This window comes from Nocardioides sp. YIM B13467 (genome assembly GCF_042788075.1).
Lineage (GTDB): Bacteria > Actinomycetota > Actinomycetes > Propionibacteriales > Nocardioidaceae > Nocardioides.
Map to the genome: position 1 here is coordinate 2,492,581 of NZ_JBHZPJ010000046.1, position 112,139 is coordinate 2,604,719.

The following is a 112,139-nucleotide window of genomic DNA, read 5'->3' on the forward strand; positions in this document are numbered from 1 at the left end:
CGCACGTTCCTGGACTTCCACCGGGCGACCCTGCTCAAGCAGGTCGAGGACCTCGATCACGAGCAGCTCAACCGCCCCTTCCCGCCCAGCACCATGACGCTGGCGGGACTCCTCAAGCACATGGCGTACGTGGAAGACATCTGGTTCGGCGTACGCCTGGCGGGCAACGGCCCGGTCCCGCCGTTCGACACGGCTCCCTGGGACGACGACGAGGACTGGGAGTTCAGCAGCGCCGCCGCGGACGACCCCGAGGCGCTGCGCACGCTGCTCCGCGAGGCGATCGCTCGCTCCAACGAGCTCACCGACGCGGCCGGCTCCCTCGACCAGATCGCGGTCGGCACGACCCGAGACGGCAAGACGATCAGCCTGCGCTGGATCCTGGTCCACATGATCGAGGAGTACGCCCGGCACTGCGGCCACGCCGACCTCATGCGCGAGGCCATCGACGGAAAGGTTGACCTCTGATGCAGATCCGCGAAGCGACGGCCCAGGACTGGCCGCAGATCTACCCGTTCTGGTCCGAGATCGTGGCGGCGGGGGAGACCTACGCCTACCCCGAAGGCCTGTCCTCCGAGGAGGCCAAGGACATGTGGATGTACGACCACGTGGTCGTCGCGGTCGAGGGCGACGCCGAGAACGAGCACATCCTCGGCAGCGCCAAGATGGGCCCCAACCGCCCGGGCCGCGGCAGCCACATCGGCACCGCCTCGTTCATGGTCTCGCCGAACGCCCGCGGCAAGGGCGTCGGCCGCGCCCTCGGCGACTACTGCGTCAGTTGGCACCGTGAGCAGGGCTTCCACGGCATCCAGTTCAACGCGGTCGTGGAGACCAACACCACCGCCGTACGCCTGTGGAAGTCCCTCGGGTTCCAGATCATCGGGACCGTCCCGGACGCGTTCGACTCGACGTCGCACGGCCGGGTCGGCCTCCACGTGATGTATCTGCCCCTGACCTGACCTCAGGCGGTCGCGGGGAAGGCGATGCCCGTGTTCGCGTGGCAGCGGTAGCCGTTGGGCACGCGGTCCAGGTACTGCTGGTGTGCGGGCTCGGCGGCGTAGAAGGTCGGGACCTCGCGGATCTCGGTGGTGATCTCGCCGTAGCCACGCCGGGCGATCTCGTCGCCGTAGACCTTGGTCAGCTCCTCAGCGGTCTCCCGCTGCGCGTCGGAGACGTAGTAGAGCGCCGAGCGGTACTGGGTCCCGACGTCGTTGCCCTGCCGCATCCCCTGCGTCGGGTCGTGCACCTCGAAGAACTTCTTGACGAGGTCCGCGTAGGACACCACGGTGGGGTCGAAGACGACCCGGACCGCCTCGGTGTGGTTGGTCTGACCGCTGCAGACCTCGTCATAGGTCGGGTTGGCCGTGGTGCCCCCCTGATACCCGACGGCGGTCGAGTAGACCCCCGGCGTCTGCCAGAAGATCTCCTCGGCGCCCCAGAAGCAGCCGAGACCGAAGTACGCCACCTCGGCCCCCTCCGGCGCGGTGCCGTCCTCGGGGGAGGCGAGCAGCGGAGTGCCCAGCACGCGGTGCTTGGCGGGCAGGTCGAAGAGGGCCTGGTCGCGCCCGGCGAGGGTGCGGTCCTCGGGGAAGAGTTGAGTTGGCCGACCGAACATGAGTGACCTCCAGAAAGTCAGGGTTGCTATCAGTCTCCAACACAGTTCGACGCGCGAACGTTCCCGGATGGGCGGCGGGACGAGATCGGACGTAGGCTCGGCGTGTGAGCGAGCAGCAGCACCTCGGCAAGGCCGGTTTCGAGACCAAGGCGATCCACGCGGGCTACGAGCCCGACCCGACCACGGGTGCGGTGATCCCGCCGATCTACGCCACCACGACCTACAAGCAGGACGGCGTCGGTGGCCTGCGCAACGGCTATGAGTACAGCCGCTCCGCCAACCCGACCCGCACCGCGCTCGAGGGCGCGCTAGCGGCGGTCGAGGAGGGCGAGAAGGGGTTCGCCTTCGCCTCCGGTCTGGCGGCCGAGGACACCCTGATCCGCAGCCTGATGCGGCCCGGTGACCACATGGTCATCCCCGACGACGCCTACGGCGGCACCCATCGGCTGATCGACAAGGTCGAGAGCCAGTGGGGCATCGCGCACACCCCCGCCCAGGTCGCCGACGTCGACGCGGTCGCGGCCGCGATCCAGCCGGGCAAGACCAAGGTCGTCTGGGTCGAGACGCCGACCAACCCGCTGCTCAACATCGCCGACATCTCGGCCCTGGCCACGGTCGCCCACGAGGCCGGCGCGCGGCTGGTCGTCGACAACACCTTCGCCAGCCCCTACCTGCAGCAGCCACTCACCCTCGGCGCCGACGTCGTGGTGCACTCCACGACGAAGTACGTCGGTGGCCACTCCGACGTCGTCGGCGGCGCCGTGGTCGTCCGCGACCTCGGGATCGCCGAGAAGATCGGCTACCTCCAGAACGCCGCCGGCGCGATCGCCGACCCGTTCGGTGCCTGGCTGACCCTTCGTGGCCTCAAGACCCTGGCCGTACGCATGGACCGCCACTGCGACAACGCCGAGCGCGTCGCCGACTTCCTCACCTCGCACCCGAAGGTCGGCGAGGTCATCTACCCGGGCCTGGAGACGCACCCGGGTCACACGACCGCCCAGAAGCAGATGAAGCGGTTCGGCGGCATGATCTCCTTCCGCGTCGAGGGCGGCGAGGCCGCTGCGCTCGCGGTGTGCGAGCGCACCAAGATCTTCACGCTGGGCGAGTCGCTCGGCGGTGTCGAGAGCCTGATCGAGCACCCCGGACGCATGACCCACGCGAGCGTTGCGGGCACCGACCTCGAGGTGCCGGCCGACCTGGTGCGGCTCTCCGTCGGGATCGAGTACGCCGAGGACCTCGTCGCGGACCTCGAGCAGGCCCTTGACCAGAGCTGACTCGCCACAGACCGCCGTCTGCGTCGACTTCGGCTCCACCTGGACCAAGGCGCTCCATGTAGATCTCGTCTCCGGCGAGATCCTCGGCACCGCGAGTGCACCGACGTCGCTGCACGAGGTGATGGAGGCGTACGACGCCTGTCTGACCGCTCTCACCGAGAAGGACTCCCGGGCGGCCGGCGCCGAGATCCTCGCCTGCTCCTCGGCCGGCGGCGGTCTCCGGATCGCCGTGGTCGGCAACGAGGAGCTGGTGACCGCCGAGGCCGGGCGCCGGGTGGCGCTGTCCAGTGGTGGCAAGGTCGTCGCGGTGATCGCGACCGCAGATCGTGAAGCCGAGGGTGACCTGGGGGCCACTCTCAGCGTCACAACCCCCGACCTGGTGCTGCTGACCGGCGGCACCGACGGAGGCAACCGGGATGCCGTCGTCTCGGCCGCACGCGAGCTGGCCGCGGCCGGCTGGCGTGGACCGGTGGTCGTGGCGGGCAACCGCGAGGCGAACCAGGAGATCGACGAGATCCTGGCCAATGTCCCTCATGTGACCTGCGACAACGTCGTTCCGAAGATCGGCGTGCTGGCGCCCGAGAGCGCCCGCGCGGCGGTCCGGGAGATGTTCCTCGAGCACGTGATCGGCGGCAAGAACCTCAGCAGCCGGACCGACTTCCGGCGGATCGTCCAGGGGGCGACCCCCGATGTCGTGCTCCAGGGAGTCGAGACGCTTGCCGAGGTGCTCGGCGAGGACGTGGTCGTCGTCGACGTCGGTGGCGCCACGACCGACGTGCACAGCGTGGTCCGCCCCGACCCCGAGGCGGAGCACGTACGCGAGGAGGTCGTCGCCGTCACCCCGGTGACCCGGACCGTCGAAGGTGACCTGGGCATGCGCTGGTCGGCGACCACGACCCTCGCGGTGGCCGACCACTCCGACCCGAGCCTCGCCGAGTCGGATCTCTCCGGCGAGGTCGAGCATCGGCGCAACCACCCCGGCTGGCTGCCGCGCACCGAGCAGGACAAGGACATCGACGAGCTCTTGGCGAGGATCGCGATCTCCACGGCCCTGCAGCGGCACGCGGGTCGCTCGCGGGTCGTCCTGTCCCCGAGCGGCAAGGTCATCGAGCGTACCGGCACCGACCTGCGCCGGGTCGGCGTGGTGATCGGCTCCGGCGGCGTGCTCCGGCACGGACGCCACGGCATCGAGGAGCGGGTGATGCGCTGGTCGGCGCGCGGCGGATGGCAGCTCCCGGAGGCGCCGCTGCGGGCGGTCGACAGCGACTACGTGCTCGCCGCGGTAGGGCTCCTCGCGCGGTCGCACCCCACGACTGCGCGGCACCTTGCGACCCACCTCACACCCTCCCGGTAGCCTCTGTCAGGTGACAGATCAGGGGGATGTTCCCGGGGGCGAGAAGCGGAGTGCCAAGGATGGCCTCGAGCGGATGAAGGGCGCGCTCAGACGCAGCCGAGAGACGCGTGAGGCGCATCGCTTCGCCCAGGAGGAGGCCGACGCGCGCGAGTCCGCCGAGGTCGCCAAGGAGGCCGCCGCGGAGGCCCGTGAGTCGGCCGAGAACTTCGCGCTTCGCCTCGTCAACCAGTTCGAGCGCCTGCGCGAGGAGCGCCAGGAGCAGCTGGCCGCGCCGGAGCCGGTGACCGCTCCCAAGGCCGTCAGCCGCACCGACGTCCCCTACGGCGTCGAGCTCTCTGCGCAGTGGGCTTGGCGGTTCCTGGTGATCGTCGCCGCCGGCTACCTCATCGTCCGCGCTCTCGGCTTCCTCAGCATCGTCGTGGTCCCGGTGGTCATCGCGCTGCTGATCGCCGCGCTCGTCTCCCCGGTCGTCAACGGCCTGGCGCGGATAGGCCTGAAGCGGAGCATCTCGGCACTCTTCGTGGTGATCGGCGTGCTCGTGGCGGTCATCGCCATGCTGAGCTTCGCCGGCACCCAGGTCGCCAACGGCTTCAACGACTTGGCCGGGCAGACCGTCAAGGCGCTCGACGAGATCCGCGACTGGCTGATCAACGGCCCGTTCAACGCGAGCGAGACCCAGATCGACACATGGCTCAACACGGTGCAGACCACGCTGGAGGACTGGGCGGCGGCGTACGCCTCCAACCCGTTCTCCCGGGTCAGCGAGGTCGGCGGGGTCGCTCTCGACGTCTTCGCCGGCCTGTTCATCGTGCTCTTCTCCACCTACTTCTTCTGCGCCGAGGGCGAGCGGATCTGGGGCTGGCTGGTCCGGCTCGCGCCGCGGGCCGCGCGCAGCCGGATGGACAGCTCGGGCCGGGTCGCCTGGGTGTCACTGACCCAGTTCACCCGGGCGACGGTCATCGTGGCCGCGGTCGACGCGGTCGGCATCATGATCATCGCCACAGCCCTGCAGGTCCCCTTCGTGGCGGCGATCGGCGTGCTCGTCTTCCTGAGCTCGTTCGTGCCCCTGATCGGTGCCACCGTCGCGGGCGCGGTCGCCGTGCTCGTCGCGCTCGTCTCCCAGGGCCCGGTGACGGCGCTGCTGATGCTCGGTGGCGTGATCCTGGTCCAGCAGCTCGAGGCCCACGGCCTGCAGCCGTTCCTGCTCGGCCGCTGGGTCCGGGTCCACCCGCTCGGCGTCATTCTGGCGGTCGCGACCGGCATCGTGCTCGGTGGCGTGGCCGGTGCGCTCGTCGCCGTGCCGCTGGTGGCCGCCCTCAACGCGGTGGCCAACCACCTGACCGCCACCGCCCCGGCCCAGGCCTTGGCCCAGGCTCAGGCGCCGACGCCCCCGTTGACGGCCAACGGGCCGACCTCCCCACCCCCGCCGAGCCCAGGAGCAGGCAGTGCCTGAGATGCATGGTCAGCCGACGTACGAGGACATCCTCGAGGCCCGCGAGCTGCTGCGCGAGCACATCACCGAGACGCCTGTCCAGGGAGCCCGCTGGCTCACCGACATGATCGGCGACAAGGTCATCCTCAAGTGCGAGAACCTGCAGCGTACGGGCTCCTTCAAGGCCCGCGGGGCCTTCGTACGCATCGCCCGGCTGAGCGAGGAGCAGCGCAAGAACGGGGTGGTGGCCGCGAGCGCGGGCAACCACGCCCAGGGCGTCGCGTTGGCGGCGACGACCCTCGGCATCCCGTCCACCGTCTTCATGCCCGAAGGCGCGCCGATCCCGAAGGAGAAGGCCACCCGCGCCTACGGCGCGGAGGTGATCTTCGAGGGGCAGTACGTCGACCAGTGCCTCGAGGCCGCGATGGCCTTCGCCGAGCGCACCGGTGCCGTGATGATCCACCCCTTCGACCACCCCGACGTCGTCGCAGGCCAGGGCACGATCGGGCTCGAGATCCTCGAGCAGGCGCCGGACGTGAAGACGGTCGTCATCCCGCTCGGCGGTGGTGGCCTGCTCGCCGGTGCGGCGCTCGCGATCAAGGCGAAGCACCCCGATGTGAAGGTGATCGGCGTGCAGGCCGAGACGGCCGCCGCCTACCCGGTCTCGCTGCGCGAGGGCCGGCCGATCCGGCTCGACAAGATGCCGACGATGGCCGACGGCATCGCTGTCGGCCTGCCGGGGGAGACCAACTTCCCGATGATCCAGACCTACGTCGACGAGATCCGTACGGTCTCGGAGGAGGCGATCTCGAGCGCGCTGCTGGCGCTCGTCGAACGGGCCAAGCTGGTCGTCGAGCCCGCCGGCGCGGTCGGCGTGGCCGCTCTGATGGACGCACCCGAGGCCTTCGAGGGACCCGTCGTGGTGGTGCTGTCCGGCGGCAACATCGACCCGCTCCTGCTCGGCAAGGTGATCCAGCACGGCATGACGTTGGCCGGGCGCTACCTGCCGGTCGCGGTGAAGATCCCCGACCAGCCCGGGGCGCTGGCCGCCTTGCTGTCGGTGATCGGCGACACCGGGGCCAACGTCATGGAGGTCGTGCACTCGCGTACGAACCCAGGGCTGCGGCTCGCCGAGGTCGGTGTGCAGCTCCAGCTGGAGACCCGGGGTCAGACCCACGCCGAGCGAGTTCTCGAACAGCTGCGCAGCAAGGGATATCCAGCGACCACGCCCTAAGCGTTCGACCTGACGTTCCGGGGAACGGTCCCGAGGTCAGATTGCGCGACGTTTCGGTCGCGAACTGTCTTCGGGTGTGGTTGCCTTGTTAAACTGAACCTTCTGACGATCTCCCGCGGAACGTTCAGCTGGGTGAAACACGCCCGCTCAGCAGGGAGAAAAGGCGCCGGTTGATGGGGGTTGACCGGCGCCCCTTACCTATTCACTACCCATCAGGAGTAACTCGCTATGACTCAGTCGACCGAGACCACGGCTGCCACTATCTGGCTCAGCAAGGGTGCATTCGACAAGCTCACCGCCGAGTTGGAAGACCTGAAGGGCCCCCGACGCCAGGAGATCCTTGCCGAGATCAGCTCCGCCCGCGACGAAGGTGACCTCAAGGAGAATGGCGGCTACCACGCCGCTCGCGAAGAGCAGGGCAAGCTCGAGGGCCAGATCCAGCAGCTCGAGGCACTGCTGCGCAAGGCCGACACCACCGTCCCCGAGGACGACGGTGTCGTCTCGGTCGGCAAGCTGGTCACGTTCAAGTTCGAGGGCGATGACGACGACGAGGCCGAGACCCGCCTCATCGCCTCGATCGAGATGAAGGACTACGCGGGCGGCGTCGAGATCTCCTCTGCCGCCTCGCCCATCGGCGCTGCCCTCATCGGTGCCAGCGTCGGTGACACCGTGACCTACGAGGGTCCTCGCGGGCCGCTCAAGGTCGAGATCCTGAAGACTGAGGTCTTCACCGGGTGACCGGTGTAGGGATACCCGGTTAACCGGTGATTCCTGCACTTCTCTGGCATTGCATTGCCCGAGAAGTGCAGGAAACACCTGAGAAGTACGGTCACTCGACCGTGCACTCGCCCCATTCGACCCGCAGCGCGCGGCGCTCGGTCGGGATCGTGATCGTCTGGCGCCCCTCGGTGGCGGTGAACTCGAGGTGGCCGACCTTCTCCTCCTGGTCGTCCTCGGCCTCGACGGTGCAGACCGGCTTCGCGTCCTTGTCGTGTAGGCGTACGACGAAGGTCACCTCGACCTCGTTCTCGCTGACGGCCTCCCACTTCTCCAGCCCGGAGGAGACCTCGGGGTGCAGGGCCAGCCACAGCGCCCAGCCGAACCAGCCGATGATCGCCACCAGGGCGAGGATCAGCCCGATCATGAGTACGCCCGGGCGACGGCTCGGGCCGCGGCCGTAGCGGGCCGCGATGCGGGATTCTTCGGAGTTCATGGCTTCGGGCTCCGCTTCAGCAGGCTCACGGCCTCGGGCTCCGCTTCGGCAGATGACGGCGTGCTCACGGGAAACATGGTCCCACCCCGCCGAAGGAGACCGCACATCCGTCCCCGGACACCTACCACCAAAGTTGTCCGCGGAGTGGGAGCGGGTAACCGATTGGTGAGACGGAGCGTGGTTAGGATTGAACTCATGCCAGAGCAGCTCCAGCAGGCGTTCCGCCTGATGCACGTGCACGCGCACCCCGACGACGAGTCGAGCAAGGGCGCCGGGATCACCGCGAAGTACGTCGCCGAAGGGGTCGACGTCCATGTCGCGACGTGTACGGGCGGCGAGCGGGGCGACATCCTCAACCCGAAGATGGAGCGCCCCGGGATCCTGGAGAACATCCACGAGATCCGCCGCGAGGAGATGCATCGCGCCCGCGACATCCTCGGCATCAAGCAGGACTGGCTCGGCTTCGTGGACTCCGGTTGGGTCGAGGAGTTCATGCTGGTCAAGGAGATGGGGGCCAAGGACTGGTCGCTGCTCCCCGACGGCTGCTTCGGCCGGACGCCGCTCGAGGTGAGCACGCGCCGGCTCGTCGAGATCATTCGCTCCTTCCGGCCGCATGTGGTCACGACGTACGACGAGAACGGGGGCTACCCGCACCCGGACCACATCATGTGCCACCGGGTCTCGGTGGAGGCGTTCCGGGCGGCGGGCGACCCTGACCTGTTCCCGGACGCGGGCGAGCCGTGGCAGCCGCTGAAGCTCTACTACAGCCACACCTTCAACTACCCCCGCATGATCGCCCTGCACGAGGCGATCAAGCGTCATGGCCTGGCCTCGCCGTACGAGGAGCGCCTCGAGGAGTGGAAGCCGGACCCGGGCTGGGACGAGCGGGTCACCACGAAGGTCGAGTGCGCCGAGTTCTTCGGCGTACGTGACCAGGCCCTGCTCGCGCACGCCACCCAGATCGACCCCGACGGCCCCTGGTTCGCGGTGCCCCGGGAGATCGAGAAGGAGGCGTGGCCGACCGAGGACTACGAGCTGGTGACCTCCTACGTGCCGGTGCCCGAGGCTACGAGGCGCGAAGAGACCGATCTGTTCGCCGGTCTCGACGTCTCCACCGCCGATGACGAGGGCAAGGCCGCAGTCGGTCGCGAGATCAGCTTCGGCAAGGTCGTCACCGCCTGAAGATCTCTCAGGCAAAGGTGAGACAATGTCGGTATGTCCGGCCTCCCGATGACGACGCAGACTCTGCACACCTCCCAGCCCGCTCCTGAGCCCACCCCGCCGCAGGACGAGGACGTGGTCGCGGGCTGGACCGCCTTCGGCATCTTCATCGCGCTCTGCGTCGCCGTCGCGGTGATCGGGTGGAGCATGCTGCGTCAGTTCAAGAAGGTCGAGAAGGCCAAGGTCGAGGGTGTCTTCGGCGAGGAGGCCCAGGCCGAGGCGATCGCCCAGCAGGCCGCCAAGGACGAGATCAAGAAGCTGAAGCGCTAGCTTCCGCCTGCCGGCGGCGTCGCACGAGCCACCACCCGCCGGCACCGACCAGCGCGATCGTGCCGAGGGTGCCGCCGAGCTGGAGCAGCGCGCTGAGCCCGGTTGCCGCGGCCCGGGACTCGTCGAGGGACCAGCCGTGGGAGCGGGTGGTCCCTGCGTACGCCGCCTTCTGACCGTTCGGCCCCGAGGCGAGGGTCTGGTACGCCGGGTGCAGGTCGGTCATCATGTCGATCTCGATCTTCGTGGCCGAGGCCGGTGACGGGCAGTCGAAGGTGACCGTGGTGCCGTCGGCGATCGGATCCTCGCCCGCCTCGACCGACCCGTCGCAGCCCTCGATCCGGATGTGATCGAGCACGTAGTCGGCGTAGGCCTCCGACCGCGCCAGCGCCTTCTCGTCACCGGGCTCGTAGAGGACGACGCCGTCGAGCGTCATCCGGTCCGGGGGCAGCGCGCCGACCTGCACGGCGAGGTAGGCGATGTCGTCGGTGGCCCCGAACCGCCAGGTCACCTGGGGAGCGCCGGTGGTGCCGGCGATCGTCGCGGTCTGCGGGGCTCCGAACGGATGAGCGGAGGCGGGCCCGGCCGCGGTGGCCGCCAGCAAGATGCCGGCGACCACCGCGAGTGCCCGGAGGAGACGAGCCACTAACGCTGCCTGACCGTCAGCGTGAGGTTCGTCGTGGCCGGTGCGTGCTTGTCGTCACCGGGGTAGATGACCTGCACCTGGTGACGGCCCGGCGGCGGCAGCACGTCGACCTCGCACTCGGCGATGCCGCGACGCACGCGCGCCTCGCACAGGACGTCCTCCCCGATGAGGAACTGCACCGTGCCGGTGGCGCTGCGCGGTGCGATCGACGTACGCAACACCAGGTCCCGTCCGAAGCGGACCGTGACGTCCTTCGCGGTGAGCTTGACCGGGGTCAGCTCGGGGACGTCGACCTCCTCGACGACGACCGCGCGCGAGGCGACGGCCTGGTTGCCGTTGGCGTCGGTGACCGTGTAGGTCAGCGGGTAGGCGCCCGGCGTGTTCACATCGACGCTGCCGGAGACCTGGATGCTGCCGGTGAGGTCACCGTCGGTGTTGTCGGTCGCGCTGACCCCGTCGAGCGGGTCGAACTCCGCGCCCACCTCGATCGTCGTCGAGGCCGGCACCGTCAGCACCGGCGGCGTCGCGTCGGTGCCGGCCGCGGTGGCCAGGAAGACGCCGCCGAACTGGTCGATCGAGCCGAGTGTCTGGGCCTCACCGGTGCGGGAGGTCGAGGTCCAGGCGTACACCTCGCCCTCGGTCAGCCCGGCCCACTCGACCGTCGCCGGCCAGCCCGAACGCGCGGTGTCGGTGCCGATCACGGTGTCGGTCGGGGTGACCACGGTCAGCGCATCGGTCGTGAAGGACGTACGCCTGGTGGAGAGGTCCACAGGGAGCGTGAGGTTGTCCTCGGCGCCGTTGTAGCGGTGTCGGTCGTCGTACTCCGTCGCCCCGAAGTCGTCCAGGTGCGGGGAGTAGGTGTCGATCGACATCTCCGCGCGCTCGGTGTCGAACTGCAGCAGGCGCAGGTAGGAGGCGCCGAACTGCAGCAGGTCGGTCGACTTGTGGTCCACCGTCCCGTCGCCGTTCAGGTCGATGTTGCCGGAGGCGTCGACGGAGTCGGGGAAGAGCTCACCGGCTGTCACCTTGTAGAACTGGTAGTCGGCCAGGAGCTCGACCACGTTGTGCGAGACCGTGGCGCCGATGCCGCGCTTGAGGTTGGTGCCGACACCGTGCTCGTGGCCGGCGAGGACCAGGAACACGTTGGGGTTGGCCTCCACGACCTGGTCGAAGAGCCGGGAGCCGTCGGTGGAGAAGTTGGCCCCACGTCCGTCGGGAGCAGCGGAGGGCGCCAGGTAGGCGTGGGTGCTCAGGATGCCGTTGCGGTCGGGGAAGCGCGCGAAGATCTCGCTGGCCCAGTCCGCCTCCTCCGGAGTGACGCCGTAGGAGAGACCGACGGCGACGAAGTCGAGCCCGCCGGCGGAGAAGAGCACGTAGTTGTTCTGGTTGTCCGTGCCGCGCGTGACCACGTCGCCGGAGGCGTCGGTCTCCTCGTCCCAGGCGTGGTAGGACGCGCCGTCGGGCCACGCCTGCGCCGCGTCGTAGTAGCGCGAAGGGCTGAAGTAGCGGCTGAACCGCGACTGGGCTCCGGTCTCGCGGCCACCCTGGTTGTCGTGGTTGCCCGCGACCACCTGGTTGACCACGCCCGCCTCGTCGAGGATCCCCTGCGCCTCCGAGGTGAACTCGAACTCGCGGGTGACCTGCTCGTCGAGCCCCGGGTAGAGCAGGTTGCCGTTGGCGTCGGTGGCCAGCGGGTCCTTGGTGTCGTTCTCGGTCACGTCACCGGTGTGCGAGGTGAACGCGATCTTGCGCTGGTCGGCGTTGTCGCGGATCCACTCGGTCTCGGCGCGGTAGGCGCGCTGCCACACCGCCTGCTCCTCGACCAGCTGGATGTCCGAGGGCTCCTCGATCCCGTTGAAGTTCTCGTACGTCCCGCCGGCCGCACCCTCGGCGATGTACTGGGTGTCGGTGAAGTGGGCGAAGGAGAAGTCGTAGTCGTCGGGGTTCTCGAAGTGGTCCTTGTCATCGGCGGCCGAGTCGTCGCGCGGCGAGAGGTCGTCGGCGAACGGGTCGATGCCGGTCACCAGGACGTGGACGACGCCGTTGTCGACGTGGGCGGCGAGCGCGCGGCCCTGCAGCGTGGTGTCGCCGTCGGCGATTCCGCGTCCGGCGGCAAGCTCGTCCCAGCGGCTCTCGACGGTGTTCCACACCCGCAGCGAGACCGAGCGGGCCGGGTCGGCCGTGCCGGTCCAGACCACGTGGCGACGCGAGTCGGAGGCCGGGACGGAGACGTCGTAGCGCTGGAACGGGATCAGCTTGCTCGAGGCGCTGTCGGTGGTCTGCCCGTCCGGCTTCTGGCTCCCGGCGATCGTCTCGGAGGAGGAGTAGTCGAACTCGAGCGCGCTCGGGAGCACCGGCACGACCCCCTGGAAGCCGCCGTCGGCGACAGAGGCGGAGGCCGCCTTGAAGGTGGTGGTCACGTCCGAGCCGTCGGGGCTGTTGGCGATCGCGGAGAGCGTCACCTTCCCCTTGCCCTGACCGGTGTCGGTGCCGCCGCCGGTCGGGATGGCGTCGGAGGTGAAGGTCGAGGTGTGCGCGACCGGCCGCCCGAAGACGTCCTTCGCGGCGATCTCGATGGTGTGCTCGCCGCGAGCGAGGCCGGCGCCGATCTCCTGACCGGGCCGGATCGGCTCGCCGTCGAGCGTGTACGTCCATCCGGAGGCGTTGCCCTGGTTGGTGATGTCGACGGCGAACTCGGTCGGCGTGGTGATGTGCGAACCGGCCGCGGGGGTGGTGCCGTTGACGACCACTCCGGCGTCGCGTACGTCACCGAGCGCGGCCACGTTGAGGGCGTTGGCCTGGTCGGCGGTGAGCACGTCGGTGAAGATCCGCGCGTTGCGCACGGTGACCGGCGACCAGAACTGGTTGACCGAGTCGGCCCCGACGTAGAAGGAGTTGAGGGCGTTGCCACCGGGACGGGTCAGCGGGGCGGGAGCAGCGAGTGAGGCCGCCAACGCGCCGTCGACGTACAGCCGGGCGGTCGAGCCGTCCCAGGTGCCGACGGCGTGGTACCAGCGGCCGGTCTCGATCTCGACCTGGGCGTTGCGGTAGGCACCGCCGGCATGGACCGCGAACGTCAGCTTGCCGCTGTAGACGACGATCGAGTAGCCGCCGCCCTCCTTCTCCGAGCAGATCGAGTGCTCGGTCCCGTTGGGGAAGGTGCCGTTGTCCTTGAAGGTGCACTCGATGGAGACCTGCTCGTCGATCTGGTCCCAGGCCGCGGAGCCCATCGCATAGGCGTACGCGTCGTTGGAGCCGTCGAAGGAGGCGACCTTGGCGTCCAGCGCGGTGTCGTCGGAGATCACCGGCTCGCCGACCGTGGTCACGGCGCGGCCGGTGTCGTCGGCCGGGGTGCCGTCATCGAAGTCGACGTCGAGCACGTCCGCGGCCGGTACCGGGGGAGCGGTGTCGTAGGAGCCGGCCAGTGCCGCGGCCTCGGCATCGGTCACCGCCCGGGCGAAGAGGGAGGCAGCCGCGAACGAGGCGGGCGGGGCCGGCTGGCCGATCCCGGTGGGAGCCGAGTCGGCGCCGACCACGAAGCGGCGCGAGGTCGCGGCCGGGGCCTGCAGCGCGCCGGTGGCGGCGGTCGAGCCGGCCTTGGTGCCGTTGACGTACAGGTTCAGCCTCTGGCCGTCCCAGACCGAGAGCACGTGGTACCACCGGTCGGCGGTGATCGGGGTCAGCACCGTCTTGTAGCCGCCGCCGATGTGGGCCATCGTGCCCAGGTTGGAGCCGGTCACGTAGACCGAGTAGCCGCCCGCCTCCTTGTTGGAGCAGAGGTCCTTCTCGTTGGTGGTGGGCAGCGGGGTCTCGACCCGGAAGACGCACTCGATGGTGAAGCCCTGCTGCAGGTCGGCCCACGGGTCGTGCTCGACGGAGACTGCGTCGTCGGTGCCGTCGACGGTCATGACGTCGGTCGGCGTTTCGGCGAGGGTGTCGTCGGTGCCGTACGTCGGCGCACCCCAGGTGCGCGGCTCGAGCGACCGGGCGCGCTCGTGCGGGGCGCCGCCCTCGAAGTCGATGTCGAGTACGTCGGGTGTCGGGGCGTCCACGGTCGCCAGCGCGGCGCGCGGCGGGCCGGTCAGCGGTGAGCCGACGGCGGTGTAGGTCGACGCGCTGGCCGACGTGACGGCGTCACCGGGCAGGGCGGCGATGACACCGCCGGCGAGGGCCAGGCCGGCGGCAACGGCGACCAGTCGCCTACGTCCGGGTCTGGCGAGGCTGGCACTCGTTGGTGCGAACACGATGCTCCTTGGGGTCGTGCGGCATGACGTGCGGCATCGCCCGAGGTGCCGAACGGCCGAGGCACACGCCCGGCCATTGGATGAGGATCCTCAGATCCGGTGAACGTGGCCGAGCGGCGTTGTCGACGCCCGTCTGTCCGGTGGGTAAACGCTTGCCGCAGCCGTATCCGGCGACGAAACTCTGTGCCATCGTTTGCGCCTGACATGGACGATTTCTTGACGGGTGACTGGTTCGGCGCGGCGGCCCTGGTCGAGCGCGTGCAGGGCTATCTGGACGAGCCCGGCATCGCCGCGGCGGCCTTCGTGCTCGCCTTCGCCGCCGGCGCGGCGCACGCGATCGCGCCGGGCCACGGCAAGACCCTGGCGGCGGCGTACCTGATCGGGGCGGAGGGCCGGGTGCGCGACGCGGCCTGGCTGGGTGGTTCGGTGGCGGTGATGCACACCTTCTCGGTGCTGGTCATCGCGGTAGCGTGGGCGTTCTTCTCGCTCTCGGATCTCGTACGCCTGGAGAACCTCACCGCCGGGCTGCAGATCGTCGCCGGGGTGCTGGTCGTCGGCACCGGGCTCTGGCTGCTGCGCCGGCACTGGCGCGCTGCCCGCTCGGGGACCGGACACGGGCACTCCCACGGGCACTCACATGGCCACTCGGGCGGGCACGGTCACGGCCAGTCAGGCGTACGCCGCCCCGGCATCGTGCTGCTCGGTATCTCCGGCGGCCTGACGCCGTCCCCGGGAGCGTTCCTGGTCCTGGTGACCGGCCTGTTCGCCGGCCGCTCGGCGTTCGCGCTGCTGCTGGTGATCACCTTCGGCCTGGGCATGGCGACGATCCTGTTCGGAGTCGGCCTACTGGCGCTGGCCGGGAACAACCTCGTCGTCCGCGTCGCCGAGTCGAAGACCTACCTCCAGGTCGCGGCGAAGGTCACCCCGATCCTGGCCGCGCTCGGCGTCACGGTCCTCGGCGCCGGCCTCACCGTCGTCGGCGTCGGCTCACTCGGCTGACCGCGACCTCACTGCTCAGAGCGTCGGCGCGATCGAGGGCAGCAGGTCCTGGAACGTACGCCCGTTGCCGATCTCGCCGAGCGCGGTCATCGCCCAGCCACCGTCCTGACGGCTGACCTTGGCCATGATCTCCGCGGTGTGCGGGCCGGTCTGGCTCACGTCGAAGCGGGCGATCTCGGTGTGGGTGTTCTCGTCGACGAGACGGCAGAACGCGTTCTGGATCTGGGCGAAGCTCTGTCCGGTGAAGGAGTTGATCGTGAACACGATCTGCGCGACATCGGCGGGCACCCGGTCGAGGTGGACGATGATCGACTCGTCATCGCCCTCGCCGGCGCCGGTGCGGTTGTCGCCGGTGTGGACGACGGCGCCGTCCCTGGACTTCAGCTGCCGGAACCAGGCCTGGTCGACGTGGGCGCCGGCCGCGTCGTAGAGGATCGCGGAGGCGTCCATGTCGACGTCGGCGCCACGGAAGCCGCCGAAGAGGCCCTGTCTGACCGCGTCCCAGCCGAGCGCTATCCGTACGTGCGTCATGCTGCTGCCGTCACCGGTCGTGAGCGAGACCGACTGTCCCTTGGCGAGCGAGACGGACAACTGATCCTCCGATGGCTGGGCCGACGAGCGGGCATGGCCACCTTAGTCAATCGTGACCGTCACCGGTTCCGTTCCGGTCGCCTCGACCAGGATCCGGTTGTGCTCGGCCTCGCCGACGACCCGGCCGCCCTCGACGGCGATGTCCGGCCCGTCGGGGTAGTGGATCGGGCTGACGAAGATCTCGGTCGGCTCGTCGATCTCCGCGGACGGCTCGTAGGTGTAGCTGAACGCGCCGGTGGCGGGGTCGAAGGAGAGGTCGACGGGGGTGCCGGCCGTGGCCTGCGGGTAGGTGCGGACCAGCGTACGCAGCTTCTCGGCCTTCACCGTCGAGAGATCGGCGTCGTCGGTGAACATGCCCTGACGGCCGTCGGCGGTGGTCGGGTCGTCCCAGTGCTTGTAGGCCCAGTGCATCCAGGAGGTGAAGTGGTCGTCGGCCGAGGCGGTGTCGATGGCCAGCAGCTCGGTGTTGTCGGTCGCGCCGAACTCCGACATCAGGTTGGTCGCGCCCATCGTCTCGGCCTGTTCGAGCGCCTTGAGGTTGTGCGTCTCGTCATAGTCCTTGCAGCCGCTGACCCCGATCGGGATGCCCTGGGAGTCGAGGTAGCCGTAGGGGCAGTAGCTGTGCCAGGAGTAGCCGACCTGGTCGTCGTCGGCCGGCCCGAAGCTCGAGTTGGGGACCTGGTTGGCGAGCAGCTGCGACTCGTACCAGACGATGCCGTCGGGGTCGGACCGCCGGATCGCCGCCGTCGCCCTCTCGTACGCCGGCTGGAACTCGTCCCGGTAGGAGCTCGGGCACCCGGTGATCGGGCAGGTCAGCCACTCCCGGCCCGCCCACGGCTCGTTGATGAGGTCGTAGCCCATGGAGTAGGGCTGGTCGCCCCAGCGCTGCGCGACCGCGCCCCAGGCCGCGGCCCAGCCGTCCTGCACACCGTTCTTGTTCGCCCAGAAGTTGTCGTAGACGGTGGCCAGCTCGGGCGTGATGTACGTCGCCGGGAAGGACAGCTTGATCGGCGGGTGGAGGTTGTAGGGCGCCGGCCGTTTCGCTGCCCAGTCGGGTACGCCCTCGCCGCCGTAGGTCTCGTGCCACATGTCCTGGTGGAAGTCGTACTGCATCCAGATGCCCTTGTCGGCGAGCAGGTCGATCACCCGCTGCCAGTCGTCGAGGTAGTCCTCGTCGACCTGCCCGGGGGCGTCCGGGGTCACGCCCGCCCACAGGGTGCCGATCCGGGCGCCGTTGAAGCCGTGCTCCGCCAGCCATTCGGCGTCGGCCGCGGTGAAGCCCTCGGGCGAGTCGGGTGGGACGTACGGATCGTGCTTCCAGACGAGGTTCTGCCCGTGCACGAGCACGATCCGGCCGTGCTGGTCGACCAGCCAGCGCCCCTCGCGGGACAGCCGTGGCGTCTCCTCCGCCGGGTCCGCGCCGGCGGGCCCGACCGGGCTCAGCAGCGAGGTCCCGAAGGCGAGCACGGCCGCCGCGGCGGCCACGATTCCGAAGCTTCCCGAGCGACGAGGCATGTCCGGAACCTATTGGTCCCTGCCACCACCGACAAGAACGTGTTCTCATTCTGGACGTATGGCCCGCCAGGACGGGGCCTGCAGTGGACATGGGTGCCCTACGTGCGGTTGAGTCAGACGAGGAGCATTGGGGGAGAATGTCACCTGTGAGAGACGAAGCGAGCGGCTGGTCAGGCACCTGGGTGGCCGAACGTCTGGGCGTGCGTCTGCGGACGACCGACGCGCCGAGCGGGATGATGCTCACCGATCTGGTCGGTCTGGCGGTGCGGCGCAACCCCCGCCGGGCGCAGCTCCTGGTCTCCTCCGTCCTCGGCAAGCACGTCCCGACCGACCCGCGTCTGGTGACCGACGCCGGGCTGCGCCTGGGGGCCAAGGCGCGCGCCGCGGCCACCGGTGACGCGGTGGTCCTCGGATACGCCGAGACCGCGACCGCGCTCGGCCACCTCGTCGCCGACGCCCTCGGGGCGCCCTACCTGCACTCCACCCGCCGGGTCGTCGACGGTATCGAGTCCGTCGCCGACTTCTTCGAGGAGCACTCGCACGCGACCGCCCACCGGCTGCTCCCCGCCGACCCGGCTTTCCTCGCCCGTGCCGAGACCCTGGTGCTGGTCGACGACGAGGTCATCACCGGCAAGACCGTCGTCAACACCATCCGGGCACTGCACAAGAAGTTCCCGCACAAGCACTACGTCGTGGCCGCGCTCGTCGACCTGCGCTCGGAGGCCGACCGCGGCCGGATGGAACGCTCGATCAAGCGGTTGCGCGCGACCTTGGACGTGGTCTCCCTCGCGAGCGGCGAGATCGAGCTGCCCGAGGACCTCGCCGACAACGGCAACCGGCTCATCGACACCGTCGAGAACCTCCGCCAGCTGGCCGGCGTCGAGCCGAACCGGCGTCCGCGCGGCGAGGTCGTCCAGGTCGTCGCGACCTGGCCGCGCGCCGTCCCGGAGGGTGGCCGCCACGGCTTCACGGCCGGCGCCTCCGGCTCCTACGAGTCGGCCGTCACGGTGACCGCGGCGGCCGTCGCCGCCCGCATCCCCGACGGCCCGGTGCACGTCCTCGGCACCGAGGAGCTGATGTACGCACCGCTGCGGATCGCCTCCGCGCTGGCGGACCGGCGCGCGGCCGAGGGCCGCCGCCACGAGATCACCTACTCGACGACGACGCGGTCGCCGGTGCTCGATGTCGACGACCCGGGCTACGCGATCCGCACCGCGATCACCTTCCCGTCCCACGACGCCCCGGCCGACGGCGACGGGCCACGCTTCGCCTACAACCTGCGTGAGGGTGCCTTCGAGACGATCGTGCTCGTCGTCGACGAGCCGGCCGACACCCCCGCGCTGCACGAGGAGGGCGGCCTGGTCGACCAGCTCGCCCGGCTCGCGCCTCGGGTCGTGGTCGTGACCATCCCGGCGTACGCCCCGGAGCCGCGCCACGACCAGCCGGCCCGGCAGCTGTCTGCTCCGCTCCACGGGCCGGTCTTCGGCTCCTACGACCGCGACGACGTCGCCTGGCTGCTCAAGGACCTGTCCGAGGACACGGCCGAGGCGCCGGCCGAGGAGCACGCGGAGGCTCAGCGGGAGCTCTTCGACGAGGCCCTGACCGCATCGGCCCAGCGGGTCGCGTACGCCATCGGCCTGGTCACCGAGCAGGTGCTGGCCAGGCGCGGGCAGGACGCCGTGCTGGTCTCCCTGGTGCGTGCCGGCGTCCCGATCGGGGTGCTGATGCGGCGCTGGGCGCAGCGCGTGCACGGGCTCGACCTGCCCCACTATGCGATCTCGATGATCCGTGGGCGCGGCATCGACCAGACCGCGCTCGCCTATCTTGCCGCCCACCACGACCCCGCGCAGGTGATGTTCGTGGACGGGTGGACCGGCACGGGCGCGATCGCCCGCGAGCTGGCCGCGTCGGTCGAGAAGGCCAACTCGACGCTCGACGCCCATCTGGCCTCGCCGTTCTCCCCGGAGCTCGCGGTCCTCGCCGACCCGGGCCGGAGCGTGGCGGTCTACGGCACCCGCGAGGACTACCTGATCCCGTCGGCGTCCCTCGGGTCGACCGTCTCCGGTCTCGTCTCGCGTCCCATCATCGACGACGACCGGGTCGGCCCCAACGACTTCCACGGCGCGGTGTTCCACGCCGACCTGGCTCCGGCCGACGTGTCCAAGAAGTTCATCGACACCGTCGCGGCCCGCTTCCCGATCGTGCGCACCAAGGTGATGCTCGACCTCGATGCCCACCTCGGCGGCGACCACACGCCCACCTGGGTGGGCTGGGACGCGGTCGAGGAGGTCGCGGAGAAGTTCGCGGACGGCGACGTCAGCCTCGTCCAGGCCGGCGTCGACGAGACCCTCCGGCTGCTGCTGCACGGTGAGCCGGCCAAGATCCTGGTGGACCCGGCCCACGACACCGACCTGGGCCCCGTCAAGAAGCTCGCCGAGGCGCGCGACGTGCCGGTGGAGCGTATCTCCGGCCTGCCCTACTCCTGCATCGGTCTCGTACGTCCCTGATGCCGGTGCGCCCGCCACAGGACCTGGTCGTCGTCGGGAGCATCAACGTCGACCTGACGGCGCTCGTCGAGAGGTTGCCCAGCGCCGGAGAGACCGTCGGTGGTGGTCGGCTGCGCCGTGACGTCGGCGGGAAGGGTGCCAATCAGGCCGTCGCGGCGAGCCGGCTGGGAGCCCGGGTGCGGATGATCGGCGCGGTCGGCTCCGATGCCGACGGGGCCTGGGCGGTCGAGACGATCCGAGCTGCCGGGGTCGACGTCGCCGGGGTTTGCATCGCCGACTCGCCGACCGGCACGGCGCTGATCGCCGTCGACGCGGCGGGGGAGAACCAGATCGTGGTGTGCGCCGGCGCCAACGCGTCGGTCGGCGCCGACGGGATCTCGGTCGGGGCGGACGAGGCCGTGCTGATGCAGCTCGAGCTGTCCCTGGAGGTGATCCGCGCCGTCGCCGCGCGGGCGCCGGGGTTCGTCGCGCTCAATGCTGCCCCGGCCCAGCACCTCCCGGCCGACCTCGTCGAGCGGGTGGACCTGTTCATCGTCAACGAGACCGAGTACGCCGCCATGCCCGAGCTGCGCGCGGCCCGGCGGGTCGCGGTGACCTACGGCGCCGCGGGTGCGGCCATGATCGCCGAGGGCACCGAGACCGCTCGCGTCCCCGCCGCGCCGGCGCCGGACGTGGTCAACACCGTCGGCGCCGGCGACGCGTTCTCCGCTGCGCTCACCCTCGCGATCCAGGCCGGCACACCGGACGGTCAGGCGCTGCGTATTGCCTGCGCGGTAGGCGCTGCCGCGGTCGCGCACCCCAGCGCCCAGCCGCCGCTGGAGCGTCTGGAGACGTACGCCTAGCCCAGCTCCTTCCGGAAGAAGTGGGTGGCGTGGGGGTTGTCGTTGTAGCGGTCGATGCGCTCGTAGCCGGCCCGCTCGTACATCCCGATCGCCTCGCTGAGGACGTCGCGGGTGTCGAGGCGTACGACCGTGTGGCCCAGCCGCAGCGCCTCGGCTTCCAGGTGGCGAAGCAGGCGTGAGCCGAGGCCCGCGCCGCGCCAGGCGGGATCGACCCACATCCGCTTGATCTCGCCGGTGCCGTCGAACTCGCGGACCGCACCGGAGGCGACCGGGGCGCCGTCGCTGGCAGCCACGAAGAAGGCGCCGTGCGGCGCGCGCAGGGAGGGGTCGTCGCCGAAGCCCTCGTCGCCGACGGTGAACCCGAAGCGGTCGCCGATCTCGGCGAAGTAGTGGCCCATCGCCTCCTGGGCCATCGGGTCGCGCGGGTCGACCTGCTCGATGGTGATCGTGGCGGCGCGCACCAGCAGGTCGGCCGTCGCCAGCGCCTCGTTGAGACGGTCGCGCTGCCGCTGGGTCAGCGGATCGAGCAGCAGGTGGGCGTGCTCCTCGGAGCGGCGCTCGAGGTCGTCCCACTGCTTGAGGCCGTCCTCGGTGAGCGCCACCAGCCGGCGCCGGCCGTCGGAGGGGTCGCGGTCCATCGCGACGTACCCCTTGCTCTCCAGCGTCCGCAGCATCCGGCTGACGTAGCCGGAGTCGAGGCCGCCGAGTCTGGTCCTGAGGTCCTGAACGGTATGAGCGCCGAGCCCGATCTCGTAGAGGATCCGAGCCGTGCCATAGGGGAGGCCACTGCCGAGGAAGGAGTCCTCGAGCGCTCCCACCCGACGGACGTAGCTCATGTTGAACTTGCGCATCACCGAGGTGTCCACTGTCATATACCTGACTTTAGTCAGGTATATGAGTGAACCCAAGGGCGGATTCCCTACAAATGACAAACGGCCCGTCCTCTCGGACGGGCCGTTCTGATGGGGTGAGCGACGGGGCTTGAACCCGCGACCCTCGCGACCACAACGCGATGCTCTACCAGCTGAGCTACGCCCACCATCGGCTCGGACAGCGCATGTCCGAGCCAGCAAGAATCATAGGGGAATCAGACCGGATCTGTGGAATCGGGGGTGGCCATCGGGTCGCCGAGGCCGGTGATCGAGGCTCCGTGCCGGCCGGCGATCTCCTTCGCCGCCTCGGAGTCCGGGCCGGGCATCGGCACGAAGACCGCCTCGCGGTAGTAGCGAAGCTCCTCGATCGACTCCTGGATGTCGGCCAGCGCACGGTGGTTGCCGCGCTTGGGGGGAGCCGAGAAGTAGGCCCGCGGGAACCAGCGACGCGACAGCTCCTTGATCGAGGAGACGTCGACGTTGCGGTAGTGGAGGAAGCCCTCCAGCTCGGGCATGTCGCGGGCGAGGAAGTTGCGGTCGGTGGCCACCGTGTTGCCGCCGAGCGGCGGCCGGGAGTCCTTGCCGCAGTGCTCCCAGACGTACGCCAGGACCTGCTCCTCCGCCTCCCGCATCGGCACACCGTTCTCCAGCTCGACCAGCAGGCCGGACTTGGTGTGCATGTCGCGTACGAAGTCGTCCATCTGCTCCAGCGCCTCGGCCGGGGGTTTGATGATGATGTCGACCCCGTCGCCGAGCACGTTGAGATCGAAGTCGGTGACGAGGGCTGCCACCTCGATGAGCGCATCGTGCTCGAGGGACAGCCCGGTCATCTCGCAGTCGATCCAGACCAGACGTTCGTTCAGTGAAGCCACGCAGAGCACCATAACGCCGCTGGTCAACGGCTTCGCGGAGGGTTAGGAGACGATGTGATAACGGTTCCCATGGCGTGGTTTCAGCCTCCGCTCAGGAGACCGACCTATGTTGGCTCCATGAGCACGGATTCAGCCAGCAGCCACTCGCGCAAGGAGAAGCGTGAGGCACGCGCTGCCAAGGCCGCCGCGGAGCTGGAGGCTCTGCGCAAGAAGCAGGCCCGCAAGTCGATCCTCACCGTCGCGGCGGTCGTCGTCGCCATCGCGGTGATCATCGGTGGCCTCGTCTGGTTCAGCGTGAACCGCTCCGGCGACGACAAGGTCACCGCGGTGGAGGCCGGCAGCAGCGAGCACGGCCTGGTGATCGGACCCGACGACGCGCCTCACAAGGTCGTCATCTACGAGGACTTCCTGTGCCCCTACTGCGCCGAGTTCGAGGCCGCGTCCCGCGACGATCTCGCCGAGCTGGCCGCCGACGGCAAGGTCCAGGTCGACTACCGCCCGTTCGTGCTCCTCGACCAGGTCGGCCCCTACTCCGAGCTCGCCACCTCGGCCTTCGCGGTCGTCCAGGAGGAGGCCGGTGACGAGGTCGCCAAGACGTTCCACGACCTGCTCTTCGAGAACCAGCCCAGCGAGTCCGGCCCGTTCCCGAAGGCCGCTGACCTCGTCGACCTCGCCGTCGAAGCCGGCGCCGACGAGTCCGCCGTCAAGGACCGCATCGAGAGCCTCGACGGCAAGGCCTGGGCCGACGCCGCCACCAAGGCCGCCGCCGACGACGGTGTCCAGGGCACTCCGACCGTCCTGCTCGACGGAGAGCAGTTCCAGGACGGCAACACCGTCCAGGAGTACGCGGACAACCTGGTCGAGCAGATCTCCTGACGCTGGCTCGAGCTGCGCGGCCTGATCCGCGTTGGTCCACGGTTCGACTCGCGTTTCCGTAGGCACTTTAGGGTTCGGCGACAGCCAATGGCGGCTGGGCCGGAAGACCCCTATGCGAAGGTGCTCGAGATGGCGTACGCGACAACCGAAGACGGGCATCGGATCTATGTGAAGCCGACGGACCCGCGGGCTCTGGGCCTGATCGCCAACAAGGGCCGGATCGTCCGTGGCTCGCTCGAGCTGTGGCGGTTGGCGCTCGGGCTGCACGAGTGGCGGACCGTGATCGACATCGGCGTGAACTACGGCGAGATGCTCGTCGGGGTGGACATGCCCGAGGGGGTCGAGCTGATCGGGTTCGAGCCGAACACCTCGCTGCACAAGGTCCTGCGCAAGACCCTCGATACCCGCGGGATCACGATCGACCTGCGCGCGCAGGCCGTCGCCGACAAGCCCGGCGCGGCACGGTTCGCGGTCGACCGGACCTGGTCGGGGACGTCGTCGCTGTACGACGAGCGCCATGACGGCTCGGCCCGCTGGCAGCTCCGTGACGTCGAGGTCACCACGCTCGACGAGGTGCTCGGCGGCTCCGGACGGCCGTTCTGCGTGAAGGTGGATGTCGAGGGCTTCGAGCGCGAGGTCGTCGACGGCGCGGCGCGGTCGCTGGCCGATGTGGCCCACTGGGCACTGATGCTCGAGATCGAGCACATGGACCGTGGCTACCTCGCCGAGCTGGCCAGGACGCGCGACGTGTTCGTGAAGGAGAAGGACTCGACCTCGTTGCGTCGGGTGCCGGGCGGACGGGTCGCCGTCGAGGAGCTTCTCGATGATCCGGCGCTGCATCGGCAGGACTGTCTGGTCCTGAGCCCGGCGCTGGCGGCTGAACAGCGATAACGTGGCGACATGACCGAGATCCAGATCGTCGAGCAGTTCCTGGCCGCGCTCGAGACCGGCGAGGTCGACGCTGCGCTGGCGCTGTGCGCCGACGACGTCACCTACCAGAACGTTCCCCTTCCGCCGGCGCGTGGCCTCTCCGAGGTCGGGCGCCAGCTACGGGTCATGGGGAAGTACACGACCGGCTTCGAGGTCCGGATGATCAACATCGCGGCCAACGGCCCGGTGGTGCTCACCGAGCGCATCGACGTGCTCAGCCGCGGCTCGGTCTCCGCCGAGTTCTGGGTGTGCGGCACCTTCGAGGTGCGCGACGGCAAGATCGTGCTCTGGCGCGACTACTTCGACTGGACGACGTTCATCGCAGCCGGCATCAAGGGCGTCGGCCAGGCGGCGTTCGGCGCGATCCGGAAGGCCGTCGGCCGCTGAGCCCTTGTGCACAATGCACGAGGCAGATCGTGCGCTGTTCTTGTGACGCCAGTCACAACGAGCCCTACTCTCAGGAACATGCCTCGTGCGTCAGCCGCTCTCCTCGCCCTGGTCCTGACCGCTTCCGCTCTGGTCGCCTCGACCGGCACGGCGCTCGCTGACCCCGAACCACCCGGTGACCAGCCGCTGCCCGGCTACACGATCAGCAACCCGCCGGTCGCGCCGATCGTCGTCGGCGGCCAGGAGACGACGGTGCGCCAGGGCGTGCACGAGCACGCCGCGTACGTCCTCGAGGTGCCGGCCGACTGGAACGGCGAGCTGGTGATGTGGGCCCACGGCTACCGCGGGCTCAGCTACACGCTGACGCCCGAGACGCCGGGGTTCGGGTTGCGGCGTACGTTCCTCGAGCAGGGCTACGCCTGGGCGGCGTCGAGCTACTCGACCAACGGCTACGACGTGGGTGCCGGGGTGCGCTCGACACGGGACCTGGCGACGTACGCCTCCGATCTGCTGCCGCGGAAGGCGACCCGCACCTATGTGACCGGGGTGTCGATGGGCGGGCACGTGATCGGGCGCTCGCTGGAGCAGTATCCGGGCTTCTACGACGGCGCGATGCCGATGTGCGGGCAGCTGGGGGACATGGAGCTCTTCGACTTCTTCGTCGACTACAACCTCGGCGCGCAGGCGCTCGCCGGGCACGACGCCTACCCGTACACCAAGGACTACCAGAGCGTCGACGTCCCGGTGATCAAGGAGCGGCTCGGGCTCGGCGGCACGCTGACCCCGGAGGGGGAGCAGTTGCGCGCGATGACCATCGAGCGCACCGGCGGCCCGCGGCCGGGCGCGGTGGCGGCCTTCGGACAGTGGAAGGACTTCCTGTTCACGCTGCCGTCGGTCGACGACGGCGGCACCCTGGGCTTCAACATCGGCCGGGTGGCGACCAACCAGGACACCGTCTACACCCCGAGCTCGCCGGTGGACCTGAACACGGAGGTCGAGCGGATCGACCCCGTCGACCCCGCCGGGCGCTACAGCCACCGGCTCAACGCCCCGTCACGGATCTCCGGTCGGCCGACCGCCCCGGTGGTGAGCCTGCACAACCTCGGCGACATGTTCGTGCCGTTCTCGCTGGAGCAGATCTATCTGCGCGAGGTGAAGCGCCACCACCGCGGCGGTCTGGTCGTGCAGCGGGCGATCCGCTCGGCCGGGCACTGCGAGTTCAGCCCAGCCGAGGCCTCGGCCGCCTGGGGCGACCTCGTCGACTGGGTCGAGCACGGCGACCGTCCGGCGGGCGACGACGTGCTCGACCGAGCAGCCGTCGCCGCGCCCGACTACGGCTGCGCGTTCACCGATCCCACGGCGTACGGGACCGGTTCGCGTCGTCTCTACGCGCGGTGCCCCTGACCGGCCCCTAGCGGACGACGTCGTAGACGAGCTTGACGATGCCGTTGGCGTAGGTCTCCGACTCGACCAGCGCGAGCCGCTGCTTGTCCTTGTCGGTCTCGCTCCACATCGACTTCCCGGCGCCGAGGACGACGGGGAAGACGAGCAGGTGGTAGCGGTCGATCAGGCCGGCGTCGGCGAGGTTGCGGGCGAGCTCGGCGCTGCCGGCGATCAGGATCGGGCCGCCGTCGCCCTGCTTGAGCTCCTCGACCTCGTCCAGCGACCTCAGGATGGTCTGCGGACCCCAGCCCTCGACCAGGGCGTCGTCGCCGAGGGAGGTCGAGACGACGTACTTGGGGATCTCCTTGACCACCGTGAAGTCCTCGATGTCGGGCCAGATCGGCGCGAAGGCCTCATAGCTGCGCCGGCCGAACATCATCGCGCCGGCCTCCTCCATCTCGCTGCCCTTGATCGCGTAGGCCTCCGGCAGGAACTCGATGTCCTTGTAGGTCCAGCCGCCGCTGCGGTGCTGCTCGTATTCGGAGCCGCCGCCGGGGGAGTCGACGACGCCGTCGATGGACACGAACGCGGAGTAGATGAGTGTGCGCATGGACCGATCCTGCCGCGCGGGTCTCCGTACCGCCACAAGTATTTCGTTGCGTATCTCGGTGCCGCACGTGATGGTGAGGCATGACCTTGTACGACGACCTCGGCGGCGAGCCCGCGCTGCGCCGGCTGAGCGACGCGTTCTACGAGAGGGTGCTGGTCGACGAGCTCCTCGCGCCGGTGTTCGCGAACTTCACGCCCACCCATGTCGAGCGGGTCGCGATCTGGCTGGGCGAGATCTTCGGTGGCCCGGCCGACTTCACCGCCAGGCTCGGCGGCCATCAGGCCCTGCTGAAGGTCCACCTCGGCCTCGGGATCCGCGAGGAGCACCGGCAGCGCTGGCTCGAGCTCATGCAGGCCGCGATCGAGGAGGTACTGGCCGACCGGCCAGACCTGCACAAGACGCTGATGGCCTACTTCGACTGGGGCACCGCTATCGCCAAGGATGTCTCCCAGGAACCGCCGGGGACTGACCTCGGCGACCCGGGCCCGACGCCCCGTTGGGGTCGCGACCGGCTGGTGAAGGACTAGCCTGGCCGGGTGACCGCTCGACGACGTGCTCAGGAGTTCTGCGAGGCGTACGGCCTCTCGATGCCGATCCTTCAGGCGCCGATGGCGGGTGCCTGCCCGCCCGCGGCGGCGGCCGCGGTCGCCGACGCCGGAGGGATGGGCGCGGCGGGAGTGGTGCTCGACTCGCCGGAGCGGATCTCGGAGTGGGCCGCCGAGTTCCGGTCGATGTCGACGGGGCCGCTGCAGCTGAACATCTGGATCCCGGACCCTCTCCATGACGACCCGGCCAGGGTCTCGGCCGCGGAGGAGTTCCTGGGAAGGTTCGGTACGCCGGGATCCGAGCAGCCGCCCGCGCCGTCGTTCGAGGAGCAGTGCGAGGCGATGCTCGCCGCCGGGCCGACGGTCGTCTCCTCGATCATGGGTCTCTTCTCGCCCGACTATGTCGACCGTCTGCACGAGGCCGGGATCGCCTGGTTCGCGTGCGCCACGACCCTGGCCGAGGCGCGGGCTGCCCAGGAGGCCGGTGCCGACGCCATCGTCGCCCAGGGACTCGAGGCCGGTGGTCACCGCGGCGTCTTCGAGGCGAAGACGGCGGAGCGTACGGCAGTCGGGCTGTTCGCGCTGCTGCCGCACATCGTCGACGGGGTGGACGTGCCGGTCATCGCCGCCGGCGGGATCGCCGACGGGCGCGGCGTCGCCGCGGCGCTGACCCTCGGGGCGAGCGCCGTGCAGGTCGGCAGTGCACTGCTGCGGTCGCCCGAGACCAGGATCGCCGATGCCTGGGCCGCCTCGCTGGACGGGCTCGAGCCTGAGGACACGGTCGCCACCCGTGCCTACTCCGGTCGCCTCGGTCGCGCGGCGCCGACTCCCTATGTGCGCTCCTGGGAGGCGCCGGGTGCGCCTTCGCCTGCCCCCTACCCGCACCAGCGCCGCCTGGTCGCCAGGTGGCGCAAAGGCACGCCCGACCCGGCCGCCGAGGTGGCCCTGGACTTGGCCAACCACTGGGCCGGCCAGGCCGCCGGGCGCGCCGTCCCCGAGCCTGCGGGCGAGATCGTCACCCGGATGTGGAACGAGGCCCGGGCACAACTGCCGCCGCTGGCCTGATCCGTCGCACGTCCGGCGCGCAGAATCCCGCCATGGCGGGAAAATGCGCCGGGACCGAGGCCCGCGTCGCCGAAGCGGGAGGATGCCGACCTCCCGCGGTGTAGAACGGAAGACATGAGCGAAACCTGGCCCCAGCGACTGCTCGCGGACGGCTTCGGCCGGATCGCGGAGACCCTTCCCGAGATCATCGACGGCCTGTCGGTCGACGACCTGTTGTGGCGTCCCTACGACCGCGCCAACTCGATCGCCTGGATCCTGTGGCACATCGCCCGGATGGAGGACGCCCAGATCGCGCCGCTCGCCGGCGCCGACGAGGTGTGGGCGCGCGAGGGCTGGGTGGAGCGGTTCGGACTGCCGTACCGGCCGCGCGCGATGGGCTACGGGCAGAGCGCCGAGGAGGTCGCGGCCTTCCGGCTCGAGGACCCGAAGCTGCTGACCGGCTACTACCAGGCCGTCCACGAGGCTACGATCGAGCTGGTCGGCTCGTTGAGCGAGGAGGACCTCGCCCGCGTCATCGACGAGCGCTGGGACCCACCCGTCACCCTTGCGGTGAGACTGGTCAGCGTCGTCGACGACGCCGCCCAGCACATCGGCCAGGCGGCGTACGTCAAGGGCTTGCTGGGTCTTCGCTGATTCAGAGGACGGCGGCGATGGCCTCGTCGATCGAGGCGTCGCCGGAGACCAGTTCCCACTGCTTGCCGACGGTGGCGTCGTCGTCGATCACGGCGGCGATGACCGCGGCCACGTCGGCACGCGGGATGGTGTGGCGGTCGAGCTTCTCGGCCAGTTTCACCCGCCCGGTGGCGGGGTCGTCGGTGAGGCCACCGGGACGCAGGATGGTCCAGGCGAGGTCGCTGTCGCGCAGGGCGATGTCGGCGTCGCGCTTGGCTTCGACGTAGGCCTTCCACACCTCGCCCGCATCGGCCGGGACCGGCTCGTCGACGCCGATCGCCGAGACCTGCACGAAGCGCTGGATGCCGGCGGCCTTCGCGCCCTCGATCGACTTGGTCGAGCCCTCCAGGTCGACGGTGCGCTTGCGCTCGATGTTGCCGTCGGGGCCGCCACCGGCGGCGAAGACCACCGCGTCGCAGCCGGCGAAGGCGGCGGTGAACCCGTCGGCGTCCTGGTTCTCGATGTCGAGCAGGCCCACCTCGGCGCCGAGCGCTTCGAGCTCGGCTCGGTAGCTCTCGCTGCGTACGAGCGCGACCGGGGTGTGGCCCGCGGCCGCGAGGATCGGATGGAGATGCAGGGCGACCTTGCCGTGGCCGCCGACGATGGCGATGCGCATGCCTCCACGATAGGCACATCCACCACTGACAATTGTCACCGTCGGGTCCGGACAATCAGATCTGACGTCCGGGTGCCTCAAAGCGCGAGTCTGGGGACACCGCCCACGGTGGGTGGTGGAGACGGAGGACACGCATGACGACCATGACGAACGAGACCTCGCAGCGCACCCGGGTGGGGTGGCCGCGGATCGCGGGGACGGCGGCCATCGCGGCCGTGGCGGCGACCGCCGTGTGGCTGCTGTGGACCGCGGCCGGGGGAGTCGAGCTGGAGGTGAAGTCGGGCGCCGGCAGCCAGCAGATCGGGGTCGGGTCGGTGATCGTCAGCAGCCTGCTGATCGCACTGGCCGGCGGGGCGCTGCTGAGGTGGTGGGAGGGCCGTTCCGAGCGCGGGACGCGGCGATGGACGATGCTCGCCGTCGGGATCGCCGTGCTCTCCCTGATCACCCCGACCAGCGCGCTCACCGTGGCCGCCGGACTGGGGCTCGCGAGCCTGCACGTCGTCGTGGCCGTTGTGGTCATCGTCGGCCTGCGGCGACGGTAAAGTGGCGCGCGTGTCCGGCCTGAGGTGTCACCTCCAGCGCCACGGCGTGGTGCTGGTGTGGCTGCCGGTGCTGCTGCTCTTCCCGCTGCTCAACCTCTCCGGCGACACGTTCGCGGCCGCCGGCCAGGTAGTCCTGGTGCTGGCCCTCGCGGCGACCGCGGTCGCTCTCGTGGTCACCGGCCGGGTCCCCGTCCTGCTGCCCGTCCTCGTCGCCCTGATCGTGCTCGCCGCCATTCAAGGCGAGGGCTGGCAGACGGTCTGGGGAGTGCTGGCCATCGTGTCGCCGGCGGTCCTGCGGGGCTGGCGTCTACTGGTGGCGATCGTCGCGGCCACGGTCGGCGTCGCGGTCTCGATCGCGGTGATCGAGGGCATCGGCGACGCCTACCTGCTCAGCGTCGGAGGCGTCTTCCTCAGCGGCGTGACGACGACTTCGTTCCTCCGCCTCGTCGAAGCGGTCGAGCAGCTCCGCCGCACCCGGGAGGAGCTCGCCCGGGCTGCGGTCGCCGAGGAGCGTGCCCGGATGTCGCGCGATCTCCATGATCTGCTCGGGCACACCTTGAGCGTGATGGTCGTCAAGGCCGAGGCCGTACGCCGCCTGGCGGCTCGTGATCCCGAGGCAGCTGCCGCGCACGCGGCCGACATCGAGGAGGTCGGGCGTGCCGCCCTGGCCGACGTCCGGGTCGCCGTCGACCAGATGAAGACGCTCTCCCTGGCCGACGAGCTCGACGGCGCACGTCGCGCACTCGACGCCGCCGGGATCCGTACGTCGGTGACCGCTGCCCCGGCCGAGGTGCCCGACATCGCCGGCCAAGCGCTCGCCTGGGTCGTGCGCGAGGGTGCCACCAACGTGCTCCGCCACTCCGGGGCGGCCAGCTGCCGCTTCGAGCTCACCGAGGACGGCGGCCAGTTCCGGCTCGCCGTGGTCGACGACGGGGTCGGTGGTCCGGTGGACACGAGCGAGAGGTCGGGCGGACTCGAAGGCCTGCGCCAGCGGTTGCGGGCGGTCGACGGTCGCCTCGACGTACGTCCTGGTGCCGACGGGTTCCGCCTCGAGGCGAGGGTGCCGGCATCGTGATCCGCATCCTGCTCGCCGAGGACCAGGCGATGATGCGCGGCGCGCTCGCCGTGCTGCTCGGGCTCGAGGACGACCTCGAGGTGGTCGCCCAGGTCGGGACCGGCACCGAGATCGTGCCGACGGCGCTCGAGGTGCGCCCCGATGTGGCCCTGCTCGACATCGAGCTGCCCGGGATCAGCGGGCTCGAGGCCGCGCGGGAGCTGCGCGCGTCAATCCCGGAGTGCCGGGTGATGATCCTGACGACGTTCTCCCGGCCCGGCTACGTGCGCCAGGCGATGGCCGCGGGAGCGGTCGGCTTCCTGGTCAAGGACGGGCCGGTCGAGGAGCTGGCCGACGCGATCCGCCGGGTGCTGCGCGGCGAGACGGTCCTCGATCCCGACCTGGCCGCCGCGACGCTCCGCGCCGCCCCGAACCCCCTGACCGCACGCGAGCGGGACGTGCTCGCCGCCTCCGAGGACGGGTCGAGCATCGCCGACATCGCCGGCCGGCTCTACCTCTCGCCGAGCACCGTGCGCAACTATCTCTCCGCGGCCATCGGCAAGACCGGCACCCGCAACAAGACCGAGGCCGCACTCACCGCTCGCCGCAACGGCTGGCTCGCCTGAGCCTGCGCGATCAGGCCGGAGCCGGCGACAACGACCCGAGCGCGTGCACGAGCGGCGCGAGCTCGGGGATCTCGGCGGCCTCGTCCAGTGCCGTACGCAGCACCTCGTCGTGCAGCGGACGAGCCTTCTTCAGCAGGGCGCGTCCGGCGGGCGTGAGCTCGGTGTAGATCCCGCGGCGGTCGTCGGCGCACAGGATCCGGGTGAGGAGATCGCGGTTCTCCAGGCGCGTGACCAGGCGGGTCGTGGCCGAGGAGGAGAGGGCCGCCGCGCGGGCCAGCTGCTGCATGCGCATGTGCCAGCCGTCCTGGCGGCTGAGCGCGTCGAGGACGGTGAACTCGACGACCGACAGCCCGTGCTCGCGCTGCAGCGCCTTCTCGAGCGCGGCCTCGATCAGGCCGTGCACGGCCGCCAGTGTGCGCCAGCCCTGTGCGCGGATCTCGACGGCGTCGTCAGCGATTCCCATGGGTCCTCCTTCGTGGACACCTCAAGCATACCCGAGTTGCGCGGATAGTGCGCGCGTGCAACTATAAATACGAAGCGTGTGCAACTACTGCGCACGCGGACTATCGACAGACGCAACCCGTCCACGTTCAGGAGTCATCCATGCCCGTCGCACTGCTAGCCCTCGCGATCGGAGGGTTCGGCATCGGCCTCACCGAGTTCGTCATCATGGGCCTGCTGCCCGAGGTCTCCACCGACTTCGGGGTCAGCGAGACCACCGCCGGCTACCTCATCTCCGGCTACGCCCTCAGCGTCGCGATCGGCGCCGTCGGCCTGACCCTCCTGCTCACCCGGGTGCCCCGCAAGATCGCCCTGCTCGGCCTGATGGTGCTGTTCATCCTCGGCAACCTGATCTCCGCGCTCTCGCCCGACTACGCCACGATGATGGTCGGCCGGATCGTCGCGGCCCTGTGCCACGGCGCCTTCTTCGGCATCGGCGCCGTCGTCGCCGCCCAGCTGGTCGCTCCGGAGCGCAAGGCCAGCGCGATCGCCTTCATGTTCGGCGGCCTCACCCTGGCCAACGTCCTCGGCGTACCTCTCGGGACGCTGCTCGGCCAGGCCGCCGGCTGGCGCTCGACCTTCTGGGCGATCACCGTCATCGGCGTCATCGCCTTCATCGGCATCGCCCTCCTCGTCCCGGCCCACACCGGTCGCAGCGAGGCGGCCGCCCCGGCCGTACGCACCGAGCTGGCCGCCTTCGCCAGCCCGCAGGTCTGGTTCTCGATCGCCCTCACGGTCCTCGGCTACGGCGGCATGTTCGGCGGGTTCACCTACATCGCCTTCACCCTGACCGAGGTCAGCGGCTTCTCCGCGGGCGCGGTCCCGCTGCTGCTCGTCCTCTTCGGCGTCGGCCTCTTCTTCGGCAACATCGTGGGCGGCCGCGCCGCCGACCGCGACGTGGTGAAGACCCTCGGTGTGCTCCTGACCGCACTGACCCTCGTACTCGCCGCCTTCGCCCTTGTCGCGAGCAGCCAGGTGCTGACCGTCGTCGCATTGGTCCTGATGGGCGCGGTCGGCTTCGGCACGGTGCCGGCCCTGCAGATGCGGGTGATGGCGTACGCCGACAGGGCCCCCACCCTCGCCTCAGGGGCCAACATCGCCGCCTTCAACGTCGGCAACGCGCTCGGCGCCTGGATCGGCGGCCTCACCCTCGCCGCCGGGCTCGGCTACACCTCGCCGCTGTGGGCGGGTGCCGGGGTCACCGCGCTCGGTCTGCTCGTGCTGCTGGTCGCCGTCCGTGCGCCCGGGGGCGAGCGGCGTACGTCCGTTCCTGTTCCCGCCTGAACCTCATCCCGACAACCCAGAGAAGGAAGTCTCATGACCATCCCGAACATCACCCTGAACAACGGCGTCGCGATGCCGCAGCTCGGCTACGGCGTCTTCCAGGTGCCGGACGACGAGACCGAGGCGGCCGTGACCGCGGCACTCGAGGCCGGCTACCGCAGCATCGACACCGCGGCGGTCTACGGCAACGAGGCCGGCGTCGGCCGCGCGCTCGCGAAGTCGGGCATCGCCCGCGAGGAGCTCTTCATCACCACGAAGCTCTGGAACGCCGACCACGAGCGGCCGGTCGAGGCGTACGAGAAGAGCCTCGAGCTCCTCGGTCTCGACCAGGTCGACCTCTACCTGATCCACTGGCCTACTCCCGCCCGCGACCTGTACGTCGGTGCCTGGCAGGGCCTCGAGGAGCTGTACGCCGCGGGGCGGGTCCGCGCGATCGGCGTCTCCAACTTCCTGCCCGAGCACCTGGACCGGATCGTCGGGCTCGGCGGCACGGTGCCGGCCGTCAACCAGATCGAGCTGCACCCGGCGCTGCAGGAGCGCGCCACGGTCGCTGCCGGTGACGGGCTCGGCATCGCGACCGAGGCCTGGAGCCCGCTCGCCCAGGGCGCGATGCTCCAGAACCCGGCGATCACCGCGATCGCCGACCGCCTCGGCCGTACTCCTGCCCAGGTGATCCTGCGCTGGCACCTCCAGCAGGGCCGGATCGTCATCCCCAAGTCGGTGACCCCGTCGCGGATCGCGCAGAACCTCGACGTGTTCGGTTTCGATCTCACCGACGCCGACCTGGCCGCGATCGACGCCCTGGAGAGCGAGGGCCGTACCGGCCCGGACCCGGCGACCTTCAACGCCGCCTGATATCTGCGCCTGATATCTGCGCTTGATACCTGGGGAGCAGGTGTTATCGATCGGTGATCAGCCCGGGGCAGATGTCCGGACCGGTTGAGGGCATGCTTGGCATCATGCGATTGACCGAGCATGAGCTCACCGTGGCCCTGACCGGGACGGCCAAGTCCGTCCTGGCCTCCGGCCGGAGGTTCCGCAAGGGCGGTGCCGACATCGACAAGGTCTGGGACGAGACCGACCGCTTCCAGCGGTTCAAGCTGCTGGACAGCATCGGCACCCAGATCTTCCCGGTGCTCACCGACCTCCCCGACATCGATGTCCCCGTCGGTGGCCGCCCGAGCTTCCCGGAAGAGCAGATCCGTGAGTCCGTCGAGCGCAGCATCGGTGACGACGTCGGCCGGCTCCGCCGCGCGGTCACGGTCAAGGCACGCGTCGCGCTCGTCCAGGCCGCCCTCTCCAACCTGCCGCCCCGGGCCGAGGGCGACCTGCGCCTGGCCGACTGACGACGCGGAGCCTCGCCCGACCGCTCAGGGCAGACGCTTGGCGACGTTGTCGCTGAGGTGCTCCAGCGAGTCCTTGAGGGCGGTGAACTCCTCGGTCTGCAGCGCCATCACCTCGGCGATGGTGTCGGGTACGCCTTCGGCTCGGCTGCGCAGCTCGGTGCCGGCATCGGTCAGGCGCAGCCGGACGCTGCGCTGGTCCTCGGGGCGCTTCTCGCGGGTGATCAGCCCGGCGGCCTCGAGCCGCTTGACGAGCGGCGTCACGGTGCCGTAGTCCAGCCCGAGCTGCTCGCCGAGCTCTCCCATGGTGATGGGGGAGCTCTCCCACAGCACGAGCATGGCGACGTACTGGGAATACGTCAGGCCCAGGGCGTCCAGGATCGGTCGGTATGCCGCGGTCACGAGCCGCTGCGCGGTGTAGAGCGAGAAGCACAGCTGCTCGCTCAGCTCCAGGCTGTGGCGAGTCTCCGTCATGCGACCCACTCTACAACCTTGCGCGCAATCTTTTTCGAGGAAAACCTTGCGCGCAAGGTAAATGCGGCGTAGATTCCTTGTACGCAAGGTAATCCACAGCAAGGAGTGAGACGAGATGTCCAAGCCCGTTCTGGAGCCGGCCGCAGCCGAGTTCGCCGCTGCCACCGCCAACCCGCCCTACCTGTTCGACCTCGGTCCCGCCGCGGGTCGCGAGGCCGTCAACCAGGTCCAGTCCGGCGAGGGTGTCGACAAGCCGGAGGTCGACGAGGAGTGGGTCACCGTCGAGGGTGGTCCGACCGGAGAGGTGAAGGTCCGCATCGTCAGGCCCGCCGGTGTGAGCGGCACGCTTCCCGTCCTCATCTACATCCACGGCGCCGGCTGGGTCTTCGGCAACGCCGGAACGCACGACCGCCTGGTCCGCGAGCTCGCCGTCGGGGCCGGCGTCGCCGTCGTGTTCCCGGAGTACGACCTCTCGCCGGAGGCGAGGTACCCCGTCGCGATCGAGCAGAACTTCGCGGCCGCCCAGTGGGTCGTCGAGCACGGCGCCGAGAAGGGGCTCGACGCCTCCCGTGTCGCGGTCTCCGGCGACTCCGTCGGGGGCAACATGGCCGCGGCGCTGACGCTGATGGCCAAGGAGCGCGGCGGGGTCGAGCTGAAGCAGCAGGTGCTCTTCTACCCGGTCACCGACGCCTCCTTCGAGACCGAGTCCTACCACCAGTTCGCCGAGGGCTACTTCCTGCGCCGCGACGGGATGCAGTGGTTCTGGGACCAGTACACGACCGACGAGGCCGAGCGCGCCCAGATCACCGCCTCACCGCTGCGGGCGACCACCGAGCAGCTCACCGGCCTCCCGCCGGCGCTGGTGATCACCGGGGAGGCCGACGTGCTGCGCGATGAAGGCGAGGCGTACGCCGCCAAGCTCCGGGAGGCCGGCGTGCCGACCGTCCAGGTACGTCTCGGTGGCATCATCCACGACTTCGTGATGCTCGACGCGCTGCGTGACACCTACGCCAAGAAGGCGGCGATGACCCTGGCGATCGACGCGCTGAAGGCCGCCCTCGCCTGAGCTGGTGACCGAGCGGCGTCAGGCGCGAGGTCGTCCCGACGACCGTCGCCCTGAGCCGCTCGGAACTCGGCCCTGCCCGCCGACCGCACGCGGCCCTCGGGTCGGATTGGCGGCGGTCTCGATGGCGCGGACTCCGGGTGTCAGTCGCCGAGCGAGGCCGGTAGCACGTCGTCCACGATCGCCAGCAGGCACACCCTCAGCAGCTGGTGGACCTGCTCGCGGGTGAGTGCCTTCTTCACGAGCCACTCCCGGCCCGCGGCCCGGGCCAGCTGTCCATAAGTGCGGATGAAGGCCCGCAGCTCGTCGCGGCGGCCCTCCGTCTCGGACACCCCGATTGCATCGATCAATCGGTCGACGGAGTCGTTCTCGGCCTGAACCAGGATCTTCTCCAGCTCCGGGTCTCTGCCCATGCCGTGGCTGCCGGTCGCATTGATCCAGCTCGCGCCCTGCTGGTCGAGGGAGTCGAGGAACCAGGTGACCGCGGCGTCGATCCGCTCCTCGAGCGTCCCGTTCGGGAGCTGGGCGACCGCGATCTCGGGGACCGTGGCGGCTTCTCGGACGACCTCGAGATAGAGGTCGCGTTTGGTGCCGAAGTAATGGTTGAGCAGCCCGCGGGCGACACCGGCCTCTCGGGCGATGTCGGTGGTCGACACCTCGGCGTACGGCCGCTGGGTGAAGAGTCGCTGGGCGCAGGCGAAGATCTCCTCGCGGCGCTGGTCGGCGCCGAGGCGTCGCCAGCGGGGTTCAGACATGCTCACCCGGAGCAGTCTGCCCTGCCGCCTTCTCCGTGAGCCAGGGGAGCCAGGCCGGAAGGTCCTTCTCGACCGTGTTGGCGAAGACCGGAGGACGTTTCTCGAGGAACGACATCACGCCCTCGACGGCGTCGGCGTTGGTCGGCAGGCCGGCGATCAAGCGCGAGTCGACGTCGTGTGCGCAGAACGGCGAGAGCTCTCCGCTCAGTCTGTTGAGCATCTGGCGGATGACCGCCACGGAGACCGCTGCGGTGTTGTCACGCAGGTCGCGGGCCAGCTCGTACGCCGCCTCCAGCACCTCGCCCGGAGGGTGGACGGCGGTGAGCAGGCCGGCGGAGAGCGCTTCGTCGGCACCGAACACGCGCCCGGTGATCATCCAGTCCTGGGCCTTGGTCGTGCCGACCAGGCGAGGCAGGTACCAGACCGAACCGCCCTCGGGGAAGATGCCGCGGCGGGCGAAGACGAGACCGAACCTCGAGTCGGTGGAGCCCAGTCGGAAGTCGCAGGCGAGCGTGATGGTCAGGCCGGCGCCGACCGCCGCCCCGCGCATGGCAGCGATGACCGGCTTGTTCATCGTGAAGATGCGCTTCGAGCACCGGCCCGCCGGTTCCTGCCATGTGTCGGCGTCGCTGCCCTCCTCGTTGACGTCAAAACCGCCACCGGAGAGGTCGGCGCCGACGCAGAAGTGGTCTCCGGCCCCGGTGAGTACGACGGCCCGGACGTCCTCGTCGCGGTCCGCACGCTCGAGGGCCAGGTTCAGCTCGTCGGCCATGGTCAGCGTGTAGCCGTTGCGCGACTGCGGGCGGTTGAGCGTGATCGTCGCGATCCGCTCGTCCACGGCGTAGGTGATGGCGGTGTAGGTGTGCTCCGCCGTTGGTGTGCTGGTGTCCACGGTTGGCCTGCTTTCGTGCGGATTTCGATGACCTTGTTGACCGAGTGCCAACAATAGGCCACTATTGGCGCCATGCCAACAACGACGTCCTCCTGGATGACCGCGGACCTCCAGGCCGTCCGCGACCTCGCGGCGACCTACTTCACCAAGGAGGTGCTGACCCGGGCCGACGAGCATGTCGCTCAGGGTCACGCCAGCCGCGGGGCCTACCTCAAGGCCGGCGAGCTCGGCCTGGTCGGCATGTCTCTCGATGAGGCGTACGGCGGGGGAGGCGCGTCCTTCGCGGCCGAGACCGTGCTGCTCGAGGAGCAGGTCCGAGCCGGTGACACCTCCATGGGATTCGCCGTCTCGGTCGGAATCGTGGCCCACTACATCGCGGCGTACGCCACCGAGGAGCAGAAGCGACGCTGGCTGCCCAAGGTGTGCACCGGGGAGTGGGTCCTCTCGATCGCGATGACCGAACCCGGCACCGGCTCGGACCTGCAGGCGATCAAGACCCGCGCGGTCAAGGACGGCGACGACTACGTCCTCAACGGTGCCAAGACCTTCATCTCCAACGGCCACGTGTGCGACCTGATCGTGATCGCCGCCAAGACCGGCGACGACCAGGGTGCTGCCGGCATCTCGCTGATCGTGGCCGAGGTCGACGACGAGACTCCCGGTTTCACCCGCGGCCGGGTGCTCGACAAGATGGGTCAGAAGGACCAGGACACCGCGGAGCTGGCCTTCGAGGACCTACGGGTTCCACGGGCCAACCTGCTCGGCCCCGAAGAGGGGCAGGGCTTCTACCAGATGATGGAGCAGCTCCCGCAGGAACGGCTGATCACCGCGATCCTCGCCCAGGCGCAGATCGAGAGGGCCGTCGCGCTCGCGGTGGCGTACACCAAGGAGCGCCACGCCTTTGGCAAGCCGCTGATGGCGTTGCAGAACACCCGTTTCGAGCTGGCGGAGTGCGAGACCATCTCCCGGCTCAACCGCGCCTTCCTCGACCAGTGCATCGAGAAGCACCTCCGGGGTGAGCTCGACGCCACCGAGGCCTCGATGGCGAAGTACTGGATCTCCGACCGGGCCACCGAGGTCGCTGACCGTTGCCTGCAGCTCTTCGGCGGCTACGGCTACATGAACGAATACCCGATCGCCCACATCTACACCGACGTGCGCGTGCTGCGCATCCTCGCAGGCGCGAACGAAGTGATGAAGGAGCTCATCGCCCGTTCGCTGTGACAGCCGCTCTGATCTCCGACGGAAGGACCGCTCACCATGAGCAACCACGCATTCATCTACGACCACATCCGTACGCCGCGAGGCCGCGGGAAGAACGGCTCGCTGCACAGCGTGAAGCCGGTCAGCCTGCTGGTCGGGCTCATCGACGAGCTGCGCGAGCGCAACCCGGACCTCGACACCAACGCGGTCGACGACTTCATCGCCGGTGTCGTCTCGCCCGTCGGTGACCAGGGATCGGTGATCCCGAAGGCCGCGGCGATGGCCGCCGGCCTGCCCGACACCGTCGGTGGCCTGCAGATCAACCGCTTCTGCGGCTCGGGCCTCGAGGCCTGCAACACCGCCGCCCAGAAGGTTGCCTCTGGGTGGGACAAGCTGCTCCTGGCCGGTGGCGTCGAGTCGATGTCGCGGGTGCCGATCAGCTCCGACGGCGGCGCGTGGGCGATGGACCCGGCCACCAACTACGACTCCTACTTCATCCCCCAGGGTGTGGGTGCCGACCTGATCGCCACGATCGAGGGCTTCAGCCGTGAGGACGTCGATGCCTATGCCGTCCGCTCGCAGCAGCGTGCCGCCACCGCATGGGAGGAGGGCCGGTTCAAGAACTCGGTCATCCCGGTGCTCGACCAGAACGGTCTCGTCATCCTCGACCGTGACGAGCACATGCGTCCCGAGTCGACCGTCGAGTCGCTGGGTGCGCTGAAGCCGTCGTTCGCCGCGATGGGCGAGATGGGCGGCTTCGACGCCGTGGCGCTGCAGAAGTTCCACAGCGTCGAGCGCATCGACCACGTGCACACTCCGGCCAACTCCTCCGGCATCGTCGACGGTGCCTCGCTGGTGCTGATCGGCAGCGAGCAGGTCGGCACGGACTTCGGTCTGACGCCGCGCGCTCGCATCGTCGCCACCGCCACCTCGGGTGCCGACTCGACGATCATGCTCACTGGTCCGACGCCCGCCACTCACAAGGTGCTTGCCGCCGCCGGCCTGGCCCCCGATGACATCGACCTCTGGGAGATCAACGAGGCCTTCGCCGCCGTCGCCCTGAAATGGCAGAAGGACTTCAACGTCCCCGACGAGAAGCTCAACGTCAACGGCGGCGCCATCGCCATGGGCCACCCGCTCGGGGCCACCGGCGCGATGATCCTCGGCACCGTGGTCGACGAGCTGGAGCGGACCGGTGGCCGGCGCGCCGTGCTCACACTCTGCATCGGGGCCGGCATGGGCGTCGCCACCGTCATCGAGCGCATCTGACCTCCCTCCTCGACCCGAAGGGCTTCACCATGACTGAACGAAACACGACCGAGCCGAACACGATCATCTGGGAGCAGGACGCCGACGGCATCGTCACGCTGACGATGGACGACCCGAACCAGTCTGCGAACACCATGAACGCGGCGTACATCGCCTCGATGAACGCCGCGGTCCAGCGCCTGGTCGCCGAGAAGGAGTCGGTGACGGGTGTCGTCCTCACCTCGGCGAAGAAGACCTTCTTCGCCGGTGGCGACCTCAACGACCTGCTGGCCGCCAAGAAGGAGGACGCCCAACGCGTCTTCGACATGATCACCGAGATCAAGGCGGCCCTGCGCACCCTGGAGACCTTCGGTCGCCCGGTCGTCGCGGCGATCAACGGCGCCGCGCTCGGCGGTGGCCTCGAGATCGCACTGAGCGCCCACCACCGCGTCGCGGCTGACGTGAAGGGAAGCCAGATCGGTCTGCCCGAGGTCGGCCTCGGTCTGTTGCCCGGCGGCGGCGGGGTGGTGCGCACCGTCCGCATGCTCGGTGTCGTCGACGCGTTCGTGAAGGTGCTCGGCCAGGGGCAGCGGCACACCCCGGCGAAGGCCCTCGAGATCGGCCTCATCGACGAGATCGTCCCGGTCGACGGGCTGGTCCCCGCCGCGAAGGCATGGATCAAGGCCAATCCCGACGCCGTACAACCGTGGGACGTCAAGGGCTACAAGATTCCAGGCGGAACGCCGGCCAACCCGGCCTTTGCGGCCAACCTGCCGGCTCTTCCCAGCAACCTGCGCAAGCAGCTCAAGGGCGCCAACTACCCGGCTCCGCGCGCCATCCTGGCAGCGGCAGTCGAGGGCACTCAGGTCGACTTCGACAACGCCCTGGTCATCGAGTCGCGCTACCTGGTCGAGCTGGTGACCGGGCAGGTCGCGAAGAACATGATCAAGGCGTTCTTCTTCGACATGCAGCACATCGCAGCCGGCGGCAGCCGCCCCGAGGGCCATGAGAAGTACGTCGCCAAGAAGGTCGGCATCCTCGGCGCCGGGATGATGGGTGCGGCGATCGCGTTCGTGTGCGCCAAGGGCGGGATGGACGTCGTGCTCAAGGACGTGTCGCTCGAGAACGCCGAGCGCGGCAAGGGCTACTCCAAGGACCTGCTCGACAAGGCGGTCTCGCGGGGCAGGATGAGCCAGGGGAAGGCTGACGAGCTGCTCTCCAAGATCCGCCCGGCAGCCGACCCGAGCGACCTCGCCGGCTGCGACCTCGTGATCGAGGCGGTCTTCGAGAGCGTCGAGCTCAAGCACAAGGTGTTCCGGGAGGTCGAGGACATCGTCGCGCCCGGTGCGGTGCTCGGCTCCAACACCTCCTCGCTGCCGATCACGGGACTGGCCGACGGGGTGAAGAGGCCCGAGGACTTCATCGGCCTGCACTTCTTCAGCCCGGTCGACAAGATGCCGTTGCTCGAGATCATCGCGGGTGACAAGACCAGCGACGAGACGCTCGCCAAGGCGTTCGACATCGCCCAGCAGATCAAGAAGACCCCGATCGTCGTCAACGACAGCCGCGGGTTCTTCACCAGCCGGGTGATCGGCACCTTCCTCAACGAGGCCCACGCGATGGTTGCCGAGGGCATCTCGGCCGCCTCGATCGAGCAAGCCGGTCTGCAGGCGGGCTACCCGGCCGCGCCCCTGAAGCTCTCGGACGAGCTGAACTTCTCGACGATGAGCAAGATCCAGAAGGCCACGCAGAGCGGTCTCGAAGCCGACGGCAAGGGTCACCTCTACTACCACCACCCGGCGTACGACGTCATCGACGCGATGATCGAGAAGCACGGTCGCACCGGCCGTGCGCAGGGCGGCGGCTTCTACGACTACGTCGACGGCAAGGCCACCGGCCTGTGGCCGGGCCTGGCCGAGAACTTTGGCGGAGCCGAAAATGGACAGAGCGGCGGAGCCGAAAATGGACAGAGCGGCGGAGCCGAAAATGGACAGAGCGGCGGAGCCGAAAATGGACAGAGCGGCGGAGCCGAAAATGGACAGAGCGGGGGCACCAAGGAGATCCCGTTCGAGGACATGGTCGAGCGGATGCTTTTCGCGGAGTCCATCGAGACCGTCAAGTGCTTCGACGAGGGCGTGCTGCGCTCGGTCGAGGACGCCAACATCGGCTCGATCCTCGGCATCGGCTTCCCGGCCTGGACCGGCGGCGTCGTGCAGTACATGAACGGCTACGCAGGTGGTCTGCCCGGCTTCGTGAACCGCGCCCGCGACCTCGCCGACAAGTACGGCCCCCAGTTCACGCCGCCGGCATCACTGGTCGCCAAGGCCGAGGCCGGCGAGACGTACTGATCACGGAGCTCCGGATCTCGGCCGGGCCGCACCAACTCGAGACCCACCACTTCAGCAGGAGACGACATGTACCTCACCCAGGGACTGCACCGCGCGATCCAGGCCACCCCGAACAAGACGGCGACGATCTACGGCGAGCGCACCCGGACCTTCGCCGAGCACGGCGACCGGATCGCTCGCTTCGCCGCCGGCCTGCACTCGCTCGGTGTGGTCGCCGACGACCGAGTCGCCATGCTGTCGCTCAACAGCGACCGGTACGCCGAGTACCTGCTCGCCGTCCCGTGGGCCGGAGGCGTGGTCAACCCGATCAACATCCGGTGGAGCCCGGCCGAGATCGCCTACTCGCTCAAGGACTCCGGCACCACGGTTCTGCTGATCGATGACGCCTTCGCTCCGATGGCGCCAGTGCTGACCGCCCAGTGCCCCGAGCTCACCACGCTCGTGCACTGCGGCGACGGCCCGCTCCCGGAGGGCATGGTCTCCTACGAGGCCCTGGTGGCCGAGAACGAGCCCGTCGAGGATGCCCGCCGCTCCGGTGAGGACCTGGCCGGAATCTTCTACACCGGTGGCACGACCGGCTTTCCCAAGGGCGTCATGCTCACCCAGGCCAATCTGACCACGTCGGCGTTGGGCACCGTGGCCAGCGGTGAGCTCCTGGGTCGGGGCGCGATCTTCCTGCACGCGGCGCCGATGTTCCACCTCGCCGACCTCGCGGCGTGGGCCGGACAGGTCGCCCTCGGTGGGACCCACGTGATGGTGCCGTTCTTCGAGCCCGCGGCTGTGCTCGGGGCCGTCCAGGCGCACAAGGTGACCGACGTCCTGCTCGTGCCGACGATGATCCAGATGCTGGTCGACCACCCCGGGCTTCCCGACTACGACCTGTCGTCGTTGAACCGCATGCTCTACGGCGGCTCGGTGATCTCCGAAGGTGTCCTCAAGCGCACCATGGACGCATTCCCGGGTATCAGGATGACCCAGGCGTACGGCATGACCGAGGTCGCACCGGTGGCGACGCTGCTGCTGCCGCAGGACCACCACGACCAGTACCTCCGGTCCGGAGGGCGTGCGGCCCCGCACTCCGAGATCAAGGTCGTCGACGCCGACGGCAAGGACCTCGCGACCGGCGAGGTCGGCGAGATCTGCGTACGCGGCGGGCATGTCATGAAGGGCTACTGGAACAAGCCCGAGGAGACCGCCGCCGTGCTGCGCGACGGCTGGTATCGCACCGGTGACGGTGGCTTCATCGACGAGGAGGGCTTCGTCTACGTCGTCGACCGGATCAAGGACATGATCGTGACGGGTGGCGAGAACGTCTACTCCGCCGAGGTCGAGAGCGCCCTGAGCAAGCACCCCGCCGTCGCAGCGGTGGCCGTCATCGGCCTGCCCGACGAGAAGTTCGGCGAGCGCGTGCATGCCTGCATCGTCCTCGCTGCCGACAAGACGGTCACCGCCGAGGAGCTGCAGGCGCACTCCCGCGGCCTCATCGCCGGCTACAAGACGCCGCGCAGCTTCGACTTCGTCGGTGAGCTGCCGATCAGTGGTGCGGGCAAGGTGCTCAAGCGCGAGCTGCGCGACGGCTACGCCCGATCCACCGACCCGGCCGACGACTTGGCCGGCGCGTGAGCCTCGACTCCCTCTCCCCGGAGGACGGTGCGCTGGTCGCCAGCTTCCCGGTGATGGGCGAGGACGAGGTGCGTGCCGTGGTCGCGACGGCTCGCGCCGCCTCGACGTGGTGGCGTGACTTGGGCTTCGACGGTCGTTCCGCGCGCCTGGCCGCATGGCGCAAGTACATGTGGCGCCGCGTCGACGAGATCGCCGACCTGCTCCACCGCGAGAACGGCAAGCCTCTCGACGACGCCGTGCTCGAGGTCGTGCTCACCGTCGAGCACCTGCACTGGGCGGCCCGGAACGCCGGCAGGGTGTTGCGCTCGCGCAAGGTCAGCCCGGGTCCGCTGTTCTCCAACTACGGTGCCCGCGTCGACTATGACCCGCTCGGTGTCGTTGGTGTGATCGGGCCGTGGAACTACCCCCTCTACGCGCCGAACAGTGCTGTGTCGTTCGCCCTCGCGGCCGGCAACACGGTGGTCCTGAAGCCGAGCGAGTTCACGCCCGCCGTGAGCCGGTGGTACGTCGACGTGTTCGCCGCGGCCAACCCGGACGCGCCCGAGGGCGTGCTGTCGCTGGTCACCGGCTTCGGCGCGACCGGCGCCGCCCTGTGCAACGCCGGCGTCGACAAGATCGGCTTCACCGGGTCGACCCGCACCGGCAAGCGGGTGATGGCCCAGTGCGCCGAGACGCTCACCCCGGTCGTCCTCGAGTGTGGCGGCAAGGACCCGGTGATCGTCGTCGCCGACGCCGATGTCGCCGCAGCGGCCCGGGCCGTTGCGTGGGGCGCCTTCACCAACTCGGGGCAGACCTGCGTCGGTGTCGAGCGGGTCTACGTCGTCGAGGAGGTGGCCGAGGAGTTCGAGTCGGCGCTGCTGCGCGAGCTCGACGAGGTCCGTCCTGGGTCGGACGCGGGCGCCACCTACGGTCCGATGACGATGCCGGCTCAGGTCGACGTCGTACGCCGTCATGTCGCCGATGCCGTCGCGCGCGGAGCGACGTTCCTCAGGGGAGGACCCGAGTCGTTCGGTGACCGGCTGATCGAGCCGATCGTGATCACCGACCTCCCGGAGGACGCGGCCGCGGTGCGCGAGGAGACGTTCGGGCCGACCGTCACGTTGCGCCGGTGCGCCGATGTCGCCGAGGCGATCACCTTGGCCAACGACCACGACTACGCGCTGAGCGCCTCGGTGTTCTCCCATGCCCAGGGCGACGAGATCGCCGATAAGCTGCGCGCCGGCCAGGTCACCGTCAACTCCGTGATCGCCTTCGCCGGCATGGGGGCCGTGCCGATGGGCGGGGTGGGCGCCAGCGGCTTCGGGCGGGTGCACGGCGCTGACGGGCTGCGGGAGTTCGCGCGGCCGCGCGCGGTCGTACGCCAGAAGTTCGCGCTGCCGGGGTTCGAGCTGATCACGCTGCGCAGGGCGGGCCACGTCATGCCGGTGATGAGGAAGGTGCTCAGCGTCCGTCACGGGCGCTGACGGCCGGGCCGCTCAGTGTCGGGTCGCGGCGCGCAGGACCATCGGCACGAGATGCGTACGCGCGAAGTCGCGCAGCTTCTGGTGACTGTCGAGGTCGATCAGAGCCCGGGGCGTGAGCATGTAGGAGTGCACGATGCGCACCAGCAGCTCGGCACTGGCGTCCATGCCGTCGGTCGTCTCGAGGAGGCCGTCCTCGACGGCTTCGCCGAAGAAACCCAGCGTGGCCGTCGTCGCGCCCGTGACCAGTGGGCCACCCTCGGTGGTGAGCTGGAGCAGCACCGTCTCGGGCTCGACCTGCAGCATCCGCGCGAGCATGGCGTTGCCGCGTACCTCCTCCATCATCGAGGTGAATCCGAGCTCGACGCGCTCCTCGATGGTGGCGCCGCGGCGGGCCGTGGCGGTGACCAGCTCGAAGAGGCGGATGGCTTCGCGAGTGACCACGGCCCGGATCACGGCGTCCTTGTTGCCGACCCGACGGTAGATGGTGACCCGGTCGATGCCGGCAGTGCGCGCGATGTCGCCGATGGTCGTGCGCTTGATGCCGAACTCCGCGAACTGCTTCAGCGCGGCATCGAGGATGCGCTGGGTCTCCGGTGACCGCCGTGCGGCTTCGTCAGGGCCGGGGGAGTCGACGACCGCGTTCACGGCACGGCTCAGAGCGTCCTTCATGGCGATGAGCATAACGTGACCACGGCTGAATCATTGCAACAATCAATGTTGCTTTGTTACAGTCGGGTGACCCGTTGACCAGGAAGGGAAGACGATGGCAACCACGCAGCACGAGTACTCAGACGAGGCGCTGGCGATCCACGCCCGCGACGTCTCCTTCGACTGGACGGACGTGCCCACCGAGTACATCCCCGGCCGCCCCTACGCCACGCACTTCTGGAACGTCATGCACCTCGTGCTGCCCGAGGGCGAGCGCGCCATGGCCGACGTGCTCGGTCGCGCGCTGCCGCAGATCGAGGACCCACGCCTGGCCGAGGAGCTCGTCGGCTTCATCGGCCAGGAGGAGACCCATGCCAGCTCGCACGAGTCGTTCCGGATCTACCTGGAGGAGAAGGGCTTCGACATCCCCGAGATCATGCGGCTGATGGAGTTCCTGATGGACCAGGTCTTCGGCGACCACGGCCTGAAGGGCCGCGCCGGCGAGGCCTGGTTCCACGAGCGCCTGGGTATCTACGCCGCCGCCGAACACTTCACGGCCACGGTCGGCGAGTGGTTGCTCGACAACGAGCGGTTCGACGAGATCGGCGTGGACCCGACGATGCTCGACCTGCTGCGCTGGCACGGCGCCGAGGAGATGGAGCACCGCAACGTCGCCTTCGACGTGTTCCAGTACGTCGATGGCAGCTACGCGCGCCGCGTTCGCACCGCACTGCTCGCCTCTGCCGGCCTGCTCGTGCTGTGGCTCTACACGTCGTCCTGGATGTACGCCAACGACCCGTCGGTCACCCGCCCCCGCTGGACCTGGCCGATCGAGTTCGTCAAGGACACCCGCAAGGGCCTCATCCCCGGCCTGAAGTTCATCTTCAAGGAGATCCCGCAATACCTCCGCCCGGGCTTCCATCCCTCCCAGATGGGCCCGATCGACAAGGCCGTGCGCTACCTCGCGCAGTCGCCGGCGGCGAGTGGTCTCTGATGGCTGCGACGTTGACGCCGCAGCGATCCGGCGAGCCCTCAACCAGACTCCGGGCCCTGGCCAGAGGGGCTCAGGCCTACTCCGCCCTGTTCGCGGCCAGCCCCGCGGCGCCCTACCTCTCGAGATCGCGGCCCGTGCGCCGCACCGGGTTCGATCTCGACCTCGTTGTCGAGTCGACCGCGCGCGAGGTCGATGACGTGGTCAGCTTCACGTTGCGCCGCCCAGGCGGCGGTCCACTGCCGGCCTGGGTGCCTGGTGCCCATCTCGATGTCTTCCTGCCTTCGGGAACCCAGCGGCAGTACTCCCTCTGCGGCGACCCGTCCGACCTCACCAGCTACCGCATCGCCGTACGCCGCATCGACGACGGTGGTGGCGGCTCGCTGGCCATGCACCGCGAGATCTCGCAGGGCGACCTGCTGACGGTGCGCGGGCCGCGGAACGCGTTCCCGTTCATCGACGTCGAGTCCTACCTGTTCGTCGCGGGCGGCATCGGCATCACCCCGATCCTGCCGATGGTGCGCGAGGCCGCACGTCGTGGCGCCCGCTGGACGATGGTGTACCTCGGTCGCTCGCTCGCCACGATGCCCTTCGTCTCCGAGCTGCAGGCGCTCGAGGGTGGCCGGCTCGAGCTCCGGCCCGACGACGAGTTCGGCGTCTCCGATGCGGCAGATCTGCTGGGTCGGGCCGAGGAGGGTGCCGCGATCTACGTGTGCGGTCCTCCGGCGCTGATCGATGCCGCCCGTGCCCTGCAACCGACGCTGAACCCGACCGGCTCCCTGCACAGCGAGCGGTTCTCCGCGCCGCCCGTCGTGGGTGGTCGCGCGTTCGAGGTGCACCTCGCGCGCACGGGCGTGACGGTGGCCGTCGGCGCCGACGAGTCCGCGCTGGCCGCGATCCGCCGCAAGGTCCCGGGCGTCCGCTACTCGTGCCAGCAGGGCTTCTGCGGCTCGTGCAAGCACGCCGTCCTCGAGGGCGACGTCGAGCACCGGGACACCAAGCTGCGGCCCTCGGAGCGCGACGACTCCATGCTGATCTGCGTCTCGCGCGCCGCCGGCGACAGCCTCACCATCGACCTGTGACCCGGAGGATCTGAGATGAGCCAGCACGTGAGGATCGCCGTCATCGGCGCGGGCTTCGGAGGCCTGGGCACCGCCATTCGCCTGAAGCAGGAAGGCATCGACGACTTCGTCGTGCTCGAACGCGCCGACGCGGTCGGCGGCACCTGGCAGATCAACGACTACCCGGGCGCCCAGTGCGACGTACCGTCGCTGATCTACTCCTACTCCTTCGCGCCCAACCCCGACTGGAGCCGGCTCTACCCGCTGCAGTCCGAGCTGAAGGACTACATGCACAGGTGCGCGGTCGAGCACGACGTGCTGCCGCACGTGCGCTTCCGCACCGAGGTGACCGACGCCTCGTGGGACGACCACGCGCAGCTGTGGCGCATCGCCACCAGCGGTGCCCGACATCCCCGGCCTCGACACGTTCGCCGGCACCGTGTTCCACTCCCAGGGCTGGAACCATGACCACGACCTGCGCGGTGAGAGGGTCGGTGTGATCGGCACCGGCGCCTCCGCGGTGCAGTTCATCCCTCGGGTGCAGCCGGAGGTCGGCCACCTGACCGTCTTCCAGCGCACGCCCACGTGGATCCTGCCGCACCCCGATCGACCGGTCGGCGCGGTGACCCGCGCGCTCTACCGCCGCGTGCCGGGCGCACAGAAGGCGGCACGCAAGGCATGGGAGCTCACCTTCGAGGCGCTGGTGCCGGGGTTCATCCATGAGCCGAGGCTGCAGAAGCCGCTCGAGCTGATGGGGCGTGCGTTGCTCAGGAGACAGGTCAGGGACCCTGAGCTTCGCAGGAGGCTGACGCCGACGTACGCCGTGGGCTGCAAGCGGCCGACCTTCTCCAACGCCTACTACCCGGCGCTCACGGCCGACAATGCCACCGTGGTCACCGACGGCATCGTCGAGATCACCGAGCGCGGCGTCGTGACCGCCGACGGCACCGAGCACGAGCTCGACACGATCATCCTCGGCACCGGCTTCCGGATGACGGACCACCCGGGTTTCGACCTGATCCACGGCCGCGGCGGTGCCAGCATCGGCGACGTATGGCGGGACGGGGAGATGGCCGCCTACCTCGGCACGGCGGTGCACGACTTCCCGAACCTCTTCCTGATCCTCGGTCCAAACTCTGGCGTCTACACCTCGGCGGTGATCACCATCGAGGACCAGGTGCACTACATCATCGAGGCGCTCGGCGAGATGGCGAAGGCTGGTCTGGCCTCGCTCGAGGTGACCGCCGAGGCCCAGGACGAGTTCCTCGAGTGGGTCGACAAGGGGTTGAGCAGGTCGGTCTTCCTCACCGGCGGCTGCCGCAGCTACTACCTGAGCTCGACCGGCCGGAACTTCACCCACTACCCGGGCTTCTCGGCGGGCTTCCGCGCCCGTACCAGCAAGGTCGACCTCGGCCACTACGCCGTTCGACGCGTCGTGAAGGAGGGGATCCGGGCATGAGCGGCTGGTTCGGCAAGAAGTACGACGTACGCGACCGGGTCGTGATGGTCACCGGAGCCGGGCAGGGCATCGGCCTGGCTTTGGCCCGGCGGTTGCACGACCAGGGCGCCCGGCTGGCGCTGGTCGACCTGAACGAGTCGGGGCTCGAGGTGGTCGCATCCAGCCTCGGCGCCGAGCGTGTCCTCACCGTCGTCGCCGACGTCACCGACCGTGCCGCCATGGCCGGCGTCGTGGCTCGGACCCTCGAGCGCTACGGGCAGCTCGATGTCGTGGTGGCCAACGCCGGGGTGACGCCTCCGCCGGCCACGATCCGCACGATGGACCTGGCCGACTACGACCGGGTGGTCGCGATCAACCAGACCGGTGTGCTCAACACCGTGCAGCCTGCGCTGGACGCGGTGATCGCGGCGAAGGGGCACGTCGTCGTGGTGGCCTCCTGTGCCGCCTTCTCGCCCGGGGTCGGCGGCGTCGGCTACATGTCGAGCAAGGCCGCCGCCGAGCAGATCGGCCGGGCCCTCAAGCTCGAGCTGGCGCCCCACGGGGCGAGTGCGGGCGTCGCCTACTTCGGCTTCGTCGACACACCCTTGGCCACCGCAACCCTCGACGACGACCCCGTCGGACGCCGCCTCGACGAGCTGCTCGGCTGGCCCCTGAACCACCGCATCTCCGCGGACGCCGCGGCCGAGTCGATCGCCGACGGGATCTCCGAACGGGCAGGCGCCACCGTCGCCCCTGCCCGGTGGGTTCCCTACTCCCTGCTCCGCGGCGTGCTCAACGCCGGCGCCGACCGGGTGCTGGCCCGCGACCGCCGGGTGCACGAGATGGTGCGCGACCTCGAGGCCCGTGCGGAGACACGGGGGTGATCCGCTACCTGAAGCTGCTCGGTCCGAGCGCGACGAGTCGTGTGCTGGTGGCCGGTGCCCGGCTCGCGGTGCGTCCACAGATCGACCGCCTGCGCCTCGAAGGACTGCAGCTGCGCTATCTGCGCGGTGTGATCGCGGCCGGTGGTGTCCTGGCCGGCTGGCCGACCACGGCACGAGCCGAGCAGGTCCGGACCACGCGCTTCGAGGGTGAGTGGGTGCGCGCCCGCAACGCCGAGGCCGGCGACGACGGCGTGATCATCTACTTCCATGGTGGGGGCTACGTGGCGTCCTCCCCGCGGTCCTACCGGTGTGTCACCGGTCCGCTCTCAGCACTCAGTGCTCTACCGGTGCTGGCGGTCGGTTATCGGCGCGCCCCCGAGCACGTCTATCCCGCCGCGCTGGACGACGCCGTGGCGGCGTACGACTGGCTGTTGGCGCAGGGCCACCCGCCGGAGCGGATCGTGGTGGCGGGCGACTCGGCCGGCGGCCACCTCGCCCTCGGCCTGCTGACCACGCTCGCCCGGTGTGGACGCGACCTGCCCGCAGGCGTGACGCTCTTCTCGCCGCTGCTCGACCCGGCGCTGACCGAGGCGGTACGCCGCGATGCCCGGCACCACGACCCGGTCCTGACACCTACGTTCGCGGCGCGGTGTGCGGAGGCCTTCCATCCTGGTGGCGACTTCCACGATCCGTGCCTGTCACCACTCACCGTGAAGATCGGGCTCTTGCGTACCTTCCCGCCGATCCAGACCCACGTCGGGGGCACGGAGTGCTTCGCCGGAGACTCCGAGCGGCTGCATGAGCGGCTCACCCGCGCCGGCGTGCCCAACAAGCTGATCGTCTCGCGGGGCCAGATCCACTCCTACGTCACGATGTATCGCCTGGTTCCCGAAGCCCGCCGAGCGGTTCGCCGCGCCGCGACGTTCCTACGATCCTGTATCGACGAAGATGTCGTCGTCCCCTCCTCGAGCTCACAAAGGTTGGCCACATGACCCGCTGGTACCCCCTCGATCCCGCCGACGACGACTTCCTGCGGACCGCACGCACGGTCACGACCAAGGTGCTCGATGTCGACGTGCCGGTCGAGACGTTGTGGGAGGCGCTGGCCGCAGACGACGCCGTGGTTTCGTGGGGGCCTGGGGCCACGAAGACGCGATGGGTCGGCCCGCGACCGTACGGCGTCGGTACGGTGCGAGAGGTCACCATGGGCGGTGTGGCGACGGTGCGGGAGAAGTTCTACCGCTGGGACGAGAACGAGCGGATGACCTTCGCGGTCGCCGAGTCGAACCGCCCCGGCATCCGCCGCTTCGCGGAGGACTACGTCGTCGAGTCGACGCCGACGGGCTCCCGGCTGACCTGGACCGTCGCTCTCGAGGTGGCGAAGGGATCTGGGCCCACTGCCCCCATCGTCCGGGCTGTGCTCTCGCTCGCGGTCGGCTCGATGACCAACGGGCTGAGGAAGAGGCTCGAGCGCAGCTGAGGGTCAGGTCCAGGGGTTGTCCCAGCGGCCGTCGGCCTGGGCGGCCTCGACCTCCGCCAGACCGGCGGGCCGCATCCGGCCCTCGGCGGTGAGGCGCTCGACCTTGGAGATGTTGAGCCGGGACCACTTCGAACCCGGGCGCCGGCGGGTGTAGCGCTGCAGGTAGGTCTCCTCATCGCCTCGGCGACGTACGGCCGAGATCCAGCCGAAGCAGAGGCCGACATCGACCAGCTCGTCGGAGGTGAGGGAGGCCGGCTCGAACCCCTTGCGGGTCAGGCGCAGCCACACGGCACGTGTCTCGGGGGCGGCCGTCTCGAAGTACGCCTCGACCTCGGCCACGGTCGGCCGGTCCAGCACCGGCTCGCCGTCGATGGTCTCCACGCGGCCAATCTAGTGGCTGGCCGCGTGGAGACCTTGCCGGCTAGCCGGTGAAGGGTGTCGCGAGGCGGGGTGCGGCGTCGGCCGAGCAGTGGTAGTCGCGCAACGGCCGCTCACCCGTGGTCAGATAGGTCGTCACCACGTGGTTCGCGCAGCGGTTCCTGCCGCCCGGGTAGACGCCGTGGCCGCTCTGGTCGGCGGTCACCATGGTGGCCCGCTTGCCCAATGCCGCCCGCATCTTCCGCGCACCCTCGAGCGGCGTCGCCGGGTCGCGAAGGTTCTGCACCATCAGTACGTTGGACGGACCCTGATCGGTGATCCGGACCAGCGGTTCGGCGGGATCCGGCCAGTACGCGCACGGCGTGATGTTGGCTCCGGCGGCACCGAACAGCGGGTATCTGATCCGGTCGAACGCGACGTTGCGCTGGTACGTCGCGACCGACGACGGCCAGCGCGCGTCGTTGCAGATCATGTAGTAGCGACCGGAGATGAGGTTGTCCACGTCGGTCACGGCGCCGCCTCCGGGCAGGGGTGGTGGCGGCTGGTTCGCGTCGACCGCCTGCCAGATGTCCGCCAGCAGCGGCAGCTGGGTCGGGCCGTACAGCAGACCGAAGTTGATCAGCCGGAACGCGACGTGATCGAAGGGGCCGTCGGGCGTCGGGATCGGCTTCTTCTCCAGCCGCTCGGCGAGCTCGAAGTACTTCGCGCGTACCTGCGCCGGTGTCTTGCCCAGGCCGTACTCGCGGTGGTTCGCCGCAGCGAACTTCGCGAAGGCCGGGAAGGTCTCCTCGACGCCCTGCGACCACAGCCGGTCGCTCGCGTAGTCCCAGCCACCCGGGCCCAGGTTGCTGTCGAGCACGATCCGGTCGCTGCGCTGCGGGAACAGGGTGGTGTAGACCGCACCCAGGTGGGTTCCCCAGGAGGCGCCGGCGTACGACAGCTTCGACTCGCCCAGCGCGGCCCGGATCCGGTCCATGTCACGTGCGGTGTTGGCCGGGCTGACGTGCGGCAGCATCCAGGATGTCTTGGACGTCTCGCACTGCTGGGCGATCTGCTTGCTCATGGCCGCCCGCTCGGTCACGTCGGCGGCGTCGAGCGCGTACGGCGGGATGTTCCCGGTCAGCTGCTGCTCCGCGGTGAGGTCGCACGTCACCGGCGTGCTGCGACCGATCCCGCGCGGGTCGAAGCCGACCACGTCGTAGCTGTCCAGGACGCTCTGCGGGAGCCCGGTCGCGACGAGCATCGCCGGGTAGCCCTCGCCCGCGGAGGGACCGCCTGGGTTGGTCACCAGGATGCCGCGTCGCTTGCCGGGGTTCGTGCTCGCCAGCCGTGAGACCGCGATATCGATCGTCGGGCCGTCAGCGGCGCCGTAGTCCAGGGGGACCTTCAGGGTCCCGCACTGCATCCCCTTCGGGATCGGCACCGGAGAGATCTCGGCGGGGCACTTGCCCCACTCGATGGTGTCCGGTGGCGCGGCCTGTGCCGCGGCCGGACCTGCCAGCGAGACCCCTGGGACCAGTGTGGCCGCCAGCGAGACGACGGCGACGGTCAGCGGTACTGAGATGCGTTTCATTCTTCCTCCCGAGGATGGTGCTTTGACGGTTTCAGTCTTCGCTGATCGGACGTCGGGAACATCCGGCCGAAGACCATTTGCGGGGTGGCCGAAAGGACTATTGACCGGTGGGGAAAGTAGTAGTCAGCGACGACGGTTGGCGGTTGGCCCGCGATCGGCGAGGATGTCTCCGTGATCGACGAGCGCCCCATCAAGACATGGCTGACCGACATGGACGGTGTCCTCGTGCGTGAGGAGGAGCCGATCCCCGGCGCCGCCGAGTTCCTGGCGAAGCTCACCGAGGCATCGGTGCCGTTCATGGTGCTGACCAACAACTCGATCTACACCCCGCGGGACCTCCGGGTCCGGCTGCTCCGGTCCGGCCTCGACGTCCCGGAGAAGTCGATCTGGACCTCGGCGCTCGCGACCGCGCAGTTCCTCGCCGACCAGCGGCCGGAGGGCTCCGCGTACGTCGTGGGCGAGGCCGGTCTGACGACCGCCCTGCACGCGGTCGGCTACGTGATGACGGAGAACGACCCCGACTACGTGGTGCTCGGCGAGACCCGCACCTACTCGTTCGAGGCGATCACCCGGGCGATCCGGCTGATCGAGGGCGGCGCGCGGTTCATCGCCACCAACCCCGACCCGAGCGGGCCGAGCCCGCAGGGCACGCTGCCCGCGACCGGCTCCGTCGCCGCGCTGATCAGCGCCGCGACCAACCGGGCGCCCTACTTCATCGGCAAGCCGAACCCGCTGATGATGCGCAGTGCCCTCAACCAGCTCGAGGCCCACTCCGAGACGACCGTGATGATCGGCGACCGGATGGACACCGACATCATCAGCGGCCTCGAGGCCGGGATGCGCACCATCCTCGTCGAGACCGGGTCGACCAGGCCCGAGCAGGTCGAGACCTTCCCGTTCCGGCCGACCCGGGTGGTCGCCTCCATCGCCGACGTACTGCCGCTGCTCGAGGCTCAGTAGGGGAGCGGGCCGTGGCCCGACACGTACGTCCCGGTCGGGCCGTCCGGGCCGAGCTGCGCCATCCGGACGATGATCTCGGCCCCTTCCTGGACGGTCTGGGTGCCGGTGTGGCCGTTGAGGTCGGTGTCGGTGAAGCCGGGTTCGACCGCGTTGATCCGGATGGTCGGGTAGGCCTTGGCGAGCTGGATGGAGGCGGCGTTGACGGCGGCCTTGGACGCCGGGTAGCTCAGACCTCGGTAGAAGTAGGTGAAGCCGTCGGGATCGCTCAGCATGCTCAGTGACGCGAGCCCGCTGGAGACGTTGACGATGACGGGCGCCGGCGACTTCAACAGCAGCGGCACGAAGGCCTGGGTCACCCGGATCCCACCGAACAGGTTGGTCTCGAAAGTGGCACGTACGTCCTCGACGCTCTCCTCGGCTGCGGTGGGGATGGCGTTGTCGGCCAGTCGCGGCTCGACGCCGGCGTTGTTGACGAGTACGTCCAGGTCGCCGTCGGCGGCGATCCGCTCGGCAGCGGCGGTGACGGAGGCGTCGTCGGTGACGTCGATGCGTACGAACCGGGCGCCGAGCTCGGCGGCCGCGGTCCGGCCTCGGGCCTCGTCACGGGCTCCGATGTAGACGGTGTGCCCCGCGGCGAGAAGGCGGCGGGCGGTCTCCTTGCCGAGGCCCTTGTTGGCCCCGGTGATCAGTGTGGTGGTCATGCCTCCAGGCTGCGCCGGCGACGCTGGCTCAGGAAGCGGTCCGGTTTTCGTAGGACTGGCGGGGCCAGGACATCGGCTCCGCCATGTCGGAGACTGGTCAGGTGGAGTCATCGGAGTTCGGCCGGATGCTGCGACACCGGCGTGATCGCGTGGAGCCCGCCTCGGTCGGACTGCCTGAGGGTGGCCGTCGCCGAGCCTCCGGGCTGCGGCGCGAGGAGGTCGCGCACCTGGCGGGTATCTCGGTCGACTACCTGACCCGGCTCGAGCAGGGCCGAGCGACCTCGCCGTCGGCGCAGGTGGTCGAGGCGCTCGCCCGGGCGCTCCGGCTCCCGGACGCGGACCGCGACGTGCTGTTCCGTCTCGCCGGACACGTCACGCCCGGGAGAGAGGTGATCTCCTCGCGGGTCTCGCCGAGCGTGCAGCGGCTCCTCGACCGCCTGGCGCACACCCCGGTCGTGGTCTACGACGCCGCGTGGAACCTGGTGATCGCCAACGACGCGTACGACGCGCTGATGGGGGAGACGACGACCTGGCGCGGCCGCGAGCGCAACGCGGTGTGGCGCAACATCGTCCTGGAGAGCAGCCGAGCCCTCTCCACCCGGGCGGAGACGGAGGCGCTGCAGGCGGGTCTGGTCGCCGACCTGCGCCTCACCGCTGCCCGCTACCCCGGGGACCAGCCGCTGCGTCGGCTCATCGCCGACCTGCGCGCAGCCAGCCGGCGCTTCGCCGACCTGTGGGAGAGCGCGGACCCGTCCCGTCACCACGAACCGGCGCGACACAAGATCATCGACCACCCGACCGTCGGCCGGATCGCGCTCGACTGCGACACCCTGACCGTCGCCGTCGAGGACCTGCGGATCATGGTCTACACCGCCGAGCCCGGCACCGAGGACGCCGAGCGTCTCGCATTGGCGACGGTCGTCGGCAACCAGGCGCTCGGCTGATCCTCGGGCGGGGCCCGATTCGTTGGGTTGTGTAAGGAAAACCCCCTCAGGGCCTCTTCGCATAGACGCGACTGTGTCGACCGTCACATAGTCGGGCGTCCGGGTGACCCAACCCGGAGAAGACCGAGGAGTTACAACTGATGACTGTCATCGATGACAAGTCCGCAGGGGCCGTCCCTCGCTGGCGCTTGATCGGACCCGGCCTGGTCGTCGCCGCGACCGGTGTCGGCGCTGCCGACCTAGTGGCCACCATGATCGCGGGCAGCAAGTACGGCTATGCGCTGCTCTGGGCCGTCGTGCTCGGGTGCCTGATGAAGGTCGTGCTCGTGGAGGGCGCCGGCCGCTACAGCCTGGCGACCGGACGCACGATCTACGAGGGCTGGAGCAGCCTGGGCCGCTGGACCCACGCCTACTTCGGGCCGTATCTCGTCATCTGGGGCTTCGTGTACGGCGCTGCGGCCATGTCCGGCACCGGGCTCGCCGCCCACGCCCTGGTGCCGGTGCTGTCGGTGAAGGCCTGGGGCATCATCGCCGGGATCTTCGGCCTCGCGCTGGTCTGGACCGGCCGCTACGGGCTGTTCGAGAAGGCCCTCAGCATCATGGTGCTGCTGATGTTCATCTCGATGGTCGCCGCTGCGGCGCTCACGGTGCCGAACCTGCCCGAACTCGCCGCCGGCCTGGTGCCTCGGATTCCGGACGGGTCGCTGCTCAACATCCTGAGCGTCGCCGGCGGTGTCGGCGGGACGATCACGCTCGCCGCCTACGGCTACTGGCTGCGTGAGAAGGGCTGGGCGACCCCGGCGTACATGCGGGTGATGCGCATCGACAACTCGGTCGCGTACATCGTGACCGGAATCTTCGTCGTCTCCACGCTCATCGTCGGGGCCGAGCTGCTGTATTCGGCCGGCATCGCGGTCGACACCGGCGACAAGGGGATGCTCGATATCGGGAACGTTCTCGAGGATCGGTACGGCCCGGCCGCCGGAACGATCTTCCTGATCGGCTTCCTCTCCGCCGCGCTGAGCTCGCTGGTGGGGGTGTGGCACGGGGTCAGCCTGATGTTCGCCGACTTCGCCGGTCACGTGCGGAAGGCCCCCGAGGACGCGCCCGAGCGGATGGCCGGCGGCATCTGGTACCGCGCGTACATCCTGTGGTTGACGTTCCCGCCGATCATCGCCCTGTTCCTGGACCAGCCGGTCTATCTGATCCTCGCCTACGGTGTGCTCGGGGCGCTCTTCATGCCGTTCCTCGCCATCACGCTCCTGTGGATCCTCAACACCGACCGGGTGCCGCGTGAATGGCGCAACCGGATCTCCTCGAACGTGGTGATGGGCCTGTGCGCACTCGCCTTCTTGGCACTGGCAGTGCATCAGGTCCGCGTGGTCATCACCGGCGCGCTCTGATCACCGCACCACGTTAGGTTTGCTCCGTGCGGATTCTGGTGGTCGAGGACGACCCGAGCGTTGCGGAGGCGTTGGTGGACGCCTTCCAGGACGTGGGGTGGACCACGACGCACTGCAGCCGCGGCGACGACGGCCTGCACCAGATCGCCGGAGCCGACCTGGTGGTGCTCGATCTCGGCCTGCCGGACATGGATGGACTCGACTTCCTGCGTACGGTGCGGCGGGTCTCGACGGTTCCGGTGCTCGTGCTCACGGCCCGTGACAGTGACGGGTCTGTCGTCCTCGGCCTGCGTGCCGGCGCCGACGACTACCTGGTGAAGCCGGTCGGCAGGGCGGTGCTGCTCGCGCGTGTCCACGCGCTGGTTCGGCGGAGCCGGATGGCCTCCGCCGAACCGCGGCCGGCCGAGCGTGTGGTCACGTTGGGCGAGCTGAGCGTCGACGTCGCCGCGCGCACCGTTCACCGTGGTGGGTCCCCGGTCTCGGTGACCGCGACGGAGTTCGACCTGCTGGCCGCGCTGATCGCTCGCACCGGCGAGGCGGTGAGTCGCGACGAGCTGCTGCTCCAGGTGTGGGGTACGCCGGCGGTCGGCAAGTCGCGGTCGCTGGACTTCTTCGTGACCGCGCTTCGCAGCAAGCTGGGTCGGGACCTGCCGCTGCACACGGTGCGCGGCTACGGGTTCCGGCTCGGCTGATCGAGAAGGGCGGAGGCGTCGGTGATGGAGCGTCGGGTACAGCTCGTGGTCGGCCTGCTCCTGCTCGGGACGCTCCTGGCACTGGCGTTTCCGTTGGCGACCACGCTCGCTGACCGACGGACCGCCCGGCTCGCGTCCGAGCGGGACCGGCAGATGGCAGTGATCGCGGAGGCGGCCGCCTCAGGCCAGCCGGTCGCAGAGCTGGTCGATCGCTACCACGACGTCTACGACGAGCCGGTTCTCGTCGTCGATGCCGACGGCCGGGAGCTCTCCCTCGCCGGCGACCTCGACACCGGCGCCACCTCCGTCACGGGAGCGCTGCGTATCGGACTGGTGGGCGTGCCTCCCGTCGCGATGCGCCGGATCCTGCCCTGGACCACCGCGGACCCGCTGCGCGGAGCGCCGGGCCGCGAGGACGGCGAGGTCAGGTCGTACGCTCTGACTCGCGTCGACACCTCGGCTGCCGCCGCACAGGTCAGGCGGGACTGGGCGCTCATCGCTGTCGGGGCGTTGGCGCTCCTGCTGCTGGCCGCGGCGCTGACGAGGCGGCTGTCGCGATGGACCATGCGTCCGGTGCACTCGCTCGAGGCAGCGGCGCGAACGATCACGCACGGGGACCGCAGCGCGGACGTGCTCGCGACCGGCCCGGCGGAGCTCCGCGGTCTGGTCGCGGAGTTCAACCGCATGGGTGCCGCCGTCGAGAAGTCCTTGGAGCAACAGCGTCAGCTGGTCGCCGACGCGTCGCATCAGCTGCGCAACCCGCTGGCGGCGCTGCGCCTGCGAGCTGACGGACTGGAGTCACATGTGAACAGCACCGGTGAGCGGTCCTATGCGGGTCTGACCAAGGAGCTGGAGCGCCTGGAAACGCTCCTCGACCAGCTGATGTCGCTGGCGCGGGCCCAGGAGGCAGGGGTGGCCCGTGCCGGTGGACGCGTCACCGTCGCGAACCAAGTGGTGGACACCGTCATCCGCGAGCGCGTCGAGGCCTGGCGGCCGGCCGCGGAAGCGGCGGGGCAGTCCTTGTCGATCACTGGAGACCTACCCGAGGTGGAGGTGGCCGGGGTGCTCGACCAGATCCTCGACGTCCTCATCGACAACGCCATCCGCTATGCCGGTCCGGGCGCCCACGTCGAGCTCTCGGCGACCGTGACCGCCGACGGGGTCGTCGGCTGGGTCCGAGACGACGGTCCGGGGCTCGAGCACGACGAGTGGCACCTGGCCATCGAACGGTTCTGGCGATCCGGTGACCAGCGGACGGGATCCGGCCTCGGGCTGGCGATCGCCGAGGAGCTCGCCGGCGCCAACGGTGGTCGCGTACGCCTGCGTCCCGCCGAACCGGTCGGGACGATCGCCGAGTTCTCGCTGCGGGTGGCGTCGTGACCTGGCATCAGCCGCTGACGAGGCGGACGTTCGTGCGCACGGTCACCGCTGCGGCCGTCGCGCCGACAGTGGCGTCCTTGGCCGGATGTCGCGACCCGGAGACGGCGCCCGTCACGATTGCCGCAGGCACGGAGTACGGGACCTATGCGGTCTTCGCGGGCCTGCTCGCCGATCAGCTGCGTGCCGTGAGCCCTGGGCTGGAGCCGACGGTCGTGGCGACGGAGGGAAGTCTCGACAACGTACGTCTCCTCAGAGACGGCGAGGCCGCGCTCGGGCTCGCGCTCGAGGACGGCCTCGATCGGATCGTCGCCGATATGCCCGAAGCGGATCGGCCGCTGGCGTTGGCGCGTATCTATGAGAACTATCTGCATCTTCTCGTGACCGATGACAGTCCGATCCGCGAGGTCGACGACCTTCGTGGGCGGCGCGTCGTGCTCGGAGCCGCTGGGTCCGGCGCCGCCGTGACCGCTGTCGTGCTCCTGGAGGCAGCTGGTCTACGGACCCGCGATCTCACGGTGAGCCATACGGGATTGGCTGCCGGTCTGGACCGGTTGCTCGAGGACGAGGTCGACGCCGTGTTCTGGTCCGGCGGGATCCCGACGCCCACGATCAGCAAGGCGGGGCAGCGGCGGCCGCTCCGGATGATCGATCTCGGCGCGCTCGCCGCCCCGATGTCACGACAGTCCGGCTACCGCTACTCCACCCGGAAGGTGCCACCGGTCGACTACGGTCCCCGCTCGGGTGGCACGACGATCGGCGTTCCCAACCTGCTGTTGGCGCGCCGCGACCTACCGCACCGGGTGGCGCGCGAGATCGTCGACGTCATGGTCAGCCGCGCGGACCTGCTGATCCCGGACTTCGTCCGAGGGCTTCAATACCTGGAGCCCGCCACGATGATCCAGACGGGGCGGATCCCCCTGCATCCCGGCGCCCTGTCGGCGTATCGCGCCCTGCACGGATGACGTGCCGTGGACCGGCCTCGGGAATAGCCGGGCGGCGGTCGCACGCTGGGCCTGATGTGAACGAGGACCGTCCGTCGTGGGAGATGACGCTCGCCTACCAGGAGGAGCTGGCCGCCGGCTCCGCCGGTGAGGACGTACGCTCCGCCACCTGGTTGCTCGTCGACGACGGGACGGTCGTGCTGACCGCGGCCGGGCAGTCGCACCTGCTCCGCGCGGGGGATGCGGCTCTGGTCGGAGGCCAGGTCAGGCACCGGTTGGCGACCCACGACGGGGCCGCGGTGACCAGGGCTGATCTGCGGGCGGTCGCGGTGGCGTACCCGCTCGCCAACCCGCTGGTCGTGCGCGACTTCGTCGGTCGCCACGGCGGGGTGGCCGAGCTGGTGCGACGCTGTCCGCTGGCGGGGCCGTGCCGGCCGACGGCGCTGTTCGCGTCGGGCTACGCGTCGCTGCTCGGCGCCGCGATGACGGCCTCCTGGCTCGAGGACACCGGGCGCGGAACCGACGGTCCTGCGCCCGTCCTCGACCCGACGGTGGCGCAGGTGCTGTCCGCGTTGATCGCGGATCCGGGACGGGCCTGGTCGGTCGAGGCGATGGCGGAGTCCGTGCACCTGTCGAGGTCGGCGCTGGGGGAGCGGTTCCGGCGCAGCCTGGGGCAGAGCCCGAGCGAAGCGCTGCGGGACGTGCGGATGCGCGCGGCCCGCCACCTGCTCGCCGGCGGAGACCGTCCGGTCGAGCAGGTGGCGTACGCCGTTGGCTACGGGTCGGGCGCGGCGTTCAGCCGGGCCTTCACCACGGTCCACGGGACCGGGCCGCAGGCGTGGCGGGACGCGTCAACCACGCGGGACGCGGACCGCGCCGAAGCCCGCCGCGGCGATCACCGCACCGACCGCGCCGATGACGAGCACCCGCCCGACGCCGTACTCATCGAGGACCGCGCCTCCTAGCGCCGCCCCGAGGGCGATCGAGACCTGGAACGCGGTGACCTGGAGCGCCAGCGCCGACTCGGTGCGCTCGGGCTCGACGCGGGTGACCCACAGCTGCGTGCCGACCGGCACCAGGTTGAACCCGAAGCCCCACACGATCATGGCCAGCGCCATGACCGGCGTGCTCTCGGCGAGGAACGTCAGCACCAGCCCGCCCGCGAGCAGGAGCGGCGCGACGGTGACGACGACCCGCAGCCGGTCGGCGAACCGCCCGGCCGCGAGGTTGCCGAAGAGTCCGCCGAAGCCCCACAGCGCCAGCATCCACATGCCGTCGCCTGGCGAGGTGGTCGAGATCGCGATCCGGATGAACGGGTACGCCACGAAGTTGCCGAGCACCACCACGACCACCAGGACCACCCCGGCGACCAGCCGCGGGTTGCGGAGGGCCTGACGCATCATGGTCAGCCCGGCCGACGGATGGGCCGGCACCGGCGGCAGCGCCCGGGCCAGCGCGGCGGCGGAGATCAGGCTCAGCACCGCCGCGGCCGCGAACCCCCAGCGCCAGCCGGGGCCGTCGGCGAGCAGCGAGCCCAGCGGCAGGCCGACGATCGTGGCCACCGTGACTCCCAGCGCGATCGAGGTCGAGATGACGTGGTCGCGGCCCGGCGACGCGTACGTCCCGACGGCGAACGCGAAGGACCAGTAGCCGGCGATCGCCGCGCCGAGCACGAGCCTGCCGAGGAGCAGGACGATGAAACCGGGGGATATCGCGACCGCCAGGTTGGCGATGGCCGCGGCGACCAGCAGGCCGACCAGCAACGTACGCCGGTCCATCCGGGGAAGGATCATGGCGATGGTCGGTGCGGTCGCGGCCCCGGCGATCGCGGTCGCGGCCACCGCGAGCCCGGCAGTCCCCTCGCTGATTCCGAGGTCGCGCGCCATCGTGGGCAGTACGCCTGCGGGCAGGAACTCGCTCGAGACCAGGATCGCGATCCCGGCGGCGAGCGCGACCACCGGCGCCGCTCGGCCTCGGGAGGTGGTCGGGGACGGGGTCGTTTCGGGCGAAGTCGTTGTCACCCTTCGATCCTCGCCGCGATCCGAGCGCCCGCGTTGATCGTCCGTCGCCCGTGCTTGACCGGATGACCGCCATCGCTGGTTTCATCGAGGAGGACCGAAACGGTTACGCCGCCGAAATAACCGCTCCTTACGCTCGAAAATGTTCATCTCATCAACATTTGAGCCGGAAGGGGTAGTCGATGGCCGTGGCACGAGATGCGGAACGGGTCGGGCCCGTGGACGGCCCGGCGCAGCTGGCCGGCGTGGAGCTGACCGCGCTGCGCAACGTACGCCTACTCGACGGCAGCCTCGCCGATCTCGATCTAGCGGCCGGAGAGATCACCGCCGTCCGGGCGGCGAAGAAGCCGTCCGCCGGGACCGACGCCACGGGCTGGCGGCTGATCCCCGCCGCCGGGGAGCCGCACGCGCATCTCGACAAGGCGCTGAGCGCGGAGCAGATCGAGCCGGGCCCGCAGGCGGGGAACGACCTGGTCACCGCCATCGAGCAGTGGCGCTCACTCGTTCCCACGCTCACCTCCGACGACTTCGCCGACCGCGCCCGGCGGGCGGTCCGCCGCTATGTCGCGAACGGCATCACCACGATCCGTACGCATGCCGACGCGCTCCTCGCGGGTGACCCGCTGCGTGGGGTCGATGCCCTGCTCGGCCTGCGCGAGGAGCTCCGCGGAACCATCACGCTCCAGGTCTGCCTGCTCGCCGGCCAGGACGTCCCGGACGCGGTGATCGAGGACGCGATCGGTCGCGGGATCGACGTCCTCGGCGGGTGTCCGCACCTGGCCGACGAGCCCGCCAAGGAGACCAGCCGCATCCTGGACCACGCCGAGCGGTCCGGCCTCCCCGTCGACCTGCACACCGACGAGCAGACCACCACCGGCCACCTCGACCTGGCCGATCTCGCCGAGCAGGTCATCGCCCGGGGGATGCAGCAGCGCGTGACCGCCTCCCACTGCGTACGCCTCGGCATGCTCGGCCACGACCGCCGAGGTCCCGTCGTGGACCTGGTGGCGAAGGCGGGGATCGGCATCGTGACGCTGCCGATCACCAACCTCTACCTGCAGGGGCGCGACGCCGACGCGGCGGTGCCGCGCGGGCTCACCGCCGTCCGGGCGCTGCTCGAGGCGGGGGTGCCGGTCGCGGCCGGCGCCGACAACCTGCGCGACCCCTTCAACCCGGTCGGCCGGGCCGACCCGTTCGAGACCACCTCGCTCCTGGTCGCCGCCGGTCATCTCCGGCCGGCCGAGGCCCTCGCCGCAGTCACGACGACCACCCGCACCGTGCTCGGGCTCCCCGACGCGGGCACCGGACCGGGCAGCCGGGCCGACTTCATGCTCGTCCCCGACGTACCTCTCGACGAGGTCGTCGCCGGAGCCCAGAGCGCCCGCGTCGTCGTCCACGGCGGCCGCGTGCTCGCCGACACCCGCGTCAGCACCGTCCTCGATCTCGATCCCATGCTCGATCCCATGCCGAGGTGACATGAACACGACGACCACCACCGCCACGCTCGCCCTATCGGGGGTGACGAAGCGATTCCCGACCGGTACGACCGCGCTGACCGGGGTCGACCTCAGCGTCGACGCCGGGGAGTTCGTCTCCGTCGTCGGCCCGTCCGGCTGCGGCAAGTCCACCCTGCTCCGGCTGGCCTCGGGACTCGAGGACGCCACCGTCGGCCGGGTCGACGTCGACGCGGACACCACCAGCTACGTCTTCCAGGACCCCACCCTCCTGGAGTGGCGCAGCGCCCGGAAGAACGTCGAGCTGATCGGCGAGCTGAGCGGGCTCCCCAAGGAGCAGCGCCGCCGCGCGGCCCAGGAGGCCCTCGACCTGGTCGGCCTCGCCGGCTTCGAGAAGCAGCATCCGCGCCAGCTCTCCGGAGGCATGCGGATGCGGGTCTCGATCGCCCGCGCCCTGGTCGCCGAGCCCGACCTCGCTCTCTTCGACGAGCCGTTCGGAGCGCTCGACGAGATCACCCGGCTGGCGATGCAGACCGAGCTGCAGCGGCTCTTCAAGCTGCTGGGCTTCGCCGGCCTCTTCATCACCCACTCCGTGGCCGAGGCCGTCTACCTCTCGACACGTGTCGTCGTGATGAGCGGCCGGCCCGGCCGGATCGTCGCGGAGATCCCGGTGCCCTGGGAGTTCCCACGCCCACCCGAGCTGCGTTTCGAGTCCGACTTCGCCCACCTCGTCGGCCAGGTCTCCGAGGCACTGGAGGAGCACGCATGAGCACCGAGCTGAGCACCGACCTGAACACCGGGCTGATCGTCGAGCCGGACGTCGAGCCCGCGACCGAGGTCGCGCCCGCAGAGCCGCCCACCAGACGTACGTCCCCGGTGCTCCGCGGGATCATCGCCAAGGTCCTGCCGATGATCGCGGCGCTCGCCGGCCTGGCGGCCGTGTGGTACGCCGTGACGTACCTCGTGCTCGGTGAGGACAAGCGGTTCCTGCTGCCGCCGCCGCACCAGGTCTTCGGCGAGACGCTGGGTCGTCCGGAGATCATGCAGCCGATGCTCGCCGCGCTGTGGCAGTCGGTGATGGTCGCGCTGGCCGGTCTGGTGATCTCGGTGGTCATCGGGATGGCCTGGGCGATGGTGATGGCCCAGACCCGGCTGCTGGAGAAGGTGCTCTACCCCTATGCCGTCATCCTGCAGACGGTCCCGATCCTGGCGCTGACCCCGCTGATCGGGATCTGGATGGGCTACGGCATCGCGGCCCGGATCGTGGTCTGCGTGATCATCGCGGTCTTCCCGATGATCGCCAACACCCTCTTCGGCCTGCAGTCGGCGACGGCCCCGGCGCACGACCTCTTCACCCTCAACCGGGCGACCCGGCTGCAGCGGCTGCTCAAGCTGCAGCTGCCGGCCGCGATGCCGGCGATCTTCACCGGCCTGCGCAACGCCGCCGGGCTGTCGGTCATCGGCGTGATCGTCGGCGACTTCTACTTCCAGCAGGGCAGCCCCGGCATCGGCGGCCTGCTCCGCGTCTACACGCTCCGGCTCAGCATGGAGCCGCTCTTCCTGGCGATCATCCTCACCGCACTCTTCGGTGTCGTCGTCTTCTCGGCCTTCGCCGCTCTCGACCGTGCCGTGATCGGCAAGTGGTACGGCGAGCGCTGACCTCACTCCATCCCCCAAGAAACGGACACAGCATGAACCGACACATACCCCTGCGCGCCGCCACCCTCGTGGCACTCTCGACGATCGTCCCGTTCGCCCTGTCCGGCTGCGGGAGCGACTCCGGCTCCGCCAACACCGCCACCGCAGGCGAGGTGACGAAGGCGGAGAAGGGCAGCGCGAAGGACCTCTCCGACGTCTGTCCCGCGACCGTGGTGATGCAGCAGGACTGGCAGCCCGAGGCCGAGCACGGCGGCATGTACAGCCTGATCGGCGAGGGCTACACCGTCGACACCGACAAGAAGACCGTCACCGGGCCGCTCGTCTCCGGGGGCGTCGACACGGGCGTGGAGATCGAGGTCCGCTCGGGCGGTCCGGCGACCGGGTTCCAGCCCGTCCCCGCGACCATGTACCTCGACAAGGACATCCTCATCGGAGCGGTCAACACCGACGCCGCGATCGCGGCCGCGGAGAAGCAGCCGACCGTCGCGCTGGCCTCACAGCTCACCGTCTCGCCCCAGATCCTGATGTGGGACCCGAAGAGCCAGGACGACGCGAAGACCATCGCCGAGGCCGCCGGCGACGGCGACCCCGTCGTCACCGCCGGCGACGTGATCCCGGCGCTGCTCGAGTCGCAGGGGATGATCGAGAAGAAGCAGTCCGACCTCTCCTACGAGGGCACCCCGCAGCGCTTCGTCACCGAGCCCACGATCCTCCAGCAGGGCTTCGCCACGGCCGAGCCCTACATCTACGAGAACGAGATCAGCAGCTGGGCCAAGCCGATCGGCTACCAGCTGCTCGCCGAGGTCGGCTACACCATCTACCCCGAGCCGATCGCGGTGCGTGCCGAGGACGTACGGACGGAGGCCGACTGCCTCGAGAAGCTCGTCCCGGTGATGCAGCAGGCCGAGATCGACTACCTGGCCGACCCGGACTGGGCCAACGGGATCATCGTCGACATCGTCGAGCGCTACCAGACCGGCTGGACCTACAGCGAGGGCGTCGCCACGTACGCCGCCAAGACGATGACCGACCTCGACCTGGTCCACGACGACCCGAAGTCCGGAGTCTTCGGTCAGATCGACGGCGAGCGGATGAAGGAGGTCGTCGAGACGTTCGCGCCGATCATGAAGCAGGCCGGCACGATCACCTCCGACGACATCGACCCGGAGTCGCTCTACGACAACCGGTTCATCGACGACTCGATCTCGATGAAGTGATGTCGATGACCATCTCGCAACGTACGTCCCAGGTGACCGCCCTGGTCGCCGACCGTCTCGGCGCGGACCGGGTCGAGACCGGCCCGGCCGCGCTGGTCAAGCTCTCCTCGGACTGGTCCCGGATGTCGCCGGTGCTCCAGGAGAAGGTGCCGAGCGGCAGGTACGTCGCCGACGCCATCGTCCGGCCGCGCACAGAGCAGGAGGTCGCCGACGTGCTGGCGGTGGCCTACGAGCACGACGTGCCGGTCGTCCCGCGCGGGGCCGGGACCGGCAACTACGGCCAGGCGACCCCGTTCACCGGCGGGATCATCCTCGACCTGCGCGGCCTGGACTCGATCGAGGTGCTGGCCGACGGCAACCTACGCGCCGGGGCCGGTGCCCGGATGACCCGGATCGACAAGGTGGCCCGGGAGGCGGGGCGCGACCTGTGGATCTTCCCCTCCACCAAGGGCTCCACGATCGGCGGCTTCATCGGTGGCGGCAGCGCCGGCACCGGGACCATCGAGCACGGCACCACCTCCGACGGCTTCGTCACCGAGCTGACGGTGGCCCCGATGGACGGCAGCGGACGCCTGCTCACGGTGACAGGCGAGGAGACGCTGCCCTACATCCACGCCTACGGCGTGACCGGCGTGGTGACCTCGGTGGTCGTCCGCACCGACCCCGCGCGGGACTGGGTGGCGGTCTATGCCGCCTTCGACAGCTGGGACGCGATGGTGTCCGTGCACCGCCGCCTGCTCGACCTGCCGGTGCTGCCGAGGCTGGCCTCGGGCGACGAGCCGGCCCTGGTCCCGACCCTGACCACCAACGTCGAGCTCGACCCGTCCCAGCACAGTCTGCGGGTGATCGCGGAGGCGTCCACGGTCGCCGAGATCGAGTCGCTCGTGATTGCGGCCGGAGGCAGCGTACGGGCTCGTCTGGAGGACTATGCCGCGACCGATCTGCTCTCCGGGATGTCCTACAACCATCCGGTCTACTTCCTCCAGCGTGCGCACCGTGACCGGAGCTGGTTCCACATGGAGACCGGGGGCGAGCTCTACTGGAGCGACGCCGACCAGGTGCGGCAGGTCTACGACGGCCCCGTCTGGCTGCACCTGGAGCTGATGGGGAACGCCCCGCTGGCGATGGTGGTCGCCGAGTACGTCTCCGAGGAGCAGGTCCTCGCCGGCATCCCGCGCTTCGACGAGATCGGGGTCGGTGTGCACTCACCCCACCAGTGGCACGTCGACCGCAACGTCGAGCTCGTCACCGCGGTCGCGCGCGAGCGCGACCCCAAGGGGCTGCTCAACCAGGGCAAGCTCACCGACCACGCGCTGGTCGACACCCGCATCAACATCGGAGTCCGCTGATGCCCCGTTTCGCCGACCTCACCGCTCCCGAGATCGCCGCTCTGCCCGAGGACACCGTCGCGGTGCTCGGTCTCGGCGCGATCGAGCAGCACGGTCCCCACCTGCCGGTCTCGACGGACTACGTCATCGCCGCCGAGGCCGCCGAGGCCGCGGTGGCGACGGTCGCCGCGGCGGGCAGCGCGTCCGTGGTGCTGCTGGAGCCGCTGGCCTACACGAAGTCCGACGAGCACTCCTGGTCGCCCGGCACGATCTGGCTCTCCTGGGACACCCTGATGCGGGTCCTCGTCGACATCGGCCGCTCGCTGAGCACCTCCGGGATCACCCGGCTGCTCTTCGTCAACGGGCACGGCGGGAACTCCGCGCTCGGGCAGGTCGCCAGCCGCGAGCTGCGCAAGCAGTTCGGGCTGGCGACGTTCTTCGCGCATCTCTCGGTGCCACCCGACCAAGGAGGACGTTCCTCCCGGGAGGACGAGCTCGGCCTCGGCATCCACGGCGGCCACGGCGAGACCTCGATGATGCTCCACCTGCGTCCCGAGCTGGTGCACCAGGAGCGAGGGGAGCGGAAGGTGCCCGAGCAGCTGGCTGGCTACCGGCACATCGGCTTCGGCAAGCCGGTCTCCTTCGGCTGGCTCTCCGACGACTTCGGCACCGACGGCTACCTCGGCGACCCGACCACCGCCACCGCCGAGGACGGCAAGGTCCGCTTCGAGGCCGGGGTCGCCACCCTGGCCGAGGTCATCGTGGAGGCCTCCCGATTCACGCCGTCGGCATGACGCTGCGGATCACCGGTGCAGTCTCGGGCGATCTCTCGATCGAGGGGCCCGACGACACCCTCGATGCCTCCGGCTGCTTGGTCACGCCGGGTCTGGTCAACGCCCACCATCACCTGCTGCAGACCGCGTTCCGCGCCCTGCCCGGGACGCGCGGTGTCCCGATGGCGACCTGGCTGCCGACGATGGCGGCGGCCTACGACCGCGTCGGGGTCGACGCCGAGCTCACCTACGCCGCCGCGCGGGCGGGGCTCGCCGAGTCGCTGCTCTGTGGGGTGACGACGGTGGCCGACCATCACCTGACCTGGCCGGGCTCCCTGACACCGGAGGAGACGGTGCCGCTGGCGCAGGGGACCGCGCGAGCGGCGGCCGAGCTGGGCGCCCGCCTGGTCTTCGTCCGCGGTGCCGCCCGGGACGACCCCGAGACCGCGGCGCACAGCGCCGACCTGGTCGCGGAGGCGCTGGTGGGGGATGCGCCCGGCGGGGTGAGCGCCGACGGCATGCTGCAGGTCGCGGTCGGGCCGGCCGGGGTGCACTCCGATCCGGAGCCGACCTTCCGGCTGATGGGGGAGGTGGCTGCCCGGCGCGGGCTGCGGCGGCGTACCCAGGCCAACGAGCAGGTCGACGTCGCGATCGCGGCCGAGCGCTACGGCCGCCGTCCGATCGACCTGCTGGAGGAGTGGGGCTGGCTCGCGCCCGACGTGACCCTGGCCCATCTGTGCGACGTGACGCCGGACGAGATCCGGAGGCTGAGCGCGGCCGGGGTCAGTGCCACCCATGCGCCCGGCTGCGACCTGCCGATGGGGTGGGGGATCGCGCCGGTCGCCGCCCTCCGCGCGGCCGGGGTCGAGGTCGGGCTCGGCACCAGCGGCGGCGGCAGCAACGACGCCGGCCACCTGCTCGCCGATGCCCGTCTCGCCATGCAGGTGGCGCCGCTGGTCGGTCCTCCGCTGGCGGCCGACGACGTGCTCGCGATGGCGACCACCGGCTCAGCGGCCGGCCTCGGCCGACCGGGGCTGGGTTCGGGGACGGATCTGTGCGTCTGGGACGTCTCCGGGGTCGCCGACGCCGGCGTCCACGACCCGGTCGCCGGCCTGCTGTGGGCCTCGCCCGGGCGGCGTCCGCGGCACGTGGTCGTGGCCGGCCGGGTCGTCGTACGCGACGGGGTGCTCGCCACCGCCGACGAGCGCGAGATCGTCGCGGATCTGGGGCGGCTCAGCGCCTGCGCTGCTCCTTGACCACCAGCAGCCGGAAGAGCTCGCCGTCGGCGCTGGCCCACCGGTGCCGTACGCCGCCGGGGATGTAGACCGAGTCGGCGGTCTCCATGACCTGCTCCTCGCCGTCCAGGTCGATCCGAAGGGTCCCGCCGACCACGTAGACGAACTCGTCCTCCTCGTGCTGCCAGTAGCGGTCCCAGGTCGGCTCGTCCCCGGCGAACTCCATCGGGATGAAGGCGTGGTCGGCCCCGGCGACCAGTGCCTGCACCATGCCGTTGGACGCCTCCGCGGTGCCGGGGTCGGAGCGGCGTACGACCGCCGCGGGGCCGGCGGAGGCACTCTCGACGCTGTCCGCGAGCAGCCCCTGCTGGGTCGTGCCCAGCGTCTCGGCGATCCGGAACAGCGACGACATCGAGGGGCGGGCCATCCCGCGCTCGATCTGGCTCAGGAACGGGTGCGACAGGTCGGTCGCCTCGGCGAGCTGGACCAGCGTCATCCCCTGCGCCTTGCGCAGCTCCCGGACACGGGCGCCCAGCCGCAGCACCGAGCGATCCAGGGACTGTCGCGGGTTCCGAGTCACCTGCTCAACCTAGCCGTCGACGGCGCTCCGCGTTCACTGCGTCACGAGGAACTCACGGAGCCGTCGTATGTCGGAAACAACACATCCGTGCCGGCTCCGTGAAACGGAGTTTCGAAATGCTGTCGACAGCGGTAGTAGGTTGATGGGCATGACCGTTCCTCCTGTGGTCAGACAGGAACAGCTCATCGACGAGATCGCCCTCCACCTCGCTGACGAGGTAGAGGGCGACTGGTCCACGTTGGTCTTCAACCACCGCAACCTGTCCATGTTCTTCACCGGGCGCGTCGATGTGCACCGGCCGGACGGCAGCCTCGCCCACGCCCGGCCGCCCGACACGATCCTCGCGCTGACCGACGAGCTCAGGCGGGTGATGTACGAGCCCGGCCGCGGCGCCTGGTTCTCCGCGCGCTGGACCATCGCGTGCGAGGGCGGCGAGACGCCGACGACGAACGTCGCGTTCAACTACGACGACGAACCCGTCTGGCGCTGGCCCGCGCACCCAGGGCTGTACGCCCTCGATCTCGAGACCTTCCCACGTGACGAGGATCGCATCCCCGCCTGGCTTCGGCAGAAGGTCAACGGCGCCCGCCGAACGCTGTAGGGACGCCGGTCGACCCGTCTCGCTTGGGAAGGACCCACAAGGAATCCCGGCGAAGCCTGTCGGAGTCGAGCGGTCACAGGAGCGACGCCAGATGAAAGGGTCTGCACCGTGCCACAGGTCTCTCGAATAGCCATCGTCAACCGCGGCGAAGCCGCGATGCGTCTGATCCATGCCGTCCGCGACCTCAACGCGCGGGATACGTCCGAAGGGACGATCCGCACCATCGCGCTGCACACCGACGTCGACGCCGGGTCGGCGTTCGTACGCGAGGCCGACGAGGCCTACTTGCTCGGCGCCGCCGCGGATCGCCCCTACCTCGATCTCGCCGTGCTCGAGCAGGCGCTGGTCGCCTCCCGGGCGGATGCCGCCTGGGTCGGCTGGGGCTTCGTCGCCGAGGATCCCGCCTTCGCCGAGCTCTGCGACCGGCTGGGCGTCACCTTCATCGGCCCCAGCGCCGAGGCGATGCGGAAGCTGGGCGACAAGATCGGCTCGAAGCTGATCGCCGAGGAGGTCGGCGTCCCGGTCGCTCCCTGGAGTCGCGGCGGCGTCGACGACCTCGAGTCGGCACTGGCCAGCGCCGAGGAGATCGGCTACCCGCTCATGCTCAAGGCCACCGCCGGTGGCGGCGGCCGCGGCATCCGGAAGGTCACCTCCGGTGCCGAGCTCGCCGAGGCGTACCAGCGAACCCGGGACGAGGCGGAGCGGGCGTTCGGCAGCGGCGTCGTCTTCCTCGAGAAGCTGGTCACCGATGCCCGCCATGTCGAGGTCCAGGTCATCGCCGACGGTCAGGGCACCTCCTGGGCGATCGGCGTACGCGACTGCTCCGTGCAGCGGCGCAACCAGAAGGTGATCGAGGAGTCGTCCTCCCCGCTGCTGAGCGAGGCCCAGGCCGCCGAGCTCAAGGCGTCCGCCGAGCGGCTCGCCACTGCGGTGGGCTACGCCGGAGCCGGCACCGTCGAGTTCCTCTACCACCCGGGCGAGAAGACGTTCGCCTTCCTCGAGGTCAACACCCGCCTCCAGGTCGAGCACCCCATCACCGAGGCCGTGACCGGCACCGACCTGGTCGCGCTGCAGATCCAGGTCGCTTCCGGCGTACCGCTCACCGGCGACCGGCCGGTCGAGCGCGGCCATGCGGTGGAGGCCCGGCTCAACGCCGAGGACCCGGACCGCGACTTCGCGCCCGCTCCGGGCCGGATCAGCCGCCTCGAGTTCCCCGCCGGCCCCGGCATCCGGGTCGACACCGGCGTGGCCGAGGGCGACACCATCCCGGCCGACTTCGACTCGATGATCGCCAAGGTGATCGCCTGGGGCGCCGACCGTGAGCAGGCCCTGGCGCGACTGCGCCGGGCGATGGGGGAGACCACCGTCATCATCGACGGCGGCGCGACCAACAAGAGCTTCATCCTCGACCTCCTCGACCAGCCCGAGGTCACCACCGGCAGCCCGGCCTGGGCCGACACCGGGTGGATCGACCGGGTGCGCGGCGAGGGACGGCTCCAGGCGGCCCGGCACGCCGGCGTCGCGCTCGTCGCCGCCGCGATCGAGGGGTACGACGAGGCCGAGCGCGGCGAGATCGCCCGCATGCTCCAGACCGCCCAGGGCGGCCGCCCCCAGATCCAGCACGACCCTGCCCGCACCATCGAGCTCAAGCTACGCGGGGCGACGTACGCCCTGACCGTGCGGCAGTCCGGACCCGCCCGCTACCAGGTCACCATCACGGCCGGCGGCGAGCGGCGCACCCTCACCGCCACCCTCGACCGGATCGACGAGGTGCACGGCCGGCTCACCGTCGACGGCCACCGCTACCGGCTGGTGACCGCCACCCACGGCCCCGTCCATCTGGTCGAGGTCGACGACGTGATGCACCGGGTCAGCCGCGACGAGGGCGGCATGGTCCGCGCGCCCGCGCCGGCGCTCGTCGTGTCCACCCCGCTCGCCGTCGGCGACGAGGTGGCAGCCGGTCACCCCGTGCTGGTGCTCGAGTCGATGAAGATGGAGACCGCGCTGACCGCGCCGTTCACCGGCCGGGTCAAGGAGCTGCTGGTCCGGGTCGGGAGTCAGGTAGAGACCGCGGCGCCGCTGCTGCGCCTCGAGCCGACCGGCGAGGCCGAGGGCGAGGCGACAACCGCCACCCTGGCCGACCTCGATCTGCCCGTGCCCACCACCGAGCCCGGCCGCAGCAACGGTGCGCTGGACGACCTGAGCAGCCTGCTGCTCGGCTACGACGTCGAGGAGGACCAGCGCCCGGCGTTGCTCGCCGCCCATCTGGCCTCTCGCTCCACCGGCGCGCCCGCGGACACCCTCCGCACCGAGATGGACCTGCTGACCCTGTTCACCGACTTCGCCGAGCTCAGCCGCAACCGCCCGGCCGGTGACGAGCCGTCCACCGAGCTGCGCGTGCACAGCTCGCGGGAGTACTTCCACACCTACCTGCGCAGCCTCGACCCCGACCGGGGCGCGCTCCCGGACCACTTCCGCGACAAGCTGCTGCGGGTGCTCGCGCACTACGGGGTCTCCGACCTCGAACGTACGCCGGAGCTCGAGCGTGCCGTGTTCCGCATCTTCCTCGCCCAGCAGCATCCCTCCGACGTCGACGTCGCGATCGGGGTGCTGCAGCGCTGGCTCGGCGACCCGCCGCCGGCGACGGAGGACGCCGCCGCGGTCCGCGCGCTGCTTGAGCGGATCGTGCGCGCCACGCAGCTCCGGTTCGCCGTGGTCGGCGACCTGGCCCGCTCGGTGCGGTTCGGCTGGTTCGACCAGCCGCTGGTCGACGACGAGCGCCGCGCGGTGCTGGAGGGTGTGCCGGCCGAGGTCGCCGCCCTCACCGACCCGGACGCCCCGGACCGGGCCGCCCGGATCGACGCGCTGGCGGCTGTCCCCGAGCCGCTGGTCGGCTTCCTCCGGGACCGGCTGATCGAGGGACTTCCCGAGACCGAGCCGCTGTTGGAGGTGCTGATCCGGCGCCACTACCGCGACTACCACCTGCACGACCTGACCGTCACCGGCACCGGCACGGACGATGACGGCGGACGCCCGGTCGCGCACGCCGAGTACGCCACGGACGAGAAGGGCGCGACCCGCGTGGTGTCCACCATCGGCGACGTCACGGAGCTCGCCCAGCCCGACGGCCCGCTCGGTGCCGCCATCACCTCGGCGCTCAGCTCAGACCACGACGACGTCGTCGAGATCTACCTGCGCTGGACCGACGCGCCCACCGATCCGGACCTCGCCTCGACCGAGATCGCCAAGATGCTCGCCGGGCAGGAGTTCGCCCGCCGCGCCCGCCGCGTCTCGGTCGCGGTCTGCCATGCCGCGCCACAGCCGATCGACTACTTCACCTACCGCCACCACGCAGACGGCGCCCCTCACATCCCGACAGCCGAGCTGGTCGAGGACACACTGGTCCGGGGCATGCACCCGATGGTCGGTCGCAGGCTCAACCTGTGGCGCCTCAGCGAGTTCGACGTCACCCGGCTCGCTGCACCCGACGACGTCCTTCTCTACGAGTGCGTCGCCCGGGCCAACCCGGCCGACCGCCGGCTCGTCGCGGCCGCCCAGGCCCGCCAGCTCGCCGTGGTCCGCGACGACGAGGGCCGCGTGATCGCGCTGCCGCACGTCGAGCGTGCCGTGGAGAACTGCCTCGAGGCGATCCGCCGCGTACGCACCGCCCGAGGCCGCGAGGGCACCAAGCTCGACGTCAACCACGTGTGGGTGACGGTGTGGCCGGTCGTCGAGGCGGACCTCGACCAGATCACCGCGCTGCAGAGCAAGATCACACCGCTCAGCGAGGGCGCCGGGATCGAGGAGGTGCTCGCGCAGGGCCGTGTGGCCGGACGGGACGGCGACGCCCCGACCCCGCTGGCCATCCGCTTCCACGCCAAGCCAGGTGCTGGTGTGGTGGCCGACGTCATCGAACCGCCCACCGAACCGCTCGCCCCGATGGACGAGTACGCCGCCAAGGTGCTGCGCGCCCGACGCCGTGGCCTCGTCTACCCCTACGAGCTCCAGCGCGCCCTGGCCGGGAGCGGCACGGTCGTCGAGCACGACCTCGACGCCGACGGCGTACTCGTACCCGTCGATCGTGCTCCTGGACTCAACAGCGCCGGCATCATCGTCGCCGTCGTGACCACGCCGAGCACTCTCTACCCTGACGGCATCAGCCGCGTCGTGCTCTGCGGTGACCCGCTCAAGTCGCTCGGGGCGCTCTCGGAGCCCGAGTGCGCCCGGGTGATCGCGGCCATCGACCTCGCCGAGCGGATGGAGATTCCGGTCGAGTGGTTCGCGGTGTCGGCCGGTGCGCGGATCTCGATGGAGAGCGGCACCGAGAACATGGACTGGGTCGCGGCCGCGCTGCGCCGGATCGTCCAGTTCACCCAGGACGGCGGCGAGATCAACATCGTCGTCGCCGGGATCAACGTCGGCGCCCAGCCGTACTGGAACGCCGAAGCGACGATGCTGATGCACACCAAGGGCATCCTGGTGATGACCCCGGACAGCGCGATGGTGCTGACCGGCAAGCAGTCGCTCGACTTCTCCGGCGGTGTGTCCGCCGAGGACAACCACGGCATCGGCGGCTACGACCGGGTGATGGGCCCGAACGGGCAGGCGCAGTACTGGGTGCCCGACCTGGCCGGCGCCTTCCGGGTGCTCATGGCGCACTACGAGCACAGCTACGTGGTCCCCGGCGAGACCGGGCCGCGCCGCGCGCCGACGGCCGACCCGACCGACCGCGACGTGTCGTCGTTCCCGCACGCGGGTGACTTCGCCACGGTCGGCGAGATCTTCTCGGCCGAGCACAACCCCGACCGCAAGCGACCCTTCGACATCCGCACGGTGATGCGGGCGCTGGCCGACGCCGACCACGAGATGCTCGAGCGGTGGGCCGGCATGGCCGATGCCGACACCGCCGTGGTCGTCGACACCAGGATCGGCGGCTACCCGGTCAGCCTGGTCGGCATCGAGTCCAAGCCGGTGCCGCGCGCCGGCTTCCCTCCCACCGACGGTCCGGACACCTACACCGCGGGCACCCTGTTCCCGCGGTCGTCGAAGAAGGTCGCGCGCGCGATCAACGCGGCATCGGGCAACCGACCGCTGGTGGTGCTCGCCAACCTGTCCGGCTTCGACGGCTCCCCGGAGTCGATGCGCAACCTGCAGCTCGAGTACGGCGCCGAGATCGGCCGCGCGGTCGTCAACTTCCAGGGCCCGATCGTCTTCTGCGTCATCTCCCGCTACCACGGGGGTGCGTTCGTGGTGTTCTCCAAGCACCTGAACCCGTCGATGACGGTGCTCGCCATCGAGGGCTCGTACGCCTCGGTGCTCGGTGGTGCTCCTGCGGCGGCCGTCGTGTTCGCTGCGGAGGTCTCCAAGCGGGCGGCGGCGGACCCGCGGGTCGCCGCGCTCGAGGAGCGCATCGACCACGCCGAGGACGGGGAGCGCGGCGAGCTCGTCGTCGAGCTGGCCGAGCTCCGCGCCCAGCTGCGGGCGGACAAGATCGCCGAGGTCGCGGCCGAGTTCGACGACGTGCACGACATCCACCGCGCCGTCGAGGTCGGCTCGGTCGACGAGGTGATCGCGGCCAGCGACCTGCGGCCCAAGGTGATCGACGTCATCGAGCGGGCGTGGGGCAACGGGTGACCGTTCGAGGTCACCACGTGCCCTAGGTAACCGGGCTGGAGCCCAGGGAGGCGGTTGGCTCCCTGGGCCGGCCGGCTCCGACCAGAACCTGGAGAACGACCAGCAGGCCGAGCACCAGAGCCAGGGACCACCAGAGTCGGTCCATCGTGACGTCGTTGCCCCAGAGCAGGACCACGCCGCCCAACACCACCACGGCGACTCGCAGCCAGGTCACGTTGGCGGCGACCCAGCGGCCCGCTCCTCCGACGGGGCCATCCCCCAGGCGAGCGCCGACGCTCTCGAGACCCCCGCCGATGGTCGTACGCGCGGTGGTGCCGTACCTGTTGGAACCGGCGAACCAGCCAGCGAGCACGATCACCAGACCGAGCCACAGGACCACCTGCTGGCCGCGGTCGAGGTAGGCGAGCAGGGTGTCGAAGAAGACCCTGCTCGCCGGCCCGAAATCGGTGCCGGCGAGCGCGTTGATGAACATCTGCTGCCCGATGGACAGCGCCCACGCCAGCAGTAGAGCGTTGGCAGCCACGATCGCCCCGATCCACACCGCCATCCGTGGCCGGCGCCGGGCCAGCACCAAGGCGGCCAGGAACAGGACCCCGACCACGGGAAGGAGCCACTGGGCCACCGGGTTCGAGAACGCGTAGATCGTGCGCACCTGCCTGAGCTGGGGTGCCTCCATCAGCACGATCTGACGGTCGGTCTCGGGGATGGGCAGGTTCTCGACGATGGTCAGACCCCGGGCGACGAGTCGCTCCTTGACCCGTTCGATGACCTCGTCGACCTCGAGCACCACCTCTTCGCCCTGGAGCGAAACGGCACCGGAGTCGTCGCCGTTCAGGATTCGCTGGAGGGTCTGCTGGGCTCTGGTGTTGACCAGGACCCAGATGTCGGCGAACTCGTCGGAGGCGATGAACGCGCGGACCTCGCGCTCCACCAGACCGTTGATGGCAGCGGCGAGAGGCGCCACGAGCTGCTGCAGGCGCGGCTTGTCGTCGATCACGCCGGCGAACACGGTGTTGAGCATCGCCTCGATGTCGACCTGCTGCTGGATCGCCCCGGTGACCCGGGTCGCGATCACGTCCTGCACCTCGGGGGACTCGATCAGAGGGCCGACGGTCTCGACGTACCGCTCGGCGTCGTTCAATGTGCGCTGCCCCCAGTAGGCAACCGCGGCCGGCGTGGTCAACAACCCGGCCAGTACCAGGCAGATCACCGCCGCGATCGAGCGGCCACGTGAAGGTCGGTCGGCGGCGGTGGTCATGGGGTCGTCGGTGGGTTCTCGGGGTTCGCGTGCTGCACTGGACGCGTCGTTCGACATGACTTGGCACCCCTTCGGTGGTCTTGCGAGTGGCTTCGAACCAGGCAAGTCCCCAGGTTGTCTGGCGGGTCGGTCTGAGACCTCACCCGAAGCGGACGAAACCGGTGGCCAGGTCAGCGGGTGATGTCGCGCCCGTGCACCGTCAGCGCCCAGATGACGAAGATGTCGACGGCGATGATCAGCGTCGACCAGAACGGCGAGTAGGGGATGAACGCGAAGTTGGCGAAGGCACTCAGTACGGCCAGGGCGACTCCGATGATGCGACCCCAGACCATGCCGTTGAGCACAGCGAAGCCCGCGAGCACCACGAGCAGTCCCAGCAGCAGGTGGATCCAGCCCCAGCTGGTGGCGTCGAGCTGGAGCAGATAGTTGGGGGTCGTGACGTAGAACTCGTTCTCGAAGATGGCGACCAGGCCGGCGAAGGCCTGGAAGCTGCCGGCCATGATCATCATCACGCCGGCGAACATGATGAAGCCGGTCGCCCAGCCACTGGGCGGCGGTTCCTGCGCCTGCCAGGTGGTCTCATCGTTCAATGGGGTCTGTTCGGTCATGACGGGACGCTCCTTGGGTTGCCGCCGACCACGAGGGACTCGATGTCGGGTCGTGAAATGAACGGACGATCTCAATCTGGTCGCCAGGACCTGTCGGCGAATCATTCTCATTGTGTGAAAGGTGGGGGCCGCAGGACTGAGAAGGTGGCCGGGACCGCGCCGGGTCCACCGACAAGTCATCCGTCAGGGATGAGACGTCGGGCTGCCCGGATCTCTAGCGTGCGAATGGTGGAAGACGCTGGCGAAGCCGCGCGAACGGCTGCCGGGCTCGACGAAGTTCTGCTGGACGTCAAGCTTTCGGTTCCCGAGCTGCCGCTCAGACTGGTGAGCAGGGCCCCTCTGATCGAGGCGGCCCGGAGCAGCGGCGCACCGTCGGTCGGAATCACCGCGCCCGCCGGCTACGGCAAGTCCACACTCCTGGCGCAGTGGGCACAGGCCGAGGACCGCCCGGTCGGTTGGGTGTCACTCGACCGCCAGGACGACGACTCCAGCGCCCTCCTCGTGCTGCTCGCCTCGGCGTACGCGCGGGCCGTGCCGGATCAGCAGGGCGTGGTCGCCGACGTGAGCGGTCTGGGCGTCTCTCCGCTGGGACGCGCCGCACCGCGCCTGGCCGCCGCCCTCAGCCGAAGTCCGGAACCTTTCGTGCTGATGGTGGATGACCTGCATGAGCTGCACTCCTCGGCCTGCCACGATGTGTTGAGCGTGGTCATCTCCGGTGTCCCGATCGGCTCCCAGCTGGTGTCGGCGAGCCGGGTCGAGCAGCCGCACCTGGCTCGGCTGCGCGCCACCGGCGCGGTCCTCGACGTGCTGGGACCCGACCTGGCGCTGGACGTGACGGGTGCCGAGCAGATCTTCACCGCGGCACAGGTGCCGCTCACGCGTGAGCAGGCGACGGTGGTGACCGAACGGACGGAGGGTTGGGCGGCCGGCCTGCACCTGGCGGCGATGATCGCCAGGGACACGAGGCAGGACGTGTCGAGCATCTCCGGCGACGACCGGTACGTGGCCGACTACTTGTACCGGGAGTCGCTGAGCCAGCAGGACGAGGCGACGCAACGGTTCCTGCGGCGTACCGCTGTGCTCGACCGGCTCTGTGGCTCCCTCTGCGATGCGCTGTCGGGGGATACCGACGGTCAGGATCGGCTTCTCGCGCTCGAGGGATCCAACTCGTTCCTGCTCCCGCTCGACCGGCGGCGGAAGTGGTACCGCTATCACCCGCTGTATCGAGAGTTCCTGCTCGGAGAGCTGCGTCGGGTCGAACCCGAGGTCGTCGCGAAGCTGCACCTGCGGGCCGCCGACTGGTTCGAGGCCAACGAGTCTTCGGCGGTGGCCCTCGAGCACCTGCTGAACACGCCCGAGCGTGATCGGTGCGTCCAGATCGCGACGCAGCTGGTGCTGCCGACCTACAGCGCCGGGCAGATGTCGACCGCTAGGCGGTGGCTGTCCGTGCTCGGTGACTCGGCCATCGAGGAACACCCTCCGTTGGCCGTGCTGGCCGCCTGGATGGACGTCCTGGGTGGCGACCCCCTCGGGGCGCAGCGCTGGGCTGCCGTGGCAGAGGCTGCGGAGTACGACTGGGTGCCGATGGACGGCACCGCATCGTTCGAGTCGGCGCGCGCCATGTTGCGGGCCGCGATGTGCCCGGCGGGACCCGCGGCGATGATGCGTGATGCCGACCTCGCCATGGTCCAGGAACCGCCGTGGAGCCCCTGGCGCGACACGGCCCTGGCCGAGGCTGCCGAGGCGCATCTGCTCTTGGGGGACGTCGAAAGGGCCGCCGCGCTGTTCGCCGAGAGCTCCACCGCCGGAGCCGAGCTCGGCAACACCGACACCATCGTCAACGCTCAGGCCGAGCTCGCGCTGTTGGCGATGGAGCACGGAAGATGGGACGAGGCGGCGGAGCGGGTCGCCGTCGCCCTCGCCGTCGTCGAGAAGCACCGGATGTACGACTACGCGATGAGCGTCCTCGCGTTCGCGGCCGCTGCCCGGCTCGGGTTGCACGACGGGAATCTCGGTGAGGTGGACCGGCAGCTGACGCGGGCCATGCGTGCGCGTCCGTCCTGCACGTACGTGCTGCCGTACCTGGCCGTGCGTAGCCGCCTCCAGCTGGCCAAGGTGTTCTGGGCACGCGGCGACCAGACGTCCGCCCGGCACCTGCTGCGCGAGATCGACGACGTGCTGCAGCGCCGACCGGATCTCGGGGTGCTGGTCGACCAGGCCGCGAGGCTGCGTGCCAGGATCAACTCCTCAGAACGCACCACCGCTGGAAGGCCGCCCCTGAGCCCGGCCGAGCTGCGCCTGCTGCCCTACCTCCAGACCCACCTCACCATCGGCGAGATCGGCGAGCGACTGTTCGTCTCCCGCAACACCGTCAGCTCGCAGGTCGCCTCGATCTACCGGAAGCTGGGCGTCACATCGCGGAGTGATGCGGTCCGGCAGGTGATCTCGATCGGGCTCCTCGGCTCCTAGCCTTCCACTGGCGGTCCTTTCGCGGGGGAAAGGGTCGCCGGGGGGNCGAGCTGCGGACCACGTTCCATCGCAAGGCTCACACGGCGGCGCTCGAGCGCTGCCTGACCCGACTGTTGCGGGGGCAGCCGGAACTGGCCGAGGACGCCGTGGGCGAGGTCCGTCTCGAGGACCTGCCCGACGACGACTTCACCGCCTCGCTCCGGCGACGCCGGGCGGTCCTCGGGCTGCCCGACCTGCCGGAGGCGTACGTCCTGGTCGACCACGACAACGAGCGACCCGGCGACATCCCGCTGGCGTTGCGGAGGGCGCGTTCGACCCGGATCTCGATCGACGGGAACGCGCACTTCTGCCGTGGCCTGCTGGCGACGCGCTACGGCGAGGAGGTCACCTCGCCCGCCTTCGTACCCCTGACCGACCTGCATCGAGAAGGAGCATCATCATGAGCACCATGCGAGCTGTCCAGGTGGTCGGCTACCACCAGCCGCTGGCGATGTCCGAGGTCCCGGCCCCCGAGCCGACCGGCCCGTTCGACGTCGTCGTCAGGATCGGCGGCGCCGGCGTGTGCCGCACAGACCTGCACATCCTGGAGGGACAGTGGGAGGAGAAGTCCGGCGTCACGCTGCCCTACACGATCGGCCACGAGAACGCCGGGTGGGTGCATGCGGTCGGTGACGCCGTCACCAACGTCGCCGAGGGCGACAAGGTGATCCTGCACCCGCTGATCACCTGCGGCCTGTGCCGCGCCTGCCGCTCGGGCGACGACGTGCACTGCGAGCTCAACCAGTTCCCCGGCATCGACACCAACGGCGGCTACGCGGAGTACCTTAAGACGTCCGCGCGCTCGGTGGTGAAGATCGACGACTCCCTGGAGCCGGCTGATGTGGCCGCCCTGGCCGACGCCGGCCTGACCGCCTACCACGCGGCCGCCAAGGCGGCCCGGCGGCTGACCCCGCGCGACAAGTGCGTGGTCATCGGTGCCGGCGGACTCGGCCACATCGGCATCCAGGTCCTCAAGGCCCTCAGCCCGGCCGAGCTGATCGTCGTGGACCGCAACCCCGACGCGGTGAAGCTCGCCCTCGACATCGGCGCCGACCACGGCGTCGTCGCCGAGGGCACCCAGGTCGATCAGGTGCTGGAGCTGACCTCCGGTGCCGGCGCCGAGGTCCTCGTCGACTTCGTCGGCGAGGGCGGTGCGACCGCGGAAGGTGTCCGGATGCTTCGCCAGGCGGGCGACTACCACGTCGTCGGCTACGGCGAGAACATCGATGTGCCGACCATCGACATCATCTCGGCCGAGATCAACTTCATCGGCAACCTGGTCGGGTCCTACAACGACCTGTGCGACCTGATGGCGCTCGCCGCCCGCGGGGCCGTCACGCTGCACACCCAGAAGTACGCCCTCGACGACTTCCAGTCCGCCATCTCCGACCTCGACGCCGGCCGCGTCCGCGGCCGCGCGATCCTGGTCCCCTGAGGAGGCGACGACATGAAGAAGCTCCTCGGAATCGGCATCTCGGTCGGCGTGCTCGCGGGCATCTGGACCCAGGTGAGCATCGAGCTCGCGCTCATCACCTGGGTCGGGTTCGTCGCCTGGGCCTGCTACTTCGCCGCAGGAGGTGGACGTGAAGGCTTCCAGAAAGGTCTCGCGGCCAACCTCGCCGGCGCACTGTGGGGGTACGGAGCGAGCCTGGTGCTGACGTACGCCACCTTCACCGGCGCGGTGGCCCTGGTGGTCACGGTCGTCGCGTTCATCCTGTGCCTGCAGGCGGCGGTCGCCCTGCTGTCCTTCATCCCCGGCGCCTTCGCCGGCACGGCAGTCATCTTCGGCACCTCGTTCGACCTCAGCGGCACGCTGATCGCGCTGGTGGTCGGGGCCGGGCTCGGGTGGCTCTCGGACATCGCCGGGCGCCGGATCCAGGCAGCGGTCGAACGACCCGGGCAGCCGGTCCGCGCCGCCCAGCCCTGATCGCCGCCGCACGATATCGATCCCATCCAGACGAAGGAGAACCCGATGATCTTCATCGCCGCCCGCTTCCGCATCAAGCCGGAGTACGCCGAGGACTGGCCGGCCATCTCCGGCGAGTTCACCGAGGCCACCCGGGCCGAGCCCGGCAACCTCTGGTTCGACTGGGCTCGCAGCCTCGACGACCCGAACGAGTACTTCCTGCTCGAGGCCTTCGCCGACGACGACGCCGGCGCCGCCCACGTCACCTCAGCCCATTTCAAGCAGGCCCAGGCCGACCTCCCGCGCCATCTCGCCGAGACGCCGCGGATCGTCAACACCAACGTCCCGGGACAGGAGTGGTCCGAGCTCGGCGAGCTCGCGGTCACCGGCTGAACCCATCGATCCCGCTTGACCTGGGGTGATTCCAGGTCAAGCGGGATCCGTACGTCATCCGCGGGCCGCAGTTCGCCTTCCCAGGTAGGCGAGGCAGGCGACGGCGAGCGCGACGCCCCACAGCGGCCACAGCATCTCCGGGGCCCAAGCCGCCCAGTCCGAGGTGGCACCGGGGACCGTCCACAGGTCGCCGGCGAACACCATCCGCCAGAAGGACAGCCCGGCGGAGGTGACGGCGGCGGCGACCAGGATGCCGGGCACCAGGGCCATCCCGACCGGGACCGGACGGCCGCCCACCCGGGGCACCCACGACCAGAAGACCTCGCCCCAACGGGCCGACAACCCCCAGGTCAGCAGGGCCCCGACGACCGCGAAGAGCGCCAGGCCGAGGCCGGCCCACCTCCCCGAGCCGAGCTCGTCCAGCATCTCCTGCCTGACCCCGAGCGGCAGGCCCACCGCCCAGGCGAGCCGGGTGACGGCGTAGAGGAGAGGTACGACGACCGCGACCGCGACTGCCGGGCGCCCCCAGCGCGCCCAGCGGCCCCAGTCGATCCGGCCGTCCGGTTCGGCCCGCTCCAGCAGGCCGACCCCGGCGACCACGGTGGCCAGTCCGCCGACCGCGTGCGCGAGGGCCGTGCCCGAGTCGAGCGTGACGTCCCAGCTCAGGTGTCCCGCGGCCGGTCCGAGGCCGACGAGCGCGAGCAGCGTCTGCGGCAGATAGCCGAGGAACGACAGCGCGCGTACGTCGGAGACGACCAGCGCGACCACGAGACCGACCACGACCAGCAGCCAGCCGGCACGCCGCTGCGCGATCGGCCCCCGGCCGACAGCTCCCATCACCCCGGCAGCAAGCACCAGGAGCGCGGCGAGGGTCACCATCCAAGACATCTGGGTGCCACTGAGGCCGCCGAGCGGCGAGGCCGCCTCGGGCGCCCACGGGTCGGGGATCCGGCCCAGGAGCGCGAGCCCGGACAGCGCACCGAAGGCGAGCGCCCAGGCACCGGCCAGCCAGGGCGCGGCGCGGCGTACGGACGATCGTGGGTGCGTACGTTCCATCGTGGTGCTCATCGGGTCGTCACCCCCTGAGCGGTCTCCCAGCGCCGGCCGACCGTGCGCAGCAGCGCCGGGTAGACGACGAGGTAGCGGAACGGCTTGATGAACCTCATGTAGGCGTCTCCGAGCATCCCGTTGGGCCGCACCAGCACGCTCATCTGCGCGCTGTACCCGTCGGGCGAGCTCTCGTCCTCGACCCAGCCGAGGTGCAGGACACCGTGCATCGTGCGGTTGGCGATCTCTGCGGCGTACTCCCGATCGGTCAGGTAGAGCGGCTGGAACGGGCTGTCGTCGCGCGCCGGCGCGGGGTGGTCACGGAGGTCATCCGGCAGCCGGTCGCGCAGCGGGGCGACGCGGCGGCCGAGGCCGTGCTCGTCCTCGTCGGCGCCGAGCATCCGGCCGAGCGCCCAGCGGACCGCGAAGAGGAGGCGGTACGCCGCCGGGAAGTCGCGGTCGTCGCTGCTCATCATCGCCTCGACGAAGGCGCGGAAGTCGTCGGGTCCGCCCTGGACCGGGAGGGCCCAGACGTCCTCGAGCTCGAAGTCGTGGGTGATCTCGTGGATGCGCCAGGACTGGCAGGAGTAGGCGCCCGACGGTATCGGGCCCGTCCGGATCGGGCTGAGTCTGATGGGTGCGTGTGTGGTCATGTCTCCACACTGGTCCGCGCGCGCCGGCGGTTCGTCGCCCTCAGGTCGCGGGCCTCTCAACCTCTGGGATGAGACTCAGCTCCGGGGACCGACCAGCCCCGTCTCGTACGCCAGCACGACCGCCTGCACCCGGTCGCGCAGTCCGAGCTTGGCGAGCACGTGGCCGACATGGGTCTTCACCGTCGCCTCGGAGAGGTGGACGCGGCGGGCGATCTCGGCGTTGCTGTCGCCGGTGGCGAGCTCGAGGAGCATGTCGAGCTCACGCGGTGTGAGGGTTGCCCGGATGTCGGCGACCCGACCGCTGTCAGGGGCCGGCACGGTCGCCACATGCTCCAGCAGACGGCGCGTCGTCGACGGCGCAACCACCGCTTGACCTGCGTGGACGGTGCGGATCGCGGCCACGATCTCCTCGGCCCGGGCGTCCTTGAGCAGGAACCCGCTGGCCCCGGCCCGGATCGCCGGGAACGCGTAGTCGTCGAGATCGAACGTCGTCAGCGCGACCACCCGCGTGCCCGGCTGCTCCGCGGTGATCGCGGCCGTCGCCTGGATCCCGTCGAGGCGGGGCATCCGCAGGTCCATGAGGACGACGTCGACCCGCTTCGTACGCACCAGGGCGAGCGCCTCGTGACCGTCGGCCGCCTCCCCGGCGAGCTCGAGGTCCGGCTGGCTCTCCACCATCATCCGGAGCGCCGAGCGCATCAGCTCCTGGTCGTCGACGATCGCGACACGGATCGGGGTCTCTGGGGTCTCCGGCTCGCTCACGTTGCCGATGGTCGCTCGCTGACGCTCGCTCATAGCGGCATCATGGCGCGCACGCGCCAGCCCTCGTCGCTCGGCCCGGCCTCGAGGGTCCCGCCCACCGCCGCCACCCGTTCGTGCATCCCGCGCAGACCGCGGCCGGGCGGGCGCTGGATTCCCACGCCGTCGTCGCTGACCTCGATCGTGAGGTGGCGTGCGGTGCGGGTCACCGACACCGTCGCGACGGCTCGCGAGCCTGCGTGGCGGGTGACGTTGGTGAGCGCCTCCTGCACGACGCGGTAGGCGGTCAGCCCGACGGCAGGCGCGACCGGACCGGGCTCGTCCGCCTCGAGCCGGACCGTCAGCCCTGCCGCACGCATCCGCTCGACGAGGTCGTCGATGTCGGCCAGCCCCGGTTGCGGCTCGGTCGAGGACTCGCCGCCGAGAACGCCGAGCAGCCCGCGCATCTCCATGAGCGCCTCCCGCCCCGTGGTCGCGATGGTGTCGAGGATGCCCGAGGCGCGTTCCGGCTGCTGCCCGACGACCATCCGGCCGGCCTCGGCATGGCTGACCACGACCGCGAGCGAGTGCGCGACCACGTCGTGCATCTCGCGCGCGATGCGCTGGCGCTCCTCGGCGGCGGCGCGGTCGGCGAGCTGGTCGATCCACGCGGCCCGGGTCGCCCGGAACCTGCCGAGCGCCCATGCCGCCACCGTGGCCGCCACCGTCGCGGTGGCCACCATCAGCCACCACGTCCACCCCTGCAGACCGGTGCCGTCGAACCGTGACAGACGTACGACGGTCAGCAGGCATCCCACCAGCCCGATGCCGAGCACGATCCCCGGCCACGGTCGCCGGTCCTGCGCACTCACGGCGTAGAGCAGCACGAAGAAGCACAGGCTGCTGGGCAACAGCACCGGGCCGTAGGCGCTTCCCGCCGCCTCGGCCGTCGGCCCGCTCAGATCCGGCGCGGCCACGAGCACCAGCTCGGCCAGTGCCCCGACGGCGTACGACGGCAACGGCCAGCGCCGGGCGGTGGCCACGGCGGCGTGAAGCGCCACCAGCGCGACCAGGAGCGCGATCTCCCACGCCGTGCTGACCTCGCCGTCGACGACCGAGGCCCACCCGACCGGCAGCAGCACCAGCGCCAACGCCGCGGCCAACGCGACCTGGCCGGCGTCCCCGAGCCAGCGGGGTCCGGGAGCGGCTGCCACGGTCATGGGCTCACCCTAGTGCTGCCCGAGAACGCCCGCAGGCCCTCTCCGATCGGAGAGGGCCTGCGGGTTGTCCCGGCTCAGCGGGACTGTCGACGAAGCGTCACATGCTGCGCGGACCGGTGGCGTCGTCGCGCTCCTTCTCGGTCATGCTGCGCGACTTCAGCAGGCTCAAGATGGTGGTGATCGCCAGGATGCCGACGATCACGCTGAGGGAGACCTCGATGGAGACCTCCGGGGCCCACTCGACGTGGTGGCCACCGTTGATGAACGGCAGCTCGTTCTCGTGGAGCGCGTGGAAGACGAGCTTGAGACCGATGAACCCGAGCAGGATCGCCAGACCGTAGGACAGGTAGACGAGCCGCTCCAGCAGACCACCGATGAGGAAGTAGAGCTGACGCAGACCCATCAGCGCGAAGATGTTGGCGGTCAGGACCAGGTAGGCCTCGTTGGTCAGACCGTAGATCGCCGGGATCGAGTCGAGCGCGAACAGCAGGTCGGTGGTGCCGAGGGCACAGATCACCACGAACATCGGGGTCGCGATCCGCTTGCCGTTCTCACGGATGAACAACTTGGCGCTGTCCCAGCTCGAGGTGAGCGGGATGTGGCGTTCGAGGAACTTCACCACGGCGGGCTCCTCGTACTCGTCCTCGTCCTCGCCGCCCTCCATGGCCAGCTTGACCGCGGTGTAGATCAGGAACGCGCCGAACAGGTAGAAGACCCAGCTGAAGTTCTCGATCGCCGCCGCGCCCACGGCGATGAAGATGCCGCGGAAGACCAGCGCCAAGATGATGCCGATCAGCAGCGCCTTCTGCTGGAACTGCCTCGGCACCGCGAACTTCGACATGATGATGATGAAGATGAACAGGTTGTCGACCGACAGCGAGTACTCCGTCAGCCAGCCCGCGAAGAACTCCGTGCCGTACTTCGGGCCGGAGAACACGAAGACACCGATGCCGAACAGGATCGCCAGGCCGATGTAGACGCTCAGCGCGACGATCAGCTCCCGACGCGAAGGCTCGTGCGGACGCCGGCCGATGACGAGCACATCGAAGAGCAGCACGGCGCTGGCGATGCCGATGGTCAACCACCAGATGAGAGGGGAGACGTCCACGAAGGGACTCCTTAGATCGTGAGGCAGAGCGGTTCTTTGGGAAGGTTAGGCGACCGAGGTCAAACCTTCGAAGTCGTAGCGGGCGCGGCGTCCATCGACGGCATCGGCGACAGAACCGGAATCGGCGTACGGCGGCACACCCACCCGAGTTGTATGACAAGCGCGCAACCAGTCTAACAAGTCACACCCTCGCCACTCCACATGATCCCAGCCGCGGACAACCAGATGAGTCGGCGATCACAGCGTGGATGGCTGGACCTCAACCGGACTTGATGTTTTAGCGTCACTGCCAACAGAGAGAGGAGGGGGTGTGAGCGACACACTCACCGACCAGTTCAAGGCCGGCTTCCGTCGATATCCCACCGGCGTGGCCATCGTCGCCGCCTCGACCGAGACGGGACCCGTCGGGGCGACCGTGTCGAGCGTGGCCTCGGTCAGCGCGAACCCGCCGATGCTGTCGTTCTCGGTCTCCCGGTCCGGGCGGTCCGGGCCGGCACTCACCGGGAGCGACCGTCTCGCGGTGCACGTCCTGACCGAGTCCCAGGCCCACGTGGCCGCAGCCTTCGCCGACCGGACCGCGCCGCGATTCACGGTCGCACAGGGCTGGACGCTCCCGCACGGGGAGCCGCCGGTCCTGGACGACGCCGCGACCAGCTTCTACGGACGCGTGGCCCGCGTCATCCCCGCCGGCGAGGCGTGGCTGGTGCTGCTCGAGGTCGACACGGTCAGCCTCGGCGAGTCCGCCGACCCGCTCCTGCACCACGACCGGAACTACTGGTCGCTCGGCCCCTCCGTCAGCACCCTCCCGCTCGGCCGCATCCTGCCCGAGAAGGCTTCCTGACCGTCGACCCCGACGGCCGCTCCACCACACCACCGAGAGGAACCATCATGCGTCTGTTCGCTCCCACGATCGAGGTCTCGGCCCACTGCGACCTGCCCTGCGGCGTCTACGACCCCGCCCAGGCCCGCATCGAGGCCGAGTCCGTCAAGGCCGTCATCGCCAAGGCCCTGGACAGCGACGACCCCGACTTCCGCACCCGCGCCATCGTGATCAAGGAGCAGCGCTCCAACCTGGTCAAGGAACACCTCTGGGTGCTGTGGACCGACTACTTCAAGCCCCCGCACTTCGAGGCCTACCCCCAGCTCCACACCCTCGTCAACGAGGCCACCAAGCTCGCCGGCGCCTCCGGCACCAAGGGCACCCTCGACCTCGAGGTCGCCGACAAGCTGCTCGCCAAGATCGACGAGATCGCCGAGATCTTCTGGGCGACCAAGAAGGCCTGAGGAACGAAGGCCGACTTGCGAGAAGCCAGATCACTGCGTCAGCCGGGATCTGAAGGCAAGAAGGCCTGAGCCCCTCTCGACACAGCCCGTACGTCACAGCCGCTCCGTTCACGGAGCGGCTGTGGTGCGTTAACAGCGCGGCGAGGCCGGTCTCGTTGCATAATCGTCGGGACTCCCACAGAAGGACTGACAAACCCAGATGCCCCAGGTCGAGCTGCGCCTTCCCGCAGAAGGCGCTTACGTCTCCGTGCTGCGTACGACCACCGCCGCACTCGCCGCGCGCCTCGACTTCACACTCGAGGACATCGAGGACCTGCGGATGGCGGTCAGCGAGGCGGCGGCGATCTGCCTGGAGTGCGCTGCGGAGGCCGCTGACCTGGACGTCGTCTTCGACCTGGGCGAGGACACCATCGGGGTCACCGTGACCACGACCTGCGACGCCGAGGCCGAGATCGACGAGGAGAGCTTCGCCTGGCAGGTGCTCACCACGCTGGCCAGGGAGGTCACCGCCACCCCCGACGGTGATCAGCTCAGGATTTCCCTGGTCGCGGGAGCGACCCCGCTTGGAGCCGCGCGCTGACATGGCGCAGGAGACGATTCGGTCGTCGAGGTCCAGGAGCACCAGCGAGGTGGATGACGCCCGCGCGCGCTCCCGCGAGCTCTTCAGAGCCCTAGCCGGGCCGGACCTGCCCGACGCGGAACGGACCGCCGCTCGCGACGAGCTGGTCCACCTCAACATGGCGCTGGTCGAATACTGCGCCTCCCAGTTCTACGGCCGCGGCGAGCCGCACGAGGACCTCGTCCAGGTCGGCGTCGTGGGCCTCCTCAACGCCGTGGACCGCTACGACCTCTCCCGTGACGTGGAGTTCTCGACGTACGCAGTACCCACGATCCTCGGCGAGATCAAGCGCTACTTCCGTGACAGCCGGTGGGCCGTCAGCGTGCCGCGCCGCCTTCGCGACCTGCAGCAGAACCTCCGCGACGCCACCGCCGAGCTCTCCCAGGAGCTCGGCCGCTCCCCCACGGCCCGCGACCTCGCCACCCGGCTCGGGGTCAGCCTCGAGACCGTCGTCGAGGGTCTGGAGTCCAGCAATGCGTACGCAGCGCTGTCCCTCGACTCCGAGAGCGACGAGACCGCGCCGATGCTCGACTCGCTGACCGCCCACGACCTGCGCCTGGACGACGTCGAGGTGCGGGAGTCGATCAAGCCCGTGCTCGACAGCCTCTCCGCACACGAGAAGCAGGTGCTGATGCTGAAGTTCTTCCGCAACAAGACCCAGACCGAGATCGCCGCCGAGCTCGGAGTCTCCCAGATGCAGGTATCCCGGTTGCTCAACCGCTCGCTCCTCCAGCTCCGCAAGGCGCTGGAGGAGGACTAGCTCAGCGCTCCTCGAGCGCCGCGATGCTCGGCGGCGCGAAGATGCCGACGAGGGCGACGACCGCGACCAGGGCCAGTCCGCCCGCGAGCGCGAGGTCCTCACGCAGGTTCCAGGCCAGACCGAGCACGATCAGCTGGACGAGCACCAGCGGCGCGCGCGCCCACGACTCCAGTCGCCAGAACATGAAGGCGCACCAGCCGATGCCCGCCGCGCAGAGCAGGAAGAACAGGCCGCCCGCGATCGCGGTCGTGAGCGAGGCGGCGTCGGGGATGCGTACGAACTCCAGCGCTCCCCAGAACAGCATCGCCGCGGTCTCGACGCCTGCGGCGATCACGGTCAGCAAGAGAGTCCAGGGGCGATGCGGCGCGGTCACTTCAGCAGCCTAGGCCATGTCCGTACACTGGGCCTCACGGGCGTGAAAGCGACGAGAGCATACACCACCGGTTTTGCGGGTAACTCACCGCGTTACCGAATTGTCTAGCCCCAGGAAGACTGAGTGTTACGGTCCGGTGACGAACCAGACACTGGTTAGGGGTTGTTTCGGCGTCCATTTCTTGGAACTCTAGAGACCAGCACGCACGTGAAGACATTCACACATCCCCGCCACGTGCCGACTCGCAGGGTCTCGAACCACCAGGGCCTTGCCCATCCTACGTCAGAAAGAGGGTCTACCCAGCCATGGATTGGCGCCACCGTTCGGCTTGTCTCGATGAAGACCCGGAACTGTTCTTCCCCATCGGAAACACCGGTCCGGCCATCCTCCAGATCGAGGAAGCCAAGCAGGTCTGCCGGCGTTGCGACGTCCGGGAGCAGTGTCTTCAGTGGGCTCTTGAGGCCGGTCAGGACCACGGCGTGTGGGGTGGACTGAGCGAGGACGAGCGTCGTGCGCTGAAGCGCCGCAACGCCCGCTCCCGTGTCCGCACCGCCGTCTGACCAAGCCCTAGAGGCCATCAACCCCTAGCGATCCACCTAGAGCTCCAACGGCAGCTCGACCGCAGCTCTCGCCCCATGGCCATCAGGCCGGGGCCCCAACGAGAGCCGACCCCCGAGTTCGCCTTCGACGAGAGTCTTCACGATCGACAACCCCAAGTTTGTCGATGTGTCGAGACTGAACCCGTCGGGTAGTCCATGACCGTCGTCCTCGATGGTCACCTGGAGATGCCCGGCGGGTTGCTGTCGTACGGACATCACGATCTTGCCGGTCTCGGGATCACCTGGACCGTTGCCGCGGTAGCCGTGCTCGACTGCGTTCTGCAGCAGCTCGGTGACGATCATCGCCATCGGCGTGGCCACCTCCGAGGGCAGCGACCCGAACGAACCCTCCCGGCGCACGCGCACGGCGACGCCGACCGAGGTGACCTCTCCGACCATGGAGGCGAGCCGGTCGGCGATCTCGTCGAACTCGACGGTCTCCTCGACGGCCTGCTGCGAGAGGATCTCGTGCACCAGTGCGATGGATCCGACACGCCGTACGGCCTCGTTCAGCGCATCTTGTGCGACACCGGAGTCGACCCGGCGCGACTGCATCCGGAGCAGCGCGGCCACGGTTTGTAGGTTGTTCTTCACTCGATGGTGGATCTCGCGGATCGTCGCGTCCTTGGTGACGAGCTCACGATCGCGTCGGCGCAGATCGGTGACATCACGCAGCAGCACCAGCGCACCGATCGCCTCGCCACGTGGCCGCAGCGGGATCGAACGCATGATGATCGCCATCACCCCGGTGTCGATCTCGGTGTCGCGGTGCGCCCGACCGCCGAGGACAGCGCTCAGCGTCTCCTCGTCGGGGCGCTTGCGCGGCGGCACCAGGGCGCGGGTCATCCCAGCCAGGGACTGGCCGGCGAGGTCGCCGGAGAGCCCCAGCCGGCGGAAGACGGAGAGCGCGTTGGGGCTGGCGTAGTCGACGACGCCGTCGGCGTCCACCCGCACGAACCCGTCTCCCACCCGAGGAGTGTCGGTGTGGTCGCTGCGCTGGCCCACCGCCGGGAAGTAGCCGTTGGCGACCATCTGGGTCAGGTCTGCGGCGGTCTGCAGGTAGGACAGCTCGAGCTTCGAGGGCGTGCGTACGCCGAGCAGGTTGGTGTTGCGGCTCAGCACCGCGATGATGCGGCCGGCGCGGCGTACGGGGATGGTCTCGACCCGCACCGGGAGGTCGTCGCGCCACTCCGGGTCACCCTCACGGACGAGCCGGCCGGCGTCGACGGCGTCGTCCAGGGTGGCGTGGCGCCCCTTCGGCACGAACATGCCCACGATGTCGTCCACATAGGCCGTGGGACCGGTCGTGGGACGCATCTGACCGGCCGCCCAGAAGCCGTTCCCGGACTTGTCCGGAAGCCACAGCACCAGGTCGGCGAAGGAGAGGTCGGCCAGGATCTGCCAGTCGGCCATGAGCAACTGAAGCCACTCGACATCATCGCTGTCGAGTTCGGTGTGGCTCTGGGCGAGCTCACTCAGGGTGGGCACGCGGACAGCGTAGATGTAGACCTTGGTAGGGCATTGCGCGGGTCGGTGGTCGGCGCGTGGCCGGGTTTGGCAGGATGTTCCCCATGTCGGAGGCGTACTGGCGGGAGGTTCACTCAACCGGTCTCGCCGTACCCACCGACCGGCCGCTGGGCGACCTCACCATCGAGCTCACCCGGATGCTCGGCGACCCGGACCCGGACGTACGCAGCGGGCTGGCCGTGCCGGCCCTGTCGACGTGGATCCAGCGCGGTGTCTACGACGACCTGCTCGGGGGTCTGGGCGACGGCATGGCGGCCGGCCTCGTGGTCGGTCTCGGCGACTCCGGCAACAACGGCGTCTTCCGCCGGGCCTCCTCGGTCGAGGCCCTGGCCCAGTGCATCGCCCGCGACAACGCGCGCTCGCTGGTGCGCGCGGAGAAGGTGCTGGAGTGGGGCGACCGGATCGCCACCTGGCTGCTGCGCGAGCGCGACCTGCGTGCCTTCGTCCCCGAGCGTGGCTGGGCCCACGCGGTCGCCCGCGGTGCCGACGCGCTCGGCACCCTGGCCGCCTCCGAGCACCTCGGCAAGCCCGAGCTGACGGTGATCCTCGACGTGGTCGCCGACCGAGTGCTGGCCCGAGGAGACACCATCTACGCTCACGGCGAGCCCGACCGGCTGGCGGCGGCCACGATGTCCGTGCTGCGCCGCAACCTGGTCCCGCTCAACATCATGGAGCCGTGGATCAACCGGATCGTCACCGTCGCCACCGCCACCCCGGAGACGCCCGACCGCGACCCGTTCCTGCTCACCGGCAACGCCGAGGCGTTCCTGCGGGCCCTCTACATCCAGCTCGCGCTCAGCAACGACATCCCGCAGATCCGCGGCGACCTGCTGCTGGTCGTCGTCGCGGCCCTGAAGAAGTCGAACGCCACCTACCTGACCTGAATCTCAAGCGACATCGTCACCGCGAGGCACGAGCGGAGACGAGACGCAGACGAGATCGAGCGAGCGCACGTCCGAGCCTGCGAGGACGTGACTGCGGGTCGAGATTCGCCCTCCCGCACCTGGGTTTGAGAGACTGTCCCGAGGCCCCTCGGGGTCTACGTACCCCAATGGAGGAGATCATCATGGGCAAGACTGGCCGCAAGCGCCGCGCGCGCCGCAAGAAGGGCGCGAACCACGGCAAGCGCCCCAACGCCTGACCGCTGTCCCTCTTAAGGGTCAGAGCTGTCAAGACGTAAGAGCCCCAGCCAATCGGCTGGGGCTCTCGTCGCGTCTGGGGCCGGTTCAGGACCTGGTGCGGAGCTCCTGGATCTGAACCATGATCTTCGCGCGCAGGTCGCCCGGAGCGACCTCGGTGCACGAGCGCGCCACGACCGCCTTGACGATGCGCTGCTGGTCGTACGTCTCCAGGCAGGGGTTGCAGCTCTGCAGGTGGAGCTTGACCTGGTCGGCATCCGCCGCGGTGAGCTCGTTGTCGATCAGGAAGACGATCTGCTCGAGGAAGTCCGCGCAGTCGGTCGGTGACGCGTCATGTTTGTGGGCACTCATGACGCACCTCCACGAGCGCCGGTGAGGTCGTTGGTGCGGACGTAGTCCGAGAGAAGATCGCGCAGCTGGCGCCGGCCGCGGTGAAGCCGCGACATCACGGTGCCGATCGGGGTTTCCATGATCTCGGCGATCTCCTTGTAGGCGAATCCCTCGACGTCGGCGAGGTAGACAGCGAGCCGGAACTCCTCCGGGAGGCGCTGCAGCGCGTCCTTCACCTGAGAGTCGGGCAGGTGCTCGAGCGCCTCCATCTCCGCGGACTTCAGACCGGTCGAGCTGTGCGACTCGGCCCGCGCCAGCTGCCAGTCCTCGACGTCCTCGGACATCGACTGCTGCGGCTGGCGCTGCTTCTTGCGGTAGGTGTTGATGAAGGTGTTCGTGAGGATGCGGTAGAGCCAGGCCTTCAGGTTGGTGCCGGGCTTGAACTGATGGAAGGAGGAGTAGGCCTTGGCGAACGTCTCCTGCACCAGGTCTTCCGCATCGGACGGGTTGCGGGTCATCCGCATCGCCGCCGAGTAGAGCTGGTCGAGGAATGGCAGCGCGTCCCGCTCGAAGCGCAGCGCGCGCTCCTCGGGAGTCTCGGTGGCCAGGTCGACGACCTCGTCCGTCTCAATGTTGTCGCTCATCACGTCCCAGGGTACGCGCGCGACCATCGGGGCGCTCATCGGCGACATGTTCTCCACCGGGCGTTCGAGCAGAATGGTCATGTTGCGTGAACGCCACGGCGGCCGCCAAACATTCCCGTCAGACGATGACCTCGCGGACCAGCCACTCCAGGGTGGACTCGACCAGGATCGCGTCGGCGTCGGCCTGCGTGATCGGGCCACGCTTGCCGACGACGAGGGAATGGTCGGCCCCCGGGATCGGGGTGACCTCGATCCCCTCCGGGAACTCCTCGGGCTTGCCGAACCTGTCCCGCGTGCCCTGCAGCACCAGCGTCGGCACCCGGGACTCCAGCAGCTCGTAGGCGCGCGAGATGCCCGGCTTGGCGATCGGGTGCAGGGGGAAGGCCAGGCACAGCGCCCCCGCGGCGCCGAACCCGCGTGCCGTACGGACCGCCGAGCGGGCACCGGCGGAGCGGCCTCCGACCACCAGCGGTGTGCGCACCCGCATCCAGTTGGCGGCCAGCGTCAGCGCAGCGTCGAGGGACTTGGGCGGGGTGGCCACCGGCTTCCCCTTGACCCGCCAGGGCTGCTCGAAGCGGACCACGGTGATGCCCTGGGCCGGCAGAGCGTCGTTGAGCGCCATCAGGTCGTGGGTGTCGATGCCGTTGCCGGCGCCGTGGGAGAGCAGCAGGGTCGCCTGTGGTCGCCGCGCCCGGCGGGTGTAGAGCCGCCCCTGTCCGTAGGGCGTGTCGATCATCTGCGTCGTGGTTCCACCCATGTCATCCCCAGGCTTCCTCGATCGGCAGCGGCTCGACGAGCTCGCGGCCGTTGTTGCGTACGTTGCTCACCAGCGTCGAGACCGGGTAGGCCTCCAGCCGGCCGGGCGCCGCCGGGGTCAGCAGTTCCAGGTCGCCCGGACGGGCCGGGTCGAGCCATTGGTCCCAGCGCTCACGTTCCACCATGAGCGGCATCCGGTCATGGATCCGCCCCAGGGAGTCCTCCGCCTCGGTGGTGATCACCGTGCAGCTCCACAGCCACCGGCTGGGGTCGTCCTCGGCCTTGGCGGGGTCGGGCCACAGCTCGTAGAGCCCGGCCATCGCCAGCACTCCCCCGTCCTTCGGAGTGATGAAGTAGGGCTGCTTGCGGGGCTTTCCTTTCGCGTCCTTTGCCTCGGTGGCGTACCACTCGAAGTAGCCGTCGGCCGGCAGCAGGCAGCGACGCTTGGCGAAGGCCCGCCGGTAGGCGGGCTTCTCGCCCACCGTCTCCATCCGGGCGTTGATCATCCGGTTGCCGATCTTGACGTCCTTGGCCCAGGACGGGACCAGGCCCCAACGTACGGAACGGAGCTGGCGCTCGGTGGAGGCGTCGTCCTCTCGCGGCGGGCGCTCGAGGACGGCATAGACATCGTCGGTCGGGGCTACGTTGTAGCTCTCGGTGAGCGGCTCCTGCAGGCGCAGCTCATCGATCTCGAACTCCTCGGCCAGCTCGTCGGGTTGGCGGCTGGACGCGTAACGACCGCACATACGTTCACCTTAGCGCCGCGCGACAGTGGTGTTCGGAGGTATTTCTAGGCTCCGCGGGCGAGCTCGTCGAGGAGGATGCCCGCTGACCGGTCGTTCTCCGGGAGTCCCTCGATCCAGATCCGGTCGGCGCTGTGCTCGACCATCCGCTTGAGGAGCCCGAGCCGCTTGACCAGCGTCTCGTCACGGGGGGCGACCACGACCATCCGGCTGTGGCCGACCTGTCCGACGGCAGCCGCGGTCGCGAAGACGGTGCGGGCGGTCTGGCCGAGCAGCGACATCCGGCGGGCGGTGGCGATGCTGTCGGTCTTCCCGCCGGGGGCGCCCGGGAGGTGGGCGTCGGTGACGACCAGCGCGTGGCTGCGCGCCGTGGCCTCCCGGTAGAGGTCCGAGATGCGCTCACGCAGGTGCGCGAGGGTGGCGAGGCCGGTGAGCGGGTCGGCGCAGGAGATGGTGTGCAGGTAGCCCAGCGTCGCCTCGCTCCAGGCGACGGACAGCGCGTGCACCTCGACGAAGGCCGGGTCGCGATCCTCCATCGCCTGGGTGGTCATCCGAAGGTCCTCGAGGCACTCCCCGAGGGACACACCTGACCCGGCGAGGTCGTGGCCGGCGACCCAGCAGGCCTCGGCGACGTAGTTGCTGCGCTCGACGAGCGCCTCCGCGACGGCCTCGAACCGCGGCGGGAGAGCCGCGCGCTGCTCGTCGGAGAGCTCTGTGACCTCAGGCGAGGTGGATGCAGGCGCACGCCGACCTCGGGAGAACAGCCGCACGACTCACCTCTTTCCTCGTGTTTCCTGGCGTTGGTGTCGTTCCTTGTCCGAAGTTGCTGGGTCATGGATACAGTGGTGCGCGCGCTGATCTACCGCGTGCCCACATGGACTTGACGTACGAAATCGGCAACCATGACGCGGTAGCGACCCACATTTTCTGGGTTTCGCGAAACTTGTTGTCAGATCCGGGGAGGGGGCGTGACGTGCGGGCTTCCGCAGTCGTTAGCACATCGCATGTCTCCCGTTGGCGCAACCCGCGTCATACCTCCGTCCTTCTAACGTCTCTGATGCTGTGAGCGAATCGACCCCCACCTCTCTACCTACCCTCGACGCCCCTGGCGACGCCGAGCTGATCACCGCTGTCCGCGGCGGTGACCTGGATGCGTACGGGACGCTGTTCGAGCGCCATGTCGAGGCCGCCCGCCGCCTCGCCCGCCAGCTGGTGTCGCCCGGCGACGCCGACGACCTCGTCTCCGAGGCGTTCGCCAAGGTGCTCAACGTGCTGCAGAGGGGCGGCGGCCCGGACCTGGCGTTCCGCGCCTATCTGCTGACGTCGCTGCGCCGGCTCCACGTGGACAAGATCCGGGCCGCCTCGAAGCTGACCACCACCGACGACCTGACCCCGTTCGACCCGGGCGTGCCGTTCGAGGACACCGCCGTGTCGGGCTTCGACAACCAGGCCGCCGCGAAGGCGTTCCAGCAGCTTCCGGAGCGCTGGCAGCAAGTGCTGTGGCACACCGAGGTCGAGGGCCAGAAGCCGGCCGAGATCGCGCCGATGCTCGGCATGTCGGCCAACTCGGTCTCTGCGCTCGCCTACCGAGCTCGCGAGGGCCTCAAGCAGGCGTTCATCTCGATGCACGCTCAGGACGCCGTCGAGGAGGCCTGCGCCACCACGCGCGCCAACCTGGGTGCCTACATCCGCAACGGTCTGTCCAAGCGTGACTCGACGAAGGTCGACGACCACCTGAAGGACTGCCGACCGTGCACCGCGATCTACCTCGAGCTCACCGAGGTCAACTCCGGGATGGGCGCCTGGCTCGCCCCGGCTCTGCTCGGCGCCGCGGGCGCGGGCTACCTCGCCGTCGGAAGTGGCGTTGCCGCCAAGGGTGGCGTGGTGCTCTTCTTCGGGCGGGTCAGGGACTGGGTGCTGGGCGATCCCGTGGGACGTACGGTCGGTGCGGGTGCTGGTGTCGCGGCCGCTGCGGCCGTGGCCGCGGGGCTCGCGCTCACCGGCGGTGACCCGGCCCCGAAGGTGCCGGCCGCCGAGGAGCCTGCCGCCGAGGCGCCGGCCGACCCTGCTCCGGCTGACCCGGCCGCCCCGGCCGCACCTCCCGCTGACAATCCTGCGGCGCCGCCGGCAGCGGCGCCTCCCGCCGACCAGCCGGCCGACCAGCCCGCTGACACGGCTCCTGCCCAGACGCAGCAGGCGCCGGTCATCAACCAACCGCTGTCGACCGTGAACGGGCAGCCCGGTGGCAAGACCGTCATCGACCTGACCCAGGGAGCCACCGACGCCAACGGCGACCCGCTCTCGGTCAAGGAGGCCACTGTCGCCTCCCCCGCCCACGGCACCGTCACCATCGGCGGCGCATCGACCTCCGGCGGTAAGGGCGGCAGCGTCAGTGGCGCGATCTTCGGCGGTCTGCGGATGGCCGGCGAGCCCGTCACCACGGTGACCTACCAGGCCGACATCGGCTGGCGGGGCACCGACACCATCGAGTACGTCCTCACCGACGGCAACGGTGGCGAGGTCGCCGGCACCGTCGACATCGCCACCCCCAACGCCGACCCGAAGGCCGCCAACGACGCGGCCACGGCGACGGTGACCGGCGGCAACGGAAACGGCCAGGGCAACAACGGGAACGGCAACGGCAACCCGCCGAGCTCGGCCAAGACCACCATCGACGTGCTCGCCAACGACGCCGACGACAACGGCGACGCCCTCGAGCTGGTCGAGATCGTCGAGAAGCCCGCGCACGGCACGGCCGAGATCGTCGACGGCAGGGTCGTCTACACGATGACCGCCGGCTACGACGGGGCCGGCGACACCTTCAGCTATCGAATCTCGGATGGCCACGGCGGCAAAGACGTCGGTGCTGTGGAGGTGACCTTCGAGCAGGCTCCGAAGAACGACCCAAAAGTCGGGGTTAGCCACCGTCACGAATCGGGCGTGGGCGGTGTCTTCATCATTCCCGGCGTCTCCGACCTGCACGCGTACGAGGACGTCGTCGTCTCCGTCGACGGCCTCCCCGAGGCTGCCGAGGGCCAGTCGACGATGCTCCGGATCACCATGACCGGCGTGGCGTCGCCCTACTTCGGACCTGGTTTCGCCTGGTCGGCCTGCGGCGCTCCCGCCACCACGATGCCCGTCAACGGCACGGTCACCCACGAGTGCACGCTCTCCGGTGACGGCGAGGCCGCCCACTTCGCCTTCATCCCGCAGTCGGGCGCGACGTGGACCTTCGAGGCGAGCATCGAGCCCACCGGCTACGAGGACGGCGACACGACCAACAACACCGCCTCGACCAGCGGCACCGCCGCCCCGGAGCCGACGCCGACGCCCACTCCGACACCCACCCCGACGCCGACTCCCAGCGAGACGCCGGACGTGCCGCAGGTGCCCACGCCGCCGACGACTCCCGACGTACCGCAGGTGCCCACGCCGCCCACGACTCCCGACGTGCCGCAGGTGCCGACGCCGTCCTCGGACCTTCCCAGCGTCCCGGGCAGTCCCAGCGGCAGCCCCTCGCTGCCCGAGGATCCTGAAGTGCCCAGCGCCAGCGCGACGCCCGAGGTCGAGCGCGGCGCCGCAACGGGCGGCCTGACCTGGAAGGGTTTCCTGAAGGCGCTCGGGATCGAGTGATTTCATCCCTGGTGACCGACGGCCGCCTCTGCTCGCGGAACCTCTAAAGTTGGACCTGTGACTACCACGACCGACCGTTCCGCTGACCCTGCCAACGGGCCGGCCGACCCCTGGCCGGCGCCCCGTGCGCGCGGTCCGGTGACGGCGACGGTGTCGCTGCCCGGGAGCAAGTCGCTCACCAACCGGGCGCTGGTTCTCGCCTCGATCGCGGACGGGCCCAGCGTCGTACGTCGTGCGCTTCGGTCCCGCGACACGCTGCTGATGGCGGCAGCGCTGACGTCGTTGGGGTCACAGGTGGACACCTCGGGAGACGACTGGGTCGTGACTCCTGGGGCGTTCGGCGCCGATGCCGACGTCGACTGCGGGCTGGCGGGGACGGTCATGCGGTTCGTACCTCCGGTGGCCGCGCTATCCACCGGCACGGTCGCCTTCGACGGCGACCCGCACATGCGCAAGCGGCCGGTCGGCGAGGTGCTCCGTGCACTTCGCGATCTCGGCGTGGACATCGAGGGCGACGGTCTGCCGTTCACGATCCAGGGGCAGGGCGGCGTGCCCGGCGGGACCGTGGTCGTCGACGCCTCGGCCTCGAGCCAGTTCATCAGCGCGCTGCTGCTCGCGGGTGCGCGATACGAGCAGGGTGTGGACGTACGCCACGACGGCAAGCCTGTGCCGTCGCTCCCCCACATCGACATGACGGTCGCGATGCTGCGCGAGCACGGCGTCGCGGTCGACGACTCTGACGCCAACCGATGGACGGTGGCACCAGGACCGATCAAGGCGCTGGACCGCACCATCGAGCCGGATCTGTCCAACGCGGCCCCGTTCCTGGCCCTGGCCGCGGTCTCGGGTGGCACCGTGACCGTGCGCGACTGGCCGCAGGCCACCGACCAGCCGGGCGACCAGCTGCGCGAGGTGCTCTCGCTGATGGGCTGCGAGGTGCGGGTCACCGACGACGGGCTGACCGTCACCGGGCCGGAGCGGCTCACCGGGATCGACCTGGACATGCACGACATCGGCGAGCTCACCCCCGCCGTCGCGGCGCTGTGCGCGCTCGCCTCGACGCCTTCGCACCTGACCGGCATCGGCCACATCCGTGGCCACGAGACCGATCGGCTCGCCGCCCTCGCGCGCGAGCTGGGTGCGCTCGGGGCTGACGTCACCGAGCATCCCGACGGGCTGACGATCCGGCCGGCGGCTCTGCACGGCGGGGTGTTCCACACCTACGCCGACCACCGGATGGCCCACGCCGGCGTGATCATCGGGGCTGCCGTCGAGGACGTCCTGGTCGAGAACATCACCACCACCAGCAAGACCTTCACCGACTTCGCGCCCTTCTGGGCTGGTCTCTTCTGAGCATCTGATGGCGAAGGCACAGCGACGCTACGGGACCGAGGACGTCGAGCACTACGACCGTCCCCGGCGCCGCACCCGGCCGCGGACGAAGGACCGGCCCAGCTACGACGAGGCCGACCTCGGGCGAGTGATCACGGTCGACCGTGGGCGGTTCACCCTGGTCATGGACGAGGCCCCCGACGTCGAGGTGTGGGCGGTCAAGGCCCGCCCGCTCGGCCGCAAGGGCGTCGTCGTGGGCGACCGGGTGAAGGTCGTCGGCGACACCTCGGGCGCGGAGGGGGCGCTGGCACGGATCGTCGAGCTCGAGCCCCGGGAGACCGTGCTGCGGCGTACGGCCGACGACGACGACCCCGTCGAGCGGGTCGTGGTCGCCAACGCCGACCAGCTGGTGATCGTCACCGCGATCGCCGACCCCGAGCCGCGCACGGGGTTCATCGACCGCGCGCTGGTGGCTGCCCTGGAGGCTGGCATCGACCCGCTGCTGTGCATCACCAAGGCCGACCTGGCCGACCCGGAGTCGCTCGTCTCGATCTACCGGACGCTGGGGGTGCCGTGGGTGGTGACCGAGCGGGGCGGCGACATGAGCGCGCTGCAGGAGAAGCTCGACGGACGTACGTCGGTCCTTCTCGGCCACAGCGGCGTGGGCAAGTCGACGCTGGTCAACGCGATCGTTCCCGACGCCGGCCGCGAGGTCGGGCACGTCAACGCGGTCACCGGCCGGGGGCGGCACACCTCCACGTCGGCATTGATGCTGCGGCTCCCGGGGGCCGGCTGGATCATCGACACCCCGGGGATCCGTACGTTCGGGCTGGCTCACGTCGAGCCGGAACGGCTCATCGTCTCCTTCCCCGATCTGCAGGAGGCGACGGCCGAGTGCCCGCGCGGCTGCTCGCACGCCGCCGATGCGCCGGAGTGCGGCTTGGACATCGCCGTCGAGGACGGCAGGCTCGATCCGGAACGGGTCGCCTCGTTCCGTCGCCTGCTCGAGGCGCGCTCGGTGCCGACGTACGCTCTCTGACCTGGTCTAGTCCCCCAATGCCCCGACCGGTGTTTTCGTGGGGAACCGGTTACCAGGGGAGGGTTCGCACGGAGAGCGGAGCCACTAGAGTGGATCCTCGTGGCGAGCACTCCTGACTACAACGACGACCTGCGGCTGGCGCACCTGCTGGCCGACGACGCCGACTCGCTGTCGACGTCGCGGTTCAAGGCGCTCGACCTGCATGTCATGACCAAGCCCGACCTGACCCCCGTCTCGGACGCGGACAAGGCCGTGGAGGAGTCGATCCGGCGTACGCTCTCCCGCGCGCGTACGCGCGACGCGATCACCGGCGAGGAGTCGGGATCCTCCGGCTCGTCCAGCCGCCGCTGGATCGTCGACCCGATCGACGGCACGAAGAACTTCGTGCGCGGTGTGCCGGTCTGGGCGACCCTGATCGCGCTCGCGGTCGACAACGAGGTCGTGATGTCGGTCGTCTCCGCGCCCCAGCTCGGGCGGCGCTGGTGGGCGGCGAAGGGCCAGGGCGCCCACACCGGCAAGTCGCTGATGAAGTCGACCCGCTGCCAGGTCTCGGACGTACGCCGCCTGGAGGACGCCTCGATGTCCTACTCCTCGCTGCACGGCTGGGAGGAGCGCGATCGGCTCGAGGACTTCCTGGCGCTGATGCGCAGCTGCTGGCGCACCCGCGCCTACTCCGACTTCTGGTCCTACATGCTCGTCGCCGAGGGCGCGGTCGACATCGCGGTCGAGCCGGAGCTCGAGCTCTACGACATGGCCGCGCTGGACATCATCGTGCGTGAGGCCGGCGGCCAGTTCACTTCGCTGGCCGGCGACCCGGGACCGTGGGGCGGCAACGCGCTGGCCACCAACGGTCACCTGCACGACGCCGTGCTCTCCTTCCTCGGCGGGTTGCCCGACGGCAACAACGACGCCGACTGGCCGGCCGCGCAGCCGGGATCCGTCACCGCGTTCCGCCGTCCGGGGACCGAGTAGGCGCGTTCCGGAACAGACCCTGGCGTGACGCACGTCACGGCCGCTACCGTTGGTGCATGAAGATCGCGGACGTACTCACTCGCAAGGCGATCGCAGAAGTCGTCACGATCGCATCAACCGCCACCGTGCGTGACCTGCTCGGGGTGCTCTCCGAGCACGGCATCGGAGCCTGTGTCGTCAGCACCGACGACGCCGCCGTCGCCGGGATCGTCTCCGAGCGCGACGTGGTCCGGCGCCTCCACGAGAACGACGCGCTGCTCGCCGCCGAGGTCTCCTCGATCATGACCGCCGAGGTCGAGACCTGTGCCCCCGAGGCCACCATCGACGAGATCCTGGGCATCATGACCAAGCGCCGGATCCGGCACATGCCCGTCGTCTCCCCCGACGGCGACCTGGTCGGCATCGTCAGCATCGGCGACCTGGTCAAGCACCGCATCGACCAGCTCGCCTTCGAGCGCGACCAGCTCGAGGCGTACGTCCACCAGACCTGAGGTCCCGTCCGGATCCGACCTTCACAGGACCTGCACAACTTCTGCAGCCTTTCCGGCGACTCGGGCTTCTAGCCTGAGCATGTGCCAGAACATGTGACCGTGACACGCCGGGTCCTCGTCGTCGAGGACGAGCCGGTCATCAACCAGGCCGTCTCGGACCGGCTCGAGGCGGAGGGATACGACGTCGTCCGGGCGTGGGACGGCCCCGGGGCGGTCTCCTGCTTCGAGGAGACCTCGCCCGACCTGGTCGTCCTCGACGTGATGCTGCCCGGCTACGACGGCCTCGAGGTGTGCCGCCGGATCCAGGCCGTACGCCCCGTGCCGGTCCTCATGCTGACCGCGCGTGTCGACGAGGCCGATGTGCTCGTCGGGCTGGGCGTCGGGGCCGACGACTACCTGACCAAGCCGTTCCGGGCTCGCGAGCTGGTGGCGCGGGTCAACGCGCTCCTGCGGCGGGTGGAGCGGGCCGCCGAGCTGGCCGGGTCGCCGCGGCGTACGGCTGAGATCGGGGGGCTCCGGATGGATCCGGCGGCCCGACGGGTGTGGGTCGACGGCGACGAGGTCAGGCTCACCCCGACCGAGTTCGACCTGCTCGTCTGCCTGGCCGCCGACCCGGGCGCCGTGGTCACCCGCGAGCGACTGCTCGCCGAGGTCTGGGGCTGGAACGACGCCTCCGGAACCCGCACGGTCGACAGCCACGTGAAGGGGCTGCGCGCCAAGATCGGGTCCGAGCGGGTCCGGACCGTGCACGGCGTCGGCTATGCCTTGGAGGCCGGCGAATGACTCCGCTGGAACGAGTGTCCTCGATCAAGGTCAAGCTCGGGCTCCTGGTCGCCGCGAGCGCTCTGGTGGCGGCGGTCGTCGCCTCCGTCGGGCGGATCACCGGGGTCTCCCCGTGGATCTCGATCCCGGTCACGATCGGGATCGCGCTCGCGGTCACCCAGCTGCTGGCGGCCGGGATGACGTCCCCGCTGCGGCAGATGACCGTCGCGGCCAGGCGGATGGCACGGGGCGACTACTCGGTCTCCGTGCCTGCCGTCGGTGCCGACGAGGTCGGTCAGCTGGGCCGTGCGTTCAACACGATGGCCAGCGACCTCGGCGCCGTCGACCGCCAGCGCCGCGACCTGGTCGCCAACGTCTCCCACGAGCTGCGTACGCCGCTGGCGGCCCTCACCGTCGTGCTGGAGAACCTCGTGGACGGCGTCGGCTCCGACCCGGCCGCGCTGCAGACCGCGCTCGGCCAGGCCGAGCGGCTGAGCCGGCTGGTCGAGGACCTGCTCGACCTGGCGCGCGTCGATGCCGGCAAGGCACCGCTGAGCACCGCCTCGGTCGAGCTCGGCCCGCTGCTGGAGGCCTGCGTCGCAGAGACGCTGGCCAACGGGCGGCCGGTCACCTACGAGATCGACGCACCGGCCGACATGGTCGTCGACGCCGACCCCGATCGCCTCAGCCAGCTCGTCGTCAACCTGCTCGACAACGCCTCCCGGCACAGTCCCCGCGGGGGCGTGGTCACGGTGCGCGCCGGCATCGACGGCGAGCGCTACCACCTCGAGGTCCTCGACTCCGGGCCCGGCATCCCCGTCGCCGACCGCGGGCGCGTCTTCGAGCCCTTCGGCACGCTCAGCTCCTCCGGCGAGGGTGGCGGGACCGGGCTCGGGCTCGCCATCGCCCGGTGGGTCACCGACCTGCACGGCGGCTCCATCGCCTTCCTCGACCCGCTCCCCGGCGCCGCCGGCGCCCGCGTGCGCGTCGACCTTCCGCTGCGGCCACCCGCACGCGTTGTCCCCGATCAGCTCAGTCCCAGCCATCTCACCCCCACCCACGAGGAGAGCCAGATGCCCACCACTCCCCCGGCGGCAGAGCCCGCCGAACCGGCCCAGCCGGTCGACAACCCCAGCGCGGACACCGGGGCCGCCTATGCCACACCGTCGGTCCTCGACGACATCTTCGGCACCTACTGGCCCGATTCAGGTGTCGCGGGCAGGTTCGGGCTCTTCATCGGCGCCGTGGTCGCCGGCCTGCTCGGCGGGCTGCTGATCCCCGACCGCAACGCCGGGCTCGGCACGGTGATCGTGCTGCTGGCCGCCGGCGGGGTCGTGATGCTGGCGAGCGAGAAACGTCGAAGCCTGTTCCCGATCGTCTGCTACGTCCTGTTCGCGCTGCTCTCGTCGGTCGCGGTGTTCCGCGACGCCGAGTGGCTCGTCGTGCTGTGCCTGCTCACGGCGATCGCGGTGATCCTGTGTGCCTCCACCCAGGCGAAGACGCTGCTCGGGATCGTGCTGACCGGGATCTCGTGGCCGCTGGCCGGGCTGCGCGGGATCCCGTGGCTCGGACGCACGCTGACCAGCGTCTCCGGCAGGGGTCACGGGGCGGCGGTCGCCCGCACCACGGTGCTCTCGCTGCTCGGCCTGGTGATCTTCGGGCTCCTTTTCACCACCGCCGACGCGGTGCTGGGCAGCTGGGTCGACCAGTTCTTGCCGGACGTACGCCCTGACACCTTCGTGGCTCGGATCTTCATGACCGTCTTCGTCTTCGGGGTCGTGATGGGCGCTGCGTACCTGGCTGTGAACCCGCCCCGGATCGACCGCAACGAGCGTACGTCCCAGCCCGTCGCCAACCGCTACGAGTGGCTGGCTCCGGTCGGTGTCGTGGTCGCCGTCTTCGCCGCGTTCCTGGTCGCGCAGGCGACCGCTGTCTTCGGCGGCGAGGACTACCTGCGCGAGACGACGGGGCTGACGTACGCCGAATACGTCCACCAGGGGTTCGGCCAGCTCACCGTCGCGACCGCACTGACCCTGCTGGTGATCTGGGCGGCGGCGCGCAAGGCGCCGGTGGAGACCGTCGCCGACCGGCTGTGGCTGCGGATCGCGCTCGGGCTGCTCGCCGCGGAGGCCCTGGTCGTCGTCGGGTCGGCGCTGTACCGGATGCACCTCTACCAGGAGGCGTACGGCTTCACCCAGCTCCGTCTGCTCGTCGATGTCTTCGAGGCCTGGCTGGGCCTGCTCGTCATCGCCGGCCTGGTCGCCGCGGTGACCGGCACGGCGATCGGCGGCGGGCTCTGGCTCGGCCGGTTCGCGCTGGTCAGCGGCGCTGTCGCGCTGCTCGGGATCGCCGCGATCAACCCGGACGCGTGGATCGCCGAGCACAACGTCTCGCGCTATGAGGAGACCGGCAAGATCGACACCGACTTCCTCGCCGGGCTCAGCGACGACGCGGTGCCTGCCTTGAAGAAGCTCCCCGAGGACCTACGCAGCTGTGTGCTCGGACCCAACGACCGCGAGGGCGACTGGCTGGAGTGGAACCTCGGCCGCGAGCGAGCCGACGGCCTGACCCCGACCTACCCCGTGACCGCCGACGCGACGGCGTTGTGCCCCAGCGAGAATCGATACGTAGACTGATTTTCATGAGCCAGAAGCCTGAGATCGACTTCGTCGACCCCACCCCTCCGACCGACCTCGTCATCAAGGACATCACCATCGGTGACGGCGAGGAGGCCACCGAGCGCGACCGCGTCTCGGTCCACTACGTCGGCGTTGCGCTGTCCACCGGTGAGGAGTTCGACGCGTCCTACAACCGCGGCGAGCCGCTCGACTTCCGCGTCGGCATCGGCCAGGTCATCCAGGGCTGGGACCAGGGCATCCTCGGCATGAAGGTCGGCGGCCGCCGCCAGCTCGTCATCCCGCCCCACCTGGGCTACGGCGACCGCGGCGCCGGCGGCGCGATCAAGCCCGGCGAGACCCTGATCTTCGTCTGCGACCTGGTCAAGGTCGAGAAGTAGCGGGTTGGAATACCCGGTTAACCGGGTATTCCTGCACTTCTCAGGCAATGCAACGCCGGAGAAGTGCAGGTTTCACCGGTTAACCGGGTATTCCTCCGCACTACCAAGGAACGTCGAAGTCGGCCTCGTCGGAGACCCGGGCGGCCTGCCCGGCGTACTCCACGACGTCGCCGACGCGGAGCTGGCGACCGCGGCGGAGCTCGACCTCACCGTTGACCTTCACCTCGCCGGCGGTGATCGCCGGGCGCGCCTCGGAGCCGGCCTCGACCAGGTTGGCCAGCTTCAGGAACTGACCGAGACGGATGATCTCGTCCGAGATGGGTACGTCGAAGGGTTCACTCACGCGGCCCATCCTCCCCCATCACTCCATCAGGACGGCGACGGTGTGGATGATCACGCCGACGAGGCCGCCGACGATGGTGCCGTTGATGCGGATGAACTGCAGGTCGCGGCCGACGAAGAGCTCGATGCGGCGGGCGGCCTGCTTGCCGTCCCAGCGCTGGATGGTGTGGGTGATGACGGTGGTCGCCTCGCGGCCGTAGCGCTTGACGACGTAGACGGCCACGTCGGAGGCGAGCGCGTCGTAGCGGCGCTGGAGGGTCTCGTCGAGTACGACCTTCTGGGCGTAGCGGACGACCTCGTCCAGGGCACGGCGGCGGACGACGCCGTCGGGGTCGCGCAGGGACGTGGTCAGCGCACGTCGTAGGGCGTCCCAGATCGAGATGGCGGTGTTGATGACGCCGGGGTGGTCGAGCACCCGCTCCTTGAGCCGCTCGGCGCGCTCCATGGTCGCCTCGTCGTGCTGCAGGTTGTCGGCGAGATCGGCGAGCATGGTGTCGATCGCCTTGCGGGCACGATGCTCGGGGTCGTCGCGGATGTCGGCGATCCAGCGGACCAGCTCGACGTGGATGCGGGCGGTCACCGGCTCGCGCAGCACCTGCGGCGTCCACCACGGCGCCCGCTCGCCGAGCACCTCGGTGACGATCTCCTCGTTCTCCTCGAGCCAGCCGTGCAGCTCGACCAGCGCCAGGTCGACCAGGCCGTGGTGGACACCGTCGTCGAGCGCCGCCTGCAGCGTGCCGCCGAGCAGCGGCGCGATCTGCTCCTCGCGCAGACGAGGTACGAACCCGTCCTGGATGATCTCGACGATGTGCCGGTTGCTGATCCGGGAGAGCCCGTCTGCGACCACGGTGGAGACCTCGTCGACGACCCGCTTGGCGTTGGGCTCCTCGGCGAGCCACAGCGCGAGCCGAAGCGACGGCATCGCGACCCCGAGCCGCTCGCGGATGGTCTCCTCCTGCAGGAAGTTGTCCTGGACGAACTCCTCGAGGCTGGCGCCGAGCTCGTCCTTCCGCTTCGGGATCAGCGCGGTGTGCGGCACCGGCAGCCCCAGCGGGTGACGGAACAGCGCGGTGACCGCGAACCAGTCGGCCATCGCGCCGACCATCGATGCCTCGGCGCCGGCGTTCACGAACCCCCAGAACCCGTCCAGCCGAAGGGTCAGCAGATAGACGATGGCGGCCACGACCAGGAGCCCGGTGGCGACGATGCGCATGCGGCGCAGTGCCTGGCGGCGTACGACATCGGCCTCGGTCTCGACCATCAGGCCGCCGATGCCGGCGCCCCCAGGAGAACTCATGGGCTCAATTGTGCCGGGTCGCCCCACGCGAGGGCGATCTGCAACACCAGGGTCATGGTTTCTATAGGTTACTCACGGGTCGGCCCACAGGTGAGTTACAAAGCACCCAAGGGCGTCACCGATCCCTTCCCCTGCTCGTTGGAGTGGGCGAGAGTGCCTCGGGGGAGGCACACGTCCCACCGAGGAGATACATGTCGTCGCACAACGCGGACGGTGTGGGGTCGCATCTGTTCGACTCGTCGAGGAGCGCTATGTCGTTGACCACCGCCGCCAAGGTGGAGGTTCTGAGCGTCCTCGTCCGCGCCGGCCGGGAGGCCCGCGCCCCACTCACCCCGCACGACTGCAACACCGTGGTCGAGACCAGTGCCCATCTCGCCGAGATCGCGCCGACCCTTTCAGAGGGCACGCCCGGCGAGCGGGCCCGCGCGACCCGCTCCGCGATGGAGCTGTTCCTCTCGATCGACTGCCCCCAGCTCGCGCCCGAGCTCCGCGAGGAGCTCGCCAGGGCCGTCGAGCACGTGGTCGTACGTCATCCGGCGACCGCCGCCTAGATCCGAAAAGTTTCAGGCGCGAGATAGTTTCAACAAAATTGCCGTCGCGGCCCCAAGGGCCTCGGCGGCATGTTTGTATTTGAGAGGTAACCCAGGGGAAACGACTCCCAGGAACGATTGCGGGACTCGTAGCTCCGCGGGTTCATGACTGGGAGGTAGTTGCATGACCATCGTCAAGGCCGCGATCAGCCAGACCACCTGGACCGGGGACAAAGCCTCCATGCTGGACAAGCACGAGGGCTTCGCGCGGGACGCCGCCGCGCAGGGCGCCCAGGTGATGTGCTTCCAGGAGCTCTTCTACGGGCCCTACTTCGGGATCA

At 70.0% G+C, this 112,139-nt stretch carries 112 protein-coding genes and 1 tRNA gene (2 of these 113 only partly in view); 76 read left to right on the forward strand and 37 right to left on the reverse strand.

Annotated elements, in window-relative coordinates:
- On the forward strand, positions 1-465 hold the 3' portion of the coding sequence (locus ACFX43_RS19015; RefSeq protein ID WP_378832273.1) for a DinB family protein. The gene continues 75 nt to the left of window position 1, outside the view; the window shows 465 of its 540 coding nt (coding positions 76-540); the start codon falls outside the window, past its left edge; it ends in the stop codon at positions 463-465.
- Positions 465-956 (forward strand): GNAT family N-acetyltransferase, encoded by a 492-nt coding sequence (locus ACFX43_RS19020; RefSeq protein WP_378832283.1) that lies wholly within the window; start codon positions 465-467, stop codon positions 954-956. The genes ACFX43_RS19015 and ACFX43_RS19020 overlap by 1 nt, the downstream gene beginning before the upstream one ends.
- Positions 957-958: 2 nt before the next feature.
- Here ACFX43_RS19020 and msrA read toward each other — a convergent pair whose 3' ends face one another.
- Positions 959-1,612: a peptide-methionine (S)-S-oxide reductase MsrA gene (gene msrA / locus ACFX43_RS19025; protein ID WP_378832288.1), complete on the reverse strand. Its 654-nt coding sequence runs from the start codon at positions 1,610-1,612 to the stop codon at positions 959-961.
- Between the two features lie 104 nt (positions 1,613-1,716).
- On the opposite strand from msrA, the gene ACFX43_RS19030 reads away from it, so the two are divergent.
- The 5 genes from ACFX43_RS19030 to greA all read left to right on the forward strand — a co-directional run bounded on the left by ACFX43_RS19030 (position 1,717) and on the right by greA (position 7,644).
- Entirely contained in the window at positions 1,717-2,886 is a 1,170-nt protein-coding gene (locus tag ACFX43_RS19030; protein WP_378832291.1) for a cystathionine gamma-synthase, read from the forward strand.
- On the forward strand, positions 2,873-4,240 hold the full coding sequence (locus tag ACFX43_RS19035) for a glutamate mutase L (protein ID WP_378832297.1): 1,368 nt from the start codon (positions 2,873-2,875) through the stop codon (positions 4,238-4,240). Before ACFX43_RS19030 ends, ACFX43_RS19035 begins: the two co-directional genes overlap by 14 nt.
- 10 nt (positions 4,241-4,250) lie before the next feature.
- Positions 4,251-5,693: an AI-2E family transporter gene (locus ACFX43_RS19040; RefSeq protein WP_378832302.1), complete on the forward strand. Its 1,443-nt coding sequence runs from the start codon at positions 4,251-4,253 to the stop codon at positions 5,691-5,693.
- 1 nt (position 5,694) lies between these two features.
- Positions 5,695-6,906: a threonine ammonia-lyase gene (ilvA, locus tag ACFX43_RS19045; protein ID WP_378840999.1), complete on the forward strand. Its 1,212-nt coding sequence runs from the start codon at positions 5,695-5,697 to the stop codon at positions 6,904-6,906.
- A gap of 228 nt (positions 6,907-7,134) precedes the next feature.
- A complete protein-coding gene (gene greA / locus ACFX43_RS19050) occupies positions 7,135-7,644 on the forward strand; it encodes a transcription elongation factor GreA (protein ID WP_355228320.1) in 510 nt (169 codons plus the stop codon).
- Positions 7,645-7,735: 91 nt separating this feature from the next.
- On the opposite strand, the gene ACFX43_RS19055 is transcribed toward greA, so the two are convergent.
- Positions 7,736-8,119 (reverse strand): DUF4307 domain-containing protein, encoded by a 384-nt coding sequence (locus tag ACFX43_RS19055; RefSeq protein WP_378832314.1) that lies wholly within the window; start codon positions 8,117-8,119, stop codon positions 7,736-7,738.
- Positions 8,120-8,314: 195 nt separating this feature from the next.
- Between ACFX43_RS19055 and mca the strand changes: the two genes are divergently transcribed.
- Together mca and ACFX43_RS19065 are read left to right on the forward strand one after the other, a co-directional pair.
- Positions 8,315-9,301, forward strand: coding sequence for a mycothiol conjugate amidase Mca (mca, locus tag ACFX43_RS19060; protein WP_378832320.1), 987 nt, complete (start codon positions 8,315-8,317; stop codon positions 9,299-9,301).
- 33 nt (positions 9,302-9,334) lie between these two features.
- Complete coding sequence (locus tag ACFX43_RS19065) at positions 9,335-9,610, forward strand: hypothetical protein (RefSeq protein ID WP_378832325.1); 276 nt, start codon at positions 9,335-9,337, stop codon at positions 9,608-9,610.
- Here ACFX43_RS19065 and ACFX43_RS19070 read toward each other — a convergent pair.
- Together ACFX43_RS19070 and ACFX43_RS19075 are read right to left on the reverse strand one after the other, a co-directional pair.
- On the reverse strand, positions 9,591-10,253 hold the full coding sequence (locus tag ACFX43_RS19070) for a hypothetical protein (RefSeq protein ID WP_378832328.1): 663 nt from the start codon (positions 10,251-10,253) through the stop codon (positions 9,591-9,593). The two genes, ACFX43_RS19065 and ACFX43_RS19070, sit on opposite strands and share 20 nt — an antisense overlap.
- On the reverse strand, positions 10,253-14,497 hold the full coding sequence (locus tag ACFX43_RS19075; RefSeq protein ID WP_378832336.1) for a LamG-like jellyroll fold domain-containing protein: 4,245 nt from the start codon (positions 14,495-14,497) through the stop codon (positions 10,253-10,255). Before ACFX43_RS19075 ends, ACFX43_RS19070 begins: the two co-directional genes overlap by 1 nt.
- Positions 14,498-14,701: 204 nt before the next feature.
- Between ACFX43_RS19075 and ACFX43_RS19080 the strand changes: the two genes are divergently transcribed.
- Complete coding sequence (locus tag ACFX43_RS19080) at positions 14,702-15,496, forward strand: cobalt transporter (protein WP_378832339.1); 795 nt, start codon at positions 14,702-14,704, stop codon at positions 15,494-15,496.
- A gap of 15 nt (positions 15,497-15,511) precedes the next feature.
- On the opposite strand, the gene ACFX43_RS19085 is transcribed toward ACFX43_RS19080, so the two are convergent.
- Positions 15,512-16,087, reverse strand: coding sequence for a TerD family protein (locus tag ACFX43_RS19085; protein ID WP_378832344.1), 576 nt, complete (start codon positions 16,085-16,087; stop codon positions 15,512-15,514).
- Between the two features lie 42 nt (positions 16,088-16,129).
- On the reverse strand, positions 16,130-17,602 hold the full coding sequence (locus ACFX43_RS19090) for a cellulase family glycosylhydrolase (protein ID WP_378832349.1): 1,473 nt from the start codon (positions 17,600-17,602) through the stop codon (positions 16,130-16,132).
- A 137-nt stretch (positions 17,603-17,739) separates the two neighbouring features.
- On the opposite strand from ACFX43_RS19090, the gene ACFX43_RS19095 reads away from it, so the two are divergent.
- On the forward strand, positions 17,740-20,109 hold the full coding sequence (locus tag ACFX43_RS19095; protein WP_378832354.1) for a phosphoribosyltransferase domain-containing protein: 2,370 nt from the start codon (positions 17,740-17,742) through the stop codon (positions 20,107-20,109).
- A 5-nt stretch (positions 20,110-20,114) separates the two neighbouring features.
- On the forward strand, positions 20,115-20,951 hold the full coding sequence (locus ACFX43_RS19100) for a ribokinase (RefSeq protein ID WP_378832364.1): 837 nt from the start codon (positions 20,115-20,117) through the stop codon (positions 20,949-20,951).
- On the opposite strand, the gene ACFX43_RS19105 is transcribed toward ACFX43_RS19100, so the two are convergent.
- The 3 genes from ACFX43_RS19105 to orn form a co-directional block, all read right to left on the reverse strand.
- Positions 20,948-21,823 (reverse strand): GNAT family N-acetyltransferase, encoded by an 876-nt coding sequence (locus ACFX43_RS19105; protein ID WP_378832368.1) that lies wholly within the window; start codon positions 21,821-21,823, stop codon positions 20,948-20,950. The genes ACFX43_RS19100 and ACFX43_RS19105 overlap by 4 nt on opposite strands.
- Before the next feature lie 91 nt (positions 21,824-21,914).
- Positions 21,915-21,990: transfer RNA gene (locus ACFX43_RS19110), tRNA-His, on the reverse strand.
- Positions 21,991-22,038: 48 nt separating this feature from the next.
- Entirely contained in the window at positions 22,039-22,707 is a 669-nt protein-coding gene (gene orn, locus ACFX43_RS19115) for an oligoribonuclease (protein WP_378841008.1), read from the reverse strand.
- 105 nt (positions 22,708-22,812) lie between these two features.
- Here orn and ACFX43_RS19120 point away from each other — a divergent pair, with 105 nt between their 5' ends.
- The 4 genes from ACFX43_RS19120 (at position 22,813) to ACFX43_RS19135 (ending at position 26,292) form a co-directional block, all read left to right on the forward strand.
- Positions 22,813-23,571 carry a DsbA family protein gene (locus ACFX43_RS19120; RefSeq protein ID WP_378832373.1) on the forward strand — a complete coding sequence of 253 codons (759 nt, stop codon included), beginning with the start codon at positions 22,813-22,815 and terminating at the stop codon, positions 23,569-23,571.
- 129 nt (positions 23,572-23,700) lie between these two features.
- Complete coding sequence (locus ACFX43_RS19125) at positions 23,701-24,462, forward strand: FkbM family methyltransferase (RefSeq protein WP_378832378.1); 762 nt, start codon at positions 23,701-23,703, stop codon at positions 24,460-24,462.
- A gap of 9 nt (positions 24,463-24,471) precedes the next feature.
- Positions 24,472-24,888 (forward strand): limonene-1,2-epoxide hydrolase family protein, encoded by a 417-nt coding sequence (locus tag ACFX43_RS19130; protein WP_378832383.1) that lies wholly within the window; start codon positions 24,472-24,474, stop codon positions 24,886-24,888.
- 78 nt (positions 24,889-24,966) lie between these two features.
- Positions 24,967-26,292: a hypothetical protein gene (locus ACFX43_RS19135; RefSeq protein ID WP_378832386.1), complete on the forward strand. Its 1,326-nt coding sequence runs from the start codon at positions 24,967-24,969 to the stop codon at positions 26,290-26,292.
- Between the two features lie 7 nt (positions 26,293-26,299).
- Here the strand turns inward: ACFX43_RS19135 and ACFX43_RS19140 are convergent, their stop codons facing one another.
- Positions 26,300-26,881, reverse strand: coding sequence for a dihydrofolate reductase family protein (locus ACFX43_RS19140; RefSeq protein ID WP_378832391.1), 582 nt, complete (start codon positions 26,879-26,881; stop codon positions 26,300-26,302).
- Between the two features lie 80 nt (positions 26,882-26,961).
- Between ACFX43_RS19140 and ACFX43_RS19145 the strand changes: the two genes are divergently transcribed.
- The 3 genes from ACFX43_RS19145 (at position 26,962) to ACFX43_RS19155 (ending at position 29,124) form a co-directional block, all read left to right on the forward strand.
- Positions 26,962-27,408 (forward strand): group II truncated hemoglobin, encoded by a 447-nt coding sequence (locus tag ACFX43_RS19145; RefSeq protein WP_378832395.1) that lies wholly within the window; start codon positions 26,962-26,964, stop codon positions 27,406-27,408.
- A gap of 9 nt (positions 27,409-27,417) precedes the next feature.
- Positions 27,418-28,491, forward strand: coding sequence for an NAD(P)H-dependent flavin oxidoreductase (locus ACFX43_RS19150; RefSeq protein ID WP_378832403.1), 1,074 nt, complete (start codon positions 27,418-27,420; stop codon positions 28,489-28,491).
- Positions 28,492-28,605: 114 nt separating this feature from the next.
- Complete coding sequence (locus tag ACFX43_RS19155; protein ID WP_378832407.1) at positions 28,606-29,124, forward strand: DinB family protein; 519 nt, start codon at positions 28,606-28,608, stop codon at positions 29,122-29,124.
- Between the two features lies 1 nt (position 29,125).
- Here the strand turns inward: ACFX43_RS19155 and ACFX43_RS19160 are convergent, their stop codons facing one another.
- Positions 29,126-29,779 (reverse strand): SDR family oxidoreductase, encoded by a 654-nt coding sequence (locus ACFX43_RS19160; RefSeq protein WP_378832430.1) that lies wholly within the window; start codon positions 29,777-29,779, stop codon positions 29,126-29,128.
- A gap of 134 nt (positions 29,780-29,913) precedes the next feature.
- Here ACFX43_RS19160 and ACFX43_RS19165 point away from each other — a divergent pair, with 134 nt between their 5' ends.
- The 3 genes from ACFX43_RS19165 to ACFX43_RS19175 are packed head-to-tail and all read left to right on the forward strand — an operon-like array spanning position 29,914 to position 32,001.
- On the forward strand, positions 29,914-30,321 hold the full coding sequence (locus ACFX43_RS19165; RefSeq protein WP_378832436.1) for a DUF6069 family protein: 408 nt from the start codon (positions 29,914-29,916) through the stop codon (positions 30,319-30,321).
- A gap of 10 nt (positions 30,322-30,331) precedes the next feature.
- Positions 30,332-31,396, forward strand: a complete 1,065-nt coding sequence (locus tag ACFX43_RS19170; RefSeq protein ID WP_378832443.1) for a sensor histidine kinase — start codon at positions 30,332-30,334, stop codon at positions 31,394-31,396.
- On the forward strand, positions 31,393-32,001 hold the full coding sequence (locus tag ACFX43_RS19175; protein WP_378832450.1) for a response regulator: 609 nt from the start codon (positions 31,393-31,395) through the stop codon (positions 31,999-32,001). Before ACFX43_RS19170 ends, ACFX43_RS19175 begins: the two co-directional genes overlap by 4 nt.
- A 10-nt stretch (positions 32,002-32,011) precedes the next feature.
- Here ACFX43_RS19175 and ACFX43_RS19180 read toward each other — a convergent pair whose 3' ends face one another.
- Entirely contained in the window at positions 32,012-32,464 is a 453-nt protein-coding gene (locus ACFX43_RS19180; RefSeq protein WP_160024973.1) for a MarR family winged helix-turn-helix transcriptional regulator, read from the reverse strand.
- 140 nt (positions 32,465-32,604) lie between these two features.
- Between ACFX43_RS19180 and ACFX43_RS19185 the strand changes: the two genes are divergently transcribed.
- The 3 genes from ACFX43_RS19185 (at position 32,605) to ACFX43_RS19195 (ending at position 35,132) form a co-directional block, all read left to right on the forward strand.
- Positions 32,605-33,786 carry an MFS transporter gene (locus ACFX43_RS19185; RefSeq protein ID WP_378832464.1) on the forward strand — a complete coding sequence of 394 codons (1,182 nt, stop codon included), beginning with the start codon at positions 32,605-32,607 and terminating at the stop codon, positions 33,784-33,786.
- A 33-nt stretch (positions 33,787-33,819) separates the two neighbouring features.
- On the forward strand, positions 33,820-34,641 hold the full coding sequence (locus ACFX43_RS19190; RefSeq protein WP_378832468.1) for an aldo/keto reductase: 822 nt from the start codon (positions 33,820-33,822) through the stop codon (positions 34,639-34,641).
- A gap of 104 nt (positions 34,642-34,745) precedes the next feature.
- Entirely contained in the window at positions 34,746-35,132 is a 387-nt protein-coding gene (locus ACFX43_RS19195; RefSeq protein ID WP_378832473.1) for a hypothetical protein, read from the forward strand.
- Positions 35,133-35,156: 24 nt separating this feature from the next.
- On the opposite strand, the gene ACFX43_RS19200 is transcribed toward ACFX43_RS19195, so the two are convergent.
- The gene (locus ACFX43_RS19200) at positions 35,157-35,603 is read right to left on the reverse strand and encodes a MarR family winged helix-turn-helix transcriptional regulator (RefSeq protein ID WP_378832478.1); all 447 of its coding nucleotides are present in this window, start codon (positions 35,601-35,603) and stop codon (positions 35,157-35,159) included.
- Between the two features lie 115 nt (positions 35,604-35,718).
- On the opposite strand from ACFX43_RS19200, the gene ACFX43_RS19205 reads away from it, so the two are divergent.
- Entirely contained in the window at positions 35,719-36,669 is a 951-nt protein-coding gene (locus ACFX43_RS19205) for an alpha/beta hydrolase (protein ID WP_378832484.1), read from the forward strand.
- Positions 36,670-36,809: 140 nt separating this feature from the next.
- On the opposite strand, the gene ACFX43_RS19210 is transcribed toward ACFX43_RS19205, so the two are convergent.
- Both ACFX43_RS19210 and ACFX43_RS19215 read right to left on the reverse strand, forming a co-directional pair.
- Positions 36,810-37,421, reverse strand: a complete 612-nt coding sequence (locus ACFX43_RS19210) for a TetR/AcrR family transcriptional regulator (protein ID WP_378841013.1) — start codon at positions 37,419-37,421, stop codon at positions 36,810-36,812.
- The gene (locus tag ACFX43_RS19215; protein WP_378832490.1) at positions 37,414-38,313 is read right to left on the reverse strand and encodes an enoyl-CoA hydratase-related protein; all 900 of its coding nucleotides are present in this window, start codon (positions 38,311-38,313) and stop codon (positions 37,414-37,416) included. Before ACFX43_RS19215 ends, ACFX43_RS19210 begins: the two co-directional genes overlap by 8 nt.
- A 72-nt stretch (positions 38,314-38,385) precedes the next feature.
- Between ACFX43_RS19215 and ACFX43_RS19220 the strand changes: the two genes are divergently transcribed.
- The 5 genes from ACFX43_RS19220 to ACFX43_RS19240 all read left to right on the forward strand — a co-directional run bounded on the left by ACFX43_RS19220 (position 38,386) and on the right by ACFX43_RS19240 (position 46,198).
- A complete protein-coding gene (locus ACFX43_RS19220) occupies positions 38,386-39,537 on the forward strand; it encodes an acyl-CoA dehydrogenase family protein (protein WP_378832495.1) in 1,152 nt (383 codons plus the stop codon).
- A 36-nt stretch (positions 39,538-39,573) separates the two neighbouring features.
- Positions 39,574-40,785, forward strand: a complete 1,212-nt coding sequence (locus ACFX43_RS19225; protein WP_378832499.1) for an acetyl-CoA C-acetyltransferase — start codon at positions 39,574-39,576, stop codon at positions 40,783-40,785.
- A 29-nt stretch (positions 40,786-40,814) separates the two neighbouring features.
- A complete protein-coding gene (locus ACFX43_RS19230; protein WP_378832503.1) occupies positions 40,815-43,112 on the forward strand; it encodes a 3-hydroxyacyl-CoA dehydrogenase NAD-binding domain-containing protein in 2,298 nt (765 codons plus the stop codon).
- Positions 43,113-43,178: 66 nt separating this feature from the next.
- Positions 43,179-44,735 (forward strand): long-chain fatty acid--CoA ligase, encoded by a 1,557-nt coding sequence (locus ACFX43_RS19235; protein ID WP_378832508.1) that lies wholly within the window; start codon positions 43,179-43,181, stop codon positions 44,733-44,735.
- A complete protein-coding gene (locus tag ACFX43_RS19240) occupies positions 44,732-46,198 on the forward strand; it encodes an aldehyde dehydrogenase family protein (protein WP_378832511.1) in 1,467 nt (488 codons plus the stop codon). The genes ACFX43_RS19235 and ACFX43_RS19240 overlap by 4 nt, the downstream gene beginning before the upstream one ends.
- Positions 46,199-46,210: 12 nt before the next feature.
- Here the strand turns inward: ACFX43_RS19240 and ACFX43_RS19245 are convergent, their stop codons facing one another.
- The gene (locus tag ACFX43_RS19245) at positions 46,211-46,867 is read right to left on the reverse strand and encodes a TetR/AcrR family transcriptional regulator (protein WP_378832516.1); all 657 of its coding nucleotides are present in this window, start codon (positions 46,865-46,867) and stop codon (positions 46,211-46,213) included.
- A 94-nt stretch (positions 46,868-46,961) separates the two neighbouring features.
- Between ACFX43_RS19245 and ACFX43_RS19250 the strand changes: the two genes are divergently transcribed.
- Genes ACFX43_RS19250 through ACFX43_RS19280 form a run of 7 tightly spaced genes read left to right on the forward strand, consistent with a single transcriptional unit; the run spans position 46,962 to position 52,700 of the window.
- Complete coding sequence (locus ACFX43_RS19250; RefSeq protein ID WP_378832519.1) at positions 46,962-47,840, forward strand: metal-dependent hydrolase; 879 nt, start codon at positions 46,962-46,964, stop codon at positions 47,838-47,840.
- Complete coding sequence (locus tag ACFX43_RS19255; protein ID WP_378832523.1) at positions 47,840-48,919, forward strand: PDR/VanB family oxidoreductase; 1,080 nt, start codon at positions 47,840-47,842, stop codon at positions 48,917-48,919. The genes ACFX43_RS19250 and ACFX43_RS19255 overlap by 1 nt, the downstream gene beginning before the upstream one ends.
- 15 nt (positions 48,920-48,934) lie before the next feature.
- On the forward strand, positions 48,935-49,366 hold the full coding sequence (locus tag ACFX43_RS19260) for a flavin-containing monooxygenase (protein ID WP_378832527.1): 432 nt from the start codon (positions 48,935-48,937) through the stop codon (positions 49,364-49,366).
- Positions 49,299-50,357 carry a flavin-containing monooxygenase gene (locus ACFX43_RS19265; RefSeq protein ID WP_378832534.1) on the forward strand — a complete coding sequence of 353 codons (1,059 nt, stop codon included), beginning with the start codon at positions 49,299-49,301 and terminating at the stop codon, positions 50,355-50,357. Before ACFX43_RS19260 ends, ACFX43_RS19265 begins: the two co-directional genes overlap by 68 nt.
- Positions 50,354-51,220, forward strand: coding sequence for a short-chain dehydrogenase/reductase (locus ACFX43_RS19270; protein WP_378832541.1), 867 nt, complete (start codon positions 50,354-50,356; stop codon positions 51,218-51,220). Before ACFX43_RS19265 ends, ACFX43_RS19270 begins: the two co-directional genes overlap by 4 nt.
- Positions 51,217-52,212 (forward strand): alpha/beta hydrolase, encoded by a 996-nt coding sequence (locus ACFX43_RS19275; RefSeq protein WP_378832548.1) that lies wholly within the window; start codon positions 51,217-51,219, stop codon positions 52,210-52,212. Before ACFX43_RS19270 ends, ACFX43_RS19275 begins: the two co-directional genes overlap by 4 nt.
- Positions 52,209-52,700 (forward strand): SRPBCC family protein, encoded by a 492-nt coding sequence (locus ACFX43_RS19280; protein WP_378832555.1) that lies wholly within the window; start codon positions 52,209-52,211, stop codon positions 52,698-52,700. The genes ACFX43_RS19275 and ACFX43_RS19280 overlap by 4 nt, the downstream gene beginning before the upstream one ends.
- Before the next feature lie 3 nt (positions 52,701-52,703).
- Here ACFX43_RS19280 and ACFX43_RS19285 read toward each other — a convergent pair whose 3' ends face one another.
- Together ACFX43_RS19285 and ACFX43_RS19290 are read right to left on the reverse strand one after the other, a co-directional pair.
- Positions 52,704-53,081 carry a YdeI family protein gene (locus tag ACFX43_RS19285; protein ID WP_378832558.1) on the reverse strand — a complete coding sequence of 126 codons (378 nt, stop codon included), beginning with the start codon at positions 53,079-53,081 and terminating at the stop codon, positions 52,704-52,706.
- A gap of 40 nt (positions 53,082-53,121) precedes the next feature.
- Entirely contained in the window at positions 53,122-54,651 is a 1,530-nt protein-coding gene (locus tag ACFX43_RS19290; protein ID WP_378832565.1) for an alpha/beta hydrolase, read from the reverse strand.
- 171 nt (positions 54,652-54,822) lie between these two features.
- Here ACFX43_RS19290 and ACFX43_RS19295 point away from each other — a divergent pair, with 171 nt between their 5' ends.
- A complete protein-coding gene (locus ACFX43_RS19295) occupies positions 54,823-55,611 on the forward strand; it encodes an HAD-IIA family hydrolase (RefSeq protein ID WP_378832570.1) in 789 nt (262 codons plus the stop codon).
- On the opposite strand, the gene ACFX43_RS19300 is transcribed toward ACFX43_RS19295, so the two are convergent.
- On the reverse strand, positions 55,605-56,312 hold the full coding sequence (locus ACFX43_RS19300; protein WP_378832580.1) for an SDR family NAD(P)-dependent oxidoreductase: 708 nt from the start codon (positions 56,310-56,312) through the stop codon (positions 55,605-55,607). The genes ACFX43_RS19295 and ACFX43_RS19300 overlap by 7 nt on opposite strands.
- 101 nt (positions 56,313-56,413) lie before the next feature.
- Between ACFX43_RS19300 and ACFX43_RS19305 the strand changes: the two genes are divergently transcribed.
- The 6 genes from ACFX43_RS19305 to ACFX43_RS19330 all read left to right on the forward strand — a co-directional run bounded on the left by ACFX43_RS19305 (position 56,414) and on the right by ACFX43_RS19330 (position 62,637).
- The gene (locus ACFX43_RS19305; protein WP_378832588.1) at positions 56,414-57,256 is read left to right on the forward strand and encodes a helix-turn-helix transcriptional regulator; all 843 of its coding nucleotides are present in this window, start codon (positions 56,414-56,416) and stop codon (positions 57,254-57,256) included.
- Positions 57,257-57,396: 140 nt separating this feature from the next.
- Positions 57,397-58,659, forward strand: a complete 1,263-nt coding sequence (locus tag ACFX43_RS19310; protein ID WP_378832594.1) for an Nramp family divalent metal transporter — start codon at positions 57,397-57,399, stop codon at positions 58,657-58,659.
- A gap of 26 nt (positions 58,660-58,685) precedes the next feature.
- Entirely contained in the window at positions 58,686-59,351 is a 666-nt protein-coding gene (locus ACFX43_RS19315) for a response regulator transcription factor (protein WP_378832605.1), read from the forward strand.
- 24 nt (positions 59,352-59,375) lie between these two features.
- A complete protein-coding gene (locus tag ACFX43_RS19320) occupies positions 59,376-60,731 on the forward strand; it encodes a sensor histidine kinase (RefSeq protein ID WP_378832612.1) in 1,356 nt (451 codons plus the stop codon).
- Between the two features lie 32 nt (positions 60,732-60,763).
- Positions 60,764-61,693: a TAXI family TRAP transporter solute-binding subunit gene (locus ACFX43_RS19325; protein WP_378832622.1), complete on the forward strand. Its 930-nt coding sequence runs from the start codon at positions 60,764-60,766 to the stop codon at positions 61,691-61,693.
- 56 nt (positions 61,694-61,749) lie between these two features.
- Positions 61,750-62,637 (forward strand): helix-turn-helix domain-containing protein, encoded by an 888-nt coding sequence (locus tag ACFX43_RS19330; protein WP_378832630.1) that lies wholly within the window; start codon positions 61,750-61,752, stop codon positions 62,635-62,637.
- Here ACFX43_RS19330 and ACFX43_RS19335 read toward each other — a convergent pair.
- On the reverse strand, positions 62,524-63,693 hold the full coding sequence (locus ACFX43_RS19335) for an MFS transporter (RefSeq protein ID WP_378832641.1): 1,170 nt from the start codon (positions 63,691-63,693) through the stop codon (positions 62,524-62,526). The two genes, ACFX43_RS19330 and ACFX43_RS19335, sit on opposite strands and share 114 nt — an antisense overlap.
- A 179-nt stretch (positions 63,694-63,872) precedes the next feature.
- On the opposite strand from ACFX43_RS19335, the gene ACFX43_RS19340 reads away from it, so the two are divergent.
- The 7 genes from ACFX43_RS19340 to ACFX43_RS19370 are packed head-to-tail and all read left to right on the forward strand — an operon-like array spanning position 63,873 to position 71,377.
- Positions 63,873-65,165 carry an amidohydrolase family protein gene (locus ACFX43_RS19340; RefSeq protein ID WP_378832644.1) on the forward strand — a complete coding sequence of 431 codons (1,293 nt, stop codon included), beginning with the start codon at positions 63,873-63,875 and terminating at the stop codon, positions 65,163-65,165.
- Position 65,166: 1 nt separating this feature from the next.
- A complete protein-coding gene (locus ACFX43_RS19345; protein WP_378832650.1) occupies positions 65,167-65,913 on the forward strand; it encodes an ABC transporter ATP-binding protein in 747 nt (248 codons plus the stop codon).
- Positions 65,910-66,803, forward strand: coding sequence for an ABC transporter permease (locus ACFX43_RS19350; RefSeq protein WP_378832657.1), 894 nt, complete (start codon positions 65,910-65,912; stop codon positions 66,801-66,803). Before ACFX43_RS19345 ends, ACFX43_RS19350 begins: the two co-directional genes overlap by 4 nt.
- A 32-nt stretch (positions 66,804-66,835) precedes the next feature.
- A complete protein-coding gene (locus ACFX43_RS19355) occupies positions 66,836-68,020 on the forward strand; it encodes a hypothetical protein (RefSeq protein WP_378832664.1) in 1,185 nt (394 codons plus the stop codon).
- 5 nt (positions 68,021-68,025) lie between these two features.
- Positions 68,026-69,369, forward strand: a complete 1,344-nt coding sequence (locus tag ACFX43_RS19360; protein WP_378832667.1) for an FAD-binding oxidoreductase — start codon at positions 68,026-68,028, stop codon at positions 69,367-69,369.
- Positions 69,369-70,142: a creatininase family protein gene (locus ACFX43_RS19365; protein ID WP_378832671.1), complete on the forward strand. Its 774-nt coding sequence runs from the start codon at positions 69,369-69,371 to the stop codon at positions 70,140-70,142. The genes ACFX43_RS19360 and ACFX43_RS19365 overlap by 1 nt, the downstream gene beginning before the upstream one ends.
- The gene (locus tag ACFX43_RS19370) at positions 70,139-71,377 is read left to right on the forward strand and encodes an amidohydrolase family protein (RefSeq protein WP_378832681.1); all 1,239 of its coding nucleotides are present in this window, start codon (positions 70,139-70,141) and stop codon (positions 71,375-71,377) included. The genes ACFX43_RS19365 and ACFX43_RS19370 overlap by 4 nt, the downstream gene beginning before the upstream one ends.
- Here ACFX43_RS19370 and ACFX43_RS19375 read toward each other — a convergent pair.
- The gene (locus tag ACFX43_RS19375) at positions 71,355-71,936 is read right to left on the reverse strand and encodes an XRE family transcriptional regulator (protein ID WP_378832694.1); all 582 of its coding nucleotides are present in this window, start codon (positions 71,934-71,936) and stop codon (positions 71,355-71,357) included. The genes ACFX43_RS19370 and ACFX43_RS19375 overlap by 23 nt on opposite strands.
- A 148-nt stretch (positions 71,937-72,084) precedes the next feature.
- On the opposite strand from ACFX43_RS19375, the gene ACFX43_RS19380 reads away from it, so the two are divergent.
- Together ACFX43_RS19380 and ACFX43_RS19385 are read left to right on the forward strand one after the other, a co-directional pair.
- Positions 72,085-72,537 (forward strand): agglutinin cell wall attachment protein, encoded by a 453-nt coding sequence (locus tag ACFX43_RS19380; RefSeq protein ID WP_378832700.1) that lies wholly within the window; start codon positions 72,085-72,087, stop codon positions 72,535-72,537.
- Between the two features lie 108 nt (positions 72,538-72,645).
- Positions 72,646-78,171: a carboxyl transferase domain-containing protein gene (locus ACFX43_RS19385; protein ID WP_378832708.1), complete on the forward strand. Its 5,526-nt coding sequence runs from the start codon at positions 72,646-72,648 to the stop codon at positions 78,169-78,171.
- 22 nt (positions 78,172-78,193) lie between these two features.
- Here ACFX43_RS19385 and ACFX43_RS19390 read toward each other — a convergent pair whose 3' ends face one another.
- Both ACFX43_RS19390 and ACFX43_RS19395 read right to left on the reverse strand, forming a co-directional pair.
- Positions 78,194-79,429 (reverse strand): hypothetical protein, encoded by a 1,236-nt coding sequence (locus ACFX43_RS19390; RefSeq protein ID WP_378832715.1) that lies wholly within the window; start codon positions 79,427-79,429, stop codon positions 78,194-78,196.
- A gap of 170 nt (positions 79,430-79,599) precedes the next feature.
- Positions 79,600-80,037, reverse strand: coding sequence for a hypothetical protein (locus tag ACFX43_RS19395; RefSeq protein ID WP_378832722.1), 438 nt, complete (start codon positions 80,035-80,037; stop codon positions 79,600-79,602).
- Positions 80,038-80,361: 324 nt separating this feature from the next.
- Here ACFX43_RS19395 and ACFX43_RS19400 point away from each other — a divergent pair, with 324 nt between their 5' ends.
- From ACFX43_RS19400 to ACFX43_RS19420, 5 genes are all read left to right on the forward strand, one after another.
- On the forward strand, positions 80,362-82,506 hold the full coding sequence (locus ACFX43_RS19400) for a LuxR C-terminal-related transcriptional regulator (RefSeq protein WP_378832726.1): 2,145 nt from the start codon (positions 80,362-80,364) through the stop codon (positions 82,504-82,506).
- A gap of 146 nt (positions 82,507-82,652) precedes the next feature.
- Complete coding sequence (locus ACFX43_RS19405; protein ID WP_378832732.1) at positions 82,653-82,949, forward strand: hypothetical protein; 297 nt, start codon at positions 82,653-82,655, stop codon at positions 82,947-82,949.
- Positions 82,946-83,980, forward strand: coding sequence for an NAD(P)-dependent alcohol dehydrogenase (locus tag ACFX43_RS19410; protein ID WP_378832736.1), 1,035 nt, complete (start codon positions 82,946-82,948; stop codon positions 83,978-83,980). Before ACFX43_RS19405 ends, ACFX43_RS19410 begins: the two co-directional genes overlap by 4 nt.
- Before the next feature lie 12 nt (positions 83,981-83,992).
- Positions 83,993-84,472, forward strand: a complete 480-nt coding sequence (locus tag ACFX43_RS19415) for a DUF1097 domain-containing protein (RefSeq protein ID WP_378832740.1) — start codon at positions 83,993-83,995, stop codon at positions 84,470-84,472.
- A 45-nt stretch (positions 84,473-84,517) separates the two neighbouring features.
- Entirely contained in the window at positions 84,518-84,844 is a 327-nt protein-coding gene (locus ACFX43_RS19420) for a putative quinol monooxygenase (RefSeq protein WP_378832745.1), read from the forward strand.
- Positions 84,845-84,898: 54 nt separating this feature from the next.
- Here ACFX43_RS19420 and ACFX43_RS19425 read toward each other — a convergent pair whose 3' ends face one another.
- The 5 genes from ACFX43_RS19425 to ACFX43_RS19445 all read right to left on the reverse strand — a co-directional run bounded on the left by ACFX43_RS19425 (position 84,899) and on the right by ACFX43_RS19445 (position 89,610).
- Entirely contained in the window at positions 84,899-85,912 is a 1,014-nt protein-coding gene (locus ACFX43_RS19425) for a hypothetical protein (protein WP_378832750.1), read from the reverse strand.
- Positions 85,909-86,544: a DUF2867 domain-containing protein gene (locus ACFX43_RS19430; protein ID WP_378832753.1), complete on the reverse strand. Its 636-nt coding sequence runs from the start codon at positions 86,542-86,544 to the stop codon at positions 85,909-85,911. The genes ACFX43_RS19425 and ACFX43_RS19430 overlap by 4 nt, the downstream gene beginning before the upstream one ends.
- 75 nt (positions 86,545-86,619) lie before the next feature.
- A complete protein-coding gene (locus ACFX43_RS19435) occupies positions 86,620-87,339 on the reverse strand; it encodes a response regulator (protein ID WP_378832759.1) in 720 nt (239 codons plus the stop codon).
- Positions 87,336-88,502 (reverse strand): sensor histidine kinase, encoded by a 1,167-nt coding sequence (locus tag ACFX43_RS19440; protein WP_378832767.1) that lies wholly within the window; start codon positions 88,500-88,502, stop codon positions 87,336-87,338. Before ACFX43_RS19440 ends, ACFX43_RS19435 begins: the two co-directional genes overlap by 4 nt.
- Positions 88,503-88,599: 97 nt before the next feature.
- Entirely contained in the window at positions 88,600-89,610 is a 1,011-nt protein-coding gene (locus ACFX43_RS19445; RefSeq protein WP_378832774.1) for a TerC family protein, read from the reverse strand.
- Between the two features lie 310 nt (positions 89,611-89,920).
- Between ACFX43_RS19445 and ACFX43_RS19450 the strand changes: the two genes are divergently transcribed.
- The 4 genes from ACFX43_RS19450 to ACFX43_RS19465 all read left to right on the forward strand — a co-directional run bounded on the left by ACFX43_RS19450 (position 89,921) and on the right by ACFX43_RS19465 (position 92,273).
- Entirely contained in the window at positions 89,921-90,451 is a 531-nt protein-coding gene (locus tag ACFX43_RS19450) for a flavin reductase family protein (protein ID WP_378832781.1), read from the forward strand.
- Between the two features lie 47 nt (positions 90,452-90,498).
- Positions 90,499-90,894, forward strand: a complete 396-nt coding sequence (sodN, locus tag ACFX43_RS19455; protein WP_378832785.1) for a superoxide dismutase, Ni — start codon at positions 90,499-90,501, stop codon at positions 90,892-90,894.
- 199 nt (positions 90,895-91,093) lie between these two features.
- Complete coding sequence (locus ACFX43_RS19460; RefSeq protein WP_141803066.1) at positions 91,094-91,474, forward strand: anti-sigma factor; 381 nt, start codon at positions 91,094-91,096, stop codon at positions 91,472-91,474.
- Between the two features lie 49 nt (positions 91,475-91,523).
- Positions 91,524-92,273 carry a SigB/SigF/SigG family RNA polymerase sigma factor gene (locus tag ACFX43_RS19465; RefSeq protein WP_355019181.1) on the forward strand — a complete coding sequence of 250 codons (750 nt, stop codon included), beginning with the start codon at positions 91,524-91,526 and terminating at the stop codon, positions 92,271-92,273.
- A gap of 1 nt (position 92,274) precedes the next feature.
- Here ACFX43_RS19465 and ACFX43_RS19470 read toward each other — a convergent pair whose 3' ends face one another.
- Positions 92,275-92,646 (reverse strand): hypothetical protein, encoded by a 372-nt coding sequence (locus ACFX43_RS19470; RefSeq protein WP_378832798.1) that lies wholly within the window; start codon positions 92,644-92,646, stop codon positions 92,275-92,277.
- Between the two features lie 305 nt (positions 92,647-92,951).
- Here ACFX43_RS19470 and ACFX43_RS19475 point away from each other — a divergent pair, with 305 nt between their 5' ends.
- On the forward strand, positions 92,952-93,206 hold the full coding sequence (locus tag ACFX43_RS19475; RefSeq protein WP_008362075.1) for a WhiB family transcriptional regulator: 255 nt from the start codon (positions 92,952-92,954) through the stop codon (positions 93,204-93,206).
- 36 nt (positions 93,207-93,242) lie between these two features.
- On the opposite strand, the gene ACFX43_RS19480 is transcribed toward ACFX43_RS19475, so the two are convergent.
- A complete protein-coding gene (locus ACFX43_RS19480) occupies positions 93,243-94,733 on the reverse strand; it encodes a sensor histidine kinase (protein WP_378832812.1) in 1,491 nt (496 codons plus the stop codon).
- A gap of 83 nt (positions 94,734-94,816) precedes the next feature.
- Here ACFX43_RS19480 and ACFX43_RS19485 point away from each other — a divergent pair, with 83 nt between their 5' ends.
- Together ACFX43_RS19485 and ACFX43_RS19490 are read left to right on the forward strand one after the other, a co-directional pair.
- Positions 94,817-95,656: a DUF2785 domain-containing protein gene (locus tag ACFX43_RS19485; protein ID WP_160027663.1), complete on the forward strand. Its 840-nt coding sequence runs from the start codon at positions 94,817-94,819 to the stop codon at positions 95,654-95,656.
- A 182-nt stretch (positions 95,657-95,838) separates the two neighbouring features.
- Positions 95,839-95,913 carry a 50S ribosomal protein bL37 gene (locus tag ACFX43_RS19490; protein WP_369797015.1) on the forward strand — a complete coding sequence of 25 codons (75 nt, stop codon included), beginning with the start codon at positions 95,839-95,841 and terminating at the stop codon, positions 95,911-95,913.
- A gap of 85 nt (positions 95,914-95,998) precedes the next feature.
- On the opposite strand, the gene rsrA is transcribed toward ACFX43_RS19490, so the two are convergent.
- The 5 genes from rsrA to ACFX43_RS19515 all read right to left on the reverse strand — a co-directional run bounded on the left by rsrA (position 95,999) and on the right by ACFX43_RS19515 (position 99,154).
- The gene (rsrA, locus tag ACFX43_RS19495) at positions 95,999-96,262 is read right to left on the reverse strand and encodes a mycothiol system anti-sigma-R factor (protein ID WP_355019184.1); all 264 of its coding nucleotides are present in this window, start codon (positions 96,260-96,262) and stop codon (positions 95,999-96,001) included.
- Positions 96,259-96,912: a sigma-70 family RNA polymerase sigma factor gene (locus tag ACFX43_RS19500; RefSeq protein ID WP_378841023.1), complete on the reverse strand. Its 654-nt coding sequence runs from the start codon at positions 96,910-96,912 to the stop codon at positions 96,259-96,261. Before ACFX43_RS19500 ends, rsrA begins: the two co-directional genes overlap by 4 nt.
- 91 nt (positions 96,913-97,003) lie before the next feature.
- The gene (locus tag ACFX43_RS19505) at positions 97,004-97,642 is read right to left on the reverse strand and encodes an alpha/beta family hydrolase (protein ID WP_378726580.1); all 639 of its coding nucleotides are present in this window, start codon (positions 97,640-97,642) and stop codon (positions 97,004-97,006) included.
- A 1-nt stretch (position 97,643) separates the two neighbouring features.
- Entirely contained in the window at positions 97,644-98,387 is a 744-nt protein-coding gene (locus ACFX43_RS19510; RefSeq protein WP_378832831.1) for an SOS response-associated peptidase, read from the reverse strand.
- 44 nt (positions 98,388-98,431) lie between these two features.
- Positions 98,432-99,154, reverse strand: coding sequence for a hypothetical protein (locus tag ACFX43_RS19515; RefSeq protein WP_378832836.1), 723 nt, complete (start codon positions 99,152-99,154; stop codon positions 98,432-98,434).
- Between the two features lie 292 nt (positions 99,155-99,446).
- Here ACFX43_RS19515 and ACFX43_RS19520 point away from each other — a divergent pair, with 292 nt between their 5' ends.
- From ACFX43_RS19520 to ACFX43_RS19555, 8 genes are all read left to right on the forward strand, one after another.
- Positions 99,447-102,017 (forward strand): sigma-70 family RNA polymerase sigma factor, encoded by a 2,571-nt coding sequence (locus ACFX43_RS19520; RefSeq protein WP_378832841.1) that lies wholly within the window; start codon positions 99,447-99,449, stop codon positions 102,015-102,017.
- 57 nt (positions 102,018-102,074) lie between these two features.
- A complete protein-coding gene (gene aroA / locus ACFX43_RS19525) occupies positions 102,075-103,370 on the forward strand; it encodes a 3-phosphoshikimate 1-carboxyvinyltransferase (protein ID WP_378832846.1) in 1,296 nt (431 codons plus the stop codon).
- A 7-nt stretch (positions 103,371-103,377) separates the two neighbouring features.
- On the forward strand, positions 103,378-104,388 hold the full coding sequence (rsgA, locus tag ACFX43_RS19530) for a ribosome small subunit-dependent GTPase A (protein ID WP_378832856.1): 1,011 nt from the start codon (positions 103,378-103,380) through the stop codon (positions 104,386-104,388).
- Positions 104,389-104,487: 99 nt separating this feature from the next.
- Positions 104,488-105,360, forward strand: coding sequence for an inositol monophosphatase family protein (locus ACFX43_RS19535; RefSeq protein ID WP_355019191.1), 873 nt, complete (start codon positions 104,488-104,490; stop codon positions 105,358-105,360).
- 56 nt (positions 105,361-105,416) lie between these two features.
- Positions 105,417-105,851 carry a CBS domain-containing protein gene (locus ACFX43_RS19540; RefSeq protein WP_378832869.1) on the forward strand — a complete coding sequence of 145 codons (435 nt, stop codon included), beginning with the start codon at positions 105,417-105,419 and terminating at the stop codon, positions 105,849-105,851.
- A 93-nt stretch (positions 105,852-105,944) separates the two neighbouring features.
- Entirely contained in the window at positions 105,945-106,634 is a 690-nt protein-coding gene (locus ACFX43_RS19545; RefSeq protein WP_378841028.1) for a response regulator, read from the forward strand.
- Entirely contained in the window at positions 106,631-109,249 is a 2,619-nt protein-coding gene (locus tag ACFX43_RS19550) for a DUF4153 domain-containing protein (protein WP_378832873.1), read from the forward strand. Before ACFX43_RS19545 ends, ACFX43_RS19550 begins: the two co-directional genes overlap by 4 nt.
- Positions 109,250-109,254: 5 nt before the next feature.
- Positions 109,255-109,629, forward strand: coding sequence for an FKBP-type peptidyl-prolyl cis-trans isomerase (locus ACFX43_RS19555; protein ID WP_141795436.1), 375 nt, complete (start codon positions 109,255-109,257; stop codon positions 109,627-109,629).
- 100 nt (positions 109,630-109,729) lie between these two features.
- On the opposite strand, the gene ACFX43_RS19560 is transcribed toward ACFX43_RS19555, so the two are convergent.
- Together ACFX43_RS19560 and ACFX43_RS19565 are read right to left on the reverse strand one after the other, a co-directional pair.
- Positions 109,730-109,936, reverse strand: coding sequence for an RNA-binding S4 domain-containing protein (locus ACFX43_RS19560; RefSeq protein WP_378841031.1), 207 nt, complete (start codon positions 109,934-109,936; stop codon positions 109,730-109,732).
- Positions 109,937-109,990: 54 nt separating this feature from the next.
- Entirely contained in the window at positions 109,991-111,268 is a 1,278-nt protein-coding gene (locus ACFX43_RS19565) for a DUF445 domain-containing protein (RefSeq protein WP_378832879.1), read from the reverse strand.
- A 251-nt stretch (positions 111,269-111,519) separates the two neighbouring features.
- Between ACFX43_RS19565 and ACFX43_RS19570 the strand changes: the two genes are divergently transcribed.
- Together ACFX43_RS19570 and ACFX43_RS19575 are read left to right on the forward strand one after the other, a co-directional pair.
- The gene (locus ACFX43_RS19570) at positions 111,520-111,819 is read left to right on the forward strand and encodes a hypothetical protein (RefSeq protein WP_378832882.1); all 300 of its coding nucleotides are present in this window, start codon (positions 111,520-111,522) and stop codon (positions 111,817-111,819) included.
- A 163-nt stretch (positions 111,820-111,982) separates the two neighbouring features.
- Positions 111,983-112,139, forward strand: the 5' end (the start) of a protein-coding gene (locus tag ACFX43_RS19575; RefSeq protein WP_378832890.1) for a nitrilase-related carbon-nitrogen hydrolase. The gene runs 692 nt beyond the window's last position; only the first 157 of its 849 coding nucleotides appear in the window; its start codon is at positions 111,983-111,985; its stop codon lies beyond the right edge, outside the window.

What these genes read in the sequence shown, in the direction of transcription:
- ACFX43_RS19020 (WP_378832283.1), top strand. Translation starts at nt 465, where the DNA reads ATGCAGATCCGCGAAGCGACGGCCCAGGACTGGCCGCAGATCTACCCG.
- msrA (WP_378832288.1), bottom strand. Translation starts at nt 1,612, where the DNA reads ATGTTCGGTCGGCCAACTCAACTCTTCCCCGAGGACCGCACCCTCGCC.
- ilvA (WP_378840999.1), top strand. Translation starts at nt 5,695, where the DNA reads ATGCATGGTCAGCCGACGTACGAGGACATCCTCGAGGCCCGCGAGCTG.
- greA (WP_355228320.1), top strand. Translation starts at nt 7,135, where the DNA reads ATGACTCAGTCGACCGAGACCACGGCTGCCACTATCTGGCTCAGCAAG.
- ACFX43_RS19055 (WP_378832314.1), bottom strand. Translation starts at nt 8,119, where the DNA reads ATGAACTCCGAAGAATCCCGCATCGCGGCCCGCTACGGCCGCGGCCCG.
- mca (WP_378832320.1), top strand. Translation starts at nt 8,315, where the DNA reads ATGCCAGAGCAGCTCCAGCAGGCGTTCCGCCTGATGCACGTGCACGCG.
- ACFX43_RS19065 (WP_378832325.1), top strand. Translation starts at nt 9,335, where the DNA reads ATGTCCGGCCTCCCGATGACGACGCAGACTCTGCACACCTCCCAGCCC.
- ACFX43_RS19080 (WP_378832339.1), top strand. Translation starts at nt 14,702, where the DNA reads ATGGACGATTTCTTGACGGGTGACTGGTTCGGCGCGGCGGCCCTGGTC.
- ACFX43_RS19090 (WP_378832349.1), bottom strand. Translation starts at nt 17,602, where the DNA reads ATGCCTCGTCGCTCGGGAAGCTTCGGAATCGTGGCCGCCGCGGCGGCC.
- ACFX43_RS19095 (WP_378832354.1), top strand. Translation starts at nt 17,740, where the DNA reads ATGTCACCTGTGAGAGACGAAGCGAGCGGCTGGTCAGGCACCTGGGTG.
- ACFX43_RS19105 (WP_378832368.1), bottom strand. Translation starts at nt 21,823, where the DNA reads ATGACAGTGGACACCTCGGTGATGCGCAAGTTCAACATGAGCTACGTC.
- orn (WP_378841008.1), bottom strand. Translation starts at nt 22,707, where the DNA reads ATGGTGCTCTGCGTGGCTTCACTGAACGAACGTCTGGTCTGGATCGAC.
- ACFX43_RS19120 (WP_378832373.1), top strand. Translation starts at nt 22,813, where the DNA reads ATGAGCACGGATTCAGCCAGCAGCCACTCGCGCAAGGAGAAGCGTGAG.
- ACFX43_RS19125 (WP_378832378.1), top strand. Translation starts at nt 23,701, where the DNA reads ATGGCGTACGCGACAACCGAAGACGGGCATCGGATCTATGTGAAGCCG.
- ACFX43_RS19130 (WP_378832383.1), top strand. Translation starts at nt 24,472, where the DNA reads ATGACCGAGATCCAGATCGTCGAGCAGTTCCTGGCCGCGCTCGAGACC.
- ACFX43_RS19135 (WP_378832386.1), top strand. Translation starts at nt 24,967, where the DNA reads ATGCCTCGTGCGTCAGCCGCTCTCCTCGCCCTGGTCCTGACCGCTTCC.
- ACFX43_RS19140 (WP_378832391.1), bottom strand. Translation starts at nt 26,881, where the DNA reads ATGCGCACACTCATCTACTCCGCGTTCGTGTCCATCGACGGCGTCGTC.
- ACFX43_RS19145 (WP_378832395.1), top strand. Translation starts at nt 26,962, where the DNA reads ATGACCTTGTACGACGACCTCGGCGGCGAGCCCGCGCTGCGCCGGCTG.
- ACFX43_RS19155 (WP_378832407.1), top strand. Translation starts at nt 28,606, where the DNA reads ATGAGCGAAACCTGGCCCCAGCGACTGCTCGCGGACGGCTTCGGCCGG.
- ACFX43_RS19160 (WP_378832430.1), bottom strand. Translation starts at nt 29,779, where the DNA reads ATGCGCATCGCCATCGTCGGCGGCCACGGCAAGGTCGCCCTGCATCTC.
- ACFX43_RS19165 (WP_378832436.1), top strand. Translation starts at nt 29,914, where the DNA reads ATGACGACCATGACGAACGAGACCTCGCAGCGCACCCGGGTGGGGTGG.
- ACFX43_RS19180 (WP_160024973.1), bottom strand. Translation starts at nt 32,464, where the DNA reads ATGGGAATCGCTGACGACGCCGTCGAGATCCGCGCACAGGGCTGGCGC.
- ACFX43_RS19185 (WP_378832464.1), top strand. Translation starts at nt 32,605, where the DNA reads ATGCCCGTCGCACTGCTAGCCCTCGCGATCGGAGGGTTCGGCATCGGC.
- ACFX43_RS19190 (WP_378832468.1), top strand. Translation starts at nt 33,820, where the DNA reads ATGACCATCCCGAACATCACCCTGAACAACGGCGTCGCGATGCCGCAG.
- ACFX43_RS19195 (WP_378832473.1), top strand. Translation starts at nt 34,746, where the DNA reads ATGCGATTGACCGAGCATGAGCTCACCGTGGCCCTGACCGGGACGGCC.
- ACFX43_RS19200 (WP_378832478.1), bottom strand. Translation starts at nt 35,603, where the DNA reads ATGACGGAGACTCGCCACAGCCTGGAGCTGAGCGAGCAGCTGTGCTTC.
- ACFX43_RS19205 (WP_378832484.1), top strand. Translation starts at nt 35,719, where the DNA reads ATGTCCAAGCCCGTTCTGGAGCCGGCCGCAGCCGAGTTCGCCGCTGCC.
- ACFX43_RS19210 (WP_378841013.1), bottom strand. Translation starts at nt 37,421, where the DNA reads ATGTCTGAACCCCGCTGGCGACGCCTCGGCGCCGACCAGCGCCGCGAG.
- ACFX43_RS19220 (WP_378832495.1), top strand. Translation starts at nt 38,386, where the DNA reads ATGCCAACAACGACGTCCTCCTGGATGACCGCGGACCTCCAGGCCGTC.
- ACFX43_RS19225 (WP_378832499.1), top strand. Translation starts at nt 39,574, where the DNA reads ATGAGCAACCACGCATTCATCTACGACCACATCCGTACGCCGCGAGGC.
- ACFX43_RS19230 (WP_378832503.1), top strand. Translation starts at nt 40,815, where the DNA reads ATGACTGAACGAAACACGACCGAGCCGAACACGATCATCTGGGAGCAG.
- ACFX43_RS19235 (WP_378832508.1), top strand. Translation starts at nt 43,179, where the DNA reads ATGTACCTCACCCAGGGACTGCACCGCGCGATCCAGGCCACCCCGAAC.
- ACFX43_RS19245 (WP_378832516.1), bottom strand. Translation starts at nt 46,867, where the DNA reads ATGAAGGACGCTCTGAGCCGTGCCGTGAACGCGGTCGTCGACTCCCCC.
- ACFX43_RS19250 (WP_378832519.1), top strand. Translation starts at nt 46,962, where the DNA reads ATGGCAACCACGCAGCACGAGTACTCAGACGAGGCGCTGGCGATCCAC.
- ACFX43_RS19255 (WP_378832523.1), top strand. Translation starts at nt 47,840, where the DNA reads ATGGCTGCGACGTTGACGCCGCAGCGATCCGGCGAGCCCTCAACCAGA.
- ACFX43_RS19260 (WP_378832527.1), top strand. Translation starts at nt 48,935, where the DNA reads ATGAGCCAGCACGTGAGGATCGCCGTCATCGGCGCGGGCTTCGGAGGC.
- ACFX43_RS19270 (WP_378832541.1), top strand. Translation starts at nt 50,354, where the DNA reads ATGAGCGGCTGGTTCGGCAAGAAGTACGACGTACGCGACCGGGTCGTG.
- ACFX43_RS19280 (WP_378832555.1), top strand. Translation starts at nt 52,209, where the DNA reads ATGACCCGCTGGTACCCCCTCGATCCCGCCGACGACGACTTCCTGCGG.
- ACFX43_RS19290 (WP_378832565.1), bottom strand. Translation starts at nt 54,651, where the DNA reads ATGAAACGCATCTCAGTACCGCTGACCGTCGCCGTCGTCTCGCTGGCG.
- ACFX43_RS19300 (WP_378832580.1), bottom strand. Translation starts at nt 56,312, where the DNA reads ATGACCACCACACTGATCACCGGGGCCAACAAGGGCCTCGGCAAGGAG.
- ACFX43_RS19310 (WP_378832594.1), top strand. Translation starts at nt 57,397, where the DNA reads ATGACTGTCATCGATGACAAGTCCGCAGGGGCCGTCCCTCGCTGGCGC.
- ACFX43_RS19320 (WP_378832612.1), top strand. Translation starts at nt 59,376, where the DNA reads ATGGAGCGTCGGGTACAGCTCGTGGTCGGCCTGCTCCTGCTCGGGACG.
- ACFX43_RS19340 (WP_378832644.1), top strand. Translation starts at nt 63,873, where the DNA reads ATGGCCGTGGCACGAGATGCGGAACGGGTCGGGCCCGTGGACGGCCCG.
- ACFX43_RS19345 (WP_378832650.1), top strand. Translation starts at nt 65,167, where the DNA reads ATGAACACGACGACCACCACCGCCACGCTCGCCCTATCGGGGGTGACG.
- ACFX43_RS19350 (WP_378832657.1), top strand. Translation starts at nt 65,910, where the DNA reads ATGAGCACCGAGCTGAGCACCGACCTGAACACCGGGCTGATCGTCGAG.
- ACFX43_RS19355 (WP_378832664.1), top strand. Translation starts at nt 66,836, where the DNA reads ATGAACCGACACATACCCCTGCGCGCCGCCACCCTCGTGGCACTCTCG.
- ACFX43_RS19360 (WP_378832667.1), top strand. Translation starts at nt 68,026, where the DNA reads ATGACCATCTCGCAACGTACGTCCCAGGTGACCGCCCTGGTCGCCGAC.
- ACFX43_RS19365 (WP_378832671.1), top strand. Translation starts at nt 69,369, where the DNA reads ATGCCCCGTTTCGCCGACCTCACCGCTCCCGAGATCGCCGCTCTGCCC.
- ACFX43_RS19370 (WP_378832681.1), top strand. Translation starts at nt 70,139, where the DNA reads ATGACGCTGCGGATCACCGGTGCAGTCTCGGGCGATCTCTCGATCGAG.
- ACFX43_RS19380 (WP_378832700.1), top strand. Translation starts at nt 72,085, where the DNA reads ATGACCGTTCCTCCTGTGGTCAGACAGGAACAGCTCATCGACGAGATC.
- ACFX43_RS19390 (WP_378832715.1), bottom strand. Translation starts at nt 79,429, where the DNA reads ATGACCACCGCCGCCGACCGACCTTCACGTGGCCGCTCGATCGCGGCG.
- ACFX43_RS19395 (WP_378832722.1), bottom strand. Translation starts at nt 80,037, where the DNA reads ATGACCGAACAGACCCCATTGAACGATGAGACCACCTGGCAGGCGCAG.
- ACFX43_RS19410 (WP_378832736.1), top strand. Translation starts at nt 82,946, where the DNA reads ATGAGCACCATGCGAGCTGTCCAGGTGGTCGGCTACCACCAGCCGCTG.
- ACFX43_RS19415 (WP_378832740.1), top strand. Translation starts at nt 83,993, where the DNA reads ATGAAGAAGCTCCTCGGAATCGGCATCTCGGTCGGCGTGCTCGCGGGC.
- ACFX43_RS19420 (WP_378832745.1), top strand. Translation starts at nt 84,518, where the DNA reads ATGATCTTCATCGCCGCCCGCTTCCGCATCAAGCCGGAGTACGCCGAG.
- ACFX43_RS19425 (WP_378832750.1), bottom strand. Translation starts at nt 85,912, where the DNA reads ATGAGCACCACGATGGAACGTACGCACCCACGATCGTCCGTACGCCGC.
- ACFX43_RS19430 (WP_378832753.1), bottom strand. Translation starts at nt 86,544, where the DNA reads ATGACCACACACGCACCCATCAGACTCAGCCCGATCCGGACGGGCCCG.
- ACFX43_RS19435 (WP_378832759.1), bottom strand. Translation starts at nt 87,339, where the DNA reads ATGAGCGAGCGTCAGCGAGCGACCATCGGCAACGTGAGCGAGCCGGAG.
- ACFX43_RS19440 (WP_378832767.1), bottom strand. Translation starts at nt 88,502, where the DNA reads ATGACCGTGGCAGCCGCTCCCGGACCCCGCTGGCTCGGGGACGCCGGC.
- sodN (WP_378832785.1), top strand. Translation starts at nt 90,499, where the DNA reads ATGCGTCTGTTCGCTCCCACGATCGAGGTCTCGGCCCACTGCGACCTG.
- ACFX43_RS19460 (WP_141803066.1), top strand. Translation starts at nt 91,094, where the DNA reads ATGCCCCAGGTCGAGCTGCGCCTTCCCGCAGAAGGCGCTTACGTCTCC.
- ACFX43_RS19475 (WP_008362075.1), top strand. Translation starts at nt 92,952, where the DNA reads ATGGATTGGCGCCACCGTTCGGCTTGTCTCGATGAAGACCCGGAACTG.
- ACFX43_RS19485 (WP_160027663.1), top strand. Translation starts at nt 94,817, where the DNA reads ATGTCGGAGGCGTACTGGCGGGAGGTTCACTCAACCGGTCTCGCCGTA.
- rsrA (WP_355019184.1), bottom strand. Translation starts at nt 96,262, where the DNA reads ATGAGTGCCCACAAACATGACGCGTCACCGACCGACTGCGCGGACTTC.
- ACFX43_RS19500 (WP_378841023.1), bottom strand. Translation starts at nt 96,912, where the DNA reads ATGGTCGCGCGCGTACCCTGGGACGTGATGAGCGACAACATTGAGACG.
- ACFX43_RS19505 (WP_378726580.1), bottom strand. Translation starts at nt 97,642, where the DNA reads ATGGGTGGAACCACGACGCAGATGATCGACACGCCCTACGGACAGGGG.
- ACFX43_RS19510 (WP_378832831.1), bottom strand. Translation starts at nt 98,387, where the DNA reads ATGTGCGGTCGTTACGCGTCCAGCCGCCAACCCGACGAGCTGGCCGAG.
- rsgA (WP_378832856.1), top strand. Translation starts at nt 103,378, where the DNA reads ATGGCGAAGGCACAGCGACGCTACGGGACCGAGGACGTCGAGCACTAC.
- ACFX43_RS19540 (WP_378832869.1), top strand. Translation starts at nt 105,417, where the DNA reads ATGAAGATCGCGGACGTACTCACTCGCAAGGCGATCGCAGAAGTCGTC.
- ACFX43_RS19550 (WP_378832873.1), top strand. Translation starts at nt 106,631, where the DNA reads ATGACTCCGCTGGAACGAGTGTCCTCGATCAAGGTCAAGCTCGGGCTC.
- ACFX43_RS19555 (WP_141795436.1), top strand. Translation starts at nt 109,255, where the DNA reads ATGAGCCAGAAGCCTGAGATCGACTTCGTCGACCCCACCCCTCCGACC.
- ACFX43_RS19565 (WP_378832879.1), bottom strand. Translation starts at nt 111,268, where the DNA reads ATGAGTTCTCCTGGGGGCGCCGGCATCGGCGGCCTGATGGTCGAGACC.
- ACFX43_RS19570 (WP_378832882.1), top strand. Translation starts at nt 111,520, where the DNA reads ATGTCGTTGACCACCGCCGCCAAGGTGGAGGTTCTGAGCGTCCTCGTC.